At 51.0% G+C, this 115,343-nt stretch carries 92 protein-coding genes, 1 other RNA gene, 5 pseudogenes and 1 CRISPR repeat array (2 of these 99 cut by a window edge); of the genes and pseudogenes, 62 read left to right on the forward strand and 36 right to left on the reverse strand.

The features are described from left to right. Both ACZF99_RS01245 and ACZF99_RS01250 read right to left on the reverse strand, forming a co-directional pair. Nucleotides 1–797 carry the 5' portion of an ABC transporter ATP-binding protein gene (locus ACZF99_RS01245; RefSeq protein ID WP_483612478.1) on the reverse strand. It extends 1,054 nt beyond the left edge of the window, so only the first 797 of its 1,851 coding nucleotides appear in the window; it begins with the start codon at nucleotides 795–797; the stop codon falls past the left edge of the window. Then, nucleotides 790–1,677, reverse strand: coding sequence for a DUF8171 family membrane protein (locus ACZF99_RS01250; protein ID WP_483608362.1), 888 nt, complete (start codon nucleotides 1,675–1,677; stop codon nucleotides 790–792). Before ACZF99_RS01250 ends, ACZF99_RS01245 begins: the two co-directional genes overlap by 8 nt. Before the next feature lie 187 nt (nucleotides 1,678–1,864). Here ACZF99_RS01250 and ACZF99_RS01255 point away from each other — a divergent pair, with 187 nt between their 5' ends. From ACZF99_RS01255 to ACZF99_RS01275, 5 genes are all read left to right on the forward strand, one after another. Next, the gene (locus tag ACZF99_RS01255) at nucleotides 1,865–2,719 is read left to right on the forward strand and encodes a MurR/RpiR family transcriptional regulator (RefSeq protein ID WP_483608364.1); all 855 of its coding nucleotides are present in this window, start codon (nucleotides 1,865–1,867) and stop codon (nucleotides 2,717–2,719) included. A gap of 100 nt (nucleotides 2,720–2,819) precedes the next feature. Further along, nucleotides 2,820–3,299, forward strand: coding sequence for an SsrA-binding protein SmpB (smpB, locus tag ACZF99_RS01260; protein ID WP_155606970.1), 480 nt, complete (start codon nucleotides 2,820–2,822; stop codon nucleotides 3,297–3,299). 177 nt (nucleotides 3,300–3,476) lie between these two features. Further along, nucleotides 3,477–3,840, forward strand: a transfer-messenger RNA (tmRNA) gene (ssrA, locus tag ACZF99_RS01265). A gap of 190 nt (nucleotides 3,841–4,030) precedes the next feature. Continuing rightward, the gene (locus ACZF99_RS01270) at nucleotides 4,031–4,330 is read left to right on the forward strand and encodes a type II toxin-antitoxin system RelE/ParE family toxin (RefSeq protein WP_483608366.1); all 300 of its coding nucleotides are present in this window, start codon (nucleotides 4,031–4,033) and stop codon (nucleotides 4,328–4,330) included. 13 nt (nucleotides 4,331–4,343) lie between these two features. After that, nucleotides 4,344–4,637 (forward strand): helix-turn-helix transcriptional regulator, encoded by a 294-nt coding sequence (locus tag ACZF99_RS01275; RefSeq protein WP_059041922.1) that lies wholly within the window; start codon nucleotides 4,344–4,346, stop codon nucleotides 4,635–4,637. Nucleotides 4,638–4,848: 211 nt separating this feature from the next. Here the strand turns inward: ACZF99_RS01275 and ACZF99_RS01280 are convergent, their stop codons facing one another. Both ACZF99_RS01280 and ACZF99_RS01285 read right to left on the reverse strand, forming a co-directional pair. After that, a complete protein-coding gene (locus ACZF99_RS01280) occupies nucleotides 4,849–5,247 on the reverse strand; it encodes a type II toxin-antitoxin system death-on-curing family toxin (protein ID WP_059041923.1) in 399 nt (132 codons plus the stop codon). After that, nucleotides 5,244–5,489, reverse strand: a complete 246-nt coding sequence (locus ACZF99_RS01285) for an AbrB/MazE/SpoVT family DNA-binding domain-containing protein (protein WP_232436368.1) — start codon at nucleotides 5,487–5,489, stop codon at nucleotides 5,244–5,246. The genes ACZF99_RS01280 and ACZF99_RS01285 overlap by 4 nt, the downstream gene beginning before the upstream one ends. An 85-nt stretch (nucleotides 5,490–5,574) precedes the next feature. Between ACZF99_RS01285 and ACZF99_RS01290 the strand changes: the two are divergent. Together ACZF99_RS01290 and ACZF99_RS01295 are read left to right on the forward strand one after the other, a co-directional pair. Next, a pseudogene (locus ACZF99_RS01290) lies at nucleotides 5,575–5,753 on the forward strand (ISL3 family transposase); the annotation flags it as partial. A 283-nt stretch (nucleotides 5,754–6,036) separates the two neighbouring features. After that, on the forward strand, nucleotides 6,037–6,285 hold the full coding sequence (locus ACZF99_RS01295) for a hypothetical protein (RefSeq protein WP_059041925.1): 249 nt from the start codon (nucleotides 6,037–6,039) through the stop codon (nucleotides 6,283–6,285). A 369-nt stretch (nucleotides 6,286–6,654) separates the two neighbouring features. Here the strand turns inward: ACZF99_RS01295 and ACZF99_RS01300 are convergent, their stop codons facing one another. The 8 genes from ACZF99_RS01300 to ACZF99_RS01335 all read right to left on the reverse strand — a co-directional run bounded on the left by ACZF99_RS01300 (nucleotide 6,655) and on the right by ACZF99_RS01335 (nucleotide 18,049). Beyond that, nucleotides 6,655–8,256 (reverse strand): response regulator transcription factor, encoded by a 1,602-nt coding sequence (locus tag ACZF99_RS01300; protein WP_059041926.1) that lies wholly within the window; start codon nucleotides 8,254–8,256, stop codon nucleotides 6,655–6,657. Further along, the gene (locus ACZF99_RS01305; RefSeq protein ID WP_483608370.1) at nucleotides 8,253–10,022 is read right to left on the reverse strand and encodes a sensor histidine kinase; all 1,770 of its coding nucleotides are present in this window, start codon (nucleotides 10,020–10,022) and stop codon (nucleotides 8,253–8,255) included. The genes ACZF99_RS01300 and ACZF99_RS01305 overlap by 4 nt, the downstream gene beginning before the upstream one ends. A gap of 78 nt (nucleotides 10,023–10,100) precedes the next feature. After that, nucleotides 10,101–10,949, reverse strand: coding sequence for a carbohydrate ABC transporter permease (locus ACZF99_RS01310; protein WP_483612480.1), 849 nt, complete (start codon nucleotides 10,947–10,949; stop codon nucleotides 10,101–10,103). Between the two features lie 67 nt (nucleotides 10,950–11,016). Beyond that, nucleotides 11,017–11,895, reverse strand: a complete 879-nt coding sequence (locus ACZF99_RS01315) for an ABC transporter permease (protein WP_483612482.1) — start codon at nucleotides 11,893–11,895, stop codon at nucleotides 11,017–11,019. Nucleotides 11,896–11,998: 103 nt separating this feature from the next. Then, nucleotides 11,999–13,492 (reverse strand): ABC transporter substrate-binding protein, encoded by a 1,494-nt coding sequence (locus ACZF99_RS01320; protein ID WP_483608372.1) that lies wholly within the window; start codon nucleotides 13,490–13,492, stop codon nucleotides 11,999–12,001. Between the two features lie 114 nt (nucleotides 13,493–13,606). Next, on the reverse strand, nucleotides 13,607–15,688 hold the full coding sequence (locus ACZF99_RS01325; protein ID WP_483608374.1) for a glycoside hydrolase family 3 N-terminal domain-containing protein: 2,082 nt from the start codon (nucleotides 15,686–15,688) through the stop codon (nucleotides 13,607–13,609). A gap of 497 nt (nucleotides 15,689–16,185) precedes the next feature. Beyond that, entirely contained in the window at nucleotides 16,186–17,673 is a 1,488-nt protein-coding gene (locus tag ACZF99_RS01330) for an IS1182 family transposase (protein WP_483606049.1), read from the reverse strand. Nucleotides 17,674–17,833: 160 nt separating this feature from the next. Next, nucleotides 17,834–18,049 (reverse strand): hypothetical protein, encoded by a 216-nt coding sequence (locus ACZF99_RS01335; protein ID WP_483608376.1) that lies wholly within the window; start codon nucleotides 18,047–18,049, stop codon nucleotides 17,834–17,836. 431 nt (nucleotides 18,050–18,480) lie between these two features. Here ACZF99_RS01335 and ACZF99_RS01340 point away from each other — a divergent pair, with 431 nt between their 5' ends. The 7 genes from ACZF99_RS01340 to ACZF99_RS01370 all read left to right on the forward strand — a co-directional run bounded on the left by ACZF99_RS01340 (nucleotide 18,481) and on the right by ACZF99_RS01370 (nucleotide 26,338). Next, nucleotides 18,481–19,839 (forward strand): IS4 family transposase, encoded by a 1,359-nt coding sequence (locus tag ACZF99_RS01340; RefSeq protein ID WP_483605564.1) that lies wholly within the window; start codon nucleotides 18,481–18,483, stop codon nucleotides 19,837–19,839. 45 nt (nucleotides 19,840–19,884) lie between these two features. Continuing rightward, nucleotides 19,885–21,216, forward strand: coding sequence for an ATP-binding protein (locus ACZF99_RS01345; protein ID WP_483608378.1), 1,332 nt, complete (start codon nucleotides 19,885–19,887; stop codon nucleotides 21,214–21,216). A gap of 685 nt (nucleotides 21,217–21,901) precedes the next feature. After that, entirely contained in the window at nucleotides 21,902–23,638 is a 1,737-nt protein-coding gene (locus tag ACZF99_RS01350; protein ID WP_483608380.1) for a restriction endonuclease, read from the forward strand. A gap of 280 nt (nucleotides 23,639–23,918) precedes the next feature. Beyond that, nucleotides 23,919–24,326: a (deoxy)nucleoside triphosphate pyrophosphohydrolase gene (locus tag ACZF99_RS01355; RefSeq protein ID WP_483608382.1), complete on the forward strand. Its 408-nt coding sequence runs from the start codon at nucleotides 23,919–23,921 to the stop codon at nucleotides 24,324–24,326. Continuing rightward, on the forward strand, nucleotides 24,319–24,990 hold the full coding sequence (locus ACZF99_RS01360) for a phospholipase D-like domain-containing protein (RefSeq protein ID WP_483608384.1): 672 nt from the start codon (nucleotides 24,319–24,321) through the stop codon (nucleotides 24,988–24,990). Before ACZF99_RS01355 ends, ACZF99_RS01360 begins: the two co-directional genes overlap by 8 nt. A gap of 235 nt (nucleotides 24,991–25,225) precedes the next feature. Further along, complete coding sequence (locus ACZF99_RS01365) at nucleotides 25,226–25,462, forward strand: hypothetical protein (RefSeq protein ID WP_483608386.1); 237 nt, start codon at nucleotides 25,226–25,228, stop codon at nucleotides 25,460–25,462. A 66-nt stretch (nucleotides 25,463–25,528) separates the two neighbouring features. Further along, on the forward strand, nucleotides 25,529–26,338 hold the full coding sequence (locus tag ACZF99_RS01370) for a hypothetical protein (protein ID WP_483608388.1): 810 nt from the start codon (nucleotides 25,529–25,531) through the stop codon (nucleotides 26,336–26,338). Nucleotides 26,339–26,416: 78 nt separating this feature from the next. Here the strand turns inward: ACZF99_RS01370 and ACZF99_RS01375 are convergent, their stop codons facing one another. Then, entirely contained in the window at nucleotides 26,417–26,611 is a 195-nt protein-coding gene (locus ACZF99_RS01375; protein ID WP_016313935.1) for a ribbon-helix-helix protein, CopG family, read from the reverse strand. 167 nt (nucleotides 26,612–26,778) lie between these two features. Between ACZF99_RS01375 and ACZF99_RS01380 the strand changes: the two genes are divergently transcribed. After that, nucleotides 26,779–27,237, forward strand: a complete 459-nt coding sequence (locus tag ACZF99_RS01380; RefSeq protein ID WP_483608391.1) for a hypothetical protein — start codon at nucleotides 26,779–26,781, stop codon at nucleotides 27,235–27,237. Between the two features lie 144 nt (nucleotides 27,238–27,381). Beyond that, nucleotides 27,382–27,801: a hypothetical protein gene (locus ACZF99_RS01385; RefSeq protein ID WP_483608393.1), complete on the forward strand. Its 420-nt coding sequence runs from the start codon at nucleotides 27,382–27,384 to the stop codon at nucleotides 27,799–27,801. A 304-nt stretch (nucleotides 27,802–28,105) separates the two neighbouring features. Here ACZF99_RS01385 and ACZF99_RS01390 read toward each other — a convergent pair whose 3' ends face one another. The 3 genes from ACZF99_RS01390 to ACZF99_RS01400 form a co-directional block, all read right to left on the reverse strand. Beyond that, the gene (locus ACZF99_RS01390) at nucleotides 28,106–30,130 is read right to left on the reverse strand and encodes a DUF1565 domain-containing protein (RefSeq protein WP_483608395.1); all 2,025 of its coding nucleotides are present in this window, start codon (nucleotides 30,128–30,130) and stop codon (nucleotides 28,106–28,108) included. Between the two features lie 79 nt (nucleotides 30,131–30,209). Then, a complete protein-coding gene (locus tag ACZF99_RS01395; RefSeq protein WP_483608397.1) occupies nucleotides 30,210–31,118 on the reverse strand; it encodes an oxidoreductase in 909 nt (302 codons plus the stop codon). Between the two features lie 19 nt (nucleotides 31,119–31,137). After that, on the reverse strand, nucleotides 31,138–31,896 hold the full coding sequence (locus tag ACZF99_RS01400; RefSeq protein ID WP_483608399.1) for an SDR family oxidoreductase: 759 nt from the start codon (nucleotides 31,894–31,896) through the stop codon (nucleotides 31,138–31,140). Nucleotides 31,897–32,070: 174 nt separating this feature from the next. Here ACZF99_RS01400 and ACZF99_RS01405 point away from each other — a divergent pair, with 174 nt between their 5' ends. The 6 genes and pseudogenes from ACZF99_RS01405 (at nucleotide 32,071) to ACZF99_RS01430 (ending at nucleotide 36,716) form a co-directional block, all read left to right on the forward strand. Next, a complete protein-coding gene (locus tag ACZF99_RS01405) occupies nucleotides 32,071–32,649 on the forward strand; it encodes a TetR/AcrR family transcriptional regulator (RefSeq protein ID WP_483608401.1) in 579 nt (192 codons plus the stop codon). Nucleotides 32,650–32,672: 23 nt separating this feature from the next. After that, a pseudogene (locus ACZF99_RS01410) lies at nucleotides 32,673–32,768 on the forward strand (helix-turn-helix domain-containing protein); the annotation flags it as partial. A 116-nt stretch (nucleotides 32,769–32,884) separates the two neighbouring features. Continuing rightward, complete coding sequence (locus tag ACZF99_RS01415; RefSeq protein WP_483608403.1) at nucleotides 32,885–34,264, forward strand: YecA family protein; 1,380 nt, start codon at nucleotides 32,885–32,887, stop codon at nucleotides 34,262–34,264. 203 nt (nucleotides 34,265–34,467) lie between these two features. Further along, nucleotides 34,468–35,049 (forward strand): TetR/AcrR family transcriptional regulator, encoded by a 582-nt coding sequence (locus ACZF99_RS01420; RefSeq protein ID WP_483608405.1) that lies wholly within the window; start codon nucleotides 34,468–34,470, stop codon nucleotides 35,047–35,049. 2 nt (nucleotides 35,050–35,051) lie between these two features. Then, a complete protein-coding gene (locus ACZF99_RS01425) occupies nucleotides 35,052–35,795 on the forward strand; it encodes a lysostaphin resistance A-like protein (RefSeq protein WP_483608407.1) in 744 nt (247 codons plus the stop codon). Between the two features lie 132 nt (nucleotides 35,796–35,927). Further along, nucleotides 35,928–36,716 carry a sensor domain-containing protein gene (locus ACZF99_RS01430; RefSeq protein ID WP_483608409.1) on the forward strand — a complete coding sequence of 263 codons (789 nt, stop codon included), beginning with the start codon at nucleotides 35,928–35,930 and terminating at the stop codon, nucleotides 36,714–36,716. A 117-nt stretch (nucleotides 36,717–36,833) separates the two neighbouring features. Here ACZF99_RS01430 and ACZF99_RS01435 read toward each other — a convergent pair whose 3' ends face one another. Together ACZF99_RS01435 and ACZF99_RS01440 are read right to left on the reverse strand one after the other, a co-directional pair. Next, the gene (locus ACZF99_RS01435) at nucleotides 36,834–37,664 is read right to left on the reverse strand and encodes a WYL domain-containing protein (protein ID WP_483608411.1); all 831 of its coding nucleotides are present in this window, start codon (nucleotides 37,662–37,664) and stop codon (nucleotides 36,834–36,836) included. Next, nucleotides 37,651–38,961 carry a helix-turn-helix transcriptional regulator gene (locus tag ACZF99_RS01440; RefSeq protein ID WP_483608413.1) on the reverse strand — a complete coding sequence of 437 codons (1,311 nt, stop codon included), beginning with the start codon at nucleotides 38,959–38,961 and terminating at the stop codon, nucleotides 37,651–37,653. Before ACZF99_RS01440 ends, ACZF99_RS01435 begins: the two co-directional genes overlap by 14 nt. A gap of 577 nt (nucleotides 38,962–39,538) precedes the next feature. Between ACZF99_RS01440 and ACZF99_RS01445 the strand changes: the two genes are divergently transcribed. The 3 genes and pseudogenes from ACZF99_RS01445 to ACZF99_RS01455 all read left to right on the forward strand — a co-directional run. Further along, on the forward strand, nucleotides 39,539–40,654 hold the full coding sequence (locus ACZF99_RS01445; RefSeq protein WP_483608415.1) for a slipin family protein: 1,116 nt from the start codon (nucleotides 39,539–39,541) through the stop codon (nucleotides 40,652–40,654). A 60-nt stretch (nucleotides 40,655–40,714) separates the two neighbouring features. Further along, on the forward strand, nucleotides 40,715–41,530 hold the full coding sequence (locus tag ACZF99_RS01450; RefSeq protein ID WP_483608417.1) for a nucleotidyltransferase domain-containing protein: 816 nt from the start codon (nucleotides 40,715–40,717) through the stop codon (nucleotides 41,528–41,530). Between the two features lie 39 nt (nucleotides 41,531–41,569). Then, nucleotides 41,570–41,857: pseudogene (locus ACZF99_RS01455) on the forward strand (transposase); the annotation flags it as partial. 165 nt (nucleotides 41,858–42,022) lie between these two features. Here the strand turns inward: ACZF99_RS01455 and ACZF99_RS01460 are convergent. Beyond that, nucleotides 42,023–43,828 (reverse strand): flavocytochrome c, encoded by a 1,806-nt coding sequence (locus tag ACZF99_RS01460; RefSeq protein WP_483608419.1) that lies wholly within the window; start codon nucleotides 43,826–43,828, stop codon nucleotides 42,023–42,025. Nucleotides 43,829–44,016: 188 nt separating this feature from the next. On the opposite strand from ACZF99_RS01460, the gene ACZF99_RS01465 reads away from it, so the two are divergent. The 6 genes from ACZF99_RS01465 to ACZF99_RS01490 all read left to right on the forward strand — a co-directional run bounded on the left by ACZF99_RS01465 (nucleotide 44,017) and on the right by ACZF99_RS01490 (nucleotide 52,713). Then, complete coding sequence (locus ACZF99_RS01465; protein ID WP_483608421.1) at nucleotides 44,017–45,660, forward strand: histidine kinase; 1,644 nt, start codon at nucleotides 44,017–44,019, stop codon at nucleotides 45,658–45,660. Further along, nucleotides 45,632–46,426, forward strand: coding sequence for a response regulator transcription factor (locus ACZF99_RS01470; protein ID WP_483608423.1), 795 nt, complete (start codon nucleotides 45,632–45,634; stop codon nucleotides 46,424–46,426). Before ACZF99_RS01465 ends, ACZF99_RS01470 begins: the two co-directional genes overlap by 29 nt. A gap of 111 nt (nucleotides 46,427–46,537) precedes the next feature. Next, the gene (locus tag ACZF99_RS01475) at nucleotides 46,538–48,805 is read left to right on the forward strand and encodes a GH92 family glycosyl hydrolase (protein WP_483608425.1); all 2,268 of its coding nucleotides are present in this window, start codon (nucleotides 46,538–46,540) and stop codon (nucleotides 48,803–48,805) included. Nucleotides 48,806–48,936: 131 nt separating this feature from the next. Continuing rightward, nucleotides 48,937–49,593 (forward strand): TetR/AcrR family transcriptional regulator, encoded by a 657-nt coding sequence (locus tag ACZF99_RS01480; protein ID WP_483608427.1) that lies wholly within the window; start codon nucleotides 48,937–48,939, stop codon nucleotides 49,591–49,593. Between the two features lie 38 nt (nucleotides 49,594–49,631). Next, on the forward strand, nucleotides 49,632–51,950 hold the full coding sequence (locus tag ACZF99_RS01485; protein ID WP_483608429.1) for an ABC transporter permease: 2,319 nt from the start codon (nucleotides 49,632–49,634) through the stop codon (nucleotides 51,948–51,950). A gap of 4 nt (nucleotides 51,951–51,954) precedes the next feature. Continuing rightward, nucleotides 51,955–52,713, forward strand: a complete 759-nt coding sequence (locus ACZF99_RS01490) for an ABC transporter ATP-binding protein (protein ID WP_483608431.1) — start codon at nucleotides 51,955–51,957, stop codon at nucleotides 52,711–52,713. 79 nt (nucleotides 52,714–52,792) lie between these two features. Here the strand turns inward: ACZF99_RS01490 and ACZF99_RS01495 are convergent, their stop codons facing one another. The 3 genes from ACZF99_RS01495 to ACZF99_RS01505 all read right to left on the reverse strand — a co-directional run bounded on the left by ACZF99_RS01495 (nucleotide 52,793) and on the right by ACZF99_RS01505 (nucleotide 54,865). Beyond that, on the reverse strand, nucleotides 52,793–53,197 hold the full coding sequence (locus ACZF99_RS01495; protein ID WP_483608433.1) for a hypothetical protein: 405 nt from the start codon (nucleotides 53,195–53,197) through the stop codon (nucleotides 52,793–52,795). A gap of 12 nt (nucleotides 53,198–53,209) precedes the next feature. Further along, entirely contained in the window at nucleotides 53,210–53,740 is a 531-nt protein-coding gene (locus tag ACZF99_RS01500) for a hypothetical protein (protein ID WP_483608434.1), read from the reverse strand. A 360-nt stretch (nucleotides 53,741–54,100) separates the two neighbouring features. Next, nucleotides 54,101–54,865, reverse strand: a complete 765-nt coding sequence (locus ACZF99_RS01505) for an IclR family transcriptional regulator (protein ID WP_483608436.1) — start codon at nucleotides 54,863–54,865, stop codon at nucleotides 54,101–54,103. A 331-nt stretch (nucleotides 54,866–55,196) separates the two neighbouring features. Between ACZF99_RS01505 and ACZF99_RS01510 the strand changes: the two genes are divergently transcribed. The 5 genes from ACZF99_RS01510 (at nucleotide 55,197) to ACZF99_RS01530 (ending at nucleotide 61,606) form a co-directional block, all read left to right on the forward strand. Beyond that, nucleotides 55,197–56,381 carry an iron-containing alcohol dehydrogenase gene (locus ACZF99_RS01510; protein WP_483608438.1) on the forward strand — a complete coding sequence of 395 codons (1,185 nt, stop codon included), beginning with the start codon at nucleotides 55,197–55,199 and terminating at the stop codon, nucleotides 56,379–56,381. A gap of 15 nt (nucleotides 56,382–56,396) precedes the next feature. Next, on the forward strand, nucleotides 56,397–58,373 hold the full coding sequence (locus ACZF99_RS01515) for a YjhG/YagF family D-xylonate dehydratase (RefSeq protein WP_483608440.1): 1,977 nt from the start codon (nucleotides 56,397–56,399) through the stop codon (nucleotides 58,371–58,373). Between the two features lie 36 nt (nucleotides 58,374–58,409). Then, nucleotides 58,410–59,756 (forward strand): GntP family permease, encoded by a 1,347-nt coding sequence (locus ACZF99_RS01520; RefSeq protein ID WP_483608442.1) that lies wholly within the window; start codon nucleotides 58,410–58,412, stop codon nucleotides 59,754–59,756. Between the two features lie 93 nt (nucleotides 59,757–59,849). Further along, nucleotides 59,850–60,767: a dihydrodipicolinate synthase family protein gene (locus ACZF99_RS01525; RefSeq protein WP_483608444.1), complete on the forward strand. Its 918-nt coding sequence runs from the start codon at nucleotides 59,850–59,852 to the stop codon at nucleotides 60,765–60,767. A gap of 275 nt (nucleotides 60,768–61,042) precedes the next feature. Next, entirely contained in the window at nucleotides 61,043–61,606 is a 564-nt protein-coding gene (locus ACZF99_RS01530) for a tyrosine-type recombinase/integrase (protein WP_483608446.1), read from the forward strand. Between the two features lie 59 nt (nucleotides 61,607–61,665). On the opposite strand, the gene ACZF99_RS01535 is transcribed toward ACZF99_RS01530, so the two are convergent. After that, entirely contained in the window at nucleotides 61,666–62,349 is a 684-nt protein-coding gene (locus ACZF99_RS01535; protein WP_483608448.1) for a universal stress protein, read from the reverse strand. Between the two features lie 125 nt (nucleotides 62,350–62,474). Here ACZF99_RS01535 and ACZF99_RS01540 point away from each other — a divergent pair, with 125 nt between their 5' ends. The 11 genes from ACZF99_RS01540 (at nucleotide 62,475) to ahpF (ending at nucleotide 72,356) form a co-directional block, all read left to right on the forward strand. Continuing rightward, nucleotides 62,475–64,886, forward strand: coding sequence for a Na+/H+ antiporter subunit A (locus tag ACZF99_RS01540; RefSeq protein ID WP_483608450.1), 2,412 nt, complete (start codon nucleotides 62,475–62,477; stop codon nucleotides 64,884–64,886). After that, complete coding sequence (locus ACZF99_RS01545; protein ID WP_483608452.1) at nucleotides 64,873–65,295, forward strand: Na(+)/H(+) antiporter subunit B; 423 nt, start codon at nucleotides 64,873–64,875, stop codon at nucleotides 65,293–65,295. The genes ACZF99_RS01540 and ACZF99_RS01545 overlap by 14 nt, the downstream gene beginning before the upstream one ends. Nucleotide 65,296: 1 nt before the next feature. After that, nucleotides 65,297–65,635, forward strand: a complete 339-nt coding sequence (locus tag ACZF99_RS01550) for a Na(+)/H(+) antiporter subunit C (protein ID WP_483608454.1) — start codon at nucleotides 65,297–65,299, stop codon at nucleotides 65,633–65,635. Further along, nucleotides 65,628–67,103, forward strand: a complete 1,476-nt coding sequence (locus tag ACZF99_RS01555) for a Na+/H+ antiporter subunit D (protein ID WP_483608456.1) — start codon at nucleotides 65,628–65,630, stop codon at nucleotides 67,101–67,103. Before ACZF99_RS01550 ends, ACZF99_RS01555 begins: the two co-directional genes overlap by 8 nt. 15 nt (nucleotides 67,104–67,118) lie before the next feature. After that, the gene (locus tag ACZF99_RS01560) at nucleotides 67,119–67,598 is read left to right on the forward strand and encodes a Na+/H+ antiporter subunit E (RefSeq protein ID WP_483608458.1); all 480 of its coding nucleotides are present in this window, start codon (nucleotides 67,119–67,121) and stop codon (nucleotides 67,596–67,598) included. After that, nucleotides 67,595–67,876 (forward strand): Na(+)/H(+) antiporter subunit F1, encoded by a 282-nt coding sequence (locus tag ACZF99_RS01565; protein ID WP_483608460.1) that lies wholly within the window; start codon nucleotides 67,595–67,597, stop codon nucleotides 67,874–67,876. The genes ACZF99_RS01560 and ACZF99_RS01565 overlap by 4 nt, the downstream gene beginning before the upstream one ends. Next, nucleotides 67,860–68,291, forward strand: coding sequence for a monovalent cation/H(+) antiporter subunit G (gene mnhG / locus ACZF99_RS01570; protein WP_483608462.1), 432 nt, complete (start codon nucleotides 67,860–67,862; stop codon nucleotides 68,289–68,291). The genes ACZF99_RS01565 and mnhG overlap by 17 nt, the downstream gene beginning before the upstream one ends. Nucleotides 68,292–68,504: 213 nt before the next feature. Beyond that, the gene (locus ACZF99_RS01575) at nucleotides 68,505–69,608 is read left to right on the forward strand and encodes an NAD(P)/FAD-dependent oxidoreductase (protein ID WP_483608464.1); all 1,104 of its coding nucleotides are present in this window, start codon (nucleotides 68,505–68,507) and stop codon (nucleotides 69,606–69,608) included. Nucleotides 69,609–69,631: 23 nt separating this feature from the next. Further along, nucleotides 69,632–70,069, forward strand: a complete 438-nt coding sequence (locus tag ACZF99_RS01580; RefSeq protein ID WP_483608465.1) for an HNH endonuclease — start codon at nucleotides 69,632–69,634, stop codon at nucleotides 70,067–70,069. Between the two features lie 182 nt (nucleotides 70,070–70,251). Continuing rightward, the gene (gene ahpC / locus ACZF99_RS01585; protein ID WP_483608467.1) at nucleotides 70,252–70,815 is read left to right on the forward strand and encodes an alkyl hydroperoxide reductase subunit C; all 564 of its coding nucleotides are present in this window, start codon (nucleotides 70,252–70,254) and stop codon (nucleotides 70,813–70,815) included. An 11-nt stretch (nucleotides 70,816–70,826) separates the two neighbouring features. Further along, complete coding sequence (gene ahpF, locus ACZF99_RS01590; protein WP_483608469.1) at nucleotides 70,827–72,356, forward strand: alkyl hydroperoxide reductase subunit F; 1,530 nt, start codon at nucleotides 70,827–70,829, stop codon at nucleotides 72,354–72,356. Nucleotides 72,357–72,409: 53 nt separating this feature from the next. Here the strand turns inward: ahpF and ACZF99_RS01595 are convergent, their stop codons facing one another. Continuing rightward, entirely contained in the window at nucleotides 72,410–75,475 is a 3,066-nt protein-coding gene (locus ACZF99_RS01595) for an endo-1,4-beta-xylanase (protein ID WP_483608471.1), read from the reverse strand. A 342-nt stretch (nucleotides 75,476–75,817) separates the two neighbouring features. Between ACZF99_RS01595 and ACZF99_RS01600 the strand changes: the two genes are divergently transcribed. The 9 genes from ACZF99_RS01600 to ACZF99_RS01640 all read left to right on the forward strand — a co-directional run bounded on the left by ACZF99_RS01600 (nucleotide 75,818) and on the right by ACZF99_RS01640 (nucleotide 87,098). Next, complete coding sequence (locus ACZF99_RS01600; protein ID WP_483608473.1) at nucleotides 75,818–76,852, forward strand: HD-GYP domain-containing protein; 1,035 nt, start codon at nucleotides 75,818–75,820, stop codon at nucleotides 76,850–76,852. A 367-nt stretch (nucleotides 76,853–77,219) separates the two neighbouring features. Continuing rightward, the gene (locus tag ACZF99_RS01605; protein WP_483608475.1) at nucleotides 77,220–78,473 is read left to right on the forward strand and encodes an MFS transporter; all 1,254 of its coding nucleotides are present in this window, start codon (nucleotides 77,220–77,222) and stop codon (nucleotides 78,471–78,473) included. 185 nt (nucleotides 78,474–78,658) lie between these two features. Continuing rightward, complete coding sequence (locus ACZF99_RS01610; protein WP_483608477.1) at nucleotides 78,659–79,603, forward strand: ABC transporter permease; 945 nt, start codon at nucleotides 78,659–78,661, stop codon at nucleotides 79,601–79,603. Nucleotides 79,604–79,616: 13 nt separating this feature from the next. Further along, nucleotides 79,617–80,546 (forward strand): carbohydrate ABC transporter permease, encoded by a 930-nt coding sequence (locus ACZF99_RS01615; RefSeq protein WP_483608479.1) that lies wholly within the window; start codon nucleotides 79,617–79,619, stop codon nucleotides 80,544–80,546. A gap of 61 nt (nucleotides 80,547–80,607) precedes the next feature. Beyond that, the gene (locus tag ACZF99_RS01620) at nucleotides 80,608–82,113 is read left to right on the forward strand and encodes an ABC transporter substrate-binding protein (RefSeq protein ID WP_483608481.1); all 1,506 of its coding nucleotides are present in this window, start codon (nucleotides 80,608–80,610) and stop codon (nucleotides 82,111–82,113) included. A gap of 137 nt (nucleotides 82,114–82,250) precedes the next feature. Then, nucleotides 82,251–83,978 (forward strand): sensor histidine kinase, encoded by a 1,728-nt coding sequence (locus ACZF99_RS01625; RefSeq protein WP_483608483.1) that lies wholly within the window; start codon nucleotides 82,251–82,253, stop codon nucleotides 83,976–83,978. Between the two features lie 7 nt (nucleotides 83,979–83,985). Beyond that, on the forward strand, nucleotides 83,986–84,747 hold the full coding sequence (locus ACZF99_RS01630; RefSeq protein WP_483608485.1) for a response regulator transcription factor: 762 nt from the start codon (nucleotides 83,986–83,988) through the stop codon (nucleotides 84,745–84,747). A 27-nt stretch (nucleotides 84,748–84,774) separates the two neighbouring features. After that, the gene (locus ACZF99_RS01635) at nucleotides 84,775–86,295 is read left to right on the forward strand and encodes an ABC transporter substrate-binding protein (protein ID WP_483608487.1); all 1,521 of its coding nucleotides are present in this window, start codon (nucleotides 84,775–84,777) and stop codon (nucleotides 86,293–86,295) included. An 89-nt stretch (nucleotides 86,296–86,384) separates the two neighbouring features. Further along, the gene (locus ACZF99_RS01640) at nucleotides 86,385–87,098 is read left to right on the forward strand and encodes a hypothetical protein (protein WP_483608489.1); all 714 of its coding nucleotides are present in this window, start codon (nucleotides 86,385–86,387) and stop codon (nucleotides 87,096–87,098) included. A 2,064-nt stretch (nucleotides 87,099–89,162) separates the two neighbouring features. On the opposite strand, the gene ACZF99_RS01645 is transcribed toward ACZF99_RS01640, so the two are convergent. The 6 genes from ACZF99_RS01645 to ACZF99_RS01670 all read right to left on the reverse strand — a co-directional run bounded on the left by ACZF99_RS01645 (nucleotide 89,163) and on the right by ACZF99_RS01670 (nucleotide 98,302). Beyond that, nucleotides 89,163–91,421, reverse strand: a complete 2,259-nt coding sequence (locus tag ACZF99_RS01645; protein ID WP_483608491.1) for an FAD-dependent oxidoreductase — start codon at nucleotides 91,419–91,421, stop codon at nucleotides 89,163–89,165. Nucleotides 91,422–91,755: 334 nt separating this feature from the next. Then, on the reverse strand, nucleotides 91,756–92,583 hold the full coding sequence (locus ACZF99_RS01650; protein ID WP_483608493.1) for a carbohydrate ABC transporter permease: 828 nt from the start codon (nucleotides 92,581–92,583) through the stop codon (nucleotides 91,756–91,758). A 399-nt stretch (nucleotides 92,584–92,982) separates the two neighbouring features. Beyond that, nucleotides 92,983–93,864 carry a carbohydrate ABC transporter permease gene (locus ACZF99_RS01655; protein ID WP_483608495.1) on the reverse strand — a complete coding sequence of 294 codons (882 nt, stop codon included), beginning with the start codon at nucleotides 93,862–93,864 and terminating at the stop codon, nucleotides 92,983–92,985. A gap of 219 nt (nucleotides 93,865–94,083) precedes the next feature. After that, a complete protein-coding gene (locus ACZF99_RS01660) occupies nucleotides 94,084–95,424 on the reverse strand; it encodes an ABC transporter substrate-binding protein (protein WP_483608497.1) in 1,341 nt (446 codons plus the stop codon). A 153-nt stretch (nucleotides 95,425–95,577) separates the two neighbouring features. After that, nucleotides 95,578–96,447 (reverse strand): response regulator, encoded by an 870-nt coding sequence (locus ACZF99_RS01665; RefSeq protein ID WP_483608499.1) that lies wholly within the window; start codon nucleotides 96,445–96,447, stop codon nucleotides 95,578–95,580. Nucleotide 96,448: 1 nt separating this feature from the next. Continuing rightward, entirely contained in the window at nucleotides 96,449–98,302 is a 1,854-nt protein-coding gene (locus ACZF99_RS01670; protein ID WP_483608501.1) for a sensor histidine kinase, read from the reverse strand. A gap of 528 nt (nucleotides 98,303–98,830) precedes the next feature. Here ACZF99_RS01670 and ACZF99_RS01675 point away from each other — a divergent pair. Both ACZF99_RS01675 and ACZF99_RS01680 read left to right on the forward strand, forming a co-directional pair. Next, nucleotides 98,831–100,318, forward strand: coding sequence for an IS1182 family transposase (locus ACZF99_RS01675; RefSeq protein ID WP_483606049.1), 1,488 nt, complete (start codon nucleotides 98,831–98,833; stop codon nucleotides 100,316–100,318). 266 nt (nucleotides 100,319–100,584) lie between these two features. Then, the gene (locus ACZF99_RS01680) at nucleotides 100,585–101,421 is read left to right on the forward strand and encodes a YitT family protein (RefSeq protein ID WP_483608503.1); all 837 of its coding nucleotides are present in this window, start codon (nucleotides 100,585–100,587) and stop codon (nucleotides 101,419–101,421) included. Between the two features lie 33 nt (nucleotides 101,422–101,454). Here the strand turns inward: ACZF99_RS01680 and srtB are convergent, their stop codons facing one another. Together srtB and ACZF99_RS01690 are read right to left on the reverse strand one after the other, a co-directional pair. Then, entirely contained in the window at nucleotides 101,455–102,243 is a 789-nt protein-coding gene (gene srtB, locus ACZF99_RS01685) for a class B sortase (protein WP_483608505.1), read from the reverse strand. 19 nt (nucleotides 102,244–102,262) lie between these two features. Next, entirely contained in the window at nucleotides 102,263–108,250 is a 5,988-nt protein-coding gene (locus tag ACZF99_RS01690) for a DUF7601 domain-containing protein (protein ID WP_483608506.1), read from the reverse strand. 321 nt (nucleotides 108,251–108,571) lie between these two features. Between ACZF99_RS01690 and ACZF99_RS01695 the strand changes: the two are divergent. Further along, a pseudogene (locus tag ACZF99_RS01695) lies at nucleotides 108,572–108,791 on the forward strand (IS5/IS1182 family transposase); the annotation flags it as partial. A gap of 58 nt (nucleotides 108,792–108,849) precedes the next feature. On the opposite strand, the gene ACZF99_RS01700 reads toward ACZF99_RS01695, so the two are convergent. Together ACZF99_RS01700 and ACZF99_RS01705 are read right to left on the reverse strand one after the other, a co-directional pair. Beyond that, nucleotides 108,850–109,014, reverse strand: a complete 165-nt coding sequence (locus tag ACZF99_RS01700; protein ID WP_483608507.1) for a hypothetical protein — start codon at nucleotides 109,012–109,014, stop codon at nucleotides 108,850–108,852. Between the two features lie 32 nt (nucleotides 109,015–109,046). Continuing rightward, nucleotides 109,047–109,595, reverse strand: a complete 549-nt coding sequence (locus ACZF99_RS01705) for a hypothetical protein (protein ID WP_483608508.1) — start codon at nucleotides 109,593–109,595, stop codon at nucleotides 109,047–109,049. 270 nt (nucleotides 109,596–109,865) lie between these two features. On the opposite strand from ACZF99_RS01705, the pseudogene cas2 reads away from it, so the two are divergent. Further along, nucleotides 109,866–110,083, forward strand: a pseudogene (cas2, locus tag ACZF99_RS01710) (CRISPR-associated endonuclease Cas2); the annotation flags it as partial. Nucleotides 110,084–110,253: 170 nt separating this feature from the next. Continuing rightward, nucleotides 110,254–112,485: a CRISPR direct-repeat array (repeat unit 32 nt; unit sequence GTCGCACTCCACGTGAGTGCGTGGATTGAAAT). Nucleotides 112,486–112,905: 420 nt separating this feature from the next. On the opposite strand, the gene hepT reads toward cas2, so the two are convergent. Both hepT and mntA read right to left on the reverse strand, forming a co-directional pair. Then, the gene (hepT, locus tag ACZF99_RS01715; protein ID WP_483608509.1) at nucleotides 112,906–113,316 is read right to left on the reverse strand and encodes a type VII toxin-antitoxin system HepT family RNase toxin; all 411 of its coding nucleotides are present in this window, start codon (nucleotides 113,314–113,316) and stop codon (nucleotides 112,906–112,908) included. Nucleotides 113,317–113,320: 4 nt separating this feature from the next. After that, nucleotides 113,321–113,725: a type VII toxin-antitoxin system MntA family adenylyltransferase antitoxin gene (mntA, locus tag ACZF99_RS01720; protein ID WP_483608510.1), complete on the reverse strand. Its 405-nt coding sequence runs from the start codon at nucleotides 113,723–113,725 to the stop codon at nucleotides 113,321–113,323. Between the two features lie 60 nt (nucleotides 113,726–113,785). On the opposite strand from mntA, the gene ACZF99_RS01725 reads away from it, so the two are divergent. Then, nucleotides 113,786–113,953: a hypothetical protein gene (locus ACZF99_RS01725; protein WP_483608512.1), complete on the forward strand. Its 168-nt coding sequence runs from the start codon at nucleotides 113,786–113,788 to the stop codon at nucleotides 113,951–113,953. 185 nt (nucleotides 113,954–114,138) lie between these two features. Continuing rightward, a protein-coding gene (gene cas3 / locus ACZF99_RS01730; protein ID WP_483608514.1) for a CRISPR-associated helicase Cas3' crosses the window boundary here: on the forward strand, nucleotides 114,139–115,343 show its 5' end (the start). The gene runs 1,225 nt beyond the window's last position; only the first 1,205 of its 2,430 coding nucleotides appear in the window; the start codon lies at nucleotides 114,139–114,141; the stop codon falls past the right edge of the window.

Consider the following 115,343-nt stretch of genomic DNA (forward strand, 5'->3'; position numbering starts at 1 on the left):
TGTAAGGCTGCTAAGTAGGCCGCGGCCTGGGTGACCTCGGGCGGCTGAATGCCCAGCCGCTCCAGATCGTCGAGGCTGTTCAGCGCTTCGGAGACCGGGCGTTTCCACAACACCCGACCTTGATCCAGCAGGCAGACCTCCTGACAGTAATCGGCGATAAACTCCGCATGATGCTCAATCACGATGATCGTCTTGCCGTGATTCTGATTTAGCTCCCGCAGCACTTCATAGACCTGCCGGGCATGGCTCGGGTCGAGCTGGGACACCGGCTCGTCGACGATCAGGATCTCTGCGCCGAGCGAGAGAGCCCCGGCGAGGGCGAGCAGATGTTTTTGTCCGCCGCTCAGCTCCCAAATGTAACGTTGCTGCAAATGGGTGAGGCCGCAGAGCTCCAAAGCGTGGAGCGCCCGTTCCTTGTAGTCGGACAGACCGTAGTTCAGCGGGGCGAAGCAGGCCTCGTCCAGCACGGTGGGACGTACGAGCTGGTTGTCGAAGTCTTGATAGACGTAGCCGACGCGGCGTGAGAGTTGGGCGACGGTTTTTTGCGCGGTGGATTGGCCGTGAATGTGCACCTCGCCTTCGAAGTCGCCGGAATAATAATGCGGAATCAGCCCGTTCAGCAGCTTGCATAATGTCGATTTGCCGGAGCCGTTGCCGCCGATGATGGCGGTGAACGAGCCCGATTCAATCGTCAGGTTCACCTGTTTCAGCACCGGCAGCTCCGAGCCCGGGTAAGTAAACGACACGTTGCGGATTTCAATCACGGAGCCGCGGGTTTCGTTGTTCGGATTAAGCATACGGCAGGCTCTCGGACTCGTCCCCGGTTTGGATGCTGCGCGTCCGCTTGGCCCGCATGAGGAGCAGGACGATGACGGCCACGACGGCTGCGGCGGCAATGCTGAGCCAGACGGCACCCAAGCCCAAGCGGTCGGCCAACCCGCTGTCCCACTCGCCGAAGTTCCAGTCCGTCTCGGACAGCGATTCCGCGCCAAAAGCGATCAGCGCCAGCGCGATGCCGCTTAAGACCAGCTTCGGCGAAATGATGCCGGCGGCTTCGTATTTGGTGGATTTGTCGCGCGGTTTGATGCCGAGGAGCGGTTCGATTTTTCCATATAATCTAGGGACCAGATAAAGGGTGGGCAGCAAGGCGAACAGGATGCCGGAGAACAGCACGTCGTTCAGGAAGCCTACGCCTTCGACGATCACGACGCTTTGCGCCAGCCCGGGCACGGCTTCGAATTCTTCTACGCCGATCCAGACTTTGCCGATGTCGACCAGGCTGCTGCACAGCTGATGGATGATGACGCCCGTGATGGCAGCGGTGCCGACCTGCAGGCGGTTTTGCGGGTTGCGGACCAAACGCCCGGCGACGTACATGGCGAAGGAGAAGGTCAGGAATTTCTCCAGCTCGCCGAGTCCGCCGAATTGTCCCAGCATCAGCTCGCCGAAAATCACCTCGCCCAGCGCCGCCCCTACCGCCGCATACAGCGGGTGGAACAGCATGCAGAGCGTGAGCGGGATGAACGCGAAGTACTCCACCGAGAGCTCGATCGGCCCGAGGCGAAACTCGGGGATGAGCTCGGTGAACATGTTGGACAAGCCGTACAGGGACATGGAGAGGACGAAAATCATCATTTTTTGCGAGGACGTGAGGGTGTACAGGGTTTTACGGTTCATGAAGGGAAAGCCTCCTTTAATGAGTCGTTCTTCCCAAAGTGTAGAGGCCGAGTATTAAATGAGACATGGGTGTATGTCAACGGATTGTAATATTTTTTACATAGTGAAAATGATGTAAATAAATTTACATAACAATTGGCTGCTAGGATAGGGGAAGAACAGAACGAGATCCTAAGGAGCGGAGCCCATGTCGAAGTATCGGAATCAAATTTTTGCGAAGCAAGTGAAGTTCTCCCCTGGCCATCAAAAAATCGCCGATTTCATCGAGCGGCATCCCGACGAGGCGTTGTTCATGACCGAGCAGGAATTGGCGGATCGGGTGGGCACGAGCATTGCCACGGTGTCGCGGTTTTGGCGGACGGCGGGATACGAGAACGGTAAGGACTTTCGCTTGCGGCTTCGCCAGGCTATCGATACGACGCCGGCGCATAAGCTGGAGGCGACCATCTCCCGGCTCGATCCGTCGAGCTTGCCGCTGAAGCTGCTGGAGCAAACGAACCTGCATCTGCGGGAGTCGGCGGAACGGACTGACCCGGAGGAATTGAAGCATGCCGCCGCCTTGATGGCGGGAGCTAGACGGATTTACGTTTACGCGCCGGGGCCATCCGTGGCGTTGGGAGAGCTGTTATTTTACCGGCTGTCCCGATTTGGGATGTCGGTGCGGATGATGGCGGCCAGCGGCCATGAGCTGCTGGAGTCGCTGGCACATGTGCAGCGGGAGGATGTCGTGCTGCTGTTCAACTTTACCCGGCTGCTGCCGGAGACCGAGGTGATCCTCGACTGCGTCAAGCGGATCGGCTGCTCGGCGGTGATGGTGACGGACCGCGAGGAGTTCCGGTATGGGGCGCAGGTGGGTGCGGCTTTTTACGTGAGCCGGGGAGACTTGGGGGAATTCCATTCAATGGTGACGCCATTGCTGCTCATCGAGCAGATGATCTTAAGCATCGGGCTACTTAATAAGGAGAAGGTGCTGGCCAAGCTGGAGTACCTGGGAGAACTGCGGGCGAGGTATGCCGATAAGCTGCCGAGGGGGAAGGCGTGAGAGAGGGGATGGTGGGCGTCCCGCCTTGCTTTTGACCGCCTAAGTTGGTACAATAAATGTCTGGTAAACTGCCCTAGAGGCTTTAGGAGGAGATGACGACATGGGTAAGAAGAGTGACGGTAAAGTGCTGGCGCAGAACAAAAAAGCTTCCCATGACTATTTCATCGAAGATACCTACGAAGCGGGCATGGTGCTCACCGGTACGGAGATCAAGTCGATTCGGAACGCCCGGGTGAATATCGGGGATGCGTTCGCAACGATCCGGAACGGCGAGATCCATATCCACAACATGCATATCAGCCCGTTCGAACAGGGGAACCGGTTCAATCCGCTGGACCCGACACGGACGCGCAAGCTGCTGATGCATAAGGTGCAAATCAACAAGCTGCTGGGCTTGTCCAAGCAGGAAGGGTACTCGATCGTACCGCTCAAGATTTACATCCGTAACGGATATGCGAAGCTGCTGCTGGGCCTGGGCAAAGGGAAGAAGCAATACGACAAGCGCGATACGGCTGCGAAGCGTGATGCTCAGCGTGATATTCAACGGGCGCTGCGCGAGAAGCAGAAGGTCGCAAGGTAACGTGTGTCGAATTCATTCCCAGCGTTTCCATCAAGTCCATAAACATCGAGAAGCGCAGACGTGGTATACTAATTGATGTAAGAGATGATCACGTTCCTGTTATGGGGAAGGAATTGTGATAACGAACAACAGCAGGCCCTTGCAGGCTGCACCTTGATCCAGCACCCTTTTTAATTCGGGGGCGTTTTTGGATTCGACGGGGGTAGATCGAGCATGGGTAGCGGGTAGTGGGGACGCGTCCACTTCATCAACGCTAAAGCCAATTAAACGGCAAACAAAACAACAACTTAGCTTTCGCAGCTTAATAACCTGTGAGCTAGCTCTATCTCTGCATCGCCCATGTGCCGGGAATAGGGCCCAACTTTAGTGGGATACGCCGTCTGGTCTCCGCCTGGGGTCAACGGAAGAAGATAATCAGGCTGACCCGAAGGGAATCCGGTGACAGGGAGTCTCTAGGGTGACATCAAATCTGTCACTACACCCGTAGAAACCTATGTGGCGTTGCCTTCGGACAGGGGTTCGACTCCCCTCGCCTCCACCAACCCATGAGAAAAGCGACCGTGATAGGTCGCTTTTTTGCTTTAAATGTACCCTAAGAGGATATGCGGCAATATGACCTATATGTTATAATAGTAACGACTAGTGAGTATACTTGTTAAAAGTCGGAGGCAACCTTGTACAATATATTGTTTTATGAAGATGAGGCTGGTAATAAGCCAGTCGAAATTTTTATGGATAAACTAGATGAATCGGCCTCAAATAATAAGCATGCGAGAGTTCAATTAGAGCAGATTATCTATTGCTTGAATAGGTTAGAAGATAAAGGGACGCGAGCGGGCGAGAAATTTACGAAACGTATCTCTGGTGATATATGGGAGTTGCGTCCTGGAAATAATCGTATTTTATTTTTCGGTTGGAGTGGCAATCAATTTGTTTTATTGCACCATTTCTCAAAGACAACTCAAAAAACACCCATGAGAGAAATTGAAATTGCTAAAAGAAGGATGGAGAATTGGTTGTCTAGAAAATGAAAGGAGTGATCGCATGAATAGCTGGGGCGAAAAAAAGAAGACGTTAAAGTCCATAGATCCAATTCGAATGAATGAGCTTGAAGCTGTTGCGCAATTAGTAAATGCCATCCACCAAAGAAGAGTAGAATTGGGATGGACTCAAAAGGAGTTGGCGGATAAAGTGGGCCTCCATCAAGAGTCAATTGCCCGCATCGAGAATGCGGGAACTGTTCCTCGCCTTGATACCGTTTTTAAGTTAGCAATGGCTATGGGCATGAAACTAAGCTTACATGGAATAGAAGAGGCCGCATCCGCTAGTGTAGGCTAAAATAAGTAGTGAATTATTTATTCAGGGAGTCCGAGTATCGCTTACGATGCTAGCATTGCTCTGCAATGCTTTCAGGTGACATCAAAACCGTGACTACACCTGTAGAAGCCTATGTGGCGTTGCCTTCGGACAGGGGTAAGGGCTCCCCTCGCCTCCATATGCAGTACTAAAAAAGAATCCTTAAAAGGTTTCTTTTTTAATTTCGCTGTACTTAAATAGATTCGCAATGTTTTCGTATTGTTTTGGTTAATTCTTCAAATGTGTATTTGTGGTTTACCATATCTACTACAAAGTCTTCAGCATACTTCTCATCCATTTTTAAATGTAAATTGTTATACCGTAAAAACAAGACAAGGGCTGTAAAGGCTGTTCGTTTGTTAGCATTATAGAAAGGATGATTTTGACCTAATGACTCAAACAATGCAGCTGACTTTTCAAAAATAGTTGGGTAAGCATCTTTTTCAAAAGCCGAAGATAGAGGGCGAAGAATTGCCGACTCAAGCATTCCTGCTTCTTTCACGCCTTTTTGTTCAGATGGACTATATCGTTGGATCATAGCAATATTAATAGCAATAACCTCTTCTACGGATAAATAACGTATATTTTTCATCGGTCTTTAAGGTTTTTCAATGTCTGGTCATACTGTTGGATTACATTAGTTAATGTATCCATAAAATCTTCACTGATTCCATCAGGTAAAGCTACCTTATTCGATTTTTTAATAATGATTTCTCCAGTATCTTGGTTAACATCAATCAAAACAGTATCTCCCTGACTTAATCCGATCTGTTTGAGTGCATCAGTCATGGTTATACCCAAACTGTTGCCAAACTTGCCTACTTTTCGTTCCATGTCTATCACCCTATTCATATTCAATTGTTATAACAATTATACAGTATCTATTAATTTAATTTCAATTCAATCGTTATTGGTATTTTTGTTGTTTTCTCCGCTCCTCCGCGAGGCATGGGAATGGAAAGAATCCTTCTCCCATTGGTATGACTATTCGCCGGGTTTCGAAGTGGCCAGCTTGGATTTGCCCGTTGGTGCCAGCAAGGGGGAGGGATCCAGCATGAGGCTGTGCAAAACACGTTGAAAACGATGCGGAATTGGGAAGGCATTCGAAAGCGACACGGATCAACACGTGACCGTTAGAGTCATTAAACTATCGGAGGCAGCCATGTCGACGGTCGGGATTTAAGAGATCGCCGTTAATGCGAAAGAGGGGATTAAGCCCACTCCGGCAAACGCACACCAAATTGAATTTATCGGCGATTCTATTACGTGCGGTTATGGGGTTGACGATGACAATGTGTCGGGTACTTTCACCACAGCCACGGAAGACGTCACGAAGACCTAAGCTTATCTGGCAGCCTAGCAGCTTCAGGCAGATTACAGCATGGTTTCGTTAAGCGGCTACGGCATTATTTCAGGATATACGGAAAACGGCGAAAAGCTGCTCACCCATCTCGTTCCGGATTACTACGAAAAGGTAGGCAAATCCGAAGGGAAGTTTGACGGCACCCTAGTGCCTCAATCTCTGAACTGGGACTTCAATAAGTTTGTACCTGATCTGATCGTCGTGAATCTGGGAACAAATGATGACAGCTATACCAGGACGGCCCCGACAGACAGGCGGATTACGTGAAGCAGTATGTGGAATTCCTGAAGATGGTTAGAACCAATAATGCGAACGCTGCCATCCTATGTACACTCGGGATGATGAGACAGACTGTATCCTTTTGTTGAACAAGCGGTCGGCAATTATACAAAAGAAACGGGCGGTACGAAGATCTCAGCCATGAGGTTTGAAATGCAGTCGGAAGCGGACGGTTACGTCGTTAATTTCCACCCTTAGGAAGTGACTCATCGGAAAGCGGCGGAGAAGCTGGTTGCGGAGGTTAAGAGAGTGATGGGATGGGCTCTTTCCTAGTCTGCTCATGGGATGGTGTATCCGCCTCAAGAGAGCTTTAGAAGCTATCTCGAGGGGGATTGAAGAGGGCGGAGATGAAGAAGATTAGGATGAAGTTCTGAATTGCTTGCGATATTCATTCGGGGTGACCCCGGTAGCTTCGCGAAAGGTTTTCGTAAAGTAGGAGAAATTACTGTAACCCACATGCATGGAAATCGCATTAATCGGAAGTGAGCCGTTACGCAGCAGCTCCTTTGCTGTTTCCAGCCGTTTATTCAGCAGATAGCTTCCTATGGACATGCCCACCTCGCGTTTGAATAGTCTAGATATATAATCGGGATTTAAGAATACAATTTCCGCCAGATTGTTACGGGAGACCTCCTGGTTAAAATTTTGGTTCAAATAATCGAGCAGCTTATCAATAACGGAGCGGGAGCTTTCTGCAAAAGCTGTATATTGTAATGCATATTTGAACAAATGGCGGACATAGACCTTCATATTTTCGACCGACCGGATGGACCGCTCGTACAATTCATCATGATTCCCCCGATTCGCGAATAATTTGTGGGCGAGAATCTCCTTCCGTTTCAACTCGGAGTAGACAAGCTGCGTCACATCCAGACGGAACAGCTTCAAGGTGTCTGCATTAATCTTATTATGGGCTGCCAGGTTGTCCAGATACAGCTCGGCGTTCTGCTCTAAAGCTTCTCTGTCCCCGTTGGCCAAGAGCGACTCCCACACGTTCATGGACGGGCTGTTGTAGGGGATTTCCCGGTGCCGGTATTCGCACAACAGAAAGGTACAGTTCTTGCTGTTTACATTATCCGCACTCATCGCTTGGAGACTCTTGATATTCGGATTGACCCCGTTTATATCGCAGGCGTCTCCAATATTACATCGAACATCCATCTTCAAATAACGATTCATCTTCTGAATATAATTTTCGCAGAGCGGCCGGACCTCCAGCGGATCATTCTGCGGACCTGAACATTTTAGAATGGCGGCCCACACCTTTTCCTGCAGACGGATGACACTCTCAACGGTAAATATCGGGGATGCAAAGATCTCGGACACGGCGTTCTTTAAAGTGAATTCAAACAGTGAGCCCCCCCAATGATTGTAAATATCGTCCCTGTAAAATACATCAATCAATATAGGAATAAACATGTCTTCTTCCCTGTAATTCAAATGTTCCTTCTCGATTCTCTCTTGTAGGGAGAGGGGGTCGGCAGCTATTTTGTCGAGCAGAAGGCTCCACCAAAAATGTTCTACGATATGCTTCCGGTTGTTGAGCCAATAAAGGCTGTTTTGTTCGTGTTCCTGCTCCTTAATTCTAGAGGTAATGTTACGAATAGCCCTGTGAAGGGCTTCTTCCAGCAACGAGTAATCGACGGGTTTGAGTAAATATTCCAGACTCTGTAATTGAATGGCCCGCTGTGCATAAGAAAAGTCGGCAAAGCTGGTCAAGAAGATAGTGTCAATCTCTATTTGATGTTCCCGGACCCATTCCAGCAGATCCAACCCGCTTCCTTGGGGCATTTCAATATCGCAGATCATGACTTCAATCGGGACGCTCTCCAGTACAACCTTAGCCTGGCGGATATTATGAGCGGTATAAACACCCTCGAAGCCAAGTCCCGGCCAATCCAGGGCCTTCTGAATACCTTTTATCATGTAATCATCATCATCCACGATTATAATGTTCATGCTCTAGGGCGCTCCTTTCTCTGTGGTATATGAATTTCAACGACCGCTCCCCGGATGGGGCTGTTATAAAAGGTAGTCTGCACATCCTCCCCGTAGAAATAATCCAGTCTTTTCAGACAATTGTTTATGCCGATCCGTATGCCGTTCTCGTTCGGGAGGAGTTCTCCGCTCTCCAATTGAGCTAAAATATCGGCGTCGAAGCCTCGACCGGTATCTGCGATAAAAATCGCCGCGTAGTCTCTGCCGTCCCGTTCTTCCGGAAACACCGTGACAGAGATCTCTACCGGTTGGTCCAGGGACACCGTATGCTTGACTGCATTCTCGACGAAGGACTGAATAACTAACGGGGGAATCTGACAATTCATCGTATCCGGGTCCTGTTCCAGGTAATAGGAGAAGGCAGAGCGGTAACGCATCTTCTGAATGTCGAGATAGTTCTTAACATGATTCATCTCGTCTTCGACATATACATAATCCAGTTTGCTCTTGAAGAGATACCTCAAATACTCGGATGTCGTTCTGGCCATTGTCTGGATATCAGGATACAACTTCAGATCAGCCATGTGGTATATGAAGTTCAGGCAGTTGAGAAAGAAGTGCGGCTTGATCTGAAGCTGCATATAGTCCATTTGGACCCGCTGTTTCTCCAGTTCTTTCTCATAAACTTCGATTTTCAAGGCTCTGACCCGTTCAGCCAGAAATGCAAAACGGGCGTTAGCGAATTCCAGTTCAGTGATTCTGCTGGTTTCCGGTCCAAACTCATCTTCTTCCCATTTATCATTTTCAAGCACTTGAGTGAAGTGACGAATGGGATTTAGCACATTCCTTTTTAGATAAACGGCTACGATCCGCAGCGTGAGGAGTGTGATTAAGGTAAGCAGAAATAAGAGCAGTTGAATGGTAACCGCCTTCTCAAACAGACCAAAGTTAGATATATAGAGACGAATCCGGAAGGGCGCAGAGTTAAAGGCGCGGTCCAGAATCAGATTATTGGAGAGCAATCCTTCACCAAGTCCCCACAGATTGGCAAGCCATGCAGAACGGGACGCAGTTACTGAGGCGGGGATTCCGGTAAGAGGCTCATTGTCTTCGCCCACAAGCATAGCATACCCTTCTTTTCCCAACTCAAGCTGTTTTAAAGGCCGTAACAGGTCTTCCGCGCTTATCCAGCTCCCGATATATTTATTATTATACCGATACAGCTTGACCAGATATTTCTTTCCGTTGACAGCAATCCTGTTCCAGCTTTGGCTGGCGGAGCTTGCCTGGATACGGTCAGAGGCGATCAGGGAGACGATCTCCTTTTGCACCTGTTTTCTCTCCTCATAGGAAAGGGCGCTGGTGCAGGGAACATAAGTTTCTTTATCTTCAAAGTAGAGAAAAAAATTGTAGTAATCGCCATATTCCAATAAATAATCGTTAAATTTTAGCTGTAGATCATGAATAGCAGAGTTGACCTCGATCTGGTCGGCGCTATTTTCGATCGTTTCGATGAAAAGATTGGTATCCTTGTCCGTACCCTGACTCCCGAGGAGAATGGTCAGCATGCGGCGATTGATATTTGTAAAATTGTCGTTAATCCGTGAAGCGTACAAGCCGGTCATGTTGTCCAGATATTGCCTCGTATCCGATCTTATAAAAGTAATGGTTACAAGGCTGACCAATATGTTCAAAAGCAGAACTGGAAACAGCAGCAGAACGACTAGCTTTGTCAACTGAGCAATAGGTTTTCCTTTTCGTGGTTTACGATTTGTCACTTCTTTCACCCTTCCCCAAAACAGCTTTAACCAAATGCCTGGAGAGGCATTTGGTTAAGTATAAACTCAACTGGGGTTGAACATTCCCTATTCCTTAACTGCCCCAAGGGTAATCCCTTTTTCAAAATACTTTTGCAAGAAGGGAAACAGCACCAGGATCGGAATCATCGCTACAAAGGCAATAGCCATACGTATGGATACCGACGGCATTTTGGCCGCCTGCGCACCTCCGCCGCTGAATTGGGCATTCGCGAGATATTGAATATCCGTAATCAATTTGTTCAGGAAGTTTTGTATAGAGTAGAGGTCCTCCCCTTTGGTTCCTGTTAAATAGTATAATCCATTTGTCCAGTCATTCCAGTATCCCAGGGCGGCGAACAGACCCAATGTTACAAGAATCGGCTTCCCGAGGGGGACAATGATGGAGAAAAAGATATTAAACTGGCCGGCCCCGTCGATTTCAGCCGCTTCGATCAAGGCTTCGGGAATGCTTGTTCGGAAATAGGTCCGCATAAGCAGCACATTCATGGCACTGAGCAGCAGCGTAGGAATCAGCAAAGCAAATATCGTATTTTTAATGTGGAACGTATTTGCATACATCAGGTAAGTCGGAACAAGACCACCGTTGAATAACATGGTGAAAATAACATAGAAAGAAAAGAATTTCTTGCCGGGAAGATCCCGGCGTGATAGAGGATAAGCCAATAAAGCCGTAAGCAGCAGGTTGACAAGGGTTCCCACAACGGTGATGAATAGTGTGATGCCGTAAGCACGCAGAATCTTATCGCCCTTCTGTGCAATATATTCATAAGCATATAAACTGAACTTTTGCGGAAATAAGGAATACCCGTGAACGATCAGAGAATTCTCTTCCGTGATTGAGGACATAAACACCAGAAGGAAAGGCAGCACGGAGATCAGAACGACCAGCATCATCACAATATGGGCAATCGTTTGAAACACACGATTTTCTCTCGTATTTAGCATAATTTATACCACCCCATTAGAACAGAGCACTATCTCTGTCAAGTTTTCGGACCAGCCAGTTGCATCCTATAATCAGAAGGAATCCGATGACAGACTGGTAGAAGCCGGCGGCGGAAGCCATTCCCGTATCCCCCAACTGTAAGAGCGCGCGATATACATACGTATCGATTGTGTTGGTGACACTATATAGAATGCCCGAGTTCTGCGGCACCTGATAGAACAAACTAAAGTCCGAAAAGAAAATGCGACCGACATTGAGCAGTGTCAGCGTGATTACGCTTGGAAGCAGCATCGGCAGGGTAATAGTCCGGATTTGGACCCACTTTCCCGCGCCGTCGATATCCGCAGCTTCATATAGGGAGCGGTCGATGCCGATAATGCTGGCAAGGTAAATGAGGCAGCCGTAACCGACACCTTTCCATGTGTTTACAATAATTAGAATGTATGGCCAATACTTCGTTTCCGAATACCACGAAACCGGATCCTTACCTGCCATTGGCAGAACCGTCTTATTCATTAATCCGGTTTCCGGGCTGAGGATCGCGTACACAATATAACTGACGATAACCATCGACATCAGAAAAGGAAGCAAGACAGCGCTTTGGTACAACTGTTTCATATGTTTGTTCACCATCTCGCTGATGAAGATGGCGAAAATAATACCCACCACGATATTCACAATAATAAAAGCGAGATTGTACAAAATGGTGTTTCGGGTAATCACAAAGGCATCCGGGGTAGTGAACAAGTATTTAAAATTATCAAAACCGACCCAATCGCTGCCCCAAATCCCTTTGCGAAAATCAATTTTTTTAAAGGCAATGACTAAACCTGCCATCGGGATATAGTTATTAATGAAAAGATAGATTAGTCCTGGAGCCATCATTATAAACATAGGCGCCCATTTACGTACTTTCACGGGAACTCCTCCTTATTCAGACAGCCGCCTCAAGGCCGGTTTCAACGGCTTTGAGGCGACTATATTCTGACGATTGGGGTTACGGCTGCTTTGTCGCAAGAAATTCATCTAGTTGTTTTTGTTGAGCCGCAATAACTTTTTCGATTCCCGCTTTTTTCAGAGCTTCGACATATTTAGGCAAATATTCGTCAGGATCTACGGAACCCGATTCCAGGGAACGTGAGTATTGCTCATTCACATTGGATATCGCTGTAATTTCAGCTTCGTATCCTTTCGGATCAAACATAAAGCCGAAGGCTTTGGATTTAGGGGCTTTATCATTGAATTCCTTCATACGGTCCCATACATCTGCAGGCTGACTGCCTTCCCATACGCTTGCAATAAACTGGTTGGGCAGCTGCCAGCCCAGGTTAAGGTGATACTCAGCATTGGAATCATTGACACCTTCGGGATAACCGATCGTATTGTTCTCTTTATCGATGTAGACATAGTCGGTGCCTTCCATCCCCCAGTTGAGGAGGTTCATGACTTCCGGACTTCCATAAATGTAATCAAGAAGCTGCATGGCTTTGTCCGGATCTTTGGAATTTCGGGCAATGCCCAAGGTTACATAACCGGAAGAACCGGAATGCAGCACGTGCTCACGCAAGGGAGCAAAGACGACGTCATAATTGCCTTCCTTGTTCTGATAAGCCGGATGCCAGCCGACAATCGTCGAGAATGTGTTGCCCGCTTTCATGACGACGGAAGGCTCGTCCTGGGAAGTCGGGGCATCTTTATTGATATAGCCCTTCTTGTACCAGTCATGGAAAATATCCAAAGATGCTTTATACTGTTCCGTCGCAGGACGGATTTCTACTTTAGTGCTCTCCAAGCCGTCATTGGCCAATACGCCTCCGAAGCCGCCCAAGGAGTCAAAGCCGCCATACCGGGTGGCCGGCTGATTTACACCGCCTGCGCCGAACAGCATCGTCATATTCGGCTCCCCCGCCTTAACCTTTTTAAAGATCGGTTCCAGGTCTTCGAGAGATTTAATCTGAGTGATATCGATATCGTACTTTTCCACCAAATCTTTGCGCATTTCAATCGATGGCGTGCTGTCCCGCTCGATGTTAGTCGGAACCCCATAGACGAACCCGTTGATATTGGCAGACTTGGCTATTTCTTCCCCCAATGCTTCCTTGATGTTCTTGCCATACTTATCAATCAACGGTCCTAAATCCTCGATTTTACCGCTGGAGATGTAACCAGCCGCCTCACCCGATCCGAGCCGGAAAAGATCAAGAGGTTCCGTGCCCGTCAACATCAGTTGAATTTGCTGATCCGTAGAACCCCAAGGGAGAATCATCAATTCAAGCTCCATATTCAGATCCTTTTTGAGAATTTTATTGACCTCGGCCATTACTCTTTCTTGTCCGGGCTGTTGTTCCCCGGAGATGGCCATAACGACCTTGTGAGCCGTATCCTTTGCGCCTGTATTGTTGCCGGAAGCCTCCTTATTCCCGCCGCAACCCGTTAATGCCGTGAGAGTCAACATGGTAGAAAGGACCAATGCGCCTACTCTCTTTTTCATACGATCACCCCGTTAAGTAAGATTATGTTGTTTGGATAGCATCAGTATATCGATTCATGGGTTAGCGATTCTATAACTAAACTGACCTGTTTCTATCATGAAAGCTACCTGTCTTTAGATCAGATGAAATTCACCCTCGAGCAGGTTCCGGTCATCCGAATCTGTTCCCACATAAACGAGAAAGCGGCCTTTCTCCGAGTTGTAACAGCCCTCCAGATCATAGAACCGCAGCTGTTCTTCCACGATCTCAAACGTCACCTGAACGGATTCACCCGGCTGCAAGAAGATCTTCCGGAAGTCCTTTAATTCTTTGACCGGCCGCACGATACTGGCGGCGACATCCCGGATGTATAGCTGAATCGTCTCCTCCCCGGCGAGGTCCCCCGTATTGGTAACTGTTACAGATACTTTAAGTGAATCCCCGGCAGTGATCCGATTCCGATCGAGCTGAAGACCGGATACGTTAAAATTCGTATAAGACAATCCGTAACCGAAAGGGTACAACGGAGTGTTGGGCCCGTCCAGATAACTGCTCGTAAAAGGATTATCTACTCCTTGTACGAATGGTCTGCCCGTATTTAAGCTATTATAGTAAATCGGAATTTGCCCCGTGTGCCGGGGGAATGACATAGTCAGCTTGCCGCTCGGGTTATAATCCCCCGATAGAACGTCCGCAATCGCATGTCCTGCCTGGGAGCCCAGGAACCAGGTTTCCAGAATAGCATCCATGTGCTGGTCGAACCAGTCCAACAGCAGGGGACGGCCATTGGTCAGAAGGAGAACAACCGGCTTGCGGGTTTGTCGAATGACTTCGGCAAGTCTCGACTGAACTTCGGGAATAACGATGTTCTGCCGGGAGGAGGCTTCTCCGCTCATCGTGCTGTCTTCGCCCAGAGCCAGAAGTACCACGTCAGCTTCCCTTGCAACCGCTAATGCCCGTTTCATTCCGCCCGGCAGTTCGTCATGAATAAGGGTGCCCGGTTCAACCAATACGTTATAGCCGGCTTGCTCCAACCCTTCCCGGACCGATACCGTATTCTCCCCATATTGGCTGAACTGCCAAGTTCCGAGCAGATCCTTGCTGTCGCCCAAAGGGCCGATGAGCGCAACTTTTTTATCTTTTTCCAGCGGCAGGACTCCCTTATTCTTCAGCAAGACAATGGACTTTCGGGCAAGTTCGCGGGATAATGCCAGATGATCCACGCAATAAATAAGCTTCTCTGCGTCCTCTTGGCGAAAATGCCGGTAGGGATTCCTCATAAGACCTAACTGGAATTTCAAGGTTAAAATGCGGCGCACGGCAGCATCAATGACGGCTTCCCCAACATCTCCCGAGCGAACGGCTTCAGGCAGATGTTGATTGAAATGAGAGGTCGCCATCTCCACATCCAGAGTGGCATTGGCGGTGCGAATGGCCGCTTCGCGGGTGTCTTCCGCTGCCCCGTGTGCAATCATTTCCTCCACCGCGGCATAATCGGAGATGACAATGCCCTCAAAACCAAGCTCTTTGCGGAGCATGTCCTCCAGCAACGCCCGGTTACCCGCGGCCGGAACTCCATTGACGACGTTGAATGCCGTCATTACCGAGGCGGCGCCAGCCTCTATGCCTGCCTTAAAGGGTGGCAGATACACATTTCGCAGCGTTGTTTCATCCATGCTGACGGTATTGTAATCTCTGCCGCCTTCTGCGGCTCCATATCCGATAAAATGCTTGAGACAAGCCGCCATGCTCCCTTCCTCATCCAATGCACTTCCTTGATAGCCTTCCACTTGGGCTGTGGCAATCAAGGAGGCCAGGTAGGGATCTTCACCGGCGCCTTCCGCGACCCGGCCCCAGCGGGGATCGCGGCCGATATCAAGCATCGGGGAGTAAGCCAGCATCGTTCCCACCGCCGACGCTTCTCTGGCGGACGCCTGTACCGATTTACGGATCAGTTCCGGATCGAAGGAACACGACCAGGCCAGCGGAATGGGGAAGATAGTCTGGAACCCATGGATGACATCCTGACAGAACAGCAGTGGAATACCGAGCCTGGATTCATCAACGGCGATCCGCTGGAGCTTCTGAGCCTCTTCGGCCGGCATCCCCAGGTTGATCACCGAGCCGATCTTTCCTTGGCGAATTTGTTCCGATAACGGATCCGCCTCGACATGACCGCCGATGGCGTCCGTATTCAACCCCCCCGATTGAGTCATCTGCCCAATCTTTTCCTCCAGGGTCATGAGACTTAACAAACGTTCTACAGCTGCAGGTATGTCCTCTTCAGCAATAGGAAAGGCGGAGGCACCTGCTCTATTTTGATCTTCCATTATTATTTCCCCCCGTCTATTTTTCTATTTGGTCTCACTATAGAACGGAGCAGAGCTGCAATCTATAAGCAAACCGACTTGTTGATATAAGAAAAGCGTACAGAAAAGACTGATTTGGCAGAGGATCACCCCACGCAAGGGATGATGCAGCTAGCCCATAGAGAGCTTTAGAACTCTCTTTTTTATGATCTGCTACTTGGCGTACCGTAACCTAATCAATACACTAAGACGAATTGTGGTTTTACACAGCCACGGTTCGCCTCCATATGTAGTATCGAAAAAGCGACCTTAATTGGAGAGCCCTGCAAAAGCCTCGTTTCTAGGTTATTGGGGGCTCGGAACTGGAAAATAAATTCGATAAAACGGAAAAAGCAGCTTCATCCTCACCCGAGGATGGGCTGCTTTTGCTCTTTTAACTTCACCATCCGTTTTACGTTTACAACAAACGCGGTGAGGTAGGCTTGTATTCGCATGCGGAAGAGACCCCGGTACCTGGCTGTATCCATACCGTGGAATCTCTTCATTTCCGCGTTCTTGTGTTCAATGATCGGTCTGCGCTTGATTCGTTCCTTGAACGTATCACTGAACTCGAACTCGATCTGTTCCTTATAATGTTCGGCGATGATCCGAATCGAGTAAGTCTTACTCTTGGCGCCCGGCTTGTAGCATCCTTCGCGCAGCGGACAGGTTTTGCATTTCTCGACGTCAAAGTAAAAGACGAGTGATCGGCTCTCTCCGCTGGTCTTGCTGCCTTGAATCGCCTTCCGTTTGTTTCGCTCACCGGCCGGACAAACGACGAAATCGGCATCCTTGTTATACTCGAATCCTTCTTGACGCTCGCCCCCTTCGTGGACAATTGGGTTTAAGGGCACGACAGGCGATATGGTTTCCTTTTTCATTCTCGCCAGATTATCCTTGCCCGAATAGGCGGTATCCGCAATGATTTCGTTTACGGTTACACCGTTTGCTGTGGTTTGTTCGAGCAATGCCGGTAATTGCTTGCCGTCGTCAGTGCTTCCCGGTGTTACCTCCAGCGCGGTAATGATCTCTTCCTCCGTCATGGCGATATGTTCTTTGTAGCCAAAGAACGATTTGCTACTACTCTTCCAGCCGAAACGTGCATCCGGGTCGATGGCGGAGAGAATCCCCTTTTGTGAGAGGAGTCGCTCATCCTCGATGATTTGTTTGGCGATGCCCAGTTTCTCACTCACCGCTCCTTCATGGTCCGGAAGCAGTTCCTCCACGGTCTCTCCCAGTTGCGCCAAGTAGGTCAGCATGGTTTTCTCCGCTTCCGTATCTTCGCTTTTAACGGAGGGCAGCTTAGGTAGTTTCTTCTCCAACTTGGGGTGGCGTTTGACTACGACGCGAAACAGACGCTTGGCCGCGTCACGCAGCACGTCGAACGGCTTTTGTTTTGGGCTGCCGGCCCGTGTATGCGTGGCATCCAGGATAATGGTTTTGCTTTTGACTAAGCCTTGCTCAATGCATTGACTGACTACATGCTTCAGTACGTCTTCGACCTGACTTGCTCCTAGCCGGTGATTACGAAACCGCGACAGCTGGGAGGCGTCTGGCAGCGGATCCTCCGGATTGATCCCGAGAAACCACTTGTAAGCCAGATTCACCTCAGCTTCCTGAATCATTCGCTCATCCGAGAGGTTGTACAGGATCTGTAAGAACAGCAGGCGAAACAACAGTTCCGGCTCGTTTGCCGGTCTGCCGTAATACTTGCAGTAGGAATCCTCCACTAGTTCGTATACAAATCCGAAATCCACCGCAGCATCGATCTTGCGAAGCAGATGGTCTTCCGGCACAAGCTGATATAGCTCCGCATGGAATGATGCGGTTAGTTGTCTGGCTGGCTGCAGCAAAACGGCTCAACTCGCTTCTCTTTTTCTTCCAGTATACAGCAAACCCAGCACCGAAGGGGTACTGGGTTGCTTTTTACAGAAACTGTATTCGTTTTGCAGGGCTCTCTAATTGGTCGCCTTTTTTCGTAGGTAGATTTCTTTAAATTGAATGCAGGCAAGTTTACCCTATATGGCAATCATTACAGCAGAAATAACAGCCATCAAAATTATTTTTGCCTGTATCCTTTTTGACCCGCTGAATAGCAGATTGACAATTATTTTCGTAACCGATTAATACTCTATTTGATTCATCAGGTTTGTAAGAACAATCATCTGTATGAACCTCATGATTTCCTTTGCTATCAGTATTCTTATTATAGTAGTAGAATTTTGCCATTGTTTATCCTCCCTTATATTTTTATAGACATCCACTTTATTATGATTGTAGCAAAAAACGATCCGATAAACAAGAACAAATGTTCGCGTTAATGAGTTGTTTTTGCTGCGTGTACCTTGGGTATTTTTGGTCAAGAATGTTGTATAATGAGATTAATTTGTAAGCAGAGTGGGGTGATGGACTTGAGTCGGACAGAAGAATACTTGAGAAGTTTACTAAAAGAATTATGTAGTTTGCCGAGCGAAACTGGTTGGGTAGAATTTAAACTTAATAACTCAACTTTCGCACAGTCAAAAATAGTATAACAGTACGTGTAGCTTAGGTTTGAAGTCAATTGGGTTGTTGGGTTGACAAAAATAGAAAAACACCGCTTCGTTTGGTAAAGTGAAGGTGACTAGCAATCACTACCACACAGAAGAGGTGTCTTCTCTATGATAGATCAAAATCAACCATTCGATCAACTGCCAAACGAAATCAAACCTGCTTTTCAGGAACTAAAGGTGCTCAAACACTTGCGCGACGCAGGTTTCAAAAAGAAATTTGGCTTCACGTGCGCCTATCTATTCCGCCTTGTGTTTGTCCTGCTGTTTCATCAGAAAAACTGGTTCCGTCTCTTGGAAAGCAAGAAAGGCGAAAGGTTCCCGAGTAAAGACACGGTTTATCGTTTCTTGAATCATAGCGGTTATGCTTGGCGCCGGTTTTTGCTCGCGCTCAGCGGTGACACGATCGCTCGAATGGAACCGCTGACCTCGTCCAGCCGGGAGACGGCCTTCATCTTCGACGACTCCATGTTTGAACGTAACCGAAGCAAGGCCGTGGAGATGCTGGCACGCTTTAAAGATCATGCCACAGGGGCTTTCTACAAAGGCTTCCGCATGCTGACCACGGGCTGGTCGGACGGCCATTCGTTCGTCCCCGTAGACTTTGCGCTACTGAGTTCAGCAAAGTCCGGCATCACAGGAATGGCAGACAGGATCGACAAACGAAGTCACGGTTACAAGCGTCGGCAAGAAGCGTTTGGTTCGGCTCCGCAAGTCATCTTAGCCATGCTGGATCGTGCGTTAAAAGCCGGTATCTCGGCCTCGTACGCCTTGATGGATAGTTGGTTCACGCATGCGCCGCTTGTTCAAGAAATCCTCCGTCGCGGGCTACATGTGATCGGCATGGTCAAGAATGACAACAAGCGCTATCTCGTAAACGGGCAGCGGCTCAGTCTGAAGGAACTATACGCCGTGGCCCCGCGTGTCGAAGGGAAGAACCGCAACATTCTTCGCCTGATCCGAACACAGCTCGCTCCGGGAATCCCGGTGGTGATCGTGTTTGTCCGCCATCGTTCCAAGAAAAACGAATGGCTGGCGCTGCTTTCCACCGACCTGAGCCTGGCGGCTTCGGATATCATCCGCATTTACCGGATGCGCTGGGACATAGAGGTATTCTTCAAGTGCACCAAATCGCTGCTGCGGCTGCAAAAGGAATTTCAAGGCCGTTCCTACGACTTGCTCATCAGTCACACGACCATTGTGTTTTCGCGCTACATTCTGCTCGCTTGGCAGCATCGGCAAAGTACGGACGCCCGTTCGTTCGGTGGTCTGTTTTATTTGCTTTGCGACGAAGTCGGTACGCTAGATTGGGCCTTGGCCCTGCAGCAACTGGTCGATTTAATCCATGAGATCGCCACCAAAGCCGGGAAGAAATTTTCGGCTCTCATTCAGCGTCAACTCCAGCAGTGGATTGCTGCTTTGCCCAACTACATTAAGGCTTACTTGCCGATTTCATGCTGCGAAAGTTGAGTTAATAATAAGGACTTTGAGAGTATAGGAGAGTATATATCGGCTTTGAGTAACTCTGCTACTTTGGATGGGAAAAGTCATGCTTTTATGATTTGGGGAGTCAAAGATCAGTCGCATGACATACTTGGCACTAACTTTAACCCTCACTCAAGCAAAGTCGGAAATGAAGAATTGGAGAGTTGGTTATTAAGACAATTATCACCTCGTATTTATTTCGAATTCTATGAATTAGTTACGGATTCTGGAAAAATAGTCATATTAGAGATCGAAAGGGCTACAGATAAACCCGTACAATTTAAAGGAACAGAGTATATACGAATAGGGTCTTACAAAAAGAATCTAAAGGATTTTCCTGATAAAGAGCGTGCTCTATGGAGAGCTTTTGATAAAATACCGTTTGAAGAAATGATTGCTGCTGAAAATGTCACGGATTCTGAGGTGCTTAAGCTTCTTGATTATCCAACTTACTTTGAGTTATTGGATCTAGAACTACCGGAAGATAGAAAACGGATTTTAGAACGTTTATCAAACGACAACATGATAAAGAAATGCGATGCGGGTGGGTGGAATATTACAAATCTAGGAGCGATTTTATTTGCCAAGAGGTTGTCAAGCTTTAGTCATCTAAAAAGAAAATCGGTACGAGTTATTATATATAGCGGCAAAGACCGCACTCAAACTGAACGGGAACAAGAGGGGGTTAAAGGTTACGCTGCTGGATTCGAAGGACTTATTGGATTCATAGATAATCTTTTACCGAGGAACGAGATAATCGGAAAAGCTTTAAGGAAAGATGTTTCAATGTATCCCGAATTAGCCGTTCGGGAATTGGTGGCTAATGCTATAATACATCAGGACTTTTCTTTACGAGGTACAGGACCAATGATTGAAATTTTCTCAGATCGTATGGAAATAACGAATCCAGGAATACCGCTCGTTCAAGTGGAACGATTTATCGACAGTCCTCCTAGATCACGAAATGAAGCGATTGCCTCATTCCTACGTCGTGTTGGCGTCTGTGAAGAGCGAGGCAGTGGATTTGATAAAGTAGTGTCGCAAACAGAGTTCTATCAGTTACCAGCTCCAATAATTGAGGTTACTGAAGAACACACTCGAGTAATTCTATTTTCGCATAGGCCTTTTGCGGATATGGATCGCGAAGAACGGGTCAGGGCGTGTTACATGCATGCCTGTTTAAAATATGTAACTAGAGACTTTATGACAAATGCAACTTTGCGTCAACGTTTTGGAATGGATAGTAGGCAAATCTCCATTGCCTCCAGAATAATTAAAGATGCAGTAGAAGCATCAAAAGTTAAGGCAAAAGATCCTGATACTGCTCCAAAACATATGAAGTATGTGCCCTACTGGGCATAGGTGGCTTACTTGACGGTAACTTGCACGTAACTTGCACGTAACTTGCATATGGCTTCCACTTTATGGGGGAAGTAATGAGAATAATGCTGTAGATACTTTGTTTTGGGGTATTCAGAACTTCAAAGTATCATTGATTTAACTTGCGCGTAACTTCATAGAATGAACTGGATGTATTAGTAGCATTATCGAGTCAAACTTCGAAAGGAGTTCTAGGGTGGCACCAAATTTGTCACTACACCCACAAGAAGTTCGCCTATGTGGCGTTGCCTTCGGACAGGGCTCTCGCCTCCATACAGAAAACCCGCTTGTTCTGAGCGGGTTTTTGCCTATCCATAGTTAATTTATATACTTCGTTGATCCCTCGTCACAATGTTGTTTCAAGGAAGATGCGGACGGAACACAGAGAGGACGCCTAAAAAGGGGGTCCTTTTAGTTTTTATACACACAGAATTATGGTCAAAACAGTACCAAGAAATTGGTAATGGGGCAGTGTAAATAAGTAGCAAATAATGACGAAGAAAATCTCATTATACATGTGTTTATAAGACTATCCCTTCAAATTTCCTTGTTAAATTTGTTTAGTCCTAGAGTTAAAATTATCAAGAAATAGGAGGAATGGACTAATCATAATCGAATAAAGTTAGTACTAGGGTATTTTTACTAATATAAGAAATGGAGGCTTACCATGAGTAACAAGTACTTAAAGGAGATAAAAACTAGTAATGTATTAACAACATGGAATGTAGCTGGAACTCGAATATTAAAATATTCCGTCGAAATGTACCATAAAGGCTTAAATGAACATAAACTAATTTCTGCACCGGAGCCAGATATTCTTCATAATAAGGTGGAATTACAAGCTGAGAAATGGAATGAGAAGTGGGAAGTCATATTACATAAGAGACATTTGAATGAAGAAAAGGAAGCTAGCATCGAAGAAGCTGCTAGAAGATCGGAAGAGGCTACTAATGATTTGAACGAAATAGATAATCTATTACTTCATACATTAGCGGTCGATGATACTGTGAATTGGGATAACTTAAAAAGAAAAGAGAAATATCCGATAAAATCACCTTCAAAACCAGATCAAAAAGCCAAGAGGGCTTACCCCGAGCAACCCAGGGAGGAGACACCTGTATTTTCTTTTATTGATAAGCTTATTAAGTCAAGAAGACAAAAAAAATTACAGGAAAGTGCTAATAGATATTCAGCTCTAGTTTTGAATTGGGAGGAACAAAAAAAATCAGTTGATGAATATAACCAATCTTTAGATCGTGAGTATGAACAGAGAGTACAGGAGTGGGAGGAGGAAGTAAAAGAGTGGGAAAGAGGCAAAAGTGAATTTCTAAAAGAACAAGAGGAGTACAACAACAAAATTGATGAATTAAAGGATTTGTATTTTAAACATAATGTTGATTCAGTCATTGAATACTGTGACATGGTATTAAACAATTCTGAGTACCCGGAGTCTTTTCCCAAAAACTATGAATTAGAATATAATACTGAAACGAAAATACTTGTTGTAGAGTACCAGTTACCTTCGATAGAGTGTTTCCCAACTCTTAAGGAGGTAAAGTATGTTGCATCGAAAAAGGAGTTAAAGGAATCCTATATTTCAGAATCTCAGGTTCAGAAGATGTTCGACGAAGCCATGTATAAAATTACTCTTCGTACACTCCATGAGATGTTTGAATCGGATGTAGCAAATGCGATAGAAGCCGTTTCATTTAATGGCTGGGTCACAGCGATCAACAAGGCGACAGGAAGAGAAGAGAACAATTGTATTTTAAGCATTCAAGTTAAGAAAGATCAATTTGTTGAAATCGATCTTGCAAATGTTGATCCGAAAGTTTGTTTTAGAAATTTGAAGGGAGTTGCTAGCAGCAAGTTAAGTGCCTTAACTCCAGTTCAGCCTATTATGCAAATAAACAAGGCTGATAGACGGTTTATAGAAGGTTATGAAGTAGCAAATCAAATCGACGATACGACGAACCTTGCAGCTATGGATTGGGAGGACTTCGAGCACTTAATCCGGGAACTATTTGAAAAAGAGTTTCAAACAAATGGTGGTGAAGTCAAGGTAACGCAAGCAAGTAGGGATGGCGGTGTGGATGCAATAGCATTTGACCCTGATCCAATCAGAGGTGGGAAAATCATTATTCAGGCAAAGCGATATACGAATACGGTTAGTGTATCTGCGGTAAGAGATTTGTACGGATCTGTTGTAAATGAGGGTGCAACGAAGGGGATTTTAGTCTCAACTGCAGATTACGGACCGGACGCTTATGAGTTTGCTAAAGGCAAACCGTTGACATTATTAAATGGGTCTAATCTTCTGCATTTATTAGAGAAACATGGACATCATGCCAAAATTGACCTAAAAGAGGCTAAGAAAATATTAGCTGATAAAGCAAAGGGTTAGTCAGGAGTTAGGAAGGATCGTCATAATCTTTTTACACGTCTAATTTCGTGGAGCACCTCTAGGGTGCTCCTTTTGTTCTTGTTATTCTCCATCACCTCTGAATTCAATATGCTAAAATAAGTACAACCGATTACTTAAATAGAAGATGATTTATTTGCCTATGCCCTTATACAATCAATAAATTTGAACGAAGTCTAATTTCATAAGTAATTCAGGTTTACGGTAGTGAATATTAGACACATATTTTGGGGTTAACTAAAAATTAAACAGGAGGTTCTATATGAAGAAACATATTCATGTTGTTGGGGCAGTTATTATCGAAAATGGAAAAATACTCTGTGCCCAGCGTGGAGCTACTAAAAGCCTAGCGAATAAATGGGAGTTTCCTGGAGGGAAAGTTGAGGAGGGAGAGTCTCTTGAGGCTGCGCTGAAGCGTGAAATTGATGAAGAAATGAATTGTTCAATTGATATTGGGGATAAGATCGAAACGACGATTCATGAATATGAATTTGGTTATGTTCATCTAACGACGTTCTATTGTTATTTAAAAAGTGGGCAGCCAAGGTTAACTGAACATACGGCAATACGTTGGCTTTCGCCCCATGAGTTAATGACCCTAGATTGGGCACCCGCAGATATTCCTGCGGTGATTAAAATTCAGGAGAGTTTGGCTAAAGCATATGAATAATTCAATTCAACAATTATACAATTCTATAAAATGGGCATTTATAAATCATGAACAGGAGTCGTTGGATGAATTTAAACCTAGGCTTCTGATTAATAACAAGGAAACTCGTGATTATGTTCTGACTCCTTTCTTGGACGAATTGGATCGGTGTCAATCTTTCATATTTTCTGTTGCTTTCATAACTGAAAGCGGACTAGCAATGCTTAAGTCTCACTTGGCCGATCTTAATAAGCGTGGAGTAACAGGAAAAATCCTTACTTCTAACTACCTTAACTTTAACCATCCTAAGATTTTCAAGGAACTATTGAAGGTTACTAATGTTGAAGTTAGGGTGACAAGCCTAAGTGGTTTTCATGCTAAGGGATATGTTTTTCAGCATGAAGGATATTCAACAATTATTATGGGAAGCTCTAATTTAACTGCAGCAGCATTAAAAGCAAATTATGAATGGAATGTGAAGCTTACCTCATATAAACATGGGGGGCTTCTTGAACAGTTTCAAATTGAGTTTGAAAAAGAATGGCACAATTCCATTCAGCTAACAGATGAATGGATACAAGCGTATCAAATTTTGTTTGAAGAAGTACAAAAAGTTGACCCAAAAGGTAGTCGAGCGGTTGAGGTATTTCCGCAAACCCAATCTGGTGCTATTTTTCCTAAATGAAAACCCCGAAGGTGTTGTTAATGAAGTTCAACAGCTACTAAATAGCAATGACAAAAAGATAAACGATTCAAAATTATTAAGAAAACTTGCTAGTAAGTTTATCTTTAACCTATCGTTCATGTTCTCATATGTATTTATTAAAAAAGTCTCGAATTCAATTGGTTCAGAGAACCTCACAGAAGTTTTCAAACTAATCAGAGATCAGAATAATTCTGTTTCAGTTGATCTTATTGATGTGGCCATTAAGCTAGAACATCTTAATACGATCCCTTTTCAAGATATAGATGAATTTAAAGCGAAAACAGAGAGTAATTTTTTAGCTCTTGGTCTACTAAAAAAGTTTATGATTGATTATCTGTATATGTATGATGTTGACTATAAAACAAAGCAACGAATTTGTGATAGGCTGGGAATATCTATTCAAGAGCAACTTACTATTGAAATGAGATCAAGTCAAAAAAAGAGATTATGATATTGAGTTGTTCCTGGTTTTAATGTCCTGAGGAGGACGACATCAACACGATGCACCGATACCGGGATGCGATTGGTGTACCAGGATCGACGGAACGGCGAGTATGAGCGGAGTATGTTTGGGGCGTATGTGCTGTTTCCGTATCCGGATGAGGCGAAGTTTAGGGAGCATCCTTTTTACAAAAGCATTCAGCTCGTCAACATCGGGGCGATCCCGTTTCTGCCGAATACGACGGATTTGATGGACCAGCTGCTGGAGGAGATCATTCAGGACAGCCCGGAGAAAGCCTACGAACGTTCCACTCGCCCTCGCGGGACGAAGGAGTATTACTTCAACAAATTTGCGGGCAAGAATGTCCTAGTGGGTTCGCTCAGGGAGCCTTCCCAACTGGAGATGGCTTTGAAGCATCAGTTCTACCATATGCCGCTGAAAAATATCGCTGACCACAAGCTGCTGACTCAAATCGAATACATCGCCATGTGCCAGTCTCGCAAAAAGTTCCAAGGCCCAGGGAACACGGGTATTCATTGGTTTGGACGGGTCCTGGATTGGAAAGTTGTCCGGAGACGGGAAATTACGGAACGGCCGGCCCGGTCCGGAACGGAAGAGGAGCTATATGTTAAGTTTACGATTGAACGTTGGGAGCGGCGGGACAAGCCGATTGCTCTAGGAGGACAAGGGATTTACACCTGCCTCTACACGAGCAAGTATATGTTTGATCGGGCCAGTGAAATTGCCGAGTTGAAGCTGGAGAATGAGGAAGATCTGCGGGAATGGCGCGAAGCTCGCAGACTGGGTAAGGTGAAGGTGCAACTGGATCATACCGCTGTGGACTTGGCTGAGAAAGTGGTGGGGATTCGGGTGGAGCAGTCGTAGGGGTACTAGCCTGAAAAAGTATAGTGTGACGCAATGTAAACCCGCTCGGTGAGCGGGTTTTTGCTATCTTTATATAGATTAATCGTTTGTAGAATCGATAAACTTTACATTCTTGAGGGCATATTCCAACGCCATGTTAATGATTTCGTTTCGGGAACGATTACTTTTTCGGGCAAGCTCATCTAATTGTTCTTGAAGGATTTTTTCAATGCGGATGGACATGGTTACAGTCTTATCTTCCCTTGGAGTTATGATGAACTCGTCATTGCTCATTTGAATCACCTCACGTATCAGTATAGAAAGAAAGTGAGGGATTATAACATAACACAATTTATGTTATTTTATGAATACAAATTGTATTTTAACTATGATATATTTATGAATACATACATTTGTGCACGGACCCGAGTCGGTATATTTCGTATTGGAGGGCAGCAATGATGGAGATTGTTGTAGATTCCATTCCAGGTGGAGCCTTATTCTATGAAGAATACGCAGACGATTTGTTTAAAGTTAAAATTTATTTGGAAGACCACAAGATCGTTGGCCCCATTCAAGGCTATGGTCCAAATTCAGAAGAAGAGGAATTCGAAGTTGAACGATATTTCAGTAGTTTGCTGCCCTATGTTCATGCTGTTTGGGTCAGGAGAATTTTACTAGAAAATTTGATCGTGGATGCCAGGCTTGAATTGGATGCCTATGATGAGGAACTAAACACAGCTAGTCCCGAAGAACTCGCGAAAATTTGGGAACCACGCGACAGGAGTAAATGGTGGACATTGCTATACCTAACAAAGAGGGAAGTTCTACAATACAGTAAGTACGAAGCACAAAGGAATCTTACCAAGTACGGGAAGATGTTAGCGCGATTACGAAGTGACTTAGCGAGAGGTGAATGAGCAGATCAATGAAAAGAGGGCTTAGACTGTTACAAAAGGTCAACCTATATCGTTTATACGTTAGAACATGTTTGTCTGGATTATATCCGCAAAGAGGTACGCAACGATCTTTTTCGATAACAGCTTTTTTTCTGGAGGGAAATTATGAAGAGAACGAACATCACGGGTATATGTTTTTTATTCGCCTTACTCTTATCCGCGTGTAACAATCAACAAACGGTATCAGAACAGCCTCCAATCACGGACGTGAAAGCGGAAATCTTAGAGGTATCCACGGATTTGCCGAAGAATGCCGGGTGGTGGATTGTTCACCAAGATGTGAATACGATGACCATTCAGGTAGAGGCCCAAAATGTCGAAACCGTTCTATTTTGGGTTACACCAACAGGCACGGACACTTGGGGGGAAAGAGAACTCATTGGATATGATAAGGATGGGAGTGACGGCTGGTCTTTGACATGGGACTTCGGCAACCGGACTTTTCACGACCGCATCTCTGTTCAAGCATTAGGCAGCGATGGGACTACTCAGGACCAAGAGGACATTAGTGTCACTTCAGAATGAAAATGGTAGATCTGCATGCTCCTCATCGGCCACCCCTGATGCCAATCCACCTGCGTTCACGAATTTCAACTCTGGGACGGGAGGAACTGCCTCGTGCTGGTCTCATTTTTGTAAAAAGGTTGACATCAATATCTGATATTGTATAATAACCTCAAAGACTGGTGTTGTGGTTCTGTCCAGGAGCTGCCTCGTGCTGGTCTTGTTTTATTTTCAAGGTGATATTTGACTTCAATAATGTCACTGCACCCTTGCCTCCATATGTAAATTAAAGGCCCTAACCTAACGGTCAGGGCCCTTCTTCTATCTAAAGTTCAAAATCAAAACTCCCCTCTTCACTCCATTCAAACGGACCGGGCGTGACATCTGCATCAGGTCTCTTGGTTCCGAAGAAGTCGGAGTCGAAACGATAAGGAGTGCCGTCCGGCTCCTCGTACTTCATCTCGGCGTGATATGTCTTGCCCAGCAGATCGGTGGTCACCAATAGGGCAGAGGCTCCTCGAAGCCATTCGGGCGCATGGACCTGAATTTGCACTTTGCCTTGCGCAGGATGAACCTGAACGGTGATGCCTTTCTGCGTATCCATTTTCGCATGGGGCTCATGACTGCCTGGAACCGCATGGTTAAGATATACATTTCCGCCCATCGCCACTGGAAGAACGGCATTTCCGATAAAGAAATCCTTTGCGGCATCGCCAAGCGCAGCAAGTTCCTCTTTGGTGTATTCCCACCACTTCTTATCTTTGGCATCCGGATGGTTGTTGTAGCCTCCCAGGCCCACAGGATGCAGATAGCAGATGGAATCGTCCGGAACCCCATCCATGATCGTCTTCCCGTTCTCTCCCACTTCATCCCTTGGTTTAAGCGGAAGATGCTCGAAAAAGGTAATGGGAACCGGCTCCTGATTCGCACCCTCATCCCCCAAAAAGATATTGTTATAGTACCTGTCATCGCCTCCGGTGATATTGGAGTACCCTGCCATTGCGGTCTCGTGAGGGAAGTGATAAGGCGTCGTACGGGTAATCTCGGAACGAACGACAAATCGGCCTGCAAACAAATTATGGACAAATGCGCCGCCTTGCGCCATATTTCGGAAGTTCATAGGAGAGAGGAACAGATTATGATCCGCCATATACGGACCATGGCAGACCTCAACGAACAAGTCTTCAGATAGGTTGTCAAAAAATACATTGCGGCTGATGCGGGTGCCCTGTGCCTGCCAGTCAAGCCAAAGTCCCCGGTAACAGCTATAGATGATATTTTCGCTAATTTGGGTATCCAGGGAAGCATGCAGTTTGATTCCGGCGACTTCGGCACCGTGTCTGAGCCGTTTGTGGTGAATATTGTAAATGCGGTTCTGATAAATGCGGCTGAAGGCGGCCCCCATATGACCCACGATACCCGCCTGTTCGCAATCATGAATCACATTACCGCGAACGATGTGACTGCCGATGCGATCCTTATGCCAACCGGAGTGTAATGCCCGTAAAATAACCTCCTGCTCGCGTTGCGTACCGCCTTTAATATGCTTCCCGGAAGACTTAGCGTGACCTGTACCGATTGCGGTACCCAGGCTGATCCCCACGCATTTGGATTCACTGATGATGTTGTTTTCAATAATCCAACCCTTGCTCCAATGAGGTCCGATCAAACCTTCCTGGTAGTCCGTAGGCGGCGCCCACCCCGGAGAGGCCTGGCGAAGCGTGAATCCGCTTACAGTTATGTAGTTAAGTCCGGGTTTCTCAGGCCAGAAGCAATAAGGACGGACATTGATTTCTACATTTTCCTTACGGGGATCTCTCCCGCCAAAATTGGCCCAGATCTTGGTTGTGGCAGACCCAACTTCGGCATACCACGTTAACAGGGAGTCTTTGGGATATTTGGCTTCGGGCCAAACCTCGGGCTGGTGAACCTTCTCGACACGATCGCATTCATACAGAGATTTGCCATCCAAATAGACATCCCCGAGATGGACCGGGAAGGGCCCGTCAAACACCCAGTCTCCACGGAGCTCTTCTTCAAAGGGATTACGAACGGAAAACAGGGAGTTAGGGACTTCGGTACTCCAAGCATGGCCCCCCTCCGACTTCCAGTCCGTAATCCGTTCAGCTCCTGTAATGACGACTTCCCCGTCGCCTGCGGATCGATAGAGGATTCGATGCTCCTCTGTCCCTCCATGAGCCGGGTTCACCCATTCCCTGTATACCCCGGCATGGACGATAACCGTATCCCCAGCCAGGGCAAGAGCTGCAGCGCGTGATATCGTACGAAAGGGTTGATCGATTGTTCCATTTGCCTGATCACTCCCATGTATGGATACATGGTATTCCATAAGAATCTCCTTCTTCCCGCCTATCGAATGTCGCCGGTTCAAACGGCTATAATTATTTTACAAATGATGGCCGGAATGGTCAAAAGGTGTCCCCAAACTCATACCTCACCTGCGTCATCTCCTCCGAAACCGCCCACAACCGCCGCGCGGCGGCTTCGTCATGGGAGCGCGGGCTCGATTCGACCTTCTTGGGGAAGCCGCGCAGTTCGAGAAGGCTTGGCCCAAAGTAGTCTCCGCCGCGGACGTCTGGTGCGGTCGCTGCGTAAAGGGTGGGCAAGACGCCCATTTTCGGAGGCTGCGCGAACATCGGGTTGAGGCGTCGCATGAAGTTGGAATGCCGCAGCGCATTGGTTGCGGACCAGCCCGGATGTGCCGCTACGGCCAGCGTGGATTGGCCTGCGGCTACAAGCCGACGCTGCAGCTCATAGGTGAACAACAGATTCGCCAGCTTGCTCTGAGCATAGCCGAGCGCGGGCTTGTAGTTCCGTTCCAGGTTCAGGTCATCAAAGTGGATGACTCCCGACCGATGCGAAATACTGCTTACGGTTACAATGCGTGCGCCCGGCGTGGCATCCAGCAGATCCAGCAGTAAACCGGTCAGCGCAAAATGCCCCAGGTGGTTGGTGCCGAATTGCTGCTCGAAGCCCTGCGCGGTTTTCCCATAAGGGGGATGCGCTACGCCGGCGTTGTTAATCAGGAGATCCAGCCGCGGGTAGTTCTGGCGAAAGGCCGCCGCAAAAGCGCGGACGGAGGCCAGATCGCCCAGATCGAGCGCCATCACTACGACTTGGCCTGACGGCTTAAGCGCCCTGATCCGGTCAGCGGCCAGGTTGGCATTGGCGATACTGCGGCAGGCCATAATGACCGTCGCCCCTTTGCTGGCTAGCGCCCGCGCCGCTTCCCAGCCAATCCCGCTGTTGGCTCCGGTTACGATCGCCATGCGTCCCGTCTGATCCGGGATGTCGTCTTCTGTCCAGGATGTTGTCATATATGGGTTCGTCCTTCCTTTAGATCTGAGAGCCGCCTCCATCCACAGGAATTTCGGCTCCGGTGGTGTAAGTCGCATCGAATGCAAGGAATGCGACAGTCTTGGCTACTTCGATCGGTTCACCGAATCGCAGCATGGGGATCTGCTGTTCCATCTGCGCCTTGGTCTGCTCAGCCGCTTCCTTCGGCATCGATTTATCCATAATGCCGGTGTCGATCGGGCCGGGGCTAACCGCGTTGACGCGAATCTTCCGCGGCAGCAGCTCGCGGGCCAGACTGCGGGTCATCGAGCGCAGCGCGGCTTTACTGGCCCCATAAGCACTAAGCATCGGGATCCCCACGGTGTTCGCGATCGAGGTCGTGAGTACCACGCCGCTTCCTTCGTTGAGCAACGGGGTCAGCTTTTGCACGGTAAAGTACGGACCTTTGGCGTTGATCGCCAGCAACTCGTCGTACATTTCCTCGGTCGTCAATTCGAAGGGAACAAAGCCCGTGATGCCGGCATTGACGAACAAGGCGTCAATCGTTCCGAACTCGGCCTTGACCCGGTCGGCCAATTCATCGATCGCCGTTAACGACGCGGTGTCGCTGAGCACGGCAACCGCGTTGCTGCCCAGTTGTTCACGCGCGGAGTCCAGCTTCGACTGGGTACGCCCGGTGATCAGGACGCTTGCGCCTTCATCCGCCAGCAGTTTCGCTGTCGTAAGGCCGAGCCCGCTGCTTCCTCCCGTAATTACGATTTTTTTGCCTGCATATTTATTTCCTCGATTGTAGTCCATTCTCCTCTTCCTCCCCTGGTTAAGTCGATATTCGGCTTTCATAGACATCTTGTCTGTGCTAATCTTATCTAAGCGAATGGGGTCCTACAACCAATAAACCGGCGATTTTGTGGGTTATCCAACACACGCCCTGATTTGTTGGTTTTCTATCCTGAGAGAGAGGAGAGGCTTAACATGCTCACCAACCCCGACGATCCCCGTGTGAAAAGAACGCGTCAGCTTTTGATGCAAGCTTTTATGGAATTGCTGGAGCAGAAGAAGAACGTCTCTTCGATTACCATACAAGATATTACGGCATACGCGACGGTCAATCGCTCGACGTTTTATGCGCATTTTGAAGATAAATTCACATTTCTCGAAAGCTGGATGAGGGAGAAGTTCCTGGAGAAGCTGGAGGATGAGCTGCCGAATGCGGTTTTATCCGATACCGGGAGCTTGCGGACGCTGATTTTGATCGTTTTCGATTTCCTCTACTGTACGCGTCCGTATTTGTCTTTGGCGGATCGTCAGTATGAGACCTTGTTTGAACTCGTGATGCAAAAGGAACTCTATGACCTCTTATTTGCCTGGTTAAGCGAACAAGCGGAGCCCTCCGTTTCACGCAAAACGGTGGAGACGACCGCCCTGATCGCGAGCTGGGGCATCTTTGGATCGGCCATGGAGTGGAGCAGGGATCCCCAGGGATCAGCGGAAGACATGGTGAAAGACGTTCTGGTGGTCGTTGCTGCGGGGTTAGCCCCTGTCACGGGATAATAGTTAATCGATACCAGTGGGGGAAATATGTCTCACTTGAGATCATTGATAAGATCTGTTCCGCATTAAATTGTCAGCCGGGAGATTTGTTGGAGCATATTCCTAGCAACAAGGAATGAAAGCAATTATGCTTATCTGGACAAGAGTTTGGAAATATTGCATGCTTCAGGAGAGACCGTCCGCATGACCAGGCAGGAGTTGTGCAAAAAGTACGAGGAAGAGAGAAGAGTGAAACATGACTGGAAGAAATGACCCTTGCCCTTGTGGAAGTGGAAAAAAGTACAAGCAGTGCTGTTTGGTGAAGCAATCGGAAGATCAGGCGGGACAGGTGAAGTCGCGGCAGTTTTTCGAGCGGAAATTTCAATTGACCGAAGATATGAGTACTTTTCTGGCCCAGAAGAGTGGCGGGGAGTGGACATGGGATCGTCAGAAATATAAACTTTTCGATTCATCAATAGGTTCTTATAGAGAAGGATTCGGCAACATGTGGTCATTCTTCTTTCACAAGTATGATAACGGGTTGCGCGGAATTGAATGGTTTCTGGAAGAGAAGGGCAAGAAGTATAGCCCGGAGGACCGGGAGATGCTTGAAAAATGGAAAGCAATGAAAGTTTCGTGCTTTCAGATGGTCGACCTGTTTGAGCAAGGTACAGTTATCGAGGACATCTGGTCCGGTGAACGGTATCGCATGCCTTACTGCGAAACGATGGACAAACTCCCTCCTTGGTCTATAGCTGTCGGAATGATTGAGCCGTACGTTAAGGATTGGTGTATCCACGGGGCCATGATGTGGGGCCATCCGGATATTAAAGCGGAGGTAATGTCTTGGGTCCGGCGAATGCAAGAGAAAATGATACAGGCTTACGGACGGAGGCCGTCACCTGCTGAACTAATAGCCGACAACTATCCGGAGATCATCAATATGAACCACAGGCTTAATAGCGAGCTTCAAATACCCATCAAGAGTCCAGAGGATCCGGATACGAAGGAGCAAATTTTTGTAACGCATAAGTATACTTGTGAGGATCCCGAGCTGTTGGAGGATATGTTATTGGACAATGAGGATGAATTTATTCTGTCGCCCGGGACGGATCCCGAAGCAGGGATAATCGTGATAAGCCGGGCAGAAAAGCTGGACAGTATATTCGACAAAATCCCGGCGGATCGTAGAGAACGGCTTGGCTTGGATGAGATTGAAATTTCGCTTGACCTGGGCAATATTGTGATCGAAGGCCAAGAGGTAACGGCTTCTGGATGGTGGGGAGTGGAGCTCGAATCCATGCTCGAACTGTTGGAATCGAAGATGGCTCCAACCATCGGTCTGAACAAGGTTGATGAACGAAGAGAGTCTCATCAAGTACCTAAAGGGATCATTTCAAAAGGGTACAATATCATAACAGATAAGAACCTCACCGAACAAGAGGTTAGTGCATATGGCAGTTTACCCCAATGGATACAATGGTTTTACGATGAACAGGATAAATTCCCCGAGGAGAGCGCCGAAGTGCTCGTAAGAAGAAGAGAGTATGAGCAATACCGAATCAATCCGAAAATACAGAATTTGAACCTCCTGCGCATAGCGCTGGGATTGCCCGAGAGTCCATTTGTGGTGTGATGAATCTGATATAGAAGCACGATCTTCCGTTGATTTTTTAGAAAGAATACTGTTGCACCTAATTGTTATTTAATGGATTAGGCGCAACAGTATTCTTTGTCTTTTACACGACGAATTACATGAAGAATCGCTTGACTTGTTTACGACTATAAAATAACATACGTAATATAACATATGTTATTTATTGTGAGGAGGGAACTCTCATGCCCCCGAAACCGAAGGTCACGCGGGAGATCATATTGGAGGCGGCGCTGGAGCTGCTCCGTGAAGAGGGGATGGATGCCGTCAATGCGCGAAACGTCGCGAAGAGGCTGGGCACCTCCACGCAGCCGATCTTTAGCCATTTTGCTTCGATGGAGGAATTGCGGGAAGCGCTCTATACTTATGCCGAGCATCTATACAACTCGGTGATGCTGGCGGCGATGCAGGGCGGCGAGAACGGCTTCCTGGAGATGGGGCTTGCTTATATTCGGTTTGCACGGACGGAGAAGAAGCTTTTCCAGCTTCTATTTATGTCAAACCGGCTGCAGCAGGAGAAGGTGGCTGATATTGCCGGCTCCGCCGAAGAAGACGACCAGGTGATCGCGATGATCGGGAGCATGACCGGACTTTCGCCCGATCTATCGCGCAAATTATTCGCCGGGATCTGGTATACGACGCACGGGATCGCCTCTTTGGTCGCAACGAATAGCAGCACGATGGACGACGCGGAAGCACGAGATGTATTAGTCAACGTATTTACAGGCTTGCTGGTTGTATTCAAAAAAGAAGGCGAGGAGCTATAACCATGTCCGAGAATTTTATCCTCAAACATCCTTACATCGCCGCCGTTATCGCGGCCCTGATTTGCACTTTTCTCACCGCTGTCGGCTCCGCAGCGGCTCAAGTCGCCGAATTGGCGGAAGTCCCGGCTTATCTCGTCATGTCGGGGGCTGTGATCTTATCCCTATTGGTGGGCCTGTGGTTGCTGCGGCGTTCGCGGATTTCGGCCGAAGCGGTCGGCTTTCGCCGCCCTGCCTCCGGCAGCGTACGCTCCATTTGGCTAGGCGTTCCGTTGCTGCTTCTAGAGATCATTCCGCTCGTAGTCTATGGTTCCGATGCGTTTACCCGTCCGAGAGCTGAATACGCCGTACTGGCTCTGTTCACCGTGGTGGTTGGCTTTAACGAAGAGCTTTATTTTCGAGGGCTGGGCTTCTCCTTCCTATTGCGAAGAAGCCGGAAACAGGCCGTGATTGGCTCGTCCATCATCTTTGGCGTGCTGCATGCCGCCAACGCCTTGAGCGGAACGAACCCTAGCGAGGTGCTGCTGCAAATCGCGTTTGCTTTTCTGGCCGGACTTATGCTGGCACTCATCGTCAGTATCACCCGCAGCCTTTGGATCGGCATCGTATGGCATGCGGTCCATAATTTCCTCTCCTTCAGCACGGAGATGGTCTTCGATCAAACGGCATTGGTCCTGGTTTCGGTCCAGGTATTGATTTTGTTGATCTTCACGGTTGGGTTATGGAAACGCGGAACGGCAGCGGCCTGAACGGAACATCCCACCCTAGCCTTAAGTCTAGCATTCAAACACCACCTAAGACGGTTATATCCCGCCAATACGGTAGTTATAATGGGGTTATGAACTTAGCGCGTGACTGATGAAGTTAAAGGAGTGTTTGAAGTGAAGGCAGCAGAAACGACGAATGTGGCGAGAGCGGGGAAGGTGAATTGGGTGCTGTTTAATCCCAAAACCTACGCAACGATTCTCTATTTATTGTTATCTCTCCCGTTGGGGATCATCTATTTGGTGCTAGCGATCACGGGGCTTGCCCTATCCATTGTGTTGACTCCGGTATTTATCGGGATCCCGCTGTTTTTTGGAATGGCCAAGCTAGTGAATGGGATTGTCAGTTTCGAGCAAAGTCTGATTCGGCATATTTTGGGGTTGCCGGTTCCGCCCGCTACGGTTCCGAACCCTGCTCAAGCAGAGGACGGCCAGAATTGGTTCAAGCGCATGGTGAAGGGATTTGACGGGGAACTCTTCTTCCGAAATCTGATGCTCGTCGTCCTTCGATGTGTCACCGGCATCGTTTTCTTCGCGGTGATGGTCACGGCCCTTGCGTTAGGGCTTGGATTTATGGCGCTTCCTGTCGTGCATATCATTCTGATGAATGAATTGAAGCTGGATATTTTGGAAAATACCCTGTTTACTTACTTTCATATCGACTGGACCTATAATCAGCAGTATCTGTTATACGTTGGCGTTGGTCTGTTCCTGTTCTGGGTCGCGCTTCGCGTCGTCAATGGACTCATGCAGGTTCAGCGCCGAATCATGTATGTGGACGAGGCCTACCTGCAGCCGACACCGGAGCCGGTCCCGGCTCCGGCCCAATTCCATGCGCCCGTCCCGCCGCAATATGAGGAGTACCCGGGCGAACAGCCTGCGCAGGAGAAGTTGTGGCTCGCTTAAAGAGCGCTTTAGAAGCTGGCATAAGAATCAGCAGATCGGTAAAATCGCATAACTCCAATGAGTTCTGTCGCTCTGACAGAACTCATTTTTCGATTGCACGCTGCAATATGACCGAATTTACGAAGATAACTCTTCTTCATCGGCTGCCTCAACAACCCCGTACCGCTCCAAAGCCTTCGTCGAGGCTTCAAGCATTCTTCGTTTCAAATAGTCCCCCTCGATCACCCGGACCCGTTTTCCAAGAAAACGAATCTTCGAGAGCAAATATTCCTGCTCATCTCCAGGCAGGGATACTTTGACCCGGTAGGTGTCGGCCGCCGGGTCGTACTCCACCTTCTTTTCGAAGCTGGAGAAGGCGTACAGAATGCGGGACAACTCTTCGTTATACTCACGAATAATTTCTATAACGACTTCGGTTTTACGGGTATCGATGGTTCTTTCGATGATCTTCAGGAGGGCTTCCGCTGTCGCTAGCTCCATAGGTTCTGACGCGGCCGAACGGATCTTCTCCAGCCGGGTGCTCATTAAGGCGTGATGCCGGGTGTGATACCAGAGCAAATACCATTCCCGCTTGACCATGGAGTATTCCAGCTTGTAAGGGAAACCTGATTGATCTTTATGCACACGTCCGCCCTTGACCTCGTAAGTTAGCCGGATACCGGATTGGTTCATGATGAGGCGGCGCAATGGCCGCAGGAGCGGGTGGTAAACCCGCTTTTCCCTCGTACGGGCTTTCTCGATCAAGTGGGGGGAAATATCCATCACCGGATCCGGCTCGAGGACGGAGCGCAACCGGTTTAAGGTAGCTTCCGTGAAAGCATCGGATGCCGCGGGGTGTTGAAGCATCGTCTTCAGCCATGTCCGTTCGTGCGAGGTGACCGTGAACGTACCCGAATCTTCCAACCGGGAGATGATCTGGTGATTGAATATTTTCTCAAACAGATTCATAGTAAGCCTGGATCTCCTTCCATTCGGCAATCATTTCCCGGCGAAGCGAAGCGGGCTCCAGAACCTCGCAACTGGAACCGAAGCTTCGCAGCCATGGCTTGATTTCGGTCGTCCCGTTTACCGTGATCTCGTAAATAAAGGCGTGCTCTTCTTCGGCCACGATTTGACCCCACTGGCCCTGCAGCATGACGCGCTCCTTCACAAAGTTCGGTTCCGCCCCCTCCGGGTTATAGAATCGCGCACGCACCCTGACGGGCCGGCCGGTATCGATCAGCCAGCTGTATCGTATTTTCTCGGCGAGCTCGGTTTCCTTTTCCTCAAACCAACCCTCATCAACGGATTCGTCTTCTTCAATTTGCGTGATTCCTTCCATCCGGTATTTCCGAATCCCTTCCCGGCCGTGGGACAGCAGATACCATCTTCCATATTGATGATCATAAACCATTTTGAGCGGAAGCGTCCTGTGGGCTTTGCCCCCGGGATCCCGTTCAAACCGCGGATTGGTGTTTTTGGAGGAGTAGCTCTTTTCGGACTTTGGCGAGAAGTACAGAAACCGGACTTTCCGGCGATGACGTATCGCGTGAAGCAGCGTGAACAGATGAGCCTCGTCCAAAATCCGCGAGTAATAGTGATATTTATATAAAAAGGGTTCCACCGCATGCGGCTCCAATGGACGGCGCAGCAGATGTTTTTTGATTCCATCCCGGAGCAGGTAGCCTTGGACGGAAGGAACCTGCGTGTTGGCCATCACGTCCACAAAATCATACAAATCGATGAGTTCATCATCCGATAGGCATCGAATCAAGTCGTTGTGGATGCGATACCGATAGGGGCGAGGCCCCGGTTCCCGTCGAATGACTCCGACCTCCTCCAAGTACTTGAGATCCGAGCGGATGGTCTTCTCGTCGGGCATAGGAAGATCGGAAGATTGATGGCCGCAGCACATATCCAAGAGCTCCATCGCCGTCCAAGCTTGGTCGTTCATCGCAGCTAACAGAAGCGAGATTCTTTGACCTTCGGACTCCTTGACGGATTTGGCGCGAAACAGAAATAGGAGCAGGGGATCGGCGGATTCATAGTAATTATAGCGTAGGGCTTCGGACCATTCCTTGCTCTGTGCCTGCGGCAGGTGAGGGTGTAAAGAGCTTGCGACCTCTTTGAGCCGCCGGATCGTCTTATCGAAGGTATGGACGGAAATGCCAAGCCGCTCTGCGAACTGCTGCCGGTTGAAAGCGCCGCTGGTCAGCACCAGCATCCGTAGAAATTGAATCTCTTTGTCAAAGCTTTCTTTAGCCAAAGGAATCCCCCCGTTCCAAGAGACATCTTCTTTCATTGTAGCAGGGGAAAGATGAGGGTGAAATGGAAAACTTTATACCGGGTCGTAATACTTTCGCCATGTTCGTTTCGACTCCGATGAGCGATGATAGTACCGGTACTCCTCGAACGATCGTAACGAGGCGAGGATCTCATTTCATCCCGCAGTGCCGGGCCTGTCAGGTTCCGGTATCCTGTACGATCGGCTCGGAAGATACCGCTATTTGGGGTTCGATTCCCCAATCGCCTAGGGCGCGATTCTTGGCAGAACACTCGACGGTTAATCGAGCGAAAAGTTTAAATCAAAGACCGATGGAAAGGATCCCGGCGGCTAGTTTGAGCGCACTGCAGCGAGGCCATGCAATCCGTGGATACCGAGGAGCGGAACTCCGGGAGCTTTTGTCGGATGGAAGAGGAAGAAGGTCGGCGGAATCGGGGCCGCCTTTCTGAATCCAATGTCCGGCAAAAATTACGGGAAGACCGCTTATCTTAAACGAGATTCCGCCAAACCTGCAGTGGGATTCTTCATCCAAAGGTCGAATACTAAGGAGGCAACGAAAATGTTGAAGCAAGTAACGATTCAAGCGGACCAGCGCGGTTTGCTTTTCCATAAAGGAAGTTATGTGAGAAAGCTCAATCCGGGGACCTATCGGTTCGCAGCTTGGTCGCCAAGCACCGTCGTCGTGTTGAATATCGCGAAACCGTTCGTCGTGGAGGGGAAAGAGCTGCAGCTGTTTCTTCAAGATGAGAACCTGGTGCGGGAGCTCGATCTCGTACGGGTACTGGACCATGAGTACGTGCTGCATTACGAGGACGGTCAATTCGTGCAACTGCTGATGCCGGGCACCTATGCCTACTGGAACATTCTGAAAACACATACGTTTTTGCACACGGATATCCGTAACCCGGAGCTGCCTGCGGAGATCGACCGTTCGATCCTGCCGAAACTGTCCGCTTATGTGCAAACTTACGAAATCGCCAGCTACGAGTCCGGATTTTTGTTCTTCGATCAGGTGTTGCAAAGGGAGCTGGCTCCCGGGAAGTACTCCTTCTGGAAGGGGCCCGTGTCGGTGATGGTCAAGACGGTTGACCGCAGACAGCAGCAAGTGGATCTCATCGGCCAAGAAATTATGACGGAAGACAAGGTCACGCTGCGCTTGAACTTCGTCTGCCAATACAAAATCGTCAATCCTTTGCGAAGCTTGGAAATGAAATCGTTCGACGAGCAGATTCACATCCAGCTCCAACTGATGCTTCGGGAATATGTCGGAACACTTAAATTGGACGATCTTTTGAAACGGAAAGAGGATGTTGCCTCATTCGTTCTGTCCCGTTTACGCGAGAAGGGGGAAGAGTTCGGGGTGCAGTTCCTGAGTGCGGGAGTTAAGGATGTGATTTTGCCGGGCGAAATGAAAGAGATCCTGAACACCGTCCTGCTGGCGGAGAAGAAAGCGCAGGCAAATCTCATCACCCGCCGGGAGGAAACGGCCTCGACCCGGAGTTTGCTGAACACCGCCAAGCTGATGGATGAGAACCAGACGTTGTTCCGTCTGAAGGAGCTGGAATTCCTCGAGAAGATCTGCGAGAAGATCGGTTCCATCTCTTTAACGGGCGGCGGGGACCTGTTGGAACGGTTAACCTCACTCATTGGCGAGAAGAAGGCGGCAAGTAAATAAGGAATATCGAATCGCCTGTGGGCGTTGACCACAGGCGATTTCAGGGAGGGGGAAAATGTCATGACGGATGTTAGGCAACAAGTATTAAAGGAATTAAGGAGAATCGAAAAGGAAGAGAACGTACGGATCCTGTATGCTTGCGAATCGGGCAGCCGCGCATGGGGCTTCCCGTCTAAGGACAGCGACTACGACGTCCGGTTTATCTATGTCAGACCGGTGGATTGGTATTTATCCATCTTTGAAAAGCGGGATGTGATCGAACGTCCGATCAGCGACATGCTTGACATCAATGGCTGGGACTTGAGGAAAGCCTTGAATTTGTTCCGCAAGTCGAATCCGCCGCTGCTGGAATGGCTGGAATCTCCGATCGTCTACAGGGAGGAGCATGGGATTGCTGAACAGATTCGCCGATTCTCTGCATTCACTTTTTCACCTAAGACTTGTATACATCACTATTTGCACATGGCCAAGGGAAACTATCGGGAGTACCTGCTGGGAGAGCAAGTCAAGATCAAGAAATACTTCTATGTTCTTCGCCCTGTCTTGGCATGCGAGTGGATCGAGAAGCATAACACAATGCCGCCTATCGCGTTCGATCAGCTTGTCGATCAACTTGTCCCGAAGGGAACCGGGCTAAGAGAAGTCGTCGAGGGGTTGTTGGTTCGAAAAAGAGCCGGCGAGGAAATGGACTATGAACCTAGGATCAATCCGATAAATGATTTTTTAGATCAAAGAATTAAGTATTATGAGCAGATTGCGGCAGGGATGAAAACGGCCGAAGGGGCCCAAGGCCGGCAGCTTGATGATTTGTTCCGTTCCGTTCTAAGGGAGGTATGGGGAAAAGGCGATAAAAACGATGACTCTGTTCTTCCCTAAAGCGGAACGGCTCCTTTGAACCCGACCGTTCTCTCCTTACAGTGCACCCATTCGCGTAACCACCGGAAAGTGCTGACCCGACACATCTGGGAAGACAGCAAAGAATGGGTACGAAACAACCGGCTGAGCCGTGACGGAAAACCGTTATACCGCAAACGAAAAGAAACGATTGAGCGAAGCTTCGCGGACGCCAAAGAGCTCCATGGGTTTCGCTATTGCCGTTTGCGCGGATGGGCTAACGTCACGGAACAAGCTTTGATGACAGCCGCCGTGCAGAACATGAAGAAGATAGCGATCCACCCGGATCGCCTGGAGAAGAGGGGATAATCCCCTTTTTGGGGTCTTTGAGCATACTGTGAATGAAAAAAAGAAACCCAACGCCTCAAAGACATGGGGTTTCTCGACAATCTGGAGCTGAACACGGCTTGCTGTGTTCAGCTCTTTCGCACAAATCTCTTTCGGGGAAGCCCCCTGGTTCTCTCTTAACTTGCGTTAATTCTCGGCCACCACTTGTTGGCCCGCGATGCGTCCGAAAGTAAAGATATCGGCAATGGCGTTTCCGCCCAAGCGGTTGGAGCCGTGAATGACTCCCGTAACCTCGCCGGCCGCGTACAGACCGGGAATGATGGCACCTTTGTCATTGAGTACGTGCGTTTTCTCGTCGATCACCAGTCCACCCATCGTATGGTGAACGGACGGAACGGCTTTTTGAATGTAGTAAGGGCCGTTCTCAAGCGATTTCAGCCCTGCCCGATGATGGAAATCAAGGTCATTCCCTGTTTTGGCGAATTCGTTGACTTTCTTCATTGTCGCTTTCAGCTCGGCAACATCAATCTTGAAGAAGTTGGCCGCGTCTTCAACCGTGTCAGCCTTGTAGAGCAAGCCTTGCTTGATCAATTGATCGTATTCGTCCTTATGGACTTCATGGGTTTTGCTGATATCGGCGATTTCCTGATTCCAGAATTGATAGGTATAGCCGCCGGTTTGGGCCAAAATGGCCTTGGAAATGACGTCGCGGCGCTCCAGCTCTTCAACGAAACGTTTCCCTTCCTGGTTGATCAGAATAGCGCCGTCGAAGCGGGAATCGGCGACAAGGGAGATTACGCCCGTTTCCGGATTGCAGATGGGGTAGGTTTGAATATTCTGCATGTTGGTCAACTTGGCGCCTATGGCTTCCGCCATGACGATCCCGTCTCCGGTTGAGCCCGGCGTATCCGTGGACATATATTTTTCATCCAATTCCGGATTGTACTTCTTGCGCATCTCCACGTTGGAACCAAACCCGCCGGTGGCAAGCACGACGCCTTTGTTCGCATGGAAGGTAATTTTGTCGCCGGATCCGGAGGTTGCAGTAACCCCTGTAACTTTCCCTTGGTCATTCGTCAGCAGCGATTCGGCCTTCATGTTGGTCTTGATCGTGATTTTGTCCGCGTCGGTCTTGGCTTTCAGCTTGGTGATCAATTCGGCGCCCGTATGACCGACCGGAATCAAAGCGCGCTTCCTGGAGTGTCCGCCGAATTGGAACAGGTTATCCGGCAGGAATTCAACTTTGATCTCGTCACGCAGCCACTCCGCGGAAGCGAGCGCGTTATCGGCCAGGATGCGCACCATTTCGGGCGAGCCAAGATGGTCCCCGCCCTTCAACGTGTCTTCATAGAACAAGTCCGCGGTATCGTCATCAATGCCAAGCGCGCGCTGAACCCAGTTATCGGGGGCGTTCATCTCCCCGCCGGAGATCAAGGTGTTGCCCCCGACAGTCGGCATTTTCTCCAAAAGAACAACGCTCGCTCCCGCCTGCTTGGCCTCAATCGCCGCACTGAATCCGGCGCCGCCCGCGCCGATCACGACAACATCGTAGGTTTGCTCAGCCTCTTCCTGGTTTTGTCCCGTGCTTGAAGCCGCCCCGGCAGCAGCCAGCGTAAGGCCGGACTTCGTGATCGCGTCCTGAATCGCCTCAAGATAGCCATTGCTGGTTACGGTCGAGCCGCTAATCGCATCGACTTCGGCGCTGTTCGCCGCTATCACAACCTCCTTAAGCTGTGTATATACAGGTTCGGCGAGCACTTCATTTTCCTTCTGCTCAACCACTTTGATATCCGTGATTTGGTTGTCCGCGAAAGTAACCTCGACCTTGATATCCCCGTGTTTTCCTTGACCGATCCCCTCCACGACCCTCGTTCCGCCAGCATCGGAGGTGACCGCATCTTTCTCTGCGCAAGCTGCCAGCATGAGCATGAGGCCGACAACCAACAGAATCGATACCAGCTGTTTGGTGTAAGTACGCATCGTCCCTTCCATTACCTCCTTCAAAAGATTCAGAATGCATCAGCCCATAAAAGGCCTGGACATGAATGGGCATTCATGTGAAAATATGCACAATGAATATTATAGAGTCGTCGGGACGTGATGTATTTGCACATTCCGGTCTTTTTTTATCTTATTCGGACGTTATGCAAAAAAAAGTTTTGGGGAGGCCTTGACCGCCGATGAATTCCATCCAAAGCAAGTCGGCGCTCTATGCGGGCGGCTGCTTTATATTATTGTTTATGGCGCTGCTCGTCGCGATTTACATGGAGATGAATCATACCGTCGTTCCTTTGAATAAAAGCTTAACCCAGCAGGTCGTCAATGCACGGAGCGATCAGATTAATTATTGGTTCAACCAGCGCATCGGCGAGATCGACATGCTCGCTTCCCTGGCTTCCGACCATGAATGGACGCGGGAAGAACTGCTTCGGGAAATTCGCAAGTTTGAAGCCAAAAAAGAGGAGGAATACGAGTCCATTCGCGTTGTTGACGACCAGGCCCGTTCGTGGTCGCTCCAGGACCGCCCCTTTTCGATCCTTGCCAGGCCGTATTACCGGAGCATGCTCGAAGCCAATGCCGATTATGTGGTGAGCGATCCGATTATTTCCAAAGCAAACGGCGCAGAGATTGTTGTCATTTTATATAAGGTCAATCCATCGGTAAACAAGGAGGTCGTCTATATTGCTGCCGCCGTTTCCATTGAGAAAGTGAAGGAGATTGCGCAGGATATTGCCCTGTACGACCGATCCGGACAGCTCATTGTCGATTCCCGGGTTCCGTCGAAGGGGAGCGCGGATGGCGCACAAACGATGCAAACTTCCGCAAAGGAAAAGCTCAGCTTGTTTGAAGCTCCGATTCAAAGTGTGCAGGGCTGGAAGCTGGTGCTTGAGGTGCCCGACTCGCAGCTGTCGCTGGCGGTCATGAAGACCCAGCGAACGGCATTGCTTGTAGGCGTTCTGGTCGGCGGCGTATTTATCGTTTTGCTTACCTTGCTTACCTCATCCATCATCCGGCCGATACGCTCCTTGGGCCTGGTGATGAAACGTGTACAGGAAGGCGATCAGAGTATTCGCGCCGAGGAGTCGCGCAAGGATGAAATCGGCGATCTGGGACGGAGCCTTAACGAAATGCTTGTTCAGTTGTATCGTGCGGAGCAGGAGAGGAAGGAGATGGAGCTCAAGCTTGTTTATGAGCGGATCAAGCCGCATTTTTTGTACAATACGCTGGACACGATTCAGTGGATGGCTCGGGATTACGGTGCGGACAATGTCGTGGAAATGGTTGAGGCGTTAAGCACTTATTTTCGGCTCGGTCTAAGTTCCGGAAGCCCCTATATTCCACTGGAGCAGGAATTTCATCATATTGAGAGCTATCTTCATATTCAATGCGTGCGCTATGAAGAGATTCTGGATTACGAGCTGCGCTATGACGCGGAGCTGCTGCGGTGCAAGGTGATCCGTTTTATGCTTCAACCGCTGGTGGAGAATGCGATTTATCATGGAATCAAGCCTTTGGGAGATCAAAAATACACGATATCGATCCTGGCCTATCATGAGGCACCGTATATCGTTATTCATGTCGTGAATAATGGAGCCCTGATTCCGGCGGAGAAGCTGGATCGGATCAACCGGGCGCTGCAAGAGGACAAGTACGACAGTTCCGCGACAGGCTTCGGGCTGTATAGCGTCAATCATCGGATCCGCCTGGCGTTTGGCGAAGCTTACGGACTTACGGTCTGCAGCGAAAAAGGGGTTACGAAGATGATTGTCAAAGTTCCGTTGGAAGGGGAGTGGAATGAAGATGTGGAAAATCATCATCGTTGATGACGAGAAGATCATTCGCCGGGGTCTAGGCCAATTTATCGAGGAGAGCCCTTATCCGTTTGAAGTCGTCGGAGAAGCCAAAAGTGCCGATGAAGCGCTGAAGCTGCTCGCGGAAGCTCCGCCGCATGTTTGCCTTGTCGACATCGGGATGCCCAATATGAATGGATTGGACATGATCGGTCTGATGAAAGAGCGGTACCCCTCGGTCACGGTCGTCATCATCAGCGGCTATGACAACTTTGATTATGCCCGTCAGGCCGTCCAGCTGCAAGCGTTCGATTATGTGTTAAAGCCGGTGCCGAAGAGCGATCTGAACAAGCTTCTTTCCCGCTTGGACGAGCATTTGCAGGTAAAGCACCCTGACGAATGGACCGCCGCCAAAGTAACGCAGGAGCGGAAGCCGTCCGACTTTACGGGAGCCGGAACGAAGCTCGTGAGTAAAGTTACGGAGTTCATTGAGGATCACTATCAGGATCCCGAATTGTCCATTGGCCGGCTCGCTTCCTTGTTCCACATGAATCCGACTTATCTTAGCAAGCGGATGAAACAGGAGATCGGCAAATCCTTTCAGGATTACGTTACGGAGCTAAGGATCGCGAAAGCGAAGGAAATCTTGACGGATGTCCATTCAAACATGAAGATCGGGGATTTGGCCGTCAAGGTAGGGTACAAGAATCAGTACTATTTTAGCCGAATTTTCAAAAGCAAAGTGGGGATTTGTCCACTCGAGTATAAGAAGTACCACACTGGGGACTCACCGGAGTAGGAAGTGGCGGTGCAATGTGCTTGGAGAAACATATACAACTAGCATATTATAAGTCATAATGAATATATCATATATGATTTATATTTTTTAATCACTTAGGGAGGGATCAATTTGAAGAGAACAACCGCTTGCGCTGATCGGGATTGGGCATCGTACGTCAATACCCATATCGGGACGTTGTCTTACAAAACGTGGTCCACGTCTCCAACCGTGCAGCTTCCTCATGGGATGATGGAGATCGATCCGGTCACTACGCCGGGCATCGGAGACAAGTATTTGGCGGACAAAAACTTCGGATTTTCCTTCGGCCCGGCCTCAGTGACGGTTTCCGGCGGCCCTTTGTCCGATCGGCCGGAAGCGCATGCCTCCACCTTCGATCATGATTCGGAGGAGACCCAGCCCTATAAGTATCGCGTCTTCCTGGAGGATCACGACATCGATGCGGAGATGACGGCGGCTCAGCGCAGCGCTTATTTTCGGTTTCATTCCGCCGGGCCGGTCCATGTCATCGTCGATGGCGGCGATACGACGCAATTTCACCGGAACGACGGCCGCATGATCGAAGGAGAGCGCGCCTCTAAAGGACATATTGGTTATTTTAGCTTGGAAATGAGAGAGGCAGCGTCGTCATTTGGCCCCATCGAAAACAGCCGCAAAATGTACTTGACCTGCGAGCCGCGGGAGAGGGAAGCGACGATAGAGTTCAAGGTAGGCATCTCCTACATCAGTCTGGAGCAAGCCCGTAAGAACCGACAGCAAGAGCTGCCGGACTGGAACTTCGATGCGGCCGTCTCCCGGGCTCGCGACGCTTGGAATCGCGCGCTTTCCGCGATCGAGGTGGAAGGCGGGACGGAGGAAGAACGGACGATTTTCTATACGGCGATGTACCGTACGCTGCAACGGATGCGGAATATTACGGAAGATGGCCAGTATTACAGCGGCTTCGACGGACGTGTTCACAAGGCGGAGGGACGGGATTTTTATACCCACGACCAGCTTTGGGATACGTATCGCTGCGCCCGCCCTTTGCAAAGCATTATCGAACCGCGCGTGTTTGAAGATATGGTGTATTCGTTGGTCAGAATGTACGAACAAGGCGGGTTGCTTCCGAAATTCCCCCATCCGGGGGGAGATCATGCGGTGATGATCGGCCATCATGCCGCTGCGCTCATCGCCGATGCCTGTGCGAAGGGGCTGGACAATATCCATGTAGAGAAAGCCTATGAAGGCATGCTCAAGGATGCGACGGAAATGTCTCTAATCCCCTGGCGGACCGTGCCGGCTACGGAATTGGACCGGGTGTATCATGAACAGGGCTGGTTTCCGGCACTCCCCGTAAGGGAAGACGCGAAGGTAGCGGACCCGGACGCGTGGAGAAACAAGCTCTGGGATCTCGTCATGGAGAAGATGCCCCATCAGATTACCTGGGTCCCCGAAGTTGGCGTTGACGAATGGGTGCCTGAGGTGGATCCTTGGCATCGCCGGCAATCGGTGTCCGTTACGCTGGAGAGAGCATATGACGATTGGTGCATCGCCCAAGTGGCCCGTAAGCTGGGGCGGGAAGCGGAAGCGGAGCGTTTCCTTCAACGCGCGGGCAACTATCGCCATCTGTTTCGCCCTGACCTCGGGCTGATGGCTCCCAAGACGGCGGAAGGGGAATGGGTCGAGCCGTTTGATCCGAAGCTGTCCGGCGGATTTGCCGGGGAGGGTTATTTTGCCGAAGTGAACAGCTGGATCTACACCTTCCATGTGCAGCACGACGTGGAGGGATTAATCCGGCTGATGGGCGGGAGAGAGGCTTTCGTTCAAAAGCTCGACGCATTGTTTACGGAGCAGTACACGATGGAGAAGCCGTGGTTTCTTGGGCAATTCCCCGATATGTCGGGACTGATCGGGATGTATGCCCATGGCAATGAACCCAGCTTTCATATCCCATACCTATACAATTATGCCGGAGCTCCTTGGAAAACGCAGCGGCGCGTACGCGATATTCAATACCTGATGTATAATGCCGGACCGGCTGGCTTGTGCGGAGACGATGATATCGGTTCGTTGTCGTCCTGGTACGTATTCAGCGCCATGGGCTTCTATCCGGTCTGCCCGGGGCGGCCCGTCTATGATATCGGCAGCCCGATTTTCGAGAAGACGACCCTCCGTGTCGGCGAAGGCCGATCGTTTGTCATTGAAGCGCGTAACGTCTCAAAGGCGAACAAGTATATCCAATCCGCCGTCTTGAACGGGCAGCCGCATCTGCGGCCTTGGTTCACCCATCAGGAATTGATGAGCGGAGGACGGCTTGTGCTGGAGATGGGGCCAAGGCCGAACAAAGCATGGGGGAGCTCTCCGGAGAAGGCCCCGCCTTCGATGACTTCGCATTAGGACCCACTCCATCCGTTTCTGTATGCTTAATCCGCAGCCTCACGGGGTTGCGGATTTTTTCTTGACATCCCCCAATCATATGTTATGATTTTACCGACAGACAGTCGGTCGATTGAAAAGGAGGCCCAGCAATGCGAGTTGTCAAAGACGCGGAGGAACGAAGAAACGAAATCCTTGACGCGGCGGACGAGCTTTTCGGCCGGAAGGGCTTTGACGGCACAAGTACAAACGATATTCTCGAGAGGGTGGGGATTGCACGGGGAACGCTGTATTATCACTTCAAGTCGAAGGAGGATATTATGGACGCGCTGATTGAGCGCTATAATATCCGGATTTTAGGCGCGGCGCAAGAAGTTGCCGCGGATCGAAGCATCCCGGTGATCGAGCGCGTAATTCGCACCGTCATGGCCCTGAACATCAGCGGCGACAGAAGCAGCAAGGAAATCATGGAGCATATTCACAAGCCGCAGAACGCGCTGATGCATCAGAAAATCCAAAGGAGTATCGTTAACGGCCTGACGCCGATCCTGACGGAGATCATCCGCGAGGGCATCCGGCAAGGGCTGTTCAGCACGCCGTTCCCGTATGAATGCATGGAGATGGTAGTGATTTATGCGAATACTGTATTTGATGACGATATGCCGATGACGAACGAGGAGCGCGCTTCGCGAATGATGGCTTTTGTATGCAATGTTGAAAGGCTGCTCGGCGCCGAAAGCGGCAGTCTTATGGACGTCATGCGGATGTTTGGCGGAGGAGATGAAGGCGATGGGAAAGGCCATGAATAACCGAAACCGGTTGGAAAACTCGAATACGGAGGTGACCAATGTATTATAGAATCATCCGCAAGGACCTATCCAGAAACAAACTGATCACATTGACAACCTTGCTCTTTGTGGCTGCCGCAGCGATGCTGGTTTCTCTCGCGGTGCTGCTCGTCGTCCATCTTTCGGGCGCGATCGATACGTTGATGAAGCGGGCGGAAACGCCGCATTTTATGCAGATGCATACGGGGGATATCGATCAGGCCCGGCTAATGGAATTTGCGGAGCACAACGGCAATGTCGATGAATTCCAGGTGCTGGAATTTCTCAATATGGACGGTGCGCGGATTCGATTAGGCGATCGCTCGCTTGCGGATAATGTTCAGGATAATGGATTCAGCGTTCAGAGCGAAAAATTCGACTATCTTCTTGATCTTGACGGAAATGTCATCCGCGTATCCGACGGCGAGCTTTATGTTCCAATCAGTTATATGAGGGACAACACCACAAAGGTCGGCGACAAGGCCGTCATAAGCGGAAAGGAATTGACCGTTGCGGGATTTCTCCGCGATTCGCAGATGAATTCCGCGCTGTCCTCCTCCAAGAGATTTCTGGTAAGCGCCAAGGATTACGCGGAACTGCAAAGCCTGGGAAGCACGGAGTATCTGATTGAGTTCAGATTAAAAGATGTATCGGCGCTCGGCGCCTTCGAAACCGCCTATGCCTCCGCGGGCCTTGAAGCGAACGGACCAACGGTGACTTATCCGCTGTTCAAGATGCTTAACGCCATTTCCGACGGGATGATGATCGGGGTCATCCTGCTTGTCGGCGTGCTTGTCGTTGGGATCGCTTTGCTGTGCATCCGCTTCACGCTCCTGGCGAAAATCGAAGACGACACCCGCGAAATCGGCGTAATGAAGGCGATAGGGCTGCGCGTTGCCGACATCAAGAAGCTTTATCTTGCCCAGTACGCGGCTATAGCGGCGGCAGGCTGTATTCTCGGATATGCGCTCTCCTTCGCTTTCAAAGACCTGCTTCTCGAAAATATACGGCTTTATATGGGGGAAAGCGGTCATGCTTCGGTTGCCGCAGCTTTGGGAACCCTCGGCATTCTGCTTGTATTCCTTGCCATCATGGCCTATGTCAATAGAGTACTGGGGCGCTTTCGGAAGCTTTCCGCCGCCGAAGCGATCCGTTTCGGTACTTTGCAGGAACCAACCTCGGGCGCCAAGCGTTTGAACCTGAGCGGAAACCGGCTGCTTCACACGAATATTTTTCTCGGCGTCAAAGATGTTCTCGCCAGGAAAAAGCTTTACGCCACCATGCTTGCGGTGCTGGTGATTTCGGCATTTATCATGATAGTTCCGCAAAACCTGCATCACACGATATCCTCCAAGGACTTCATTCAATATATGGGGATCGGCAACAGCGATATGCGCATCGATCTTCAGCAGACCGACCGAATTTCCGCCAAAGCCGCTGAAATCGCAACAACGATGAGCGGCGACAACGCCATTTCCAAGTATGTCGTGCTTACAACCAAAACGTTCTCGGTCAGAATGGAGAACGGCTCGGAGGAAAGGTTGAAAATTGAGCTCGGCGACCATTCCATCTTCCCTTTAAAATACGCCAAGGGCAGAGCCCCGGCCGCAGAAGACGAAATTGCGCTTTCGGCCATCAACGCCGATGAGTTGGGCAAGAAGGTCGGCGATCACCTTACCCTGGTGGTTGAGGGGCAGGACAAAAATCTCACGGTAAGCGGCATTTACTCCGACATTACCAACGGAGGCAAAACCGCAAAGGCCGCGTTTACCGACGATTCGGCGGACATCATGTGGTACGTGATCTCGGCGGAGCTTTCGGATCCGTCTCTGATCGCCGGCAAGGTTTCGGAATACGCGAACCAATTTACGGATGCCAAGGTTTCGGACATTGAGGAGTATATGGCGCAGACCTACGGCTCGACCCTAAGCTCCGTCAGAACGGCTTCCACCTCCGCCATTGCCGTCGCGCTGGTAATCATGGTATTGGTGACCCTGCTGTTCATGAAAATGCTTGTCGCCAAAGACAGAACCTCCATTGCCGTCATGAAAGCGTTCGGTTACACAAACTCGGATATTCGGGCGCAGTATGTTTCGCGATCGGTGTTCGTGCTGATTGTCGGCATGGGGCTCGGTGCGCTTCTGGCCAACACGCTTGGAGAGAAGCTGGCGGGCGTGGCAATCTCCTCCTTTGGCGCGTCGGCGTTTCATTTTACGATCGATCCGCTTTCGGCGTATCTGCTAATTCCGCTGTTGATGATCGGCTCGGTGCTTCTCGCAACGATGATCGGCACTTCGGGCGCGGGACAAGTCAAAATTTCCGAACATATAAAGGAGTAGGGATATGAAGAAGAGGGTTATCGGTGATCATCTCGTAAAATCTTACGGCGAAGGCGATGAAAAGCGTCAGGTTCTTAACGGAGTGTCCGCCTGCATTCACGAGGGCGAATTCGTTGCGGTGATGGGGCCGTCGGGTTCGGGAAAATCCACGCTGATGTTTGCGCTAAGCGGCACGGACGGCGTGGATAGCGGGAAAGTCACGTTTGACGGCAGGGATGTATCGGAACTCGGGGAGCGGGAGCTTTCGGATCTGCGCCGAACCCAAATGGGGTTCGTGTTCCAGCAGCCGACGATGCTGAAAAATCTGAATCTCCTCGACAACATCATCCTTCCGTCGATGCGGGGCAACCGAAAAAACGCCGCCCAAGTGACGGAGAAAGCAAGAGCGCTGATGAAAAGGGTCGGCATTTCGGAGCTGGAAAAGCGCGACATTACGCAGGTTTCGGGAGGGCAGCTTCAACGTGCGGGAATATGCCGCGCGCTGATGAACAGCCCGGCGGTGATTTTCGGCGACGAGCCAACGGGGGCGCTCAACTCGCAATCCGCGGAGCAGATCATGGACTTATTCTCCGAGATCCATGCGGAGGGGACGGCGGTGATGCTGGTAACTCACGACCCCAAGGTTGCGGCGCGGGCGGAGCGCATCCTGTTTATGCGCGACGGAACCCTCGTCAGCGAGCTGAAGCTTCCGAAGTTTGACGGGACGGATCTGGATCGCAGGATGGAAGAAGTCGCGGCGAAAATGCGGGGAATCGGAATCTGACGGGGCGTTAAGAGGAGTTTACCGTACGAAAAAAAGCAGTGCTTATGCCTGAAGGCACGAGCATTGCTTTTTCGTTTAATCAAGAAGATTGCCGTTCTAACACACGTGATTTCGCCTTGCTGTAAGGATCATGAGCCGGGCGGGGTGTTTCTTTTACACGGAAGCCCACCGATTCTACGCGTACGGTATCGGTACTTTGATCGTACTTGTAGATCAGGCGAAGATCCGGTTTACTTCCCTTCTCGCTTCGCAAAGCCTTGCTGGAAAATAGCTTTACTTTGCGATACCCGGCCGACTTTAGCGGTTCATATACACAACCTTTGCCTTGTTGTTCGGGATGTAGACGAATGCGTTCCAACTCCTTTTGGATGAGGGTTATGCATTCCTGTAAACCATCCGGGTCTTCACTAAATTCTTTAGCGAGATCGGGAATATCTTTTGTCACGACTTCTTGCTCCAACACGATTGTGGTCGTTTTACTCATACTCTGCTACAGTCATCTCCTCGGATGAATGCCCGCCATTTCCAAAAGATTCATGCCTTGTTTGTATTCCACCACGCGATCGCTTTCCAAACGATGTTGGATTCTTTCGTACTCTTCGCGTTCTTCAATCCAATCCAGCAGCCGTTCGTACTCGTGCAGGGCTTCCACCATCATTTGGTATTTGTTCATGTCGATCATTGCGACTTTGAGCTGGTCTTTAATTACGATGCCGAGCTTGTCGTTTTCTTCCAAGGAGTGTAGCAGTTCTTTCTGATTGAGCGTCCTCAATTGGCTGAACGGCACTAATTCCTTTGGTTCAAACGTTTTAGTCATCATTTTAAAAGTTTCCTTTCTAACACGGATCCCACTATTAGTATTAGTATAAGTATAGTTATTTGTCTCTAGTAAATGATCATCCGTATGCTTTGAATTTTTTTCTGGCATCCGATTTACTTTATCAATATTCTTTTGCTCCACATTCAACTTTTCTTTAGATAATTGGCTTTTAGGTTTAAATTTTCTATGATCTCCATGGTTATTCAAACTCGACAACGTTGATCAGCTCACTTTCTATTTTAGTGAATTCAATCCGTTTTGTCAAAATTATGATTGAATTTTTGATCATTTTTTTGTTCTATTTATTGTTCTATTTTATCTACATTTTCACCAATTTATTCTCCGATGAATCACGATGTGCTGGAAATACCGCGTCATAGCCGGATATGGGCGAGAAAAAAACAAGTCGATGAGTGGAGTGGGGATTTATCGTCCAATATGTGGAGGACAGGACTTCTAACGCTTAGGAGCGACGCTATGGGCCGAAACGGGGATTTTCAGGATGTAATGCTGACAGGTATGCTTATTTTCCGATTATGCATCAGAAAAGGGGCGGTTTCCGCCCCTTCAGGATTCAAAATCATATTTCATGAGTTCGGAAAGTTCCTGACAGGAAGCTTTGAGAATCTCAATAAATATCGCCAGTTCCTCGTCACTAACGCGCGAAATTAAGGTGGAAATACTGATTGCCGCAAGCACCTTACCCTTGCCTTTAAATATAGGCACCGCCGCACATTGAACCCCTTGCTCATTTTCTTGATGATCTATGGCGTAACCTTGCTGCCGGATCCTCTCGATCTCCTTGCGCAACACGGCTTCATTCGTGATCGTGTTGGCGGTTTGCTGCTGGTAAGGATAACCCTGCAATAGGCGTGTCATTTCATGCGGTTCTTGATAAGCCAACAGCACTTTGCCGATGGCGGTAGAGTGGAGGGGAAGTCTTCGACCAATTCGAGAATATCGGATAATGGATTGTTCCCCATCCACTTTATCAATATAAACCCCCTCTCGGCCATCCAAGATCCCCAAGTGTACCGTTTGCCCCGTTTTCGCCGCCAAATCAACCAGATATTGATGTGCCGCTTTCCGGATATCGATATTGCTAATGACTAAATTTCCTCGTTCCGCCAGCTTTAAGCCCAATCTATATTTTCCGTTCTCTTGATTTTGATCGATGTAGGCATATTCTTGCAGGGTTTTTAGCAAAGAATGAACCGTACTTTTATGCAGTTCCATGCGCTCGCTAATTTCGGTGATTTTCAGTTCGGTTGTATGTTCATCAAATAAATCCAAAATCATTAGAGCTCGTTCTACCGATTGAATGATTGGCAAATGAAGCACCTCTTGTTTTATAGTGTAAAACTATTACATATTATATCAAAACATTTCGGGTTATGAAAAAGTGAATTCCGCATTCCATCTCCCAGTATGACGTGCTTTGTAACGGAATCGACAAAATGTATCCGTTTTCCCAATAAAGGCACTGTGCTATAATCAAACCAACAAAACTAAATAGTAAAACATAGTTTTATAATGTAAAACAAAAAAAGATGTCGGCAAAAACACCAGGAGGAGGTGGAGGTGAAAACCGAGCCATCGGGATCAACAGTATGTGATTATATTCACATATGCTTTATAATTGAGCCAACGAGGAGAGATGTGCATGTTAACGCCAAGAAAATTTTACTGGCCGGCTATTAATCTGGTCGGTCCCGGAAGCCTCAAGTTCGTCGGGGAGGAAATCACCAAACTCAACTTAAAAAGAGCCCTGCTCGTAACAGATAAGGTCTTAAATGAGAATGGTGTCGTCAAGCAAATTACCGATGTGCTGGATCAAGAAGGCATTATTTACAGCATCTTTGATGAAGTGAAGCCGAATCCCACCACGACCAACGTTCATGACGGTTTAGCCGTTTTTCAGAAGGAAGGATGCGACTTTATCATTACGGTTGGCGGCGGTTCCCCGCAGGATACCGGTTCGGGAATCGGTATTCTGGCGACGAACGGCGGCCATATTGCCGATTACGAAGGCGTAGGGAAATCCCGGAATAAGTCGGTTCCGATTGTAGCGATTAGCACCACGGCCGGTACGGCGGCGGAAGTTACCATCAATTATGTGATCACGGATGAAGCCCGTAAATTGAAAATGATTATGGTTGATCCCAACGCGCTGCCGGTCATCGCCGTCAACGATCCGGAGTTAATGATGAAGAAACCGAAGGGGTTGACCGCAGCCACCGGTTTGGACGCCCTTACCCATGCGATTGAGGGATATACCGCGAAGGGCGCTTTTGAACTGACGGATGCCATTGCTTATAAATCGATTGAATTGATTGCCAAATATCTGGAGCAAGCGGTCGAGCAGGGTTCGGATATCGAAGCCCGTTCCGGTATGGGCTGGGGTTCCTTTATCGCCGGTCTGTGCTACTCCAATGCGGGACTGGGCATTGTCCATAGTATGGCTCACCAATTGGGCGGAGAGTACGATCTCCCGCACGGCGTTGCCAATGCGATGCTGCTCCCCTATGTAATGGAATTTAATATGGATGCCTGTCCCCATAAATTTGCGGATATTGCCCGGGCATTAGGCCGGGATACATCGGCTGCGGCAACCGTGGAAGAAGCGGCCATGATGGCTATTGATGAAGTTCGTCGTATTTCCAAAGCGGTGAACATTCCACCCCTTCGCGAATCGCTGTTCCGCGTGGAAGATGTAGAGAAGCTGGCCGAACAGGCGTTGAAGGATGCTTGTACGGGAGCCAATCCCAAACCGGTTACGAAGGAAGACTTGATCGCTATTTATATGAAAGCGTATGAGGCCGGGGCAAGTGCCGAAACGGCTCAATAACAAGGAGGGATTACGATGTCGATAAACTTGATTTTTGGTGATGAAAATAAAGAAATTTACGAGATACGAACCCATGCGGCTGGCCCCGAGGGTTCGCTGCCATTGACTCCGGAAATGCTGCGGGAACGGCCGAGCGGCGATATTTTCGGAATGACGCTCGATGCCGGTATGGGCTGGGAACCCTCCCGGTTGCTTGGCAAACAAGTACTGATCCTTGGCACATTGGCGGGCATGCGTGACTCTGACGGAACCCCGATCGCACTGGGTTACCATACGGGCAACTACGAATTGGGCTTGCAAATCAGAGCTGCGGCGGAAGAAGTCAGCAAATTAGGCGGTATTCCGTATGCGTCTTATGTCAGCGATCCGTGCGATGGTCGCTCGCAAGGGACATCCGGAATGTTCGACTCGCTTCCCTATCGAAATGATGCGGCCACGGTCATGCGGCGGTTAATCCGCTCCCTTCCGACGGGGCGCGCCGTGATTGGGGTAGCCACTTGCGATAAAGGCTTGCCGGCCACCATGATTGCACTCGCTTCGATGCATGATTTAGCCACCATTCTCATCCCGGGGGGTTCCACGCTTCCTGCCACCGTTGGGGAAGATGCGGGGAAGGTGCAGACCATTGGGGCGAGATTCGCGAACAACGAGCTTTCCCTGGAAGAGGCGGCAAGACTTGGCTGCGTAGCTTGTGCTTCCGCCGGAGGAGGGTGCCAGTTCTTAGGAACGGCCGGTACTTCCCAAGTCGTCGTGGAAGCCTTGGGATTAGCGCTGCCCCACTCGGCTCTGGCGCCATCCGGAGAGCCCGTTTGGGAGGAGATCGCCAAGCAATCGGCACGTGCCGTGTTGGAATTGGAGAAGAAAGGCATAACCACGAAAGATATTATCACGGATAAAGCCATTGAAAACGCCATGTTTGTGCATGCCGCATTTGGCGGATCCACCAACTTGTTGCTGCATATTCCTGCCGTGGCACATGCGGCTGGCTGCAAGGTGCCATCCGTCGACGATTGGGAGAGAATCAATAAACGGGTTCCTCGTCTGGTCAGCGTGTTGCCCAATGGACCGGTTAACCATCCAACGGTTCGTGCCTTTTTGGCCGGCGGAGTTCCCGAGGTCATGCTTCATCTAAGAAAATTGGGCCTGCTGCATGAAGATGTGCTGACCGTGACAGGGGAGACGTTGGGTGCAAATCTGGACTGGTGGGAGAAATCGGAACGGCGTACGAAGTTTAGACAGCTATTGAACGAGCTGGACGGAGTTCATCCGGACGAGGTGATTATGAGCCCGGCTCAAGCCAAAGAACGAGGCTTAACTTCAACGGTGACGTTCCCCAAAGGGAATATCGCGCCGGAGGGCTCTGTCATCAAATCCACGTCCATCGATCCCACCGTGGTTGATGAAGACGGAGTTTATCGTCATACCGGGGTTGCCAAGGTCTTCATCTCGGAGAAGGAAGCGATCAAGGCGATCAAAACGGGGGGGATTCAAGCGGGCGACATTATGGTGGTCATGGGCGGAGGGCCCTTGGGGACCGGAATGGAAGAAACCTATCAATTAACTTCGGCCTTGAAACACCTATCTTATGGCAAACATGTGTCCTTGATTACGGACGCACGTTTCTCCGGCGTATCCACGGGAGCCTGTATTGGTCATGTCGGGCCGGAGGCCTTGGCTGGGGGGCCGATCGGCAAATTGCGCGACGGCGATCTGATTGAAATTGTTGTGGATCGCAACAATCTGGTCGGATCCGTGAACTTCATCGGGACAAAAGACCATCGATGGTCCATTGAAGAAGCAACGAAGGTGTTGGATGAACGTGAAATTCACCCGGAGCTTAAGCCGGAGTCCGGATTGCCGGATGACACGCGATTATGGGCCGCGCTTCAATATGTGAGCGGGGGAACGTGGCGCGGTTGCGTTTATGACGTCGACCGAATTATTGAAGTGTTAAATGCGGGCATGAAAGTAATGACACAAGAAGGAGAGTAACGGTATCCCACCTAATCAGCTGGAGGTTTGATCAATATGCCATTATTTATTGTCGCACTCGGAATTATCGTGCTGCTCGTGTTAATTACGGGCTTCAAGCTAAACACGTTTGTATCTCTGATCATTGTGTCCTTCTTGGTCGCATTAGCCCTTGGCATGCCGCTCAATACGATTGTTTCTTCGATTGAAGGCGGATTGGGCGGAACGCTTGGTCATATTGCCCTGATCTTTGGACTCGGTGCCATGCTCGGCAAACTGATTGCCGATGCAGGAGGCGCACACCGAATTGCCATGACCCTGATCAACAAGTTCGGGGAGAAAAGAATCCAATGGGCCGTCGTCGCGGCTTCGTTTATCGTGGGGATCGCCTTGTTCTTTGAAGTTGGATTGGTCCTGCTGATCCCGATCGTGTTCACGATCTCGAAGCAATTGAAAGTACCGATCGTGTATTTGGGGATTCCCATGGCAGCCGCCTTGTTGGTCACGCACGGTTTTTTGCCTCCGCATCCGGGCCCGACGGCGATTGCGGGCGAATATGGCGCCGACATTGGGATGGTGTTGCTCTACGGCATTATCGTGGCGATTCCGGCGGTCATTCTCGCAGGTCCGGTCTATACGAAATTGGCGAAGCGAATCGTTCCCAGTGCCTTTGAAAAAACCGGCAATATCGATTCCCTCGGCGAGCAAAAAACCTTTAAACTCGAAGAAACGCCGGGCTTTGGAATCAGTGTCTTAACTTCAATGTTTCCTGTAATCTTAATGGCTATAGCGACTATCATTGATATGGTCAAAACCTCTTCCGGATTTGAAGACAATGCTTTTTTCTCCATAGTAGGTCTCGTAGGCAACGCTTCGACGGCCATGTTGATTTCCTTAGTCATTGCGATCTTTACTATGGGGATTTTCCGAAAGATTCCAATGAAAAATATTATGAGTTCCTGTGCCGTGTCGATTAGCCACATTGGCATGATGTTGTTGATCATTGGCGGCGGCGGTGCTTTCAAACAAGTGCTCATTGCTGGCGGTGTCGGTGATTATGTGGCGGAGTTATTCACGGGTTCCACGATGTCGCCGATTCTATTGGCATGGATCGTCGCCGCCATTTTGCGGGTATCTCTGGGATCTGCGACGGTTGCGGCGTTATCGACAGCCGGGTTGGTGATTCCGCTGCTTGGTCAATATGATGTCAATCTGGCTCTGGTTGTCCTTGCCACCGGCGCAGGCAGTTCAATCTGTTCTCATGTGAATGATGCCGGTTTTTGGATGATCAAAGAATACTTTGGATTGAATATGAAGGAAACCTTCGGTACATGGACGGTTCTTTCGACGATTGTCTCCGTTGTAGGATTAGGCGCTATACTATTATTAAGCTTAGTCGTTTAATGGTTCATGAATGATGCATAACTGCGCCCTTCACCTGCCATGGGAAGCTCCCGGGAGGTGGGGGCGCTCTTAAAGGAGAAGGAGAAGAAACCTATGAAGAAAGCCCAATTTTTAACTCCCGTGGTCACTGCTTTTGATGCTGAGGGCAATCTGGATCAGCAGGCCAATCAAGACATTTACGATCATTTAATTCGCGGAGGCGTGGACGGTTTGGTGGTGATGGGCAGTACCGGCGAGTTTTTCTCTATGCCGGAAGCCCAAAAGAAGCAATTAATCGACCTTGTGGTGGGCTATGTGAATCACCGGACGAAAGTGTATATCGGGACCGCTTGCATGAACATAGAAGATACGATTCATCTATCGAACTACGCTATTGATGCGGGGGCGGATGGGGTCATGATCGTCAGTCCGTATTATTTTGCACTGTCGGATGACAGCATCGAATACTATTATGACCAAGTCGCGGAAGCGGTGAAGGGCGATATTTATTTGTACAATTTCCCGGCCAGAACGGCCCATGACCTATCTCCGGAAGTCACGCTTCGTCTGTTAAGAAAGCATCGTCATATCAAAGGATATAAAGATACCGTCACGGAAATGACGCATACTCGAAAATTAATTCACACGGTACACAACGAGTTCCCCGACTTTATGATTTACTCCGGATTCGACGAGAATTTTGCCCATAATGTGTTGAGTGGGGGAAATGGCTGTATCGGAGGACTTTCCAATATCTATCCGGAAGTTTTTTCGGCGTGGGCGAAGGCCGCCAATGCCAATGACTTTCATAAAGTTGCTGCGATTCAAACGATTGTGGATAAGATGATGGAGTTATACGAGATTGGCACTCCCTTCATCCCGATTGTGAAACAGGCCATGATGCTCAAGGGCATCCAATTGCAGGGTTTTTGCAATAAACCGTTTCTACAGCCTGATCCTAAACAGACGGCAGCCATTCAAGCGCTGCTCCAAGAAGTAGATGCAAGGATTGCCCGTTCCGCCGCCATCTGAGGATATCTGGGCGAGCAGCCTATAAGGATATGATCCACAACCGATTGTCTCGGGGGATCCGTACCGCACCATGCGACCTCAAGCCCAGGCAACCCGGGCGGAAGCGGTAGGAAAATAATAATCGATGCAAACCTAAGAAGCACCAAGAACCTCCAAGGGGTTCTTGGTGCTTCTGTGTTATTCTCCACGTTCAAATCCAAAAGGTCTGTCATGTTGTTATGTTACATAATATATGATAGTATGAAGTTAAGTGACATAATTCGGAGGGATTCTCTGTGGAGTATGTTAATCCGATTCGAGATACGGAAACGATTCGGGCCATGAAGGAGGAGTTAAGGAAGAATTCAATAAGGGATTTGCTGCTTTTCGTGCTGGGGATTAATACAGGCATTAGTCTGGTTGATTTGCTAAGCCTTACGGTGGAGGATGTCTGGGAAGGCGGGAGACCAAAGCAGTTTCTAACCATTAAGGATGAACGAACCGGGGAAGAGCAAGCCCATTATTTAAACGGCAATATCGGGGAGATTTTGAAGGAGTACCTGTCCATGATGGATTGGAAGCCGGAGGATTATTTGTTTAAGTCCAAGAAGGATTGCCGTCCGATCACCCGCCAGCAGGCCTACCGCATTATCAACCATTCGGCAAGAGTGGTCGGTATTTCGGAGAAGATCGGAACGCATACTTTAAGGAAGACCTTTGGTTACCATGCCTATTATAGAGGGGTGGCGATCTCTATCATCAAGTCGATTCTGCGCCACCATTCTACGGCCGAGACCTTAAAATATTTGGGGATCGATAAGAACGAGCGGCTGCCGATCAAGGTGGATGTCAATTTGTAGCGTTCCGATGTAAACCTGAACAAAAACTCTCCACACCCTGTGCGGAGAGTCCTTTCACTCTATTCATCAGCGTCTTCCCGATTCATCGCGGTTTGAAGGTCCACGTTCTTCAGCTCCGTGACGATGCCTTCGGTCACCTGGACCTGAAGCGTCTCGGCGTCCTTCATAAAACGAAAGATCCCATTATTGAAGTCGGTATCGGCTTCTTTAAAGAAAATACCCTCATATACCGTGTCTTTATGGTGGTTAAAGCTCAGGTTATAATGATCGCCTTCTTTGATCAAGTAAGCACGAATTCCCTTTTCATAAATTCCCTCTTCGTCCCGGATATACCGGGCGACCGAAATGATGTGCAGGTCGACAAAAGGGATCTCCCGTACCAAAGCATTGATAATGGAGCCCTTCGTAATTTGTTCCCAACGGCTATGGGCGGTTTGCCCCAGAATAATCTGAGTGATGTTATGGTCCCTGGCCACTTCGGCAATAACCTTTGAGACAGGCCGGCTCTCATTGTCCTTCATAATAAATTGGGCAGTGGCATGGGTATTGGCATACTCTTTCCACTGCTCGATATAGAATAGCTTCTCCGCATCCAATTCATCGAAGGGTTTAGGATCGATGGTCAAAATATAGAGCGGGGCCTGCATCAGGTTGGCAATCTTGCAGCCGCGTTTGATTAGTCGTTCACCGTTGGGACCATAATAAACGCAAACTAAAATGCTTTCATTATACGGAGTATCCATTTCGAACTTTTCACCTCAAGGCTAATAGTAGAGCACTTCATTAAACTACGTACGACTATAATTGATGTTTCATTCGGAGTCAAACCTTAATTGCAGGAATTATTTTCAAGTAAGGAGGAGTGTGCTTGGAACTATTTTATGCCTTCATTTTTCTGCCGTTCATCATTGCCATGATCGTCCCGTTCCTGTACAAGTATTTCAATCGTCAAGTACATACCGGATGGTTTGTCCTGCTTGTACCTCTATCTATCTTTATCTATTTACTTCTATATATACCCTCCGTGGCAGCCGGGGAAACTTATATGTACACGCTGCCGTGGATCCCGACTTTGGAGATTAACCTGATCTCCTACCTGGACGGGCTGAGTCTCTTGTTCGGGTTGCTCATATCCGGCGTGGGGGCTTTGGTGATTCTATACTCCATCTTCTATATGTCCAAAGAGCGGGAGGCCCTCCATAACTTCTATATTTATTTGCTCATGTTTATGGGGGCGATGCTTGGCGTCGTGTTCTCGGATCATCTCTTGGTCTTCTATGGATTCTGGGAATTGACCAGCGTCTCTTCCTTCCTGTTGATCTCTTATTGGTATGAACGAAGAAGCTCCCGTCAGGGCGCCTTGAAGGCCATGCTGATTACCGTCTTTGGCGGGTTCGGCATGCTGGCCGGGTTCATTATGCTGATCATGATGGCGGACACCTACAGCATCCGGGAGATGATCGCCAATCTGGAGGTCATCCGAAATCATGCCTTGTTCCTTCCGGCTATGCTGTGTGTACTGGTGGGGGCATTTACGAAATCCGCGCAGTTCCCCTTCAGCATTTGGTTGCCGGATGCAATGGAAGCCCCGACTCCGGTCAGCAGCTATTTACACTCCGCAACGATGGTCAAAGCGGGGCTATATTTGGTCGCACGGATGACGCCGATCTTTGGGGGCAGCTCCGTATGGTTCTGGCTGGTTGCCGGCGTGGGGCTGATTACGCTGCTGTACGGCTCCTTGACGGCATTAAGACAAACGGATCTCAAGGCGTTGTTGGCCTATTCGACGATTAGCCAGTTGGGGTTGATTATGTGTTTGCTCGGAGTGGGTTCGCTCGCGGTCTATTTTGGGCCGGGCGAGAGCGGCACGGTCTTTACGGTAGCGACCTTTGCGGCGCTCTTTCATCTGTTCAACCACTCCACCTTTAAAGGAAGCTTGTTTATGGTCGTCGGGATTATTGACCACGAGACGGGCCGACGGGATATCCGCTTCTTGGGCGGGTTGATGCGGGTCATGCCGATTACGTTCACGATTGCGTTGATCGGAGGCTTGTCGATGGCGGGGTTGCCGCCGTTTAACGGGTTCTTAAGCAAGGAGATGTTCTTTGGGGCCGTGAACGAGGTCGCCCAAGCCGGTGTTTTCGGACTCGGCAGCATCGGTGTGTTGTTCCCGGTTATCGCTTGGGTAGCCAGCATATTTACGTTTGTGTACTGCATGATCTTTATATTCAAAACCTTTGGCGGAAGCTTCCGTCCCGAAAAACTGACAAAGGAAGTGCACGAGGCGCCTTTAGGGATGCTGATTTCTCCTCTCGTGCTGGGCCTGCTCGTCATTCTCGTCTTCTTCTTTCCCAATGTACTCGGCAAATCGATTCTCACCCCGGCTCTAACCGCGGTGTTGCCGATGATGGACGTGGCGCCGCATGAGCTCAAAATCAGCGCATGGCATGGACTTAACATGGAACTGCTCATGACGATCGGCGTTGTTGTTATCGGGTGGCTGCTCTTCAAGACCGCGAAGCGCTGGATCATGGCTCTGCGCGGCTTCCCGCAAGGGTTGATGTTATCTCACTGGTTCAACCAAGGGATTGAGGGAACGGAGAAGCTTTCGGCCTCGCTGACGAATCGGTATATGACCGGCTCGCTAAGGCACTACTTGATTTATATTTTCTCTTTCTTTGTGCTGCTGCTGATGGGTTCGCTGTTAGGGCTCTATGGCCTGCATTTCGATTTCTCGCAGGACGCCCCTGTCGGTATTTTCGAGGCGGGTCTTGTGATCGCGATGATCATCGCAGCCATCGCGGTCTTGATGGCCGGCAATCGAATTATGGCTATTGTGGCCCTAGGGGCGATGGGCTTTATGATTTCGATGTTTTTCGTCATCTTCAAGGCGCCGGATCTTGCTTTGACCCAAATGGTAGTGGAGACGGTGACGACGGTCCTGTTCTTGCTGTGCTTCTATCATTTGCCGAAGCTGAAGAAGAACATCGAACGCATATCCTTCAAGTTGACCAATGTCATCCTCTCGTTGGCGATGGGATTAACGGTCAGTGTGCTGGCCTTATCCGCGAACGGACATAAGCTGTTTGAGCCGATCACCTCGTTTTTTGAAAATGCGTATGAGCTGGCCGGCGCCAAAAATATCGTGAACGCCATCTTGGTGGATTTCCGCGGCTTCGATACCATGCTGGAAATCTCCGTGCTGACGATCGCTGGGCTAGGGGTATATCTCTTGGTTCATCAACGTTCCAAAAGGAGGGAACCAAATGAAATCGAATGATGTGATCTTAAGAAGCGTAACCCGCGTCGCCGCTGCAATTATCCTGACTTTCTCAATTTATCTGTTCATGAACGGGCATCATCATCCGGGTGGCGGATTTATCGGAGGGTTGAGCATGGCATCCGCGATTGTGCTGTTGTATCTTTCTTTTGGCATCGAGAAGGTAAGGGAGAACATCCGGCTGGATTTCAAGAAGCTCGCCGCCGTTGGCGTCTTGATTGCGGTGGGAACCGGAATGGCCGGCGTCGTCTTCGGCCAACCGTTCTTAACCCAGACCTTTGGCCACGTTGACTTGCCGATATTCGGAGATACCGAGCTGGCTTCCGCCTTGATTTTTGATACGGGCGTGGCTCTGGCGGTGATCGGCACGGCGGTCAATATTATTCTGAGCATAAGTGAGGATCGATAATATGGAGACACTTATCGTGATCCTCGTCGGGATCTTGGTATCGATCGGAACCTATTTGATCCTATCGAAACAATTGCTTCGGATCGTGCTTGGCGTCTCGATCGTAAGTCATGCCGTAAATTTATTGATCCTGACCTCCGGCGGCTTGAAGAGGGGAAGCGCTCCTCTGCTCGGAGAGAAAGAAGCGGGCTTTACGGATGCGATGCCCCAGGCATTGATCCTGACCGCCATCGTCATCAATTTCGCCGTGACGGCGCTAGTATTGGTTTTGTGTTACCGGGCCTATCAGAACTTCGGGACGGATGACATGGAGCGGTTAAGGGGAAATGAGAATGAATAATGGGTTGATTGCTCCGGTGATTATTCCCCTGTTAACGGGGATGATTCTGATACTTGTTCAGAAAAATATCAAGCTGCAGCGGATGCTCAGCTTGCTGGCTTTGTTGGCTGTAGGCGTCATTTCCGTGCTGCTGATGCTCCAGATTAAGGGAAGCGGCATTCAGACGCTGCAATTGGGCGGTTGGGAAGCGCCTTACGGAATCAGCTTCGTCGGCGACATGTTCAGCGCCTTGCTGCTGCTCGCGACTTCGATCGTCTCGATCTGCTGTCTGATCTATGCCTTTCCGACGATCGGCCGGAAGCAGGAGAAACTTTATTTTTATCCGTTATACTTGTTTCTGATTACTGGAGTGAACGGCTCGTTCTTAACCGGGGACTTGTTCAATTTATACGTCTTCTTCGAGGTGTTTCTGGTTGCTTCTTATGTGATGATCACTTTGGGCGGTACCAGGCGGCAACTGCGCGAGTCGCTCAAGTATATCTTCACGAACGTGATCGCGTCGGCGTTCTTTCTGATCGGAGTGGCCTATTTATATTCGATGACGGGCACGCTGAATCTTGCGGACTTGTCGCTCCGGATTGCCGAGGTAGGCCAGGATGGGTTGATCACCACGGTGGCCTTGTTGTTTCTGATCGTGTTCGCCCTAAAGGCCGGTTTATTGCTCTTCTTCTGGCTGCCCGGGTCCTACAGCGTACCGCCTACGGCCATTGCCGCCATCTTTGCGGCGTTGCTCACGAAGGTAGGGATCTACGCCATCTTCCGGATGTTTACGCTTATCTTCTATCATGAACCGCAAATCACCCACCTGTTAATCGGGTTGCTTGCGGCCGCGACCCTCATTTTGGGGGGACTTGGCGCCGTCGGTTTTGGGGAAATCCAGAAAATATTAACCTACAACGTCGTGATCAGCGTCGGATTTATCATGCTGGGGCTCGTATCGTTCACGCCTGAAGGCATCACGGGTTCGATCTATTATTTGTTGCACGATATCATCATTAAGGCGCTGATCTTCCTCGTTGGAGGTACGGTGATTCATCTGACGGGAACCGGCCGGTTGAAGGAGATCAGCGGTTTGATCCGGCTTCACCCCCCACTCGGCTGGATGTTCTTGATCGCGGTTCTCTCCATGGTCGGCATTCCTCCGCTGAGCGGTTTTCTCGGCAAAGTGTTCACGATTCAAGGGACCTTCGAAGCGGGGTATTACGGGTTTGGAGCCATCGGGCTGGTGGCCAGCTTGTTTATCCTGTTTTCCATGATCAAATTGTTCATGAACGTATTCTGGGGGGAAACGATTCTGAGCGAGGAGGATGAGAAGGGATCGATGAAGGGACTCTTGCTCCCGATCGCTCTGCTGACCCTCGTCAGCCTTGCCTTGGGGCTGGGGGCGGAAGGAATCGCCGGCTATGTAGCCCAAGCTGCGGAGGAATTGCTTGATCCAAATCTGTACATCCATGCCGTGATGGATTAAAGGGGGGGAACCGCCATGCCCGTTCAAGTGCTGCTCAATATATTTATTGCTTACCTGTGGATGTTCCTGCAGGATGAAATGAGCATCTTAAACTTTATCAGCGGTTACTTCGTGGGTTTGTTCATTTTATTATGCACACGCCGGTTCTTCAAGAAACCGTTCTATCTCTTTACGTTAGCCGCGGTCGGCAAGCTATTGATTATTTTCATTCATGAACTGATTACCTCATCGTTGATGGTCATGAAGCATGTGCTCCGGCCGAAGGTGGACGTGAAGCCGGGCATCTTCAAGGTGGAGACGGATTTGGAGGGGGATCTGGAAATCACGCTCCTCTCGCTGCTGCTCTGCTTGACGCCGGGTTCGGTCATCATGGACATTACCCCCGACGCGAAGACGCTGTACATTCACGGACTGAATATGCCCGAATCCAAGGAATCCATATTGAAATCGAAATCCGTGTTCGAAAAAGCGATAAAGGATGTGACCAGAAAATGATATTCGATACGATCATGATCATCGCGTTATGTCTGCTGTTGGCAGCGATCTTGGCCAACTTGTACCGTGTCGTCAAAGGGCCATCCAGCGCGGATCGGGTTCAGGCTCTTGACTTCGTGGGCATCAATTTGATTTCGAGTATCGCGGTGTTCTCCGTGTTTCTGAATACCCATGCCTTCTTTGATTTAATCTTGCTGATCGGGATTCTATCGTTTATCGGAACGATCGCCTTCGCCCGGTTTATAGAAAGGGGTGTTGTTATTGAGCGGAAGCGGTGAAGTCGTTGGGGCGATTCTGATTCTCCTGGGAGCCGCCTTTAGCTTGGTCAGCGCGATCGGGAATATACGGTTGCCTGATGTATACACCCGGTCTCATGCCGCCTCAAAAAGCTCAACGCTTGGCGTGTTGTGCGCATTGGTCGGAACCTTGCTGTATTTTCTGAACTCCGAGGGGTATTTCAGCATTCGCTTGATCTTGGGCATTTTCTTCGTGTTTCTCACCGCTCCGGTGGCCGCTCACGTGATCTGCCGGGCGGCCTATCGTCACCATGTCCCGTTGGCGGAGGGAACCGTAGAGGATGAACTCCGGGAGTATTATAAGCCGGACGAGAATTTTGAAGGCGAGGATCAGGCCGAACCGAACGTTGACGAGGCCGGGGATGAGGCATCGCTTCAAATGAATCACATGAGTTAAATGGGAAAGTATTTAGGGCGGTTCAAAGTGTCCCGTATGGGATGGAGCTGCTCGACGTCTTCTTTACGGCGGTCGAGAGCTTACCGGCCGATCAAAAAGCACCCATGCGGGTGCTTTTTGATCTGGTGGGATGAAATCCCATGTGTTCTCGTGAATGCCGCTATTCGAATGAGAAACCCTATAACTATTACATGACAAATTGGGTGATATTTAATGAAAGTAGCGATTATGGGGGCGGGCCTATCGGGTCTGGCCTGTGCGATTACGTTGGAGCGAAACGGCGTCGAGCCGGTCATATTTGAGAAACGGAGCCAAGTCGGGGATCGATTCGTATACATGGAGGCGTTGCTGTCCATATTATCGCATCCGGTTCAGGATTGTATCGCTTCGCTGTCCGAGCAATTTGGATTGTACCTCCGTCCGACCGCGAGCATTCAACAGATGACGATCACATCCGGCCGGTCGCAGGCCATTCTTGAGGGGCCGTTAGGCTTCACCAATATTCGAGGGAGAGATGAGAATTCCTTTGAAGCCCAGCTAAGTCGGCAAGTGAAATCGCCTATCCATTTTCATTCGGAAGCAACGTACGAGCAACTGCTGGCGGATTATACACATGTGGTCATGGCAACAGGAGATGGAGATTACGCCAAACAAACCCGCAATTTCCGCGAAGACTTCACCGTATCGTTGAAAGGGGCTACGGTTGAAGGAGGTTTTGATCGTTACGCGGTGAAGATTTGGCTGAATTATGATTATGCTCCCTACGGATATGGGTATCTCCTTCCCTTCTCGGAGAAGGAGGCGAACCTGGTAATCGCCATTCCCGATCTCCCCGCGAACCGGGGAATCAGGCTTGAAGAGCTCTGGGAGCCTTTCTACCAAAGGGTTCGTACCGATTTGGGCCAGGATCTTCCCGTCACCGACGGCTTTCAAATCACGCGGTACCCGGTAGGGATTTGCGACAGGGCTCGGGTCGGTAACACTTTCTATGTAGGAAATTGCTTCGGCAGCCTAATGCCGTTTATGGGATTTGGTCAATACCCTGCTTTGTTGACCGGGGTCTACGCCGCCTACGATTTATGCGGGCTCGGCAACTATGAGGAATTGACGGCGTCCTTTCGTCAGAGCTACGAGAACTCGCTGGTTCTGCGCCGGGTGATGGAGCAGTTCGACAATGCGGATCTGGATCGAATCGTACGGATGCTGCAGGGGCCCCTGGGGAATAAGCTGTATTTTGCCAAACGAATCAATCCCTTGAAAGTAGCCAGTTATCTGCTGCGGCCTTATGTGAAACTCAAACAAGGAGTGACCTCCTGATCTAACCCGAGGAGGGGATCGGTTTGATCACCGTACTGAATCTGGATGGCCGAGAATTAACCCCGTGCACACTGGACCGTGCATGGCGGGAAGTCAACCGGGGCCGGGCGTTTTGGCTGGACGAGCGGACGATCCAATTACGCTACAATCCGTTCTTGTTCCGGGAATATCGGAAGACGGCCTTGAAGAGAGACCGTTATATTTGCTTATGGTGCGGCGCTCCAGCAACGACGGTGGATCATCTTGTGCCATCGAGCAAAGGCGGCTCGGACTTGCCCCATAACCTGATTGCCTCGTGCAGCGAATGTAATTCAAAACGCGGAAACCGCTCGGCGTTCCGTTATCTTAAGGAGAACAGTAAGGGGGTTCCCCATCCCCTGAAGCTCCGCTACCGCATCTGGCGAGCGACGATGGCCCCGTTACTGAAATCCAACCTAAATCGGAATAAAAGTAGCTACTGAACGTATCCTTCTTTTTATGCCGAATGGCCAATTTGTGAAAATCCAGCCCCAGGGGTTATATTCAGGTGGCGCGGGTATATTAATTATGAAGACTTAGTGAAGTAGATTGACGTTGAGAATGGTTCGCATATAATAATTAATATAAATAACAGTAGAAACCAATATAAAGGAGAGTTCGAATCATGTCATTGATTGGAAAAGAAGTCCTGCCTTTTAAAGCTCAAGCTTATCACAACGGTAAATTCATCGAGGTATCCGATGAGGACTTTAAAGGCAAATGGAGTGTTGTATGCTTCTATCCGGCCGACTTCACGTTCGTATGCCCTACGGAGCTGGAAGACTTGCAGGATCAATACGCTACATTGAAGGAGCTCGGCGTTGAGGTCTATTCCGTCTCGACGGATTCCCACTTCGTGCACAAAGCTTGGCACGACAGCTCCGAAGCGATCGGCAAGGTTACTTACATTATGATCGGCGACCCGTCCCACACGATTTCCCGCAACTTCGACGTGCTGATCGAAGAAGAAGGCGTGGCGGACCGCGGTACTTTCATCATCGATCCGAACGGTGTCATTCAAGCCATCGAAATTACGGCCGGCGGGATCGGACGCGATGCAAGCACACTGATCGACAAGATCAAAGCGGCTCAATACGTTCATAACCATCCGGGCGAAGTATGTCCGGCGAAATGGAAAGAAGGCGCCGCAACTTTGAAACCGAGCCTTGACTTGGTAGGCAAGATTTAAGGAGAGAGATCATGAAACTGGATGCAGACATCAAACAGCAATTGGAGCAATATCTTCAGCTTCTGGAAGGGAATGTTCTGCTGAAAGTCAGTGCCGGAACCGATGAGGTTTCGAACGACATGCTGGACCTCGTGAACGAGTTGTCCGGTATGTCCGATAAAATCACCGTCGAGCAAACGACTTTACCCAGAACCCCAAGCTTCAGCGTGAATCGCGTTGGGGAGGACACCGGCATCACCTTTGCCGGCGTACCGCTGGGCCATGAGTTTACTTCCCTGGTACTGGCTTTGTTGCAAGTCAGCGGAAGACCTCCGAAGGTAGAACAAAATATCATTGACCAAATCAAAGGGATTCAAGGCGAATACCGTTTTGAGACGTACGTCAGCTTGTCTTGCCACAACTGCCCCGACGTCGTTCAGGCGCTGAACCTGATGAGCGTGCTTCATCCCGGCATCTCCCATACGATGATCGACGGCGCGGCTTTCAAGGATGAAGTCGAAAGCAAAGAGATCATGGCGGTGCCGACCGTATTCCTGAACGGCGAGCTGTTCGGCAACGGCCGGATGTCCGTTGAGGATATTCTGGGTAAGTTGGGCGCCTCGGACGCCACGGCGTTCGAAGGCAAAGAGCCTTACGACGTGCTCGTCGTAGGGGGCGGACCTGCCGGCGCCAGCGCGGCGATTTATGCGGCGCGCAAAGGCATCCGCACGGGGATCGTGGCGGAACGCTTCGGCGGACAAGTGAACGACACCCTGGGCATCGAGAATTTGATTGGCGTGAAGTATACGGAAGGGCCCAAGCTTGCGGCCAATCTGGAAGAGCACGCGAAGGAATACAATATTGACATCATGTTGTCGCAGCGGGCCAAGGGCCTTCAGAAGAAGGAACTGATCGAAGTGGAACTGGAGAACGGCGCGGTGTTGAAGAGCAAGACCGTGATCGTGTCCACCGGGGCACGTTGGCGCAACATGAATGTACCGGGCGAAGCGGATTTCAAGAACAAGGGCGTGGCGTATTGCCCGCATTGCGATGGTCCGTTGTTCGCCGGGAAACGCGTGGCTGTCGTTGGCGGAGGCAACTCCGGCGTTGAGGCGGCCATCGACCTGGCGGGCGTCGCATCGCATGTCACCGTGCTTGAATTCATGCCTGAGTTGAAGGCCGACTCCGTGCTGCAGGATCGTCTGAACAGCTTGCCGAACACGACCGTGATCAAAAATGCGCAAGTGAAGGAAGTCACCGGGGACAGCAAAGTGAACGGGGTTACCTACATCGAGCGGGAAAGCGGCGAAGAGAAGCATCTCGAGCTGGAAGGCGTATTTGTCCAAATCGGCCTCGTGCCGAATACGGAATGGCTGGAAGGCACGTTGGAGCGCACCCGGATGGGCGAGATTATCGTCGACAACCGCGGAGCAACGACGATTCCTGGTGTGTTTGCCGCCGGCGACTGCACGAACTCGGCATACAAACAAATCATCATCTCCATGGGATCGGGCGCGACCGCAGCCTTGGGCGCATTCGATTACTTAATCCGTAATCAATAATCGGTTATATAACGGCGGTGCAGGGGTTCCCCCTGGCACCGCCGTTTTTTCTCCTATTTTTTGTTGCCTTTCGGAACTTCAACCGTGGTTTGGGCGGTCGTTTGATTGCCGGCTTTGTCGGTAGCTTCATAGGTGATCGTGTAGACTCTTCCGGTTCCTTTCCCGGAGCGTTCCGCACGAAGCCGGAACTCCTGATCGGCCGTTCCGAGATCGGCGCCTTGGATGTCGTTGGGCTTATCCCCGTCCCCGAGCCCGTTGTCGCTCTCGTTGCTGGTGATGGAAACCAGCTTGACCGAGGCAATACCGGAACCCGCGTCGCTGGCTTCCCAGGCGATCCGGATCGGAACCAGCTTGTGATTCGGAGTCGAAAGCACGGCGGGACTCGCGGTGATCTTCAGAACGGGCGGCGTTGTGTCGGAATTGCCTTTTCCCGTCAAAGTCAGCACGCCATAAACGGAGGTGTCCTGATACCCGTTGCCGGTCGTATCGTTCCAGGCGGCCACGCTTTGACGGGCGCCGTCCTTGGCATCGTTGATCTGCGCGTCGAAGCCGATTTTCACGTTGTTCGCCGGGGTTATCGTTCGCAGCGGGATCTTCATTTCGACCGTGTAGTTCGTGCCGTCAACCCGGGTAGCCGAAACGAAGCCTTCCCCGATTTTCTCCGGATTAAAGCTGGTTTCATTGTCGTAGTTGACGCGGTATTGTCCATCGTCGTCCTGATAGAACGAAGTCTTGGCGTTGTTTTCGTCCAGGAACACCTCGACCGAATCCTGCTCCCATGGGTTTGGACTATTCTTATCCAACTGCGCGTCGCTGACCTGGATCAGGACGTACAAATTATGATCGTCCCAGAGCGCTTTGGCCGTACCGGTCGCGCCTTGCCAAGCCGTCTGGTAACGTTGGATCGGCATTGCCGGCGCCTGGCCCCACACCGCATCTACTACACCATCTACGGCAGGCGTGCCATAAAGCGCGGTGGATTGGTTGGCTTCCGACACATCCGGCTCATGCTCTTCGATGAATTTGGCGGGATCAATCACGCCGTAATAAGCCGGTTTGGCCTGAAGGTTCTTGTCGAACAGCAGCGGGTTGGTCGAGGAGCGCCAGCTGGTGCCGTCATCCATTCCCCAGAAGGTCACGCGGGCGATATGATCCGCATGTTCCTTGAAGATTTGCATCAATCGCGCGTACAAATATCCCTGCGCATGGGCCAGCTTCTCGGAAAGCTGGTAGTTGCTGCCGGCCTGAATGTCCAGCTCGGTAATACTGACTTCCACGCCCAAGGAAATAAATTTCTCCAGAGACAATCGGACATTCTCCGGATTCGTGTTGACGTTATAATGCGCCTGCATGCCGACACCGTCGATCAGCCGTTTGCCGGGATGAGTGAGCGCATATTTGTCGTTCAGCGCCTTGACCATGTTGTAGATCGCTTGGGCTTTGTTCTGATTGTCTTCGTTGTAATCGTTGTAATACAGCTGGATGTCCCACTCCGGATGCCGGTCAAGCACTTCTCTGGCGGCCAGGAACGCCTGCTCGACGTAGTCGGCGCCGATCGCGGTCTTCCATGGAGTTTGCCGCAATGAGGCTTGCCAATCCGCCGGGTTGCCGGGGTTATCGTTCATCGCTTCGTTGACGACGTCCCAGGAAATCACCCGATCGCCGAAATGCTCCATCACGGTTTGGATATGGGTGCGCAGATTCGCCAACGCCTCTTCCCGGCTTAGCGGCACCGCATTTCCTTGCGCGTCGGTGCCCGTGTTCATCCAGGCCGGTGATTGTTGGTGCCATACCAGCACATGTCCGTGCATTTGCATGCCTTCCGCCAGGACTTGATCGACCAAGGCATCCGCGCCGCTAAACGTAAAGTTGCCTTTCGTCGGCTGCAAAGCATCCGGCTTCATCGCATTGCCGGCCGTGGCGGTATTATGGTGCAGGGTCAGAAGCTCCAGCCGAACGCCCTCCAGATCCTCCGCCGTGATGGCGTTGCCGATCAGAAAATCGTTTTGGTAGGCGGTTTTGAGCGGAACCAGATCTTTCTGGATGGCGATCGGTCCGGAGCCCGTGCTTTCGAAGCGGATGTCGTCGATGTAGAAAGAAGCGGTGGCGTTATTGGAGCTCTCCACGTAAATCGTCAAAAATTCGTCGCCAACACTGTTATAACGGTAGGTTCCTTCGAACTGAACCCAATTGTCCCCGGTGCGGATGGTCTTGGGGGACAGGGCTACGTAATTCGCGCTGCTGCCTTCGCCGATTTGCGTGGACAGCTGGATTTGCGAACTGGCGGGTTCGATCAGCTTTACCCAAGCCGAAATCTTGTATTCTGCGCCGGGGTCCACATATTTCTCCACGCGCAGCGTCGGCCCGTGCCAGGCGCTGGTCCGACCTTCGACCTTGAGTGCATAGGAGCCGCCCGGCGTATGGTTCGCTTCGTTCGTCACGGTCAGGGTTTCCGTGCCCGCCCGGCCCGTAAAGCCGCCGGCCGTCCGATCCTCAAAGGTGATCGTGGCGAAAGGCAAAGCCGGGTCTCTTGGCGGCTGTTCGCCGCCACCGGAGCCTGCCTTTTCGGTGATGCGAATGTCTCCGATGTAGTAAGGGACCGCAGCGCCTGCGGCATTCGAGTTGATGCGCAGGGCTTTGTCCGCCCCCGTATCAACGGTAAATTCCTTTGTCAGCGTCACGGCTTGGCCGGCGAGATAATCCGCCTCGGCATAATTGCCGTAGCTGTCTACGGTTTGAAGGGCGGCCTTGGCGTCAGCGGGCAAGCTTACGGCGGCGTCTACGTACACGGTGACGTTGACCGTATAGGTTTTGCCGTTGACCAGTCCGATATCGCTAAACCGGAAATCGGCCGCGTCCCAGTTGTTCACCCGGTTGCTGACGTATAATGCGCCTCCGTCTTCGTTACCGGTGAACGCTTTACCGGTGACCGGCGTCAGGCTGGCGCCCCCCGATTGAACCGCCGCTCCTTTTCCGTTCGCGAAATCCTCGTGATACACCGTGACCGCGCCGTCCGCAGCCGAGGTGTCGGCATTGGATACCGAGGCCGGCCATCCCGGAGGAAGAAACAAGACGGCTGCGATCAGCAGCATGAGGGCACGTTTCATCGTTTGACTCATTCAATCACTCCCCTTTACCATTGGACAAAATGATGAAGCGCTTTCATTTTATTATTCGAAGGCTCCTCCTTTCCTGCCTCAAATGATACCATCCATCCGGGAAACCCGGCTTTCTCAAAATTAAAGGTGATGCCGTACTTTTCTTAGGCATTCGTTCTGTTTTTGTCGCAACTTGTCGAGATTTTGTTGAGTTTTATGTGGTAGAATATAAAGTGACTTTTATCATTGCGAATTCATTTTTATTCCGAAGGAAGCCGAGACAGTATGGAATGCCCCTGCTGCCTCGGCTTTTTAAAATAGCGCGGCTGCTTTACATACGAAATGATGAGGGGAGCGGGACGTTTGGAGGATTCCAGCTTGGCATCGGCGCAGCTCATCGGGCGAAAAGTAAATAAGGATATCTTCAGCGATGCCGGAACTTTATTGCTGTCCGAGTCGACGGTAATCACGCAGGAGCATCTTATGATGCTGGAAAACCGCGGCATTTCTTTGGCGGAAGAGGATCTTGCCACCAAAGCTTTTTCTCCGGAAAATCCGCCTTCTCCCCAGGCCAAAATCGTTGAAGATGCGGTGCAATATGTCACCGAGGTATTTCGTGAAGTGCGGGAAACTCGAAAAGTGCCGATGACGGACATTCGAAAGCATGTCATCCCCGCGATTCACGAGGTGACGCAAGCTACACAGTTGATCCGTTTGTTTGCCGCCCTGCAGGCGAAGGATGATTACACCTACCGCCACAATATCGCGGTCGGGGCCATGGCCAATCTGCTTGGAGGCTGGATGGGGCTCGATCATCGGGAACTGCTGCAGCTGACCGCCGCGGCATTTCTGCACGACATCGGCAAAACAATGATTCCCGACGAAATCTTAAATAAACCGGGGGCTTTAACGGCGGAAGAATTCGCGATCATGAAAAAGCACGCGGTCTTCGGATACGAAATCCTGAAGGAAACGGCGGGCGTTACTCACCGGCAAGCTTTGGTCGCGCTGCAGCACCATGAACGCATGGACGGAAGCGGTTACCCGTTTGGTCTCACCCATGACAAGATCGACAGCTTCAGCCGGATCGTGGCGGTGGTGGATATTTTTCATGCAATGACTTCCAGGCGGGTTTACCGGGAGCCGGCACCTTTCAATGAAGTGTTGGAGCAGATGGAAAAAGACAAGTTCGGACCCTTGGACCCCGCGATTACGAGGTTGTTCGTGGAGAAAATGATGCACTCGCTCGTCGGCAGTCCCGTGGTGCTGACGGACGATAGAAAAGGCGTCGTCGTCATGCTGAATCCCCACGACCTGACGCATCCGTTGATCCGGACGGAAGCCGGTTACGTCGATCTGAGCAAGGATTTATCGGTACATATTAAGCGGATTTTTTAGATGAAAAAGAAGATCGAAGAGGAATTGACAGCCCCCGAAACGCCGTGTTATCATGTGCGAGTACTTTACGATTGTTAAGGAGGTTCGCTTATCTATGCATTCCATTCGCTGGAGATAAGAACGGCAATAAAAAAGCGGATTTTTTCCATATTTTTATGGGCTTTTTTGTCGTGCTTATTTTAATGAATGGGATCGGACATGGATAAGTCAAATGGATGGCGTACGTTTATTTAGGCTATCCCTTTATTCTTCTGTGCCTTTTCATTGGTATGCAGACCTAAAGCCCGTCATGTGGACTTAAGGCCTGCATTTTTTATTGCCTAAAAAACGATAAAAGACCAATAAAAAATGCAGAGGAGATCTAAATATGAATCCACAACAACAAGCCAACTGGAAACGCGGTTTCTTCACGATTTGGGCAGGTCAAGCCGCGTCTATCATCACTAGCGCTATTCTTCAGATGGCGATCGTCTGGTATTTAACCGAAAAAACAGGGTCGGCGATGGTGTTGTCCATGGCGACGCTGGTCGGATTTTTGCCGCAAGCGGTCGGCGGACCGATGATCGGGGTATGGGTTGACCGTTTAAACCGGAAAACCGTCATGATTCTGGCCGACCTGGTCGTGGCTTTGGCGGCTGCATCGTTGGCACTGGTGGCTTTCTTCGGGGAGCTGCCGGTTTGGGTGGTGATGCTCGTCCTTTTTGTCCGCAGTGTCGGCACGGCCTTTCATTCCACCGCGCTGAACGCGACAACGCCTCTGCTGGTGCCGGAGGAGTTTTTGGCTAAAGCTGCCGGGTACAGTCAATCGGTGCAGTCGATCAGCTATATCGTAAGTCCGGCCGCGGCCGCGCTGTTGTACTCCGTCTGGGATCTGAACGCCGTCATTGCCATTGACGTTGCGGGAGCGTTGATTGCCAGCCTGATGGTGGCGATCGTGGCCATCCCGAAACCGGCCGCCGCCGAGGGCGGGAGCATGGCGCAAAGCGGCTTCATGGAGGAATTCAAGGCCGGTTATCACGCGCTGAAGCAGCACAAAGGTTTAGTGGCGTTGCTCTGGATCGGCGGGTTGTTCATTTTTGCGTTCATGCCCATCAATGCGTTGTTTCCACTAATGACGATGGGGTATTTCGGAGGAACGATGAAGCATGCTTCCGCGGCGGAAATGATTTTTGCCGTCGGCATGCTGGGCGGAGGGCTGCTGCTCGGGAAGTGGGGAGGATTCAAGAACCGAACCATGACGATCATCGCCTCCCTTTCACTCATGGGATTGGCGTTAATGCTGGCGGGAGTGCTGCCGACGGGCGGATTTGCCGCTTTCTTGATTTGTTGCGCCATGATGGGCTTTTCCGGGCCGTTCTATAACGGGGTGCAGATCTCGCTGTTCCAGGAAAAAATCGAACCGGAATACTTGGGAAGAGTATTCGGCTTGTATGGGAGCGTAATGGCTTTGGCCATGCCGCTGGGTTTGGTGATTTCGGGGCTGTTTGCCGATCAAATCGGCGTTCACCGATGGTTTCTGCTATCGGGCCTAATGATCGCCGGCATTGCGGCGTTGTGTCTGCTCGTTCCGGCCGTTAGGCACCTGGATCGTCTCAAGCCGAACGAAGAAAACCAAGGCTGAGCCGTAATAGAACCCACACAGGAAATGGCGGTCAAGGGAGAATTCCCTTGCACCGCCATTTTTTTTGACGTCAACCTAAAGTTTTTTGACTACAGTATCATGTTTGTGGTCTGGATGTAAGCGCTATATTGTCGATAAAATGAAATTACCTGGAACACTACACGCGAACGGAAGAGGTGACGAAGATGAATTCTAGGTCAAGTGGTAAGCGCTTACGAACGCGCTGGCGCAAGCAGGACACGGAACTGACGATTTTGGCATTGCCGACGACCATCTGGTACATCCTATTTAGTTTCTTCCCGATGTTCGGGATCATCATTGCCTTCAAAAACTTCAGAATCACCGGCGGCTTTCTGAGCAATGTCTTCAATAGCCCCTGGGCAGGCTTCAAAAACTTTGAATTTCTATTCAAGTCGAACGACGCCTGGATCATTATTCGAAATACGCTGGGGTACAACCTCATCTTTATCGTTCTGGGCATTGCGATCCCGGTCGCATTGGCGATCATGATCGGCATGCTTCACAACCGCCGGGCGGGGAAAGCCTATCAAACCATGATGTTCCTGCCTTACTTTCTCTCCTGGGTCGTCGTTTCGGCCGTAGGTTGGGCGTTCCTGAGCTTCGATAAAGGGATCGTCAATCAAATGCTGACGGGGATGGGCAGCGATCCGGTCAACTGGTACATGGAACCGAAATACTGGCCGTTTTTCTTGATCTTCATGAATATTTGGAAGGGCTTGGGGTATGGGATGGTCGTGTACCTGGCGACGATCGCCGGGATCGACAAAACCTATTATGAAGCGGCGGTCATCGACGGCGCCTCCATCTGGCAGCAAACGCGGTTTATTACGTTGCCTTTGATGAAGCTGGTCATCGTGATGATGTTTATTCTGGCGGTAGGCCGTATCTTTTACACGGATTTCGGACTCTTCTTCCAGGTGCCGCGGGACTCCAATTCTCTGTTCAACGTAACCACGACGATTGATGTCCTGGTCTACAAGCAGCTTAAAACGGCAACGGTCGGAATGGCTTCCGCCGCCGCCTTCGTGCAATCCGTCCTGGGCTGTCTGATGATCCTGGCCGCCAACTGGACCGTTCGAAAGATAGATCCGGACAGCGCGATGATCTAAGGGGGGTGCGTTTATGGCAACAAGAGCGGTCGATCAGAGCGGCCTGGACAAGTTCAATCGCCCGAGCAAAGGCGTCAATGTCTTGTTTCATCTCATCTTTTTGGTGCTCGCCTTGATATGTGTGGTACCGATGCTGGTGGTGTTGTCCATCTCGCTTTCCAGCGAGGAATCGATTCGGCAGACGGGGTATCACCTCTTTCCGACGGCGTTCTCCGGGGAGGCTTACGGTTATATCGCACAGCAGGGGACCTTAATCCTTCGTGCGCTGGGCATTTCGGTATTGGTCACGGTTGTCGGAACCGTGCTGGGCATCCTGCTCACCACTTCGATGGGGTATGCGATCTCCCGTCCCAATTACAAGTTGAAGGGTTTTCTGACCTGGGTCGTCTTTATCCCGATGGTGTTCAACGGCGGCCTGGTTTCCAGCTACTATATCAACGCGAATATGCTGGGGCTGAAGGATACGGTATGGGCGCTCATCTTGCCGCTGGCGGTATCCTCGTTTAACGTCATCATTTGCAAAACGTTCTTCAAAAGCACGATTCCCGACGGCTTGATCGAATCGGCGGAGATCGATGGCGCGGGCCAGATGCGCATCTTCTTCTCCATCGTCCTGCCGATTTCGTTGCCCGTCATTGCGACCATCGGCTTGTTCCTCTGCTTTGGATATTGGAACGACTGGTTCCAATCGATGCTGTACATCAACAACCAGGACCTGTATTCCTTGCAGGCGCTGTTGAATAACTTGATGAGCAATGTGGACGCGCTGGCAAGGAACGCTTCCAGTATGGGGGTCAGTTACGCCGAGCTGGTGGCAACGATGCCGAAGGAGTCGGCCCGGATGGCGGTGGCTGTCGTGATCGTGCTTCCGGTGGCCTTTGCGTATCCCTTCTTCCAGCGGTATTTTATTTCCGGTCTGACCGTAGGCGCGGTCAAAGGATAATCCGAAATAAGCTGGGCATGCCCGGTTTATGTATATTTAGAACAAAAGGGAGGAAACATCCATGAAAAGGTCTTTGAAGCTCGTCTCTACCTTATGTATTATGATGCTTCTCTTATCCATTCTTGCCGCTTGCGGTTCGAAGGCGAATTCTCCGTCGGCCAACCCTTCTCCGGATTCTTCTGCAAACACGTCGACAGACACAGCCACAACGACGAATTCGGGGGAAATCCCCACATTGGTATGGTGGACGATCGGCGGACAAATTCCGGAGAACTTCGACAAGGCCGTAGCCGCAATGAATGAATACACGGCGGAGAAAATCGGCGTCAAGATCGACCTGAAGGTCGCAAGCTGGGGCGATTGGGATACGAAAATCAACACGATCGTCAATACGGGCGAACCGTTCGATATTTTGTTCACGAACGTGACCAAATACAACCAGCAAGTAGCGATCGGCGCACTGGCCGACATCACCGATCTTGTGCAAAGCGAGACGCCGGAACTGTACAAGCTCATTCCCGAGAAGGTATGGGACGGAACCAAGGTCGGCGGCAAAATTTACTCCGTGCCCACTTATAAAGACTCGTCCATGACCCAGTATTGGGTACTCGATCATAAATATGTGGAGAAATACGGCATCGATACCAACAACATCAAGACGCTGAAGGATCTCGACAAACCGTTCCATGATACGAAAGCCGGCGAAGGCAAGAGTTTCTATCCATTGCCGCTCACTCAAGGCGACGGCTTTAGCGGTTTCTTCAACAACTACGACGATCTGGCGCTGGGCTTCCCGCCGCTGGGCGTGAAGGTGGACGACGCCTCCCGTACGGTCGTTTCCGTCCTGGAGCAGCCGGATGTCATGGAAGACCTGAAAACGTTGCATCAATGGTATAAGGACGGCATTATCAATCCGGATGCGCCGACCAAACCCGAACCGGACAAAGGCCGCGCCTTCTTCAGCGCCCAGGGCTTCCCGGGGGCGGAGATCACCTGGCAGATCAACGAGGGCGTCGAGAAATACGATATGACGCAAGTCTTCGGCCCGCTCTACACGACGGCTACCATCCAAGGTTCCTTGAACGGAATCTCGGCCAATTCCAAATATAAGAAGGAAGCCCTGAAGTATCTGGAGCTGGTCAATACTGATCCGAAACTGCGCAACATGCTGGCTTTTGGCGAGGAGGGCGTGGATTATCAGAAAGTGGACGGCGAAAAAGTCGTCGAGCGCATCTCGGATACTTGGCCGCTGGCTGCGTATACGCAAGGGACGTTCTTCAACATGGCGACGACCAAGGGAGCTCCCGAGGACCAATGGACTCAGGTTCAGAAGCTGAACGAACAGGCGACCGCTTCCTCGCTGCTCGGTTTCTCGCTCGACACGGCCAATCTTTCGACGGAAGTGGCGAACGTAAAAGCGACGTGGGATAAGTACCGTTATGAATTGCTCACGGGCGCATCCGATCCGGAGAAAATGGTGCCCAAAATTGTCGGTGAACTGAAAGCTGCGGGGATGGACACGATCATGCAGGCGGCGCAAGAGCAGATTACTGCTTTCTTTCAGTAGGATATAACGCTCGATTGACGGGCCCGGACGGAAGCGTTTCTGCCGTTCGGGCCTTTCTATGATCGTCGCTTGGATGATAAGATGGAACCAGCGCCGCAGCACAAGGGACAAAGGACAAAGGGCAGAGGAGGCGCCGCATGAATTCCTTTTGGCAGATCAAAATCTATCGCCGCAAATTTATCGCCTATACCTTGTTTGTGGTATCGGTAGGTTTGACGCTTGGCGTGATGACCTGTGCGGTGCTGTTGTATCAGTGGATCGAGAACGCCCGCAGCGAGGCGGTCGGCGCCTTTGCCAGCATCGAAACCCGGCTGCAGTATAATGCGGACCGGATCGAAGCTTATATGCAGCGGATTTACTCCAATCCGCGGTTGATGACCGATGTGCAGTGCTTTCTGGGCAACAGCGCGGAAGGCTATCTCACGAGCCGGCTGAAGAATAGCCATTATAACGAACCGCTCGTTTCCCTTCCCGAAGATATGAAGGCCTTTCTGTACAGCTCGGCGCAGGGGGACATCACTCAAATCAGTTTGCATGCCGGGTCGGAGGCCAATGTGGTGCGGTTTGACGGCAACGGCAACGCCAGCTTTTTGTTTCGCCTCCCGGATACGGACGAAGCTTTCCGCGAGCAGATCCAAAAGGGATTTGTCTACCGCAAAAAATTGTCCGATCCGGGTCAAATTTCCCGCCAGATCGGCGAATTCCGTTTCCTGGTCGGCAGCGATCCGTTATTCGGGAGCGTGCAGGGATACAAGCTGGGCATGGCCGCAGCCGTAAGCGCTTCCGGGGAGATGTATGTGATCTCCGGCCATGACCGCGGGACGGAAGAACGGGTTCTCCAGGCCATCGAGGAGAAACAGAACAGCGGGTATCTGAACGTGGGGGGATGGGGCAGCGCCTTTTTCATGACCTTTACTTCCACCAAGTTCGATTACCGGCTTGTCGTACTCGTCGATTTGCCTCGGCTCATGCAGGAGAACTCCGGAATCCTGATTGCCGTGCTTAGTGTTATATTGATGGCAATGATCAGCGTACTGCTGCTGATCGTATACAATCTGCTCGATGACGCAAAATTTCTAAGACGCATTATCCGCTCCATCAAACGCGTAAAAACCGCGGATTTCACCTCGAATTCTCCCGCCCGTTACCGGCGGAACGAATACGGCATGATCGCCCGGGAGTTGGACGACATGGTGCTGGAGCTCGATAAACATATCCGCACCGAGTATTTGCTTAAGTTGAAGCAGCAGGAGACGGAAATGATGGCGCTGCAGCATCAGATCAATCCGCATTTTTTGTACAATACACTGGAAGCCATTCGCTCCACGGCCCTGGTTCATCAGGACGTCGACACCGCCGACGCCATCGCGAACCTGGGGGCGCTATATCGCGATATCGTGCAGAAGGAGAATATCATTTCCATCGGCGATGAATTGGAGCTGCTGCAGAAATATTTAAAAATCATGGAATTGAAATACCCGGGACGGTTTTATTATCAGCTCAATGTGGATGAGGCGTTATTGTCCGTATCGACGGTGAAATTCTGGATGCAGCCTTTGGCGGAGAACTTCTTCGTCCACGGCTTCAACCCGGGCCATGAATTTAATTTGTGGGTCGTGAACGGTTGGGAGACGGACGAACGTTTCGTCCTGGAGTTTGTGGATAACGGGAAGCGGATCTCCGCAGACCGCCTGGAAGAAGTCAGGCACACGCTTTCCCGTCGGGACGACGCTCCCGTGCGGAGCATCGGTTTGCGCAATGTGTATACCCGGCTGCATTTTTTCTATGGAGAGGCTTTTTCCATGGATATCGATAATAACGAGGAGGCCGGAGTCAAGATTACCGTGATGATCGCTAAGGGGTGATTCCAGCATGTATAAGCTTCTGATCGTAGATGACGAACCGCAGATTCTCGAGGGCATGCGGCGGACGTTGGATTGGGCAAGTTACGGCTTTCACCGGATCGAGACGAGCGAAACCCGGGAAGACGCGATTGCGAAGTCCGTGGAGATGTTGCCGGATATCGCCATCTTCGATGTATGTATCGGCCCGGACCGCGGCTATGAGATCATCCACAAACTGAACGAATTGCGGCTTCCGACCAAATACATCATTATGAGCGGTTATAGTGAATTCCAATATGCTCAGGAGGCCATTCGCTGTGGAGTGAAGGATTACCTGCTCAAGCCCGTGGAGCGTTCCAAGCTGCAGAAGGTGATCGAGAAGATCATTATTGAAGATCTGCACGGTACGCTGGACGGGATCAACGGCAAGAATGAGAACATGGACCCGATTCTGGGGGTGGCTTACGAGGATTTATCCAAATTGACGACCCGCATCCTGCTCATGGTGAAGGCGGAATACGCCCAGAACATCACGCTGAAGTCGGTGGCCGAGCGCTTCCGCATGAACAGTACTTACCTGGGGCAGTTGTTCTTGAAGGAAGCCCATATGAAGTTTTCGGAATATTTGATGGCGTACCGGATGCTCCAAGCGAAGGAATACATTTTGACGACGGACGAGAAAATCTCCAGCATCGCGCTTGCGGTAGGGTATCCGAACTTGAATTATTTCTACACGCATTTCCAGGGATATTTCGGCATGTCGCCTTCGGAGATGAGAAAGAGAGACTAGGCTTTGCCTGGCGGAAAGGAGGTATCTATGAAGCGTTTCTCTTGCTTCGGCCGGATCGTTAACGCCGTCTTGATCGCCGGTCTGTTGTCCCTGCTTGCGGCAGGATGTTCCCCGTCCTCCGACAAAGCCGATATCGAACCCGGCGAGGATCGAGTTAATCTGATCTACTATACGATCGGAGAGCCGGATCGGGATTTGAAAAAGGTGAACGACAAAATCAATGAAATTTTGGTCAAAAAGATCGGCATCACCATCACCTATATCAAGGTGGGCTGGCAGGACTATGAAAATCGTCTGAACACGATGGTGTCGGCGGGGACTCCCTTCGATATCGCTTTTGCGCCGGATTTTACCGCCTATGTCAAACGCGGGGCCTGGTTGCGGCTGGACGACTATTTGTCCGGTGCGGGCATGGAGATGTACGAGGCCATCGACCCTATTTTTTGGGAAGGCGTGCGCATGGATGACGGGGGCACTTACGGCGTGCCGACCAATAAGGAACTGGCGGTACGCCAGCAGTGGATGTATCCGGAACAACTGGTGAACAAGTATAACCTCGATATTACGGCTTACAGCACGCTGGAATCGCTGGAGCCTTTGCTGCGGATGATTCAGCGGCAGGAGCCGGATTATTTGCCGATGGAGCTCGATAAGGATTCCCATAACTTTTTCGCTTTGAATGGGTACGAGTACGTGATCGACAAGAAGCTTCCGCTGATGGTGAAGTCTTTGGATCCGGGGTCCCGGGTCGTGAACATCTTCGAGACCCCGGAAGCGCGGCAGGTGCTGGATACGCTTCGACGCTACTACCGGGCGGGCTACATTAACGAGGATGCCGCCTTGCGGGAGGGGCAGGAGCTCAAACGGGGAGATAAGGTGTTCTGGAAGGCCTCCAGCGGCGGGCCGCTTGCCGAAAACAGCTGGAGCAAGGACCGCGGTTATAAAGTGGTGACGTATCCCGTCACGAGCGAGATCGTCACGACGGAAGACGTGCGGGGAGGCGTCATGGCGATCAGTGCGGACACCAAGCACCCTACCGAGTGCATCCGGTTCTTGAATCTGCTCAATACCGACCCCGAGGTGCGAAATCTGTTCAATTATGGGATCGAAGGGGTGCATTATACCTTGGACGACAACGGCCAGGTCGTGTTGATCCCGCCGAAGGACGAAGACGGGAATCCCCTGCCGGACGCACCGCCAAGCTATACGGGGGTGACGTACACCCAGGGCAACTGGTTCATCTTAAAGACGATGGGCGGCGAGAATCCGGAGCCTTTGAACAAATGGGAGGAATTTCGTTCCTCCAATGCCCGGGCCGTGAAGTCGAACACATTTGGTTTTACCCCCGATCTCTCGATGATGCCGATCCAGCTTCAGAACATCGAAATGGTCTGGCAAAAATATTATCCCAGCCTGATGACGGGCAGCGTGGACATCGACACCGAACTGCCGAAGTTCAACGAGGAGCTCAAGCGGGCGGGCCTTGACGAGGTCCGCGCCGAGGTGCAGAAGCAACTGGACGCCTGGCGTGCCGCCCGTCCCTCTTAGGGGGATTCATTTGTAACCCTTTCTATACGCTTTCGGTCTCGGAAAATGGGACAATAAGAAGAAATATCTATGAGGATGGAGGGGGACGGGTGAACAAAATTGCCCTTATCTTGGCGTTCTTGTACGTCTTGACGGGATGCGCCAGTTCAAATGAGGTCCAACCGGCGGAGAATCCGGGAAGTCAACAAAATGCCGAAGCAGCTAATGCTTCGTCTTTCGCAGTTGCGTATGAGCCAGTCGACGCGTTGGAGCTCAAACAGGCGGAACCTTCCCTCGTGGGGGAGCTCGTTGAAATCAAAAAGCTGGATAACGCGGAGATCGCCGTCTATCGTCGGGCGGATGATGAGAATCGGTTGGCAGCGACCCTTCAGGTCGGATCGACCCGTTATGACCTTGGCGAAATCGGGTATGGCCCGATGAAGGAATTCCCGGTTAAAACGGTCGAAGCCCTTGGCGTCACCTATCTGAAATTGGTAGGGGCCAACGGCGCGAACAGCCCGATTACCGACTATATTTTGCCGAATTCAAGCGGACCGTCCCTGCTTCGCATCGATGCCCATACCGTCGAGGCGGATGTGGATGAAGACGGGGTTAAGGAAATCGTTGCTTCGGTCGGCACGGCAGCCGAAACCACCCTCTATAAGCTCCAAGACCAACGGATCGCAGCAAGCAACCTAAATGAGCTTCTGAAGGCTCAAGTTGTTCTTTATGATTTTGCCGGCAATACGTTTCAGGCCCAAAATACGGGCAACAAATTGACGAAGTGGAAGCTTCGGGGGAATGAAATGAGAAGGGTCCCTTAGGTTATGAAATCTTAAGTGGATAGTGTGGTCAAAATGGAGAACGGGAACGAGCAGCCCAAAGCGACTCGATACACCCGTAAAGTCGGGCGAATGGGAAACAAGCTTGGGCATCAGCTTGCCTAAAAGTCTTGCCGCAAAGTTAAACCATAGCTCTAACGCTTGTCGCACATGCCGCAAAGTTAAACCGTGGCTCTAACGCTTGTCACACATGCCGCAAAGTTAAACCATAGCTCTAACGCTTGTCACACACCTTAAACCGGCTAAACTCGCGGCTTCACAATTCTAACGCTGATCACAGAGCTTATTGCCTCGTTTTATAGGCGTAATGGGGGTGTTAGTGTACGAATAGCGTGGCTCAGCGTCGTTAGAAATTAGTTTGCGCCGAAATGGCCATATTAGCGTTTCTCATCAGCGTTAGAGCTGGCAGCCAGGTGGCCGAAAGCCGGAAACCGGAAACGAGCAAGCATGGGGGATCCGGCCAGCGAGCAACAGCCCCGCGCCAGTGGCCAGGCGCCGTGCTGAGCGAGGGCGCCTTCGCCCCGCGCCAGTGGCCAGGCGCTGCGCCGAGCAAGGGCGCCTCACCTCGCGGCCAGCGGCCAGGCGCCGTGCTGAGCAAGGGCGTCCCCGCCCCGTAGCCAGTGGCCAAGTGCCGCACCGAGCGAGGGGCACCCAGCCAGACTGCCGTAGCTCTAACGCTTGTCACACATCTTAAACCGGCTAAAATCGCCGCTTCACAATTCTAACGCTGATCACAGAGCTTATTGCCTTGTTTTATAGGCGTAATGAGGTGTTAGTGTACGAATAGCGTGGCTCAGCGTCGTTAGAAATTAGTTTGCGCCGAAATGGCCATATTAGCGTTTCTCATCAGCGTTAGAGCTGGCAGCCAGGTGGCCGAAAGCCGGAAACCGGAAACGAGCAAGCATGGGGGATCCGGCCAGCGAGCAACAGCCCCGCGCCAGTGGCCAGGCGCCGTGCTGAGCGAGGGCGCCTTCGCCCCGCGCCAGTGGCCAGGCGCTGCGCCGAGCAAGGGCGCCTCACCTCGCGGCCAGCGGCCAGGCGCCGTGCTGAGCAAGGGCGTCCCCGCCCCGTAGCCAGTGGCCAAGTGCCGCACCGAGCGAGGGGCACCCAGCCAGACTGCCGTAGCTCTAACGCTTGTCACACATCTTAAACCGGCTAAAATCGCCGCTTCACAATTCTAACGCTGATCACAGAGCTTATTGCCTTGTTTTATAGGCGTAATGAGGTGTTAGTGTACGAATAGCGTGGCTCAGCGTCGTTAGAATTTAGTTTGCGCCGAAATGGCCATATTAGCGTTTCTCATCAGCGTTAGAGCTGGCAGCCAGGTGGCCGAAAGCCGGAAACCGGAAACGAGCAAGCATGGGGGATCCGGCCAGCGAGCAACAGCCCCGCGCCAGTGGCCAGGCGCTGCGCCGAGCAAGGGCGCCTCACCTCGCGGCCAGCGGCCAGGCGCCGTGCTGAGCAAGGGCGTCCCCACCCCGCAGCCAGTGGCGAAGTGCCGCACCGAGCGAGGGGCACCCAGCCAGACTGCCGTAGCTCTAACGCTTGTCACACATGCCGCAAAGTTAAACCGTGGCTCTAACGCTTGTCACACACCTTAAACCGGCTAAACTCGCCGCTTCACAATTCTAACGCTGATCACAGAGCTTATTGCCTCGTTTTATAGGCGTAATGGGGGTGTTTGTGTACGAATAGCGTGGCTCAGCGTCGTTAGAATTTAGTTTGCGCCGAAATGGCCATATTAGCGTTTCTCATCAGCGTTAGAGCTGGCAGCCAGGTGGCCGAAAGTCGGAAACCGGAAACGAGTAAGCATGGGGGATCCGGCCAGCGAGCAACAGCCCCGCGGCCAGCGGCCAGGCGCCGCGCTGAGCGAGGGCGCCTCGCCCCGTGGCCAGCAAGCATGGGGGTAAAGGAATCCCGTCGGGCATGTAGCTATATCGCAAGCAACGAAAAAGTGCAAGTTGAGCCGATAGGAGCCTCTCCAGCCCGTTCATGAAAAAGCAAACAGCCCGATCCGTTCGGGCTGCTTGTTTCTCCTATGCTTGCTTACTCCCCGTAAACCCTGACCTCGATTACCTCCGCAAACTGCGATCCGTTGGTCTCCTCGACGACCAGCCGGAGCGCTTGCGTTTGAACGGGGGCACCCAGACGGTGCACCCGCTTGCGCCGGCGGTTGTCGGGTTCCGCGACTAGCGTTCTCCAGTTGCCGGCGGAATCCAGCGTTTCGATCCGGTAGCTCTTGACCAGCTCGGGCAGGACTTCGAACGGCGTGCGGTGATGGTGCAGATTGATCAGATCTTCATTAACGTCGTCGTTAAAAATCAAGTGGACTTCACGGACGGTTTGCTCGTTCTCCCACTCCAGCTTTACCCAAGGATCAGCATCCTGCGCCAGCGGCTCCGACAGCCACATGTGCGGGCCGCCGTAAGGACGTTTGTAGCCGTCCAGGATATGCTCGGGGCGGTAAGCCCGAGTCGCGAACTCCGCGCGGAAGCAGAAGACTTTGCGCACCAGCCGTTTCATGCTCCATTCGACTACGGGCTGGGTGACGTCATGATCCTCCAGGTCCTTGGAGACGCTCGCGGCTGCGCCGCGCTCAAAGGCAAGCAGCCCGGTCAGCGGGGCGTGGGACAAGTACAGCTTGATCAAGGGATTGCAGCGGACGACGATCAAAGCGTTCTGCGGCTCGGCCGGCATCCAATCCAGCGCTGCAGGCACCCACTGTCCATCGCCCTTGGCCACGGCAACGGTTGTGCGGCATTCCAGGGCGGCGGGAACGTAGTTTTCCGGCCGACCGGTACTCCACACTTCGACGGTGAGCTCCGTATCCTGTGAAGCGTCGAGCCGCCATTCGATCGTTCCGGCGATGCCGGGATCGGCCGGAAGCAGCAGGGCGACGTCGCGCTCCAACGGGTAGGCCTCGTCGGCCGATTCCGCCGCCAGCCGGGCCAGGAAGGAGGAGGCGCTGACCTTTGCGCACCGGGCCAGGTCCGCGGCGTCTTCGTTCGCCACGCCCAGCACGGAGGCGTCCTGCCGCAGCAGCGTTTGCCGCAGCAGCGGCGTATGCGCACGCGACAGCTCGCGCGGTGTGACGCCCAGGTCCGCGCACAGCGCGGCGGCCGTTCCGGCGGCTTCGCCGATCACGGCGCAGGTGGCCATCACCCGCGTCGTACCGAACGCGACGTGCGTTGCGCTGATGTTGCGGCCCGCGAACAGCAGATTGGACACGTTCGCGGAGTACAGCGACCGGAACGGGATGTGGTAATTGCCATCCGCGTGCAGATGCTTCGAGCCGCTTTCCTCGGCGTACATGCCCTGCGGCGGATGCAGGTCGATCGACCAGCCGCCGAACGCGACCCGGTCGTCGAACGACTCCTGGGCCAGGATGTCGTTTTGCGTGAGGACGTAGTCGCCGATGAACCGGCGGTATTCCCGCTTCCCGGGGATCGAGCCGACCCACTCCAGCGTCATGCGGTCGGCGTCGAACTGTCCGGAATTTTTGATATAATCCCAGATTCCGTAGATGACGGCCGACAATTCGTCGCGAATGCGCTCGTTGTCGTGCACCGTATCCAGCTCGCCGCCCCATTCGATCCACCAGTAATGACAGCCGGAATCGCCGCTGCGGATCACCCGGTTCAGCGGGATCGGCGTCTGCGTAATGTCCTTGGCGAAGGACGGCGGGACGAATTTTACCGGATGCCCGGCGTCCTTCGTGTAGAACAGCAGCGTGCTGCCGAGCGTGATGTCGTCGGCGATCTCCGGTGCCCAGGCTTCGCCGTATTCGTGCCGGGCTTCCCGGCCGATCCGGTAGTTGGCGCCGGCCAGGAACCCGATCAGTCCGTCCCCGGTGCAGTCGAGGAAGAGCGGGCTTACGAAGCGGATGCGCCGCTCCGAGCCCATCATCCAGCCGGTGACCGACCGGATCTGCCGCGCATCCTCCTCGCCGTCCGCTTCGACTTCGTGCACGTCGGTATTCAGGTATAAGGAGAGGTTCGGCTCGGCCAGCACCGTTTCCAATACGACCAGATCCCAGAGATAAGGGTTGCCGTCCGGATTGCGGTACTGGTTCTCCACGAACATTTCGCCCATAATGCCGGTCTCGCGGGCGTATCGGTTCGTGCCGTGCGCGGTTGCCCCGCAGACCCAGACGCGTACCTCGCTGCTGGCATTGCCGCCGAGCACCGGGCGGTTCTGCACGAGCGCGACCTTTCTGCCGAGCCTTGCCGCCGCCACGGCGGCGCACACCCCGGCTAATCCTCCGCCCACGACCGTAATATCGCTGTGCACGGTTTCGTTTCTCATGGTTGGTTAAACTCCTTTCGATAATGAAGTGATGGAATGCTAAGAGTGCTTAAAGTGCTTAAAGTGCTTAAAGTGCTTAGGTCGTTTAGGGTGACGCTCGAAAAGTTGTATTTTATGCAGCATTTTCCCCGTGAAAAGGTTGAAGCTGGGCAGTATGTTGTAAAAACTGCAACATTTCGCCGATCAACGGCCCTTATCGTGCCCAAATGTTGTATTAAATGCAATATTTTAGACTACGCAGCCGCAATAGGCAGAGAATGTTGTAGGGTTTACAACACTTCTTCGTCATCGGCGGAGCAGAACCCTTCGTCCCTGCAACGGGCGAAGGGATCCCTCACCCTTTCACCGCCGAGCTGGATACGCCTTGAATAATGTATTTCTGGCCGATCAGGAAGACGAGGATCATCGGGATGATGCCCGCGGTGGCCGCCGCCATCATGCCGTTATAGTCGACGGTGTTCTCCAGGATGAAGTTTTGCAGGCCGAGCGGCACGGTGAACAGATCCTGGTCAATCAGGAACACCAGCGCGTTCTCGTAGTCGTTCCAGTGCCAGGAGAAGTCGATGATCGCCAGCGTGGCGAGCGCCGGCTTGGCCAGCGGCAGGATCAGCCGGAAGAAGATGCGGAAATGGCCGGCGCCGTCGATGAAGGCGGCTTCGGAGATCTCCTGCGGTACGGTGAGAAAAAACTGCCGCATCATAAACACGCCGAAGATCGTGAACATCCCGGGCAGAATCAGCGCCCAATGCGTATTATAAATCCCGGCCCAGTCGAACATGATGAACTTAGGCACAAACAGCACCTGCGGCGGGACCATCATCATCGACAGATACACCATGAACAGGGCGTTCCGGCCCTTGAACTCGATCCGCGAGAACCCGTATGCCGCCAGCGAAGACAGCAACACGGCGCCGGCGACGCTGATCACCGAGATTTTCAGGGAATTCAAGTAATAATGGATGAAGCTGTTCTCCCCGGTCCAGACCTTGATGTGGTGTTCCCAGTTGAAATCGGCGGGAATCCATTTGATCGGATATTCGAATACCTCCGCCGGCGTTTTGAACGAGGTGCTGATCATCCACAGGAAAGGAACGACCATGAGTACCCCGAACAAGAGCATGACGCACGTGGTGACGATTTTGGTGACGGAAGTCGATGGCATGCTTTTTCCTCCTTAGTTCGTGAAAAGTTCAAAAGTCAGGTTTGGAGCACCGAGAAGGTTGGACGAAGCTTAGGGGCTCCCGGTAGCGCGGCTGCGTAATGGACCGTAATGACCTTATTTGCCCCTTTCCCAACTATTTCTCGCTGTAACGGACTCCAGAGACCTTACTGGGCTTCGATAACGGTGATTTAGCCGCTTTTGACCGAAATAAGGCCTCCTCGATCCGTTAGAATCGGAAACTGCCCCAAAGCGGGTCAATAACGTTTCTGGTGTCCGTTAGCTTGCTGGAAGCTGTGCAGGAAACATACTTCGGAAGCATAGGCTTAGCCCGGCTGAGTTCAAGATTCGATGTCGAGTCTACTTTTTCGACGTACCTCCACTGTAGCCAGACCGCCACCCCTAGTAGTGCACCCAGCGCTTTTGGCCGACCCATTGAATCAAGGTGAAGATCAGGATGATCAGGAACAGCGCCCAGGAGATGGCGGAGGCGTAGCCCATCTCGTAATAACGGAAGGCGTTCTGGTAGATGAACAGCGACAGCACGGTCGTGCTGTTCCCGGGGCCGCCTTGCGTGATCGCCTGGATGATCCCGAACTGCTTGATCGACATGATCAGGCCGGTGACGAGCAGCAGGAACGTGGTCGGGCTGACCAGCGGCCAGACGACGCTGCGGATCGTTTGCCAGGTGCGGGCGCCGTCGATTTTGGCGGCCTCCAGCAGCTCGCCGGAAATTTCCTGCAGGGCGGCCAGGTAGATGATCATGTTGTAGCCGAGCATGAACCAGATCCAGATGATGTCGATGGCGTACATCGACGTCTCCGTGGTCGACAGCCATCCCGGCGGGTGGGCGATGCCGACCGCGCGCAACAGGCCGTTGATCGGCCCGTTCGTCGGCTGGAACAGCAGCATCCAGACGAAAGCGACGGCGACGCCGCTGGTGATGTAAGGCATGAAGTACAACGCGCGCAGCAGCTTTTTCAAATGCACGGAGCGGTTCAAGATGACCGCCACGACAAAAGCCAACCCGATCGACACCGGCACCGACAGCAGGAAGAGCAGGGTATTTTTCAGCGCGATATAGAAGACCTCGTCCCCAAGCATTCTTTGGATATTGGCCAGTCCGACGAACCGGGTATCCGGCTTCATGAACTTGTAATCCGTGAACATCAAGTAAAACGAATACAGGGCCGGTAAAATAAAAAACAGCAGCACGCCGATCATGTTCGGTCCGATAAACACGTATCCCAGCAATTGCTGCCTTTTCATCCACGATGTTTTCACATGGCTCCACTCCTCTTGGTCTTGAAAGATCGGTTACGTCCTCAGCATAGCAGGAGGGGGCGGGCCGTTATAAGGAACAAAACCACCGACCTCATGCTACAGAATTACGCATTTCTCGGGCGGCCGGGCGGCGCGCGGGGGATGTAGATTTGTTCTATAAATGAAAAAAGAGCAAAGCCCGGCTGCTGTCAGCCGGCCCCTGCCCAGTTCCGCGGAACCCTATTGGTTTTGCTTCAAAAACTCGTTATGACGCTTCACCATCGCCTGCACGGTTTGCTCGGCGGTTTGGTTATCGAGGAAGAATTTCTCGTACTCCTGCGCGCGCATATCCACCATTTCCTGCGGGAGCTTGCGGACAAAGGTCGGCGTCTCGTTCCCGTACAGGACGAATTCCAGCGACTCCTGGTCGTAGGTGTCCGCGTGTTCGCCAAGCAAGCTCTGGATCGCGGCTTCCTGGTCGACCGCATTCGATGCGGGCAGCCGTCCTCCGGCCGCCATCGGCATCATGCCTTCGTCGGCATACCATTTGAGGAACTCCCAGGCGGCTTCCGTGTTCTTCGAGTTGGCATTAATCGAGATAAAATCGCCCACGCCGCCGCTGGTGATGAAGTCGGCTTCGTTCTCCGCCAGTCTCGGCACGGGGGCAAACGCGATTTTAAAGTCGCGAGGGAAGTCCTTCATATTATTGGAGCTGCGAAGCAGCCATTCCCCGATGTTGATCATTGCGGCTTCGCCGCCGAGGAACATGTTCTCCACCGGCATTTTGGACGTCAGCTGCTCGCCGAGCGGCGGCGTGGTCTGATCGTCTTTCATCATGGCGTTCATCGTCACCAGCCATTTCAGCACGAGCGGATGGTCCATGTTGGACGTGCCGTCTTCCTTGACGTAGCCGTTCTTCTCCAGGACCGAATCCATCGGGTCGGCGAAAGGCTCCATGTGCTGCACCAGTCCGTATTTGAAGCCGGCGGCCTTCAGCGTCTTGGCGTATTCCCGGACTTCGTCCCAGGTCCAGGCCTTCGGCACCTCAAGCCCGGCGGCGTCCAGCGCGTCCTTGTTCAAGGCGAAGAACTGGACGTTCTTCTTGGTGGGAATCCCGTAATATTTACCGTCGATTTTCCAGGTGGCCGCATTGGCCCCGATTTTCTCATCGATATTGTAGTCCGAAAAAGAGCTCAAATCGAGCGCCACGCCCGACTCGACCCGCTTGGCCGCCTGCGTCACCGAGTAGTTGACGAACAGATCCACCGCCTGCCCGGTGGCGAGCGCGGTGTCGAGCTTCAGGTTCCCGTCATCGTCATTCACGAACCGCACATATTCGACCTGAACGTCGGGATGCTCCGCGTTCCAGGCGTCGACCACCGCTTGCGGCCCGGCTTCCGGCGGAACTCCGCCCCACATCGTCAGCTTGACGGTTTCGCCCGATGAAGGCGCTTTCGAATCTGGGGTTGCCGCTCCCGAATTTCCTTTCGCTCCATTACTGTTAGTACCGCCGCAGCCGGCCAGCAAGCCGATCAGCAGCGTGCAGAGCAGCAGTGCGGCCCATCCTTTTTGGTTTCTCACGGGTAAAGACCTCCCTATATCGTTGATGGTTGAATCCCCCTCATCGTAGCAGGGGACGGGAGCGGAATTGAACCTACATATCCCTTCAGATCACGGAACAAAACGATGCAATTGCGCGTCCGGACATTAGGAATCCGGGGCCATGGATTTCTTCTATTCGGCGGTTTTGTTCCATTGCCGGTATTTGCTCGGCGTCTGCTGGGTATGACGCTTGAAAATCTTTATGAAGTAATTGTCGTTAAGGAAGCCGACCCGTTGACCGATCTCATGAACGGGCAGATCGGTGTGAAGCAGATATTCCTGCGCCTTCTCCACGCGAACCCGATGCAGGTAATGAATCAGCGTCTGCCCGGTTTTCTTCTTGAACAAGGCGCTGACGTAGTTTTCGCCCATCATCACGTATTGAGCCATCGACTTGACCGTGATGTCCTGCGGGTAGTTTTCGGCGATGTACGCGATAATCTTGCACACTTCGGGATGCGAAATGCCCGCTTCGGTTCCGGCCGGGCCGGGGCTTGAAGCGGCCGTTCGCCGTCCCGGGCCGTTCGCCTGCGGTCCTTCGCCTGCACCGCCGCCCGTCTCCCGAATGGCCGCTCCGGAACCGACCCTGGCCGAATCCTCCGCGCCGGAAGCCCCAACGCCGTCCCTGGCCAGCTCCGCGCTCACTTTGCGCAGCGTGTCCCGCAGCGAATTCACACTCATCGACAGTTTGAGAATATAGTTGGATGCGCCGTATTCCATCGCCTGCCGCACATATTCGAATTCGCCGATGCAGGTCAACATGATGAAGCGGGAGCGGTATCCCTCCTCCCGCGCGCGGCGGAGCAGCTCGACGCCGTCCATTTCCGGCATGACGATATCCGCGAGCACCAAATCGGGCGGATCGCGGCGGATCATCTCCAGCGCTTCGCTGCCGTTGCCGGCCTCGCCGGCCACGGTAAACCCGAGCTCCTCCCAGGCGATGATCTCCCGCACCGATTCGCGAACGAACACTTCGTCTTCAACCAGCAGCACTTTCCACATGTTATCGTCCTCCCCTCGGATCGTTGGCCGCGGCTTCGCCGGGCGGCAGCGCCGAATGGCGTTCTTCACCGGGAAGCCCGGCATCCTGCGGATTTCGGGCATAAGGCGTTGACAGCAAAAAGGGAATCGTAAATCGGACCCACGTCCCCCGTTCCGAGGAAACCACGTCCATCCGGCCGTCTTCCTTAAAGAGCAGGCGCAGCCGCTCCCGTACGTTGTCCAGGCCGATGCCCGGCCGTTTCCGCGTCCGCTTCATTTGCGCCGAGCGCGCCATGCCGACGCCGTTGTCCTCGATCTCCACGGTCAGATGGGCGGGCCCCTCCCGCCGGACGCGAATGTCGATCCGGCCTTGCCCGGCCAGATGCCCGACCCCGTGCATGATGGCGTTCTCGACGAGCGGCTGCAGGCTTAGCTTCGGCACCAACGCAAAGACGACATCGTCGTCGAAGGCATAAGTGACCTCAAACCGGTGATTGTACCGGACTTGCTGAATATGCACGTAGGCTTGCACGAGCTCGATTTCGTCCTGGAGATGCACCAGATCTTTTTCCGAATTCAGGCTGGCTTCCAGCAGTTTGCCCAGGGACAAGGTGATGTCGGCGATGTCTTCGTTGCCCTGGCGAATGGCGCTCCACTTGATCGTGTTTAACGTATTCAGCAGAAAATGCGGGTTCATCTGGGCCAGCAGCATATGGAAATGAACGGCCTCCTTCTGGCGCTCCTCCGTCTTCAGGCGCTGAATCAACGCGTCCATATCATCGAGCATGGTGTTGAAGGTGCGGGTCAGCTCCAAAATCTCGCCGCGGAATTTCCGCTCCGGTAGCCGGATTTTCAAATTTTTGCGGACGACCGCCATCATTTTGTTCTGCAAGTGGGACAACGGTCGGGTGATCGTCGCGGCGATCGCGAAGGTCATGACCAGAAAGGCGCCCATCAGCACAAAAAACGTCGTAAAATACTGCCGTTTCAACGCATCGATCTCATTAAACAGAATCGGCAGCGGAATCCGGTTCACGATATACCAGTCCAACGATTCTACATAAATGTAATTGATTAGGGAATTGGAGGCCTTATCGATAAAATACTGCCGGTCCGGCTGCTTGGCGATTTCCGCCATGACCTTCTCCGGTAGTACCGCATCCGGCACCGACTTGGAGATTTCCTCCCCCGCGCGCGTAATCAAGAAATACTGCTGCTGCAGATCCGATTGGTTATGGATGGAGCGCAGCCAAGAGGAATAGTCGATACTGATGCGAGCCAGACCGTAGGGCCGGTTCGGGTTGTCGCCCAAATACGCGTACAAGGACAGCAGATAGGTGCTGGTCGAGACGTCCCGCAGCACATAGTTCGGATCGTTCGGAACCCAATGGTACCGGTTGGCGTTCATCGCCTCCGGGGCGAAGCCGGGGTGGTTTCTCAGCTTGTCGTAGACCAGGGCGTCCCGGGGCGGATAGGAAGTGTATACGCTTTCACTAAAATCCATAATCATAAAGTAAACGGAAGGGTTGTACAGGAAAAAGCTGTTGTTCAGGTTCATGAAAATATTCTCCACGATCCGTTTATTCTCGAGTCCGTCGTGTTGCTCCGGGTGCTGCAGCACGGATTTCACGGAGTCGTCCTGCTTCAGAAAGATCAGCGTCTTGAAGGCGATGCCCATCTGATCCTCCAAGGTCCGGTACATCTGCTCCAGCTGGGAGTGGCTTTGCTGGCTGATCTTTTGCTGCACCAGGGTCTCGATCCGCTGGTAATTATACAAATTCAGAGCGCAGAAGGGCAGCAGAATCAAGCAAACAAACGCCATGAACAGGCGGTATTTCAGTTTCTGCGGAATCAGATAACGCGTGAATCCGACCATGCGGGCATGCCTCCAGTGCGGTCGCGGATGTCTTTTCCTCAAATTATAGCATAGGGAATAAGTCCGCAAAGGCGTTGCCGGAATTTGCATGGATTTGTTGCAAAACGGCGGCGGTGCGGGGTGGGATGTGTAGATTTGTTCTATTGGGGGATATTTACATCATTTATGATCTATATGTTATAGTCGAGGGGGGATGGAGTTTATTTATAAAAATGAAGGCAGCTTTGTATAATATATTATTTTATGAGGACGAAAATGGTAACAGGCCAGTATTGCCCTAGGAATGAAGCTGAACTTGCATGGAGCGGAGGAGGCTGCGGCTGTAAGTTTGGGCTGATCAAGGAAAGGGCAAGATGAAATAATATTCATGGATTAGGATACGCCGCCCTACCGAATAACCGAGCATAGAGACTCCACTTTAGGAGAGCCCTGCAAAACGAATACAGTTTCTGTAAAAAGCAACCCAGTACCCCTTCGGTGCTGGGTTTGCTGTATACTGGAAGAAAAAGAGAAGCGAGTTGAGCCGTTTTGCTGCAGCCAGCCAGACAACTAACCGCATCATTCCATGCGGAGCTATATCAGCTTGTGCCGGAAGACCATCTGCTTCGCAAGATCGATGCTGCGGTGGATTTCGGATTTGTATACGAACTAGTGGAGGATTCCTACTGCAAGTATTACGGCAGACCGGCAAACGAGCCGGAACTGTTGTTTCGCCTGCTGTTCTTACAGATCCTGTACAACCTCTCGGATGAGCGAATGATTCAGGAAGCTGAGGTGAATCTGGCTTACAAGTGGTTTCTCGGGATCAATCCGGAGGATCCGCTGCCAGACGCCTCCCAGCTGTCGCGGTTTCGTAATCACCGGCTAGGAGCAAGTCAGGTCGAAGACGTACTGAAGCATGTAGTCAGTCAATGCATTGAGCAAGGCTTAGTCAAAAGCAAAACCATTATCCTGGATGCCACGCATACACGGGCCGGCAGCCCAAAACAAAAGCCGTTCGACGTGCTGCGTGACGCGGCCAAGCGTCTGTTTCGCGTCGTAGTCAAACGCCACCCCAAGTTGGAGAAGAAACTACCTAAGCTGCCCTCCGTTAAAAGCGAAGATACGGAAGCGGAGAAAACCATGCTGACCTACTTGGCGCAACTGGGAGAGACCGTGGAGGAACTGCTTCCGGACCATGAAGGAGCGGTGAGTGAGAAACTGGGCATCGCCAAACAAATCATCGAGGATGAGCGACTCCTCTCACAAAAGGGGATTCTCTCCGCCATCGACCCGGATGCACGTTTCGGCTGGAAGAGTAGTAGCAAATCGTTCTTTGGCTACAAAGAACATATCGCCATGACGGAGGAAGAGATCATTACCGCGCTGGAGGTAACACCGGGAAGCACTGACGACGGCAAGCAATTACCGGCATTGCTCGAACAAACCACAGCAAACGGTGTAACCGTAAACGAAATCATTGCGGATACCGCCTATTCGGGCAAGGATAATCTGGCGAGAATGAAAAAGGAAACCATATCGCCTGTCGTGCCCTTAAACCCAATTGTCCACGAAGGGGGCGAGCGTCAAGAAGGATTCGAGTATAACAAGGATGCCGATTTCGTCGTTTGTCCGGCCGGTGAGCGAAACAAACGGAAGGCGATTCAAGGCAGCAAGACCAGCGGAGAGAGCCGATCACTCGTCTTTTACTTTGACGTCGAGAAATGCAAAACCTGTCCGCTGCGCGAAGGATGCTACAAGCCGGGCGCCAAGAGTAAGACTTACTCGATTCGGATCATCGCCGAACATTATAAGGAACAGATCGAGTTCGAGTTCAGTGATACGTTCAAGGAACGAATCAAGCGCAGACCGATCATTGAACACAAGAACGCGGAAATGAAGAGATTCCACGGTATGGATACAGCCAGGTACCGGGGTCTCTTCCGCATGCGAATACAAGCCTACCTCACCGCGTTTGTTGTAAACGTAAAACGGATGGTGAAGTTAAAAGAGCAAAAGCAGCCCATCCTCGGGTGAGGATGAAGCTGCTTTTTCCGTTTTATCGAATTTATTTTCCAGTTCCGAGCCCCCAATAACCTAGAAACGAGGCTTTTGCAGGGCTCTCCTTTAGTGGGGTCTTTTTTTACTTGGTGCGGCGGCTTCTGTTATTGTCGGAGCCCCTTTTTTTAGTGAATAAGACAGCGAATTAAAGTGTCAAAGTCATATTGACTTTAGAGATGGAAGTGGCTACGATGATCTGGTTGTTAGGATAGAAATGTGGTAGAGAGAGGATCAGAGTAGATATGAAAAAGAAAATCGCGGATATCGCCATTATCCTGGTAGGGGCCTTTTTATTTGCGCTGGCCGTCAATTTGTTTATTATTCCGAACGACTTCGGCGAGGGGGGCGTTACGGGGATCACGATCATATTGTATTACTTGTTTCAGTGGTCGCCATCGCTGGTCAATATCGTGATCAACGGCTTTCTGCTCATGGTCGGCTACAAATTCCTGGATCGGCAAACGACGTGGTATACCGTGGTCGCGGTCGCTTTTAACTCGTTGTTCCTGCATTTGACGGAAAACTGGCGGATTGATTCGCACGAGCCCACCATTAATGCGGTTTTCGCCGGCGTGATGGTGGGGACCGGCATCGGCCTGATCGTGCGGGCCGGAGGGACGACGGCGGGAACCGTGATTCTGGCCCGGATCGCCAATAAATTTCTCGACTGGAAAATCAGCTATGCACTGCTGTTTTTCGATCTGATTGTGGCCTTTTCCTCCTACTTTATTATTGGCGCGGAGAAGCTGATGTTGACCATTGTCAGTTTGTATATCGGGACCAAAGTCATGGACTTCATAATTGAGGGGCTGAATCCCAAAAAAGCGGTGACGATCATCTCGGAGAAGCAAAACGACATCGCCGAAATGGTGGTCACCCAGATGGACCGGGGCGTTACGGTTCTGTCGGGCCATGGGTACTATACGAAAAACCCGAAGGAAGTCCTGTACATCGTCATCAGCAAGCAGGAAGTGTCCACGCTGAAAAGAATCGTCCGTTCCATCGACCAAGCCGCGTTCCTTACCATCCACGACGTGCGGGATGTGTTTGGGGAAGGGTTTTTGGATATATCGAAGTGAGGGTGTGCCTATCGAAGGGAGTTTATTCAACGATCAATTCTTTATTCTTTTTCGGGCGATGACGGCCAATCGGCCGTTTTCGGTCGAGTATTCACACGTAGACAGGACAACAAGCTTGTCGCCATACCGTGCGGTTACGCCCGTGTCGTAAAGAGCGAGTTTCTTGATGTTCTGAACATAGGAATCGAACTCGGCGGGCGTTCTAACCTTCTCGATCTGGTAATATTTAAAAACGTCGTCCGATTTGCGATAAACTTTGGACAGAATAACGGAAACAATCTCATACTCTTCCTTTTCGTAAAGCGTACTGAACTGAAATGTGGCATGCTCCTTATAAAAGCTCTCCTCCTTGTATTTCATCAAGTCTTTAAACATCCAGCCGCTTTTCATGTGATGCCCGTGGATCAGCAAGATGTCCGAGCTGTCGATCCGGCTGTGCGTGTCCAAAAAGGGGAGACCGCCTTTGTTTTTCTTGTTGTCGAAATCATGATTGAGATAGTACTGCGCATCCTGTGGATTCTGCATAATCGGATACTCAATTCGGGTACCGTCGATCTTCAGCCAACCGACGATGTCGGGGTTCCGCTCGTAAAGCTCCCGGAATTCGGGAAGCATGACCGGCTTATTCGTTTTATTGAACAAAGAGGAGGGGAGGGATTCCCCTCCTCCTCCTTTATCTGACTTATCCTCCCAAACGCGGGTCAGCTCTTCGATTTTCTGTTGTTCGGTATAATCCCGCAGGAAAGTTCTTGCAACCATAACGAGAGAAAATACCAGCAGAAGGGAGGAAACGGCGATAAGAAATTTTTTAATTTTACTCATGTTCTTACCGCCTTTCCAGTTACTGAATGATTTTTTTCTTCTTGCTGCCGAGCAGGCAGAGTCCGATGGTAATCAAGGACATCAGGGCCAAAGCCATATAGAAGATTGGCGGTGCGCTGTTGTCTCCGGTTTTCGGAGTGTCGTCCAGCTCGTTGCCGGCGTTGCCGACGTTGTTGTCGACGTTGTTGTCGTCGCGGGGGCCAGTGTTGCCGGTTCCGCCCCCGTTGTTGCCGTTGTCGGTCTCGCTGACACCGCTGCCGGGTCCATCGCTGCTGTTGCCAGCTTCGTTGTCGACATCGCCGGGTTCATTGTTGCTGTTGTCAGCTTCGTCGTCGCCGTTGCCGGCTCCGTTGTTATCGTCGCCGGTTCCAGGCCCGGGTTGATCAGGTTGGCTAGGTCCGGGGTTCGCGGGTGTAGGGTCAGTGGTGCCGGGTCCGGTTCCACCGCCATCACCGCTACCACCATCATTTCCACCACCGCTATTACCGCCGCCGGAACTTACCGGCTTCAACTCGACATCGTAGCGTACGATGTCGGTTCCGACCGAAATCGTTGGGCTGGTATGCGTCTCATACCCGGCTTTCGTTACAACCAGATAGTAGTCCGTGTCCGGGAACACCATGTACGCATAGGCGCCGCTTGCGTCGCTGTTCTGACTTGGGCTGGCGTTATCGTTCGGCGCAAAGCCCGGAATGGCCGGCAACGTTACTTTCGTGCCCGGCTCAATGCCTTGCGCTTTGTTCTTCGGCGTATCGGCATAGTAGAGCGTTACTTCAGCGCCTTCGATCACAAGGCCGGTTGTTTCGTCCGTAACGATGCCATACGGGTCAACGAGCTCCTGGGAAATATTCAATTCCCCGGTCGCCTTTACGTCGAGCGTGGCATCCCGAATGATCGTCAGTTCTTTGCCCGGCGCAATTTCGTAACGCACTTCCATTTTGTAGGTTTCCGCCACTAAGTCTTCCGCCGAGAACGCGCCGTTCGGTTGCAAACTGAACGCTTTCGGAGCGCCGTTCTCATCTACAACATATCGGTCGTTTGCGTCCCGCAAATAAATGCGCATCTTGCCGGCGAGTTCGCTGCTCAGCAGCGAAGCCTGCCCTTCAGGCTGCTTCAGAAGCACGACGCCTACAGCCGTAATGTCCGCCGGAACCAGCTCGCCGCCCTTCACATTGCCATCGACTTGCGCTTTTTGCGTGAAGGTGATCGGCTGGTCGACGCCATTCACTTGGATCAGTTTTGTGTAGCTGATCGTATAGTCGCCGCCATACGGCACAGGGTGGAAGTACGCGCCATTGGCGTCGGTCGTGGTTTTTTGCTCGTTGCCATTCGTTTTGTCGGTGATGACAAGGGTCGCATTCGGAATCACTTCACCCGTTGTGTTATCGCGCAGCACCCCGGTGATCGCCGCCGGTACGGTAGTTACCGTCGCGGTGTCGGTTAATTTCCCCTCCGTCGGACTGTCCACCTTCGCCGTAATGAGGTGGTCCTCCGGCGTTGTAGTGTCCAGCTTCGGCGGTGTATAAGGGATGACCGCTTTTCCTTCCGCATCGGTATTAGCTTTTACTTCCGTGTTATCCGGCAAGGTAAAGACGATTTCGGTATCGGCAACCGGTTTGCCTTCATAGTCGGTCAACGTGGCCGTCAACTGCGAAGGCGTCGTACCGTTACCGGGAACGACTGGGGGTTCCGCCGTCAGCGTCAGATGCCCCGGGAGATACCTCGCATTGACGAATCGAGCTTCGGCAATCTGCTTCTCCACGATCGTGCCGCTATACGTCCGATTTTCAGGGTCGGTGGTGTAACCGTCGTCCGCATAATCGGTTTGGATAACTTTATAGCTGTCACCGCTCGGAATGCCTTCAATGGCGACGGTTTCCTCATGCTTCAAGGTCATCGTGTCGCCGGACTTGAGGGTTCCCTTCGTTCCGTCTGACTTCGTGTAAGTATACGTCTCACCCGCAGGGGCATCAGGGAATTCAACCGTAAACGCAAAATTCTTGCCCTTGTCCGCTCCGGTACCTTCCACGGTCTCCCCGATCAGCAGGCCCCCGTACACCATCCGCGTGTTGACGATCTCGGCTTTATGGTCGCCTCCTTCGGCAATGGTGCCGGTCGTTTGACGGCCCGGCCAATTGGTCGTGTAGCCGTCAGCCGTATAATCGGCCTCGGTGACGGTATAGACAAGATCCTTAGGCAGTCTCGGGATAACCACGGTTTGTCCGTGCTTCAGACGGATCGTATCCCCGTTTTTTAGAGTTCCGCCGGAGCCGTCTGACTTGCTATAAGGATATTCGCCATCTTTCCCCTCGCCGTTGAAGGTAATGGTAAACAGAAACTCCTTACCTTGCTCTCCGCCGTTCCCGGCTACGGTCTTCCCAATCGTTAGTTTGCCGGTGATTGGGGTTGGCACAACCAGCGGTTTGATTGAGGTCACGAGCTCCCCGTCCGCAAAGGTCGGGCTGTCTTTTACATTGGCAACTCGCACCATGTAAACCGTTGTGGTAGGCAGATAAGTATTCTCGTCAATAAAGGTCTGCTTCAACTGATAGAGCCCCGGTGTAGGGATCAGCAGCATCAGCTTACCGTTGGCGTCTGTAGTTCCTTTGATGGGATTCCCCTGCTGATTCTTCGCTTCCGTTACGCCATCGGCTTCATACAGCGTAAACTCAACGCCCGGAAGCGGCTTCTTGGCGGGGTCCACCTTTTGGATATACAGCACGCCGTTAGACCCTGCGGCGCCGCTTACGTCATTGGCGTCCAACGTGCTTTCGCTGCTTGCCTCGACGGGCGGCAGGGTGTCATCGCCTAACAGCTCGATTTTGTTGCCGACTTTTCCCGGAGACATCCCGCTCGACTCGGTCTGATAGACGATTTGGTAGAACTGGTTAGGGTCCTTCATCTTGAAGATCAGCTTGGTGGGATTGCCCTCGGATTTGACCATCTCCACTCTGACTTCAGGGTCGGGACCGGTTAAATCAATTGCCGTGACATCCCTAGCGAGGTCTCCGCTCGGGGTCATCGCGGCACGATAGATCGCCATATCCGGAGATGTCAGCGATAGCTTGCCGTTCACATCCTCGCGCAGCTTCAACCCTGCTCCAAGGGTGTCCTGCAGATAGACGTCATCCGATAATATGAAGGACGGACTGTAGTTCACTGTCCATTCCTGAATGCCGGGAGCAGGCTTGGTTACCGATTTGGTCAATGAACTAAGCGGAACAATCACTTTACGGCTATCCGCATACTTGATTTCAACGTCGCCCCACTTGATCGTCAGCTCAGCTTCATTATATCCCTCATGCTTCGTCTTGCCTGCTGCGAGCTCTGCATCTATCTTCTCCGCTGTTGGACTTGCTTTCACAAAGATCACGTAAGGACCTTCCAGCTTGGAGAAAGTAAAGGTGCCTACATTGCCGCTATGGGAGAAGCTGACCACATGAGCATCAGAGTCTGCCGGAATGGCGTTGTCTGCCCGAATTTGGGTACCGAACCCCGTATCCGAATTATTGCTCGAATAGCCCTGATACAGCTCATAGAACTTCCCGCTCGCATCATAAGGGACAAACTCCCAGCCCTCAGGCAAGGTGTCCACTAGCTTAATGTCACTGGCGACCCGATTTCCACCGTATTTAGCCATCGCATCAGTGTCTAAACCTTTATGATTGACCGCGAGACGGAAAGTCGCAGTTTTCGTCACCCGGTCGTAGCCCGCGATCGTCCATGCCTCGTTGCTGTCGTTCTTGATGTAGCTGTTGATATCGTTGGTCTTCACATTCTCAGGCGTACCGTCCGCTTTCAAAGGTACGGATGCGAAGAGCGTCCCCTTCTCAAGCATATTCCCATGACGATTCACATAATTGTCCGCATAAATATTTGAGTATTTATCACCGTCAAATAAATAGGCGCGGTTGTACCTAGGGGCTGCGTAGCTTGTTTTGGAATACTGTCCAGCGAATTGCTCAGGATCGGTCATCAGCGTACGGAAGGTGAAGCTCGCCTGCTTGTCCGTGTATCCGCTAACCTTCAATAAATCCGCCACCCGGACATCATCCTGATACAGGGGAATCACTTCCCATTGCAAACCAGCGCTGGTAGTAAAGGAACCCTCAAGGAACTGCTGCCCGATCAAATTTGAATTACCTCTTACATTATTTGCAAGTGTCGTCAAAACCGATGAATTCACCTTGCCCTTAGAATCCAGCTTGCTGGGATCGATGAAGTTAAGGGTTCTGCTGTACACTAGCAGGTCATACACCACGGTACTGGAGTCATTATACTGCGGCGTCAGATTCACGGTCCATGTGGCGGCACCGATCTTGAGATCGTCAGCGGTAAATGTACCGCTCTTGGTCAAACCATGCGCGCCAACGGTGACAGTTGCAAAAGCACTCACGGTTTGGGGGTTATTCCCCACAGTCGCATCGTTGTCCTGCAGGCCGTTTGGAGGATGATCCAGCGTCCAGTTGGCGCGGGCTCTATTCGTAAAGCTGCTGCCGCTGTCCACCTTGGACACAATGACCAGCCTGACGGCGCTGCTCTCCCCTCCAGGTATTGAATACGTATCATTGCTTGCGCCGGTCGGGGTTATTGGCGTTGTTGTGACGGACCAATTATTCGTGTTTGTATCCCACAGTTGATAAGCGGCCGATTCAAAAATCAGCCCGGTCGGTAGAGCATCGGTGATGGTGAAGTTCTTTAGACCCTGCTTGTTGTAATTTCGGTTCACATCGATGGTCCATGTCACAAAGGTGTCATTCCCCTGCTTGCTCACCACGCCGGATTGCTGAATCCAGTCGGGATAAATGTTGACGCGGTAGGAGACGGCTCTCTTCACCTCATTCCCGTCCTTATCCTTCAACTGAGCGGTAGAGTCGATCTTCTGGCCGCCATCATTTCCAGGGACAGGCTGGTACTCATAGTAGTACAAGTTCTTGGGAATCCACGTCTTGAAAATAATGCTTGCCTTATCGCCAGAGCCCGGCGGGAAGGTGTAGGATAGCGCACCGTTTTCGTAGTTTGGCGTTGCCGGCTGCCCATCGATCGTGAACGAGCCGTTCACATAGACACCGGCAGCGTTGTGACTAGCCCCCTTGCTAAGGTCGTCATAAAACGTCGTTCCGCCCAGTGACAGCGGAACCGTCTTATCATCCTGGTCAAAGGCTGCGATATCCACCTTCCACGTGATGGTCCCCTCTACAAACGAAGTCTTGCCTAGGTTAACATAGCTGTAATGACTCGGCTTGCTATAGTCCTGAGGAGTAATCGTGATGCTGTACTCGGGTGTCAGCGGCGGGTTATAGATGGAGTATGGCTTGAAGAATATTTGTGTCCCATCTGTTTCCCCGTAGTTATCCGACACATCCGCTTTTGCGGCGAGTGTTAGATTGATTAGAACACCGTATTTGATGCCGTTAAAAAACACATCATCCCCATCGAAGGTAATGGTGACGGCAGTTTCGCTAAAAGTAGCGGTTGCGATTTTTAGGCCGTCCACCATGATTGACCTGCTGCCTGTTGCCGTCAGGTTCACCATGGGGAAATAAGTCGCTTTGTCGAAAATCACTTTGTCGCCCTTCTGGATGATCGACTCAGGATCGGCGCTTTGATCGTCGCCATACACCGGCACCTTGAGGTTAGTCAGACTCAGGGTGAGTGGTTGTCTGCCGTTAATGATACCGGTACCATCATCCGGCACGGTTTTCCCGTCCTGTATGACTTCCAGTGGAAAAGGCGAATTGGCGGCTTCTATGACCGCCGTTTTGTCCTGCGGGCCCATTGCCATCGTTTGGGCCGGCACGGCGTACACGGCTTCAGGCACCGACGACGGTTCGTCCGGCGCATCGTACCCCGTCTCGGATACCGACAACGGTTCGGCTGCCGTCCCGGAAGCGTCCGATGCACTCTCCGCATAGGCCGAAGCGGAGAACGTCACTGTCTGTAAGGCAAGCAATACCGCCAAACAGAAGGACATCACAGATGTTCTTGCACGATGTCTTCGTTTCATCTCAAAGCTCCCTTTACGCTTTTTGCTTGCCCCGGTACCCCTTCGCATCGATAAAATCGTATGCCCTTTCAGACGACCGACATAGGGCTGCGAGTGTACGGGGCACTAATCGACGCCTAGTCGCCTCACTCCCTTCGAGTTTCGCAATCACAAACTGAAAAAAGGTATAATACCCCAATTTACAATTGCGTAGCATCAACATATCACGACAAACTAGACAAAAACTCGACAAAAACTAGACAAATATTTTCGGATTTTGTCGAGATTCATCATTGCGAAATAATGGATACTATGATCTGGGTGCCGGCCGGTCATCCAATGATAGAGCGAAGTTCCGCAGATGCCAAAGAGCTCTCTGGGCTTCGCTATTGCCGGTTTCGCGGCCGGAAAAAAAGGCTTGGAGCAAGCGCTCATGACTGCCATCTGCCAAAACGTGAAGAAGACCGCCAACACTTGGCCAAGCTGGCCGGATAGGGCGATCTTTTTATTTTCATTTGGATTGTGGAAACGCACGGTAAAATTGCTCGTTTGCAATTTCTAACTTTTCAAGATATTCCGCATAACTTGGACTGAGTACTTTCATATTATCGATTAACCGTTCATAGTAACATAATCCTCTCAAGTTGTACGACATGATGCTCTTCGTTGAACGTGAACGTTTCTTCCAAGTACTCGGACAACTCCGGAGGCAATTGCAGTTTCGCATGGTCAAGATAGGTGATGATTTCATTGTAGGCTTTGCGCTGTTCCTCGGTATCCATCATTCCGTCCAAGAATCTGCCGAAATGCGGGGAACTTACTCAAATATCAATTCTTTCTTGGCATTGTAGATTTGAACGGACGATCTTCCGTCCGACGCCTCGTCGTAGTCGCCGGTAACGATATAGTTCCTCTTCGAACGATCGATGTCTAACCGATGCCACTTGTTTTGATTGAACGTGGCGTAAATCTGGTTGCCTTCTTGGAGAAGACGATCATCGTTAATTTGAATCATGAGATAGGGATACCCCGTTCGGATTCCAAAAACTTGGACAGGGCTGTCCTGATCCTCGTTAAGCATCAAATCCATGCCGTAAACCAGCTTGTCATTGATGACGCTGATATAATAAGCCCCTACTTTCACTCCCCGCTTGTAATATACATAGGCAAAGGGCTTGTCCAGTTCGTTTCTCATTGCGACATCGAGGATTTCAATGTGTTCTTTTTCACTTAGCTGTTGAATATGAAGATCGGAAATTTTGCTGTAAGAATCCCTTTGAGAGAAGTGAATCAGGGCCGAAAGCGAGAACAGCAGAAGGAGGGCCAACCCTTGAAGAACCCATTTATTTTTCAGCACCGGCGTCAAAAAAATCTCCCCTTATTCATAACAATGCTAAGTACGGTTAGATTATACTATTACAATCGGAGAAGCGTGTAACTAAGATAAACGTGAAACTCCATCAATCTCGGCAAGCATCTGGCTGGTAGAGATTATTTTTCTAAATCGTAATGAAGCTGTTCACCTGTTTTTTGGTGGATTATGACAAATTTTGCGGTAAAATAGAACTAGGTTGTAAGCTGATTGGAATCCCCATCTACTTCTTGCCACAAAGCGGGAGCTTCAAAGGAAAACGGGGCTGAGGCATGCCAGAATTATGGGCAGCGGGTGCACTCCGTGTTTGAATGTATTCGTCAATACACATAATTCACCGTTCCGAAACTGGGCTGACCCAACTCATCGATCAAGAAAAAGACAGTTTGCGGTTTTATCGGTTGCGCAATAACTACAATACCAAAGTAGAGCATATTGGCGCCAAGCCATCGATAGATTTAGAGGAGCCACTTATCTTCTAGCGGTGCGAACCCCAAGCGCACATAAAATCCCTGGGAGATTCGCACCCCGTGTCATTAAAGGGTTTGTTAAGATTTCAGTTGAAATAAACGGTAAAATTTCGCACTCACATAATAGGTTCGCACTTCTGAGGATGTGAGGCCTTGTGGCTCAAGGCTTCACAAGACCCGCTGTCGCACTCCACGTGAGTGCGTGGATTGAAATGGCTTTTGATAGTAATACTCCCACACCTTGGCGATAGGTCGCACTCCACGTGAGTGCGTGGATTGAAATGAATCAACTGGTCAGCAAAGACAAAGTTTGACTTTAGCGTCGCACTCCACGTGAGTGCGTGGATTGAAATCGTCTTGATTCATCGACATCCATGTAATAAGCGCCAGTCGCACTCCACGTGAGTGCGTGGATTGAAATTCCAATTTGCAATTCCTTTGCCGTATCACGGAAGGTCGCACTCCACGTGAGTGCGTGGATTGAAATACCTGAATGAATTTGGTCACGCCAAAGTAAATGGCGTCGCACTCCACGTGAGTGCGTGGATTGAAATTGGCCTTGGCGGTGCAGCCGGCCATTCGCCTGTTGATAGTCGCACTCCACGTGAGTGCGTGGATTGAAATTGTTTACCGATGCCGAGGCAGGGGCCGCCAACGGTCGCACTCCACGTGAGTGCGTGGATTGAAATCTTCCTCCGGGTACAGTGTCCGGGCCGTAAACGGGTCGCACTCCACGTGAGTGCGTGGATTGAAATAACTGCTTTCGGAGCGGGTCGCTGTACCATTCCGTCGCACTCCACGTGAGTGCGTGGATTGAAATGCCTCGGTCGAGTAAATTGATCTGCGCCCACAGGTCGCACTCCACGTGAGTGCGTGGATTGAAATAATCCGGTGCTTAATGACGTCCATGGACTCCATCGTCGCACTCCACGTGAGTGCGTGGATTGAAATTTTTGCTCCGGCCCCTCGATATGAGTCCGGTAAGTCGCACTCCACGTGAGTGCGTGGATTGAAATGCCAGAATGCTCGAGTTGCTGCTTGTCGCGCCACGTCGCACTCCACGTGAGTGCGTGGATTGAAATAATACTGCCGCAGATACAGCACCCAGGCTGATACGTCGCACTCCACGTGAGTGCGTGGATTGAAATCTATTAAATATGGGAGCGTTTATGTCGCCTCGCTGGTCGCACTCCACGTGAGTGCGTGGATTGAAATACGTAGGCGTCGACATTCTCGATCATCGCCTCGGTCGCACTCCACGTGAGTGCGTGGATTGAAATTATGCTCACCCCCTATCCGTCACAGCCCCATGGAGTCGCACTCCACGTGAGTGCGTGGATTGAAATCCGTCTGGATGTCCTGTGGAACAACCAATCCAGAATGTCGCACTCCACGTGAGTGCGTGGATTGAAATCGTCATTGATTACAGTATAGGCGACTAATAACGTGTCGCACTCCACGTGAGTGCGTGGATTGAAATCCCCATGGGTCAGACCCAAGCGTTTGTATGTCAGTCGCACTCCACGTGAGTGCGTGGATTGAAATTATATGAAGGATTGATAACTATGGACGTTGTTATAGTCGCACTCCACGTGAGTGCGTGGATTGAAATATCATCATCCCGCGAATCGTCGATGATGGTTGCGTGTCGCACTCCACGTGAGTGCGTGGATTGAAATGATCGCACCAGGTAATCGTCCGTGAAGTCTTCGAGTCGCACTCCACGTGAGTGCGTGGATTGAAATCCTCAAATTTAATAGCATCAACCGGGATGCATTTCTGTCGCACTCCACGTGAGTGCGTGGATTGAAATTTCCAAGGCGTCCGGCTCAAACGGGAATCCGTCTAGGTCGCACTCCACGTGAGTGCGTGGATTGAAATCTCTAACGCGGTTATAAGACGGACTACCTCCGCCTCGTCGCACTCCACGTGAGTGCGTGGATTGAAATAAACACATCCGGCTTGCACGGGTACAATTCCCGTCGCACTCCACGTGAGTGCGTGGATTGAAATTCTCATGACCTCAAGCATAATCTTTTCGCTATCGTCGCACTCCACGTGAGTGCGTGGATTGAAATAAAACGTGGGGCCCCGTAAGGAAGGGTCGCCCGGTGTCGCACTCCACGTGAGTGCGTGGATTGAAATCACGCCAAGATGACGGATTGGATAACGAACACCTGGTCGCACTCCACGTGAGTGCGTGGATTGAAATTTCCGCGTGATCGGTAGATTCCTGCCGATCTCTATCGTCGCACTCCACGTGAGTGCGTGGATTGAAATTTGGCATCCGGCGTATGGTCTTTCACCTGCTCGTGTCGCACTCCACGTGAGTGCGTGGATTGAAATGCTCAACTAGCCGGCAAGGACGAGTTGCTGCAGCAGGTCGCACTCCACGTGAGTGCGTGGATTGTAATTCTGCTGAAGGGAGTCCAACCGCCGTCTTGCCGCCTGTCGCACTCCTTGATTGAGATGACGTTGGGAATAGTGGACTTCACTTTCATATTTTTGACTAAACGTTCATAAATAACTGCTCTATTTCTGAAAGTCTCGCAACTTTTGAGGTTCATGGCAATGCGCTTTGGGTAGACTCTGATGTTCTGCGGAAGGCAACTTTAATTGGTTACCGCAGTCAGAGTTCCATCTAGCTAGTGGTGCCGTTTTGAGGTGTCATTGGTGTATCCGTGGGTCGGTGGTTGGGAAGATGATCGAGAAAATCAGCGGGGACATTGGGGGTTTTGACGGATGATCGTTACGCGTTGTTGTTATTCAATGTGATCGCCGCCTGAATGTGATGTGATGAAGGCAAGCCCCGGCCGACATAGCTTCCAGGGATTCTATGCATCGAAATCTCTGACTTTTGCTGCAAAAAGAACGAAATCATCGATATGGTGCTCAATAATCGCCTGAACAATTTCGACTTGTATGCTTCGGTAATCGTGTACGGCGATGTTGCGAAAACCAACCATAGCCTTTAGATTGCGATTGAGCGATTCATCAATCACTCCATTTTCCATCAGCAAATCAAAAGCATCCCGACTGCTCTGAGGGATTCCCCATTTATTTTCCGACACCAGATGCATTGCCAGATCGATACAAGCTTCGCAGGCACGCTGTAGATTAAGAATAATGGAATCCTGCTTGGTGTAATTTAAGAGGTTCTCCTGCTTTCCTTCATATTCTTCTTGGATCCGTTTCAGACAACGGTGGATCGTTTCCGATTTGTTCGTCACGATATCGCGGTTCATTCCTTCACCCTCTTCGATAATTCTCCATGATTTCTTTACGTTCGTCGTTTAGCAGGGCATATTCTTTCAAAGCTTGCATAAATGCAGTCTGTCGCACATAAGGCTCGAAATCCTGCAGTACTTCGCCGCTTCCAATAATTTGTGCTTTGAAGACGGGATTAGCTTGCGGGAAATAAATCAGATCTACCTCCCGATGGACAAGATCGGCTAGTTCCGATGCGGCCATAAATAATTCATAAGCGGAGGGAGCCGGGGGTTCGGATATAAAAGCAATATCCACGTCGCTGTCTTGGTGCATTTCTCCCCTAGCCGCCGATCCAAATAAAATCACAGTATGCGCATTAAATCGCTTGCTCAAATAATCAATTATGGCGGATTTTTGTTGGAGTTCAAGTTTTGGATTAGGCATTGGACACCATCCATTCGTTAAATCAAATTGGTACCTTATCATGAGCGTATCCAAATAGGATTGAAAATACAAGTGGAATTCGAAGGCGACCGCCCAAAGCAAGCTGACGTAAATAAACATGTGGATGCCGCGGCTTTTTGCGGTCCGGGCCAAGTGGGCGCGATGGCCCACTTGAACGAGCCGATCTCGTCCAAAATCAGTGATATGATAACACGTCTGCGATTGTAGATTTGATCGGCTGATCTTCCGTCCGATGTCTCGTCGTAGTCGCCGATAACGATCTAGTTTCTTTTTCGGCTTCAAACTGCTTTTTAATATAATGAGTCTTTTTACCCGCATCATGGTGAATTATGACAAATCTTGCGGTAAAATAGAACTAGGTTGTATATGATCGTGCGCGAGGAGATGTGCCTGTGTATATTGCCCATGTACGAGAACTCGATAAAGAAATTCAATCGATAAACGCGCACTTGCTTGGAGTGCAACGACTGGCGGAACAGTTCGGGGAGAAGCTGGGGCTGAAGCATGTTGCCGGGTTAGCCGGGGTGCTTCACGATCTGGGGAAATATAGCGATAAGTTCCAACAATATATAGACGTTGTTGCCTTTCACCCTGAATGGCCTCAGCCGAAGCGCGGTGAGGTTGATCACTCTACAGCTGGAGGCAGATTACTGTTTTCGCTGCTCCATCATAAGGAAAGTACCTTCTATGAAAAGCTTCTGGCCGAAATCGTCGGCAATGCCATCATTTCTCATCACTCCAACCTCCAAGACTATCTCTCACCTGAGATCAAATCCGATTACCTAAGACGAGTACAAGATACGAATCTTCCTGAATACGAAGTGGCTGTTGAACGTTTTTATCAAGATACGATGTCCAAGGAAGAACTTATCCATTATATTCATGTTGCTATAGATGAACTGGAGCAATTCACTAATCGCACGCCTGAACAAAGTTTTTTTGTTACCAAGTATATCTTCAGCTGTTTAATTGATGCGGATCGGACCAACACACAATGGTTTGAAGAGCAGATAGAAGAAGGAGTGGAAGTAGAAGAGTCCAACCGGAATCTTCTATTGTTTGACACCTACTATCGTCGATTGATGGATCATCTGGCCACTCTAAAAGAAAAAAGCGATGCAAGCGAACCGATCAATGTGCTGAGAGCCGAAATGTCGGAACATTGCGATGTGTTCGCTGCCGAGCGCCCGTCCGGCATTTATACGTTATCCATCCCCACGGGTGGTGGCAAAACACTTGCCAGTCTTCGTTATGCGCTCAGACATGCCCGCAAGTACAATAAGCAGCGGATCATTTATGTCGTGCCCTATACTACAATCATCGAGCAAAACGCGGATGAGGTCAGGAAGATATTGAAGGATAGCGAACATATTTTAGAACATCACTCCAATATTATTGAGGACGAACCGAATGGCATGGAGGATGGGGATGAAGCGGATGACGGGCTTATTACGGATAAAGAGAAACTTAAGCTCGCTCGCGATAATTGGGACAGCCCAATTATTTTTACTACCCTTGTCCAATTCCTCAATGTTTTTTATGCCAAAGGCAACCGCAATACCCGACGTATGCATAACCTGAGTCATGCAGTGATCGT

It is taken from the genome of Paenibacillus sp. JL3B1040, assembly GCF_057063165.1.

What these genes read in the sequence shown, in the direction of transcription:
- ACZF99_RS01250 (WP_483608362.1), bottom strand. Translation starts at nt 1,677, where the DNA reads ATGAACCGTAAAACCCTGTACACCCTCACGTCCTCGCAAAAAATGATG.
- ACZF99_RS01255 (WP_483608364.1), top strand. Translation starts at nt 1,865, where the DNA reads ATGTCGAAGTATCGGAATCAAATTTTTGCGAAGCAAGTGAAGTTCTCC.
- smpB (WP_155606970.1), top strand. Translation starts at nt 2,820, where the DNA reads ATGGGTAAGAAGAGTGACGGTAAAGTGCTGGCGCAGAACAAAAAAGCT.
- ACZF99_RS01270 (WP_483608366.1), top strand. Translation starts at nt 4,031, where the DNA reads ATGGATAAACTAGATGAATCGGCCTCAAATAATAAGCATGCGAGAGTT.
- ACZF99_RS01275 (WP_059041922.1), top strand. Translation starts at nt 4,344, where the DNA reads ATGAATAGCTGGGGCGAAAAAAAGAAGACGTTAAAGTCCATAGATCCA.
- ACZF99_RS01280 (WP_059041923.1), bottom strand. Translation starts at nt 5,247, where the DNA reads ATGAAAAATATACGTTATTTATCCGTAGAAGAGGTTATTGCTATTAAT.
- ACZF99_RS01285 (WP_232436368.1), bottom strand. Translation starts at nt 5,489, where the DNA reads ATGGAACGAAAAGTAGGCAAGTTTGGCAACAGTTTGGGTATAACCATG.
- ACZF99_RS01295 (WP_059041925.1), top strand. Translation starts at nt 6,037, where the DNA reads ATGGTTTCGTTAAGCGGCTACGGCATTATTTCAGGATATACGGAAAAC.
- ACZF99_RS01300 (WP_059041926.1), bottom strand. Translation starts at nt 8,256, where the DNA reads ATGAACATTATAATCGTGGATGATGATGATTACATGATAAAAGGTATT.
- ACZF99_RS01310 (WP_483612480.1), bottom strand. Translation starts at nt 10,949, where the DNA reads ATGATGCTGGTCGTTCTGATCTCCGTGCTGCCTTTCCTTCTGGTGTTT.
- ACZF99_RS01315 (WP_483612482.1), bottom strand. Translation starts at nt 11,895, where the DNA reads ATGTTTATAATGATGGCTCCAGGACTAATCTATCTTTTCATTAATAAC.
- ACZF99_RS01320 (WP_483608372.1), bottom strand. Translation starts at nt 13,492, where the DNA reads ATGAAAAAGAGAGTAGGCGCATTGGTCCTTTCTACCATGTTGACTCTC.
- ACZF99_RS01325 (WP_483608374.1), bottom strand. Translation starts at nt 15,688, where the DNA reads ATGACTCAATCGGGGGGGTTGAATACGGACGCCATCGGCGGTCATGTC.
- ACZF99_RS01335 (WP_483608376.1), bottom strand. Translation starts at nt 18,049, where the DNA reads ATGGCAAAATTCTACTACTATAATAAGAATACTGATAGCAAAGGAAAT.
- ACZF99_RS01340 (WP_483605564.1), top strand. Translation starts at nt 18,481, where the DNA reads ATGATAGATCAAAATCAACCATTCGATCAACTGCCAAACGAAATCAAA.
- ACZF99_RS01350 (WP_483608380.1), top strand. Translation starts at nt 21,902, where the DNA reads ATGAGTAACAAGTACTTAAAGGAGATAAAAACTAGTAATGTATTAACA.
- ACZF99_RS01355 (WP_483608382.1), top strand. Translation starts at nt 23,919, where the DNA reads ATGAAGAAACATATTCATGTTGTTGGGGCAGTTATTATCGAAAATGGA.
- ACZF99_RS01360 (WP_483608384.1), top strand. Translation starts at nt 24,319, where the DNA reads ATGAATAATTCAATTCAACAATTATACAATTCTATAAAATGGGCATTT.
- ACZF99_RS01370 (WP_483608388.1), top strand. Translation starts at nt 25,529, where the DNA reads ATGCGATTGGTGTACCAGGATCGACGGAACGGCGAGTATGAGCGGAGT.
- ACZF99_RS01375 (WP_016313935.1), bottom strand. Translation starts at nt 26,611, where the DNA reads ATGAGCAATGACGAGTTCATCATAACTCCAAGGGAAGATAAGACTGTA.
- ACZF99_RS01380 (WP_483608391.1), top strand. Translation starts at nt 26,779, where the DNA reads ATGGAGATTGTTGTAGATTCCATTCCAGGTGGAGCCTTATTCTATGAA.
- ACZF99_RS01385 (WP_483608393.1), top strand. Translation starts at nt 27,382, where the DNA reads ATGAAGAGAACGAACATCACGGGTATATGTTTTTTATTCGCCTTACTC.
- ACZF99_RS01390 (WP_483608395.1), bottom strand. Translation starts at nt 30,130, where the DNA reads ATGGAATACCATGTATCCATACATGGGAGTGATCAGGCAAATGGAACA.
- ACZF99_RS01395 (WP_483608397.1), bottom strand. Translation starts at nt 31,118, where the DNA reads ATGACAACATCCTGGACAGAAGACGACATCCCGGATCAGACGGGACGC.
- ACZF99_RS01400 (WP_483608399.1), bottom strand. Translation starts at nt 31,896, where the DNA reads ATGGACTACAATCGAGGAAATAAATATGCAGGCAAAAAAATCGTAATT.
- ACZF99_RS01405 (WP_483608401.1), top strand. Translation starts at nt 32,071, where the DNA reads ATGCTCACCAACCCCGACGATCCCCGTGTGAAAAGAACGCGTCAGCTT.
- ACZF99_RS01415 (WP_483608403.1), top strand. Translation starts at nt 32,885, where the DNA reads ATGACTGGAAGAAATGACCCTTGCCCTTGTGGAAGTGGAAAAAAGTAC.
- ACZF99_RS01420 (WP_483608405.1), top strand. Translation starts at nt 34,468, where the DNA reads ATGCCCCCGAAACCGAAGGTCACGCGGGAGATCATATTGGAGGCGGCG.
- ACZF99_RS01425 (WP_483608407.1), top strand. Translation starts at nt 35,052, where the DNA reads ATGTCCGAGAATTTTATCCTCAAACATCCTTACATCGCCGCCGTTATC.
- ACZF99_RS01435 (WP_483608411.1), bottom strand. Translation starts at nt 37,664, where the DNA reads ATGAATCTGTTTGAGAAAATATTCAATCACCAGATCATCTCCCGGTTG.
- ACZF99_RS01445 (WP_483608415.1), top strand. Translation starts at nt 39,539, where the DNA reads ATGTTGAAGCAAGTAACGATTCAAGCGGACCAGCGCGGTTTGCTTTTC.
- ACZF99_RS01450 (WP_483608417.1), top strand. Translation starts at nt 40,715, where the DNA reads ATGACGGATGTTAGGCAACAAGTATTAAAGGAATTAAGGAGAATCGAA.
- ACZF99_RS01460 (WP_483608419.1), bottom strand. Translation starts at nt 43,828, where the DNA reads ATGGAAGGGACGATGCGTACTTACACCAAACAGCTGGTATCGATTCTG.
- ACZF99_RS01465 (WP_483608421.1), top strand. Translation starts at nt 44,017, where the DNA reads ATGAATTCCATCCAAAGCAAGTCGGCGCTCTATGCGGGCGGCTGCTTT.
- ACZF99_RS01470 (WP_483608423.1), top strand. Translation starts at nt 45,632, where the DNA reads ATGAAGATGTGGAAAATCATCATCGTTGATGACGAGAAGATCATTCGC.
- ACZF99_RS01480 (WP_483608427.1), top strand. Translation starts at nt 48,937, where the DNA reads ATGCGAGTTGTCAAAGACGCGGAGGAACGAAGAAACGAAATCCTTGAC.
- ACZF99_RS01485 (WP_483608429.1), top strand. Translation starts at nt 49,632, where the DNA reads ATGTATTATAGAATCATCCGCAAGGACCTATCCAGAAACAAACTGATC.
- ACZF99_RS01490 (WP_483608431.1), top strand. Translation starts at nt 51,955, where the DNA reads ATGAAGAAGAGGGTTATCGGTGATCATCTCGTAAAATCTTACGGCGAA.
- ACZF99_RS01495 (WP_483608433.1), bottom strand. Translation starts at nt 53,197, where the DNA reads ATGAGTAAAACGACCACAATCGTGTTGGAGCAAGAAGTCGTGACAAAA.
- ACZF99_RS01510 (WP_483608438.1), top strand. Translation starts at nt 55,197, where the DNA reads ATGTTAACGCCAAGAAAATTTTACTGGCCGGCTATTAATCTGGTCGGT.
- ACZF99_RS01515 (WP_483608440.1), top strand. Translation starts at nt 56,397, where the DNA reads ATGTCGATAAACTTGATTTTTGGTGATGAAAATAAAGAAATTTACGAG.
- ACZF99_RS01520 (WP_483608442.1), top strand. Translation starts at nt 58,410, where the DNA reads ATGCCATTATTTATTGTCGCACTCGGAATTATCGTGCTGCTCGTGTTA.
- ACZF99_RS01525 (WP_483608444.1), top strand. Translation starts at nt 59,850, where the DNA reads ATGAAGAAAGCCCAATTTTTAACTCCCGTGGTCACTGCTTTTGATGCT.
- ACZF99_RS01535 (WP_483608448.1), bottom strand. Translation starts at nt 62,349, where the DNA reads ATGGATACTCCGTATAATGAAAGCATTTTAGTTTGCGTTTATTATGGT.
- ACZF99_RS01545 (WP_483608452.1), top strand. Translation starts at nt 64,873, where the DNA reads ATGAAATCGAATGATGTGATCTTAAGAAGCGTAACCCGCGTCGCCGCT.
- ACZF99_RS01550 (WP_483608454.1), top strand. Translation starts at nt 65,297, where the DNA reads ATGGAGACACTTATCGTGATCCTCGTCGGGATCTTGGTATCGATCGGA.
- ACZF99_RS01555 (WP_483608456.1), top strand. Translation starts at nt 65,628, where the DNA reads ATGAATAATGGGTTGATTGCTCCGGTGATTATTCCCCTGTTAACGGGG.
- ACZF99_RS01560 (WP_483608458.1), top strand. Translation starts at nt 67,119, where the DNA reads ATGCCCGTTCAAGTGCTGCTCAATATATTTATTGCTTACCTGTGGATG.
- ACZF99_RS01565 (WP_483608460.1), top strand. Translation starts at nt 67,595, where the DNA reads ATGATATTCGATACGATCATGATCATCGCGTTATGTCTGCTGTTGGCA.
- ACZF99_RS01575 (WP_483608464.1), top strand. Translation starts at nt 68,505, where the DNA reads ATGAAAGTAGCGATTATGGGGGCGGGCCTATCGGGTCTGGCCTGTGCG.
- ahpC (WP_483608467.1), top strand. Translation starts at nt 70,252, where the DNA reads ATGTCATTGATTGGAAAAGAAGTCCTGCCTTTTAAAGCTCAAGCTTAT.
- ahpF (WP_483608469.1), top strand. Translation starts at nt 70,827, where the DNA reads ATGAAACTGGATGCAGACATCAAACAGCAATTGGAGCAATATCTTCAG.
- ACZF99_RS01595 (WP_483608471.1), bottom strand. Translation starts at nt 75,475, where the DNA reads ATGAGTCAAACGATGAAACGTGCCCTCATGCTGCTGATCGCAGCCGTC.
- ACZF99_RS01605 (WP_483608475.1), top strand. Translation starts at nt 77,220, where the DNA reads ATGAATCCACAACAACAAGCCAACTGGAAACGCGGTTTCTTCACGATT.
- ACZF99_RS01610 (WP_483608477.1), top strand. Translation starts at nt 78,659, where the DNA reads ATGAATTCTAGGTCAAGTGGTAAGCGCTTACGAACGCGCTGGCGCAAG.
- ACZF99_RS01615 (WP_483608479.1), top strand. Translation starts at nt 79,617, where the DNA reads ATGGCAACAAGAGCGGTCGATCAGAGCGGCCTGGACAAGTTCAATCGC.
- ACZF99_RS01620 (WP_483608481.1), top strand. Translation starts at nt 80,608, where the DNA reads ATGAAAAGGTCTTTGAAGCTCGTCTCTACCTTATGTATTATGATGCTT.
- ACZF99_RS01625 (WP_483608483.1), top strand. Translation starts at nt 82,251, where the DNA reads ATGAATTCCTTTTGGCAGATCAAAATCTATCGCCGCAAATTTATCGCC.
- ACZF99_RS01630 (WP_483608485.1), top strand. Translation starts at nt 83,986, where the DNA reads ATGTATAAGCTTCTGATCGTAGATGACGAACCGCAGATTCTCGAGGGC.
- ACZF99_RS01635 (WP_483608487.1), top strand. Translation starts at nt 84,775, where the DNA reads ATGAAGCGTTTCTCTTGCTTCGGCCGGATCGTTAACGCCGTCTTGATC.
- ACZF99_RS01645 (WP_483608491.1), bottom strand. Translation starts at nt 91,421, where the DNA reads ATGAGAAACGAAACCGTGCACAGCGATATTACGGTCGTGGGCGGAGGA.
- ACZF99_RS01650 (WP_483608493.1), bottom strand. Translation starts at nt 92,583, where the DNA reads ATGCCATCGACTTCCGTCACCAAAATCGTCACCACGTGCGTCATGCTC.
- ACZF99_RS01665 (WP_483608499.1), bottom strand. Translation starts at nt 96,447, where the DNA reads ATGTGGAAAGTGCTGCTGGTTGAAGACGAAGTGTTCGTTCGCGAATCG.
- ACZF99_RS01670 (WP_483608501.1), bottom strand. Translation starts at nt 98,302, where the DNA reads ATGGTCGGATTCACGCGTTATCTGATTCCGCAGAAACTGAAATACCGC.
- ACZF99_RS01680 (WP_483608503.1), top strand. Translation starts at nt 100,585, where the DNA reads ATGAAAAAGAAAATCGCGGATATCGCCATTATCCTGGTAGGGGCCTTT.
- srtB (WP_483608505.1), bottom strand. Translation starts at nt 102,243, where the DNA reads ATGAGTAAAATTAAAAAATTTCTTATCGCCGTTTCCTCCCTTCTGCTG.
- ACZF99_RS01690 (WP_483608506.1), bottom strand. Translation starts at nt 108,250, where the DNA reads ATGAAACGAAGACATCGTGCAAGAACATCTGTGATGTCCTTCTGTTTG.
- ACZF99_RS01700 (WP_483608507.1), bottom strand. Translation starts at nt 109,014, where the DNA reads ATGATGGATACCGAGGAACAGCGCAAAGCCTACAATGAAATCATCACC.
- hepT (WP_483608509.1), bottom strand. Translation starts at nt 113,316, where the DNA reads ATGAACCGCGATATCGTGACGAACAAATCGGAAACGATCCACCGTTGT.
- mntA (WP_483608510.1), bottom strand. Translation starts at nt 113,725, where the DNA reads ATGCCTAATCCAAAACTTGAACTCCAACAAAAATCCGCCATAATTGAT.